Below are 113,673 nucleotides of genomic sequence, written 5' to 3' on the forward strand. Positions count from 1 at the left end.
CATCACCTGTGGAGGCCTCTGCCCAGGCCTGAACAATGTGATCAAGGGGCTCGTCAATGTACTGGAGGAGAGCTATGGCGTGGAGAATATCTTCGGCATTCGCTATGGATACAAAGGCCTGACCTCCCAATCGCAGCATTCACCAATCCAGCTGACATCGTTCAGCGTTGACCAGATTCACAAACAAGGGGGCACGATTCTCGGCTCATCGCGGGGAAACCAGGACCCCGAAGAAATGGTCGACCAACTTCAAGCCAGGGAGATCAACATCCTGTTCTGCATCGGAGGCGACGGAACCCTCAAAGGCGCACAGGCGATTGCCGATGCAGCAAACCGCCGCGGCGCAAAAATAAGCGTCATCGGAGTGCCGAAGACAATTGACAACGACCTGGGATTTATTGAGAAAACCTTTGGCTTCGAAACCTCCGTCCAGATCGCAGCCGACATCATCACTTCAGCCCATACCGAAGCCGAAGGAGCCGAAAATGGAATCGGGATTGTCAAATTAATGGGACGAGACTCGGGCTTCATCACGGCCACTGCATCCCTGGCCAATTCAGTCGTTGATTTCTGCCTGATCCCCGAAACGTCATTCCAATTTGACGGCCCAGATGGAATCAATCAAGCCATCCAAACGAGGCTTGCACAAAATAATCACGCGGTGATTGTCGTCGCCGAAGGGGCTGGTCAAGATCTTTTCACCAACAAACAGACCAGAATAGACGCCTCAGGAAACATACTCAAAGACGATATCGGAGAGCTGCTGAAGACAAAACTATCCACACACTTCAGCGAGAGAAACATCCCCATCAGCATCAAGTACCTGGACCCGAGCTACCACATCCGTAGCGTCGCAGCCAATGCATCGGATGCAGTTTTCTGCTATCTCCTTGCCGAATATGCTGTTCATGCTGGAATGAGCGGCAAAACAAATCTGGTGATCGGCTACTGGAATAATTTCTTCACCCACGTACCAATTCATCTCGCGACCAAAGAGCGACGCATGGTGGAACTTGACAGCGCCCTCTGGCGAGGCGTTGTGAGTGCAACGCAACAAGATCCACTACAGCGCGGACTCAAGGCACCCTGTACCCAAGCCTCTTGAGCTGAGGCTCACACGTTCCATAACATCAGTTCACCATGTCTGCAGCACTGCAATGGTTCCTGGTGCTAGCAGCGCTGCTCGCAGGATTACTGAGCCAGCAGCTCTGCCGACGGCTTCACATCCCATCCGTTCCCTGGCGGCATCTCTGGATTGCACTGATTGCCAAAGCGACTGCTCAAACCACGGAAACCCTGGGCATTCCGCACCTTCCTGGACTGGACATCGATGTCTTAGTCAGCATTTTCGTAGCGGTTGCCATCAGCCGCTCCATCGTCTGGCTGGTGCTTGAGCTGCTGCCAAAACTGCGGCTCCTGCCGTCAAGCCCAAAAATTCTGCGTGACCTGCTGTTCATCATGGGCAGCGGCTTACTGGTTGCGCTAACGCTGCAGGAACAATCCAGCATCGACCTTGTTGGACTGGTAACAACATCAGCCGTGCTCACGGCCGTTTTAGGACTAGCTGCTCAGGACCCGCTCAAGGACCTTGTGGGTGGGCTGAGCCTCCAACTCGAACGCGTGATTCGCGAAGGCGATTGGATTGAAATCGAGGGGCAGATCGGACGCGTGGCCTCCATCAGCTGGAGGGACACAGAACTCAACTGCCTCTACGGCTCAAGGCTGACCTTGCCGCACGCAAGCACCAACTCCAAAAGCATCCGTAATTTCACCAGCAATGGCGCCTACGCCACCCCGATTCAGATAGGCCTGGATTACAGCATGCCGCCGCATATCGCCAAAGCGATGATGCAGCAAATTTCAAGGCATCACCCTCTGGTGCTGAACGATCCCGCTTGTGTTGTGCGCGTCAAATCATTCGCGGAGAGCTCAGTCAACTACGAATGGCTCAACTGGATCGATGATTACGGCAAAATTCGCACTATCCGTAGCGACCTGCAGGAACAACTTTGGTATGCCCTCCAGCGGGAGGGATTCAGCTTCCCCTTCAGCGTTCGCGACGTGCGACTGAGCAAACCCACACCAGAGCAACGAACAAAAGCACAGAAAAGCAAAGCTCAACTGCAAGATTCCACGGTCGAACTGCTGCAGAACAATCACCTCTTTTCCATCCTCTCGAACGATCAGCTCACCAGACTCATCCAAACAAGCTCAATCTGTTCCTACGGCCCTGGTGAAATCATTGCCGTCGAACATGAAACAGGAGACTCCCTGTTCATGCTGATTCAGGGACAGGTGTCGATCATTAAATCCAATTCAAAGCAACAAGTCACCGAAATTGCCACCCTGCAAAGCGGCGACATCTGCGGCGAGATGACTGTGTTCACCGATGCGCCTCGCAGTGCAACGATTCGAAGCCAGAGTCAATCCGACATTCTTGAGATTCATCGACAAGCCATTGCAGAACTGATCGAAGCAGAGCCCGTGCTCTTTGACCGATTCAGCCAACTCATCAGTGAACGTCAATCCAGGCTCGAGGACTTCGAACTTCAGAAACAGACGACCCCAGCATCTCGCCGCGATGCAGTGACATTGATGAAAGAACTGTTCAGACAGTTACTCACTTGATGCCCTGCAAGGCTTCTTCGAGCTGAGCTCGGGCCAGAGCCAGAGCAGCAGGCAGGGCAGCACCATCACGACCACCGGCCTGGGCCAGGTTCGGGCGTCCACCACCGCCACCACCACACAGTTTGGCGATGCCGCCGATGAACTTGCCAGCCTGAAGCTTGGCGGCGATCACCTGCTGGCCGAAGGCCGCCACCAAGATCACCTTGCCCATGTCACCGGGATCCGGCAGACCGCCGATCACCACGGCCGCACCATCCCCCAGCTGATCCGCCAGGCTCTGGGCTGCACCCTGCAAACCAGCGCCATCCACGCCGTCGAGGCGTTCCACCAGCAGTTGGAAGTCGCCCACGGCCTCGGCCTTAGCGGCCAGAGCGCCGGCCTTCGCCACCGCCAGTTCCGCCTGAGCCGCGGCCAGCGCCTTGCCGGTGGCCTTGAGCTCCTCCTGCAGGGACGCCACACGATCCACGATCTCGGCCGGCTGAGCCTTGAAGCGATCCCCGAGCTGCTTCACCACTGCATCGCGCTCATTCAGATAGGCGAGCACAGCCGGACCAGCGACGGCTTCAATCCGGCGGATACCAGCCGCAACGCCACTTTCCGCCACGATCTTGAACAGGCCGATCTCAGCGGTGTTGGCCACGTGGGTGCCGCCGCAGAGCTCCATCGACACACCGGGCACGTCGACCACCCGCACCACATCGGCGTACTTCTCACCGAACATCGCCACGGCACCAGCCGCCTTGGCCTGCTCGATCGCCATCTCCTGCACCTGCAGCGCATGGGCCTCATTGATCCAACCGTTGATCAGGGTTTCAACCTGCTGCAACTGATCCGCCGTCACCGCCGTGGGGCAGTGGAAGTCGAAGCGCAGGCGATCGAAATCCACCAGTGATCCGGCCTGGCCGATGCCTGGATCCACCACCTGCTTGAGCGCTGCTTGCAGGAGGTGGGTGGCCGTGTGATTGGCCTGGGCCCGACGCCGGCAGGCACGGTCCACCTGGGCCTTCACGGTGTCGCCCAAGGCGAGCTCGCCGCGTTCCACCCGCCCGGCATGGACGAAGACATCGCGGCTGCGGCTCACGGACTCAATCCGAACAATCAGATCGCTGCCCGCAAGCACGCCGCGATCGCCCACCTGACCGCCGCCTTCGCCATAGAACGGCGTGGTGTCGAGCACCACCTGAACCGCATCACCCGCCTTGGCGGTGCTGGCTGGTTCACCGTTCACCACCAACGCCTGCACACAGGAGGCGTGATCGAGGGCCTCATAGCCCTCGAAACAGGTGGCCGCCTGATCCGCCACCACCTGGTCGATCGCATCCTGCAGGGTGAGGTCGATGCTCACCGCGGCCGCCTTGGCCCGCTGGCGCTGTTCCTCCATCGCCGCCTCGAAGCCATCGAGGTCAACGGCCAGGCCCTGCTCCTCGGCGATCTCCTGGGTGAGCTCCAGCGGGAAGCCATAGGTGTCGTACAGCTCAAAGGCCTGGGCACCGCTGATCTGGGTGGGCTTGGAGGCCAGCACCTCCGCCAGCAACTTCTCGCCGCGCTCGAGGGTCTCGAGGAAGCGTGCTTCCTCCCGCTGGAGTTCGGAAAGGATCACCTCCTGGCGCTCGATCACGCTGGGGTGTGCACCCTTCAAAAGGGCAATCGCCGCCTCGCCCATCGTGACGAGGAAGGGTTTGTCGATGCCCAACAGGCGGCCATGGCGCACCACCCGGCGCAGCAGGCGCCGCAAGATGTAGCCGCGGCCCAGGTTGCTGGCGGTGACGCCATCGCAGATCAGCTGCGTCACCGCACGGCTGTGATCACCGATCACCTTCAACGACGTCTTGCCCTTGTCGTTGAGCTGGTGGTAATCGACCCCCGCCAGATCCGCGGCCGCTTGGATCAGCGGAAAGATCAGATCGGTTTCGTAGTTGTTGGGAACCTTCTGCAGGATCTGGGCCATCCGCTCAAGGCCCATCCCGGTGTCGATGTTGCGGTTGGCCAGCGGCGTGAGGGTGCCCTCCGCGTCGCGGTTGTACTGCATGAACACCAAGTTGTAGAACTCGATGAAACGGTCGTCGTCCTCGAGATCGATGCCCTCATCCCCGAGCTCGGGTTTGAAGTCGTAATAGATCTCCGAGCAGGGGCCACAGGGGCCGGTGGGGCCGGAGGCCCAGAAGTTGTCGGCCTCATCCATGCGGATGATCCGCTTGGGGTTCACCCCCACCACATCGCGCCAGATCTGCTCAGCTTCGTCGTCTTCCCGGAAGACGCTCACCACCAGGTTCTTGGGGTCGATGCCGTAAACGCCGGTGCTGAGCTCCCAGGCCCACTCAATCGCCTGCTGCTTGAAGTAATCCCCAAACGAGAAGTTGCCGAGCATCTCGAAAAAGGTGTGATGCCGGGCCGTGCGCCCCACGTTCTCGATGTCGTTGGTGCGGATGCACTTCTGCGAACTGGTGGCCCGGGGCGCGGGGCGCTCCTGCTGGCCCAGAAAAACCGGCTTGAACGGCAGCATTCCCGCAATGGTGAGCAGCACCGTTGGGTCGTCGGGAATCAACGAGGCGCTGGCCATCCGCTTGTGGCCGCGCTCGGCGTAGAAGTTGAGAAAGGCCTCACGGATCTCCTCCCCACTGCGCGGTGCAGACGCTGCAGAAGACGACGATGCGGCGGCAACCATGACAGGAAAGGGGGATCCTGCCGTCATGATCGCCTTTGAACCGCCGGCGCCCGTGGCCGTTCCACCCAGTGATCCCGAGATTCGCCAGCGACTTCGGCTGCAGTCGATCGGTTGGGCGCTGGCTGCTGGCATCAGCGCAGGGCTGCTGAGCTTGCCCTGGGGTCTGGAAGCTGCAGTGCGTTCGGGCGGTTGCGGCCTCTTTTACGGCCTGCTGGCGTTCCACCTGCAACGGGTGGACCCTGATGACGGGCATTTGCAGGCGGGTCTGGTGGGGGCGGTCTGCGGATTGCGCAGCCTCGGCATGCCCCTACCCCTTGACAACTGGCAGGTCGATGGCCTGGCATCATTACTACTGGAGCTCTTTCAGGCCTGGCTGCCGTTGATCGGCAGTGCTCTCCTGCTCCACGGCACCCTCCGCTTCCTGCCCGCGTCGCGGCCATGAGCCTGCTGCACGCCACCTGGCTTCCCGCCATCCGCACCTCCAGCAGTTCCGGTCAACCGGCACTGCTCGTTTGGGCTGACACCTGGCGGGTGGCCACACCGGAAGGCCCAGGCCTCACCCCGGCGCTGCACCCCTTCACCCTCAGCCATGACGACCTCAGGGCCTGGCTGAGCGAACGCGACCTTTTGCCGGGCGGCTGCATTGATGCCACGGCCTGTCTCACCCTGCCGAGCCGGACGGTCAAGCCGCGCAAAAGCCGCAGCAAAAAAGACGAGCCAACGCCGGAACCACCGGCTTGGACCGGGCTGCCGATGCAGGCCGGCGAACCGATCCCCAAGCAAACCGAATGGTGGCCCTGGCAGGTGCAAGGGCTCGCGGTGGAACCATCGGCTGCCACGGAGTGGCTGTCCCGATTGCCCCTCTCCGGCACCAATCCAGACCTGGCTGACGAACTGCGCTGGTGGAGCCATCTGCAGCGCTGGGCCCTGAGCCTGGTGGCCCGGGGCCGCTGGATTCCCCAGATGGAGCTCAGCAAAGGCGAGGGCTATCCCCATCGGGCCCGTTGGGTGCCCTTGCTCAACCGGGAAGAAGACCGACGCCGACTGGAGGATCTGGCGGCCAGCCTGCCCCTGGTGGCCACCTGCGCCTTGCCCTGGCGTGAACCCCTGGGGCGCCGCAGCAACCGCACCACCCGGTTGCGACCGGAGGCCATGCGGGCCGCCAACCCTGTGGCCAGCTGCCGGCCCCGCAGCGGACGCCTGCGGGTGGCGACGCTGCTGGAAGACCTGGTGGACGCGCAGCTGCGCAAGGACTTTGAACCATCCACTGATGGACTCGATCCCCTACTGACCCTCTGGCAGGAGGCCCTGGGGTCGGAGACCGGAGTGATCGAGATCGGTGATGAAGAGGCCGAACGCCTGGCCACCGCCAGTCATCACTGGAGGGAAGGCATCGCCGGCGGTTTTGCTGCGGCCCGCACCTGCCTTGAACTGCACACCCCACCGGATGGGGAGGATCTCTGGGAGCTGCGCTTCGGATTGCAGGCGGAAGCCGACCCCAGCCTGAAGCTCCCGGCCGCCGCGGCCTGGGCGGCTGGTGCGGAACCGCTACAGCTTGGAGAAATCCGGGTGGACCAACCGGGTGAAGTGCTGCTGGAAGGTATGGGTCGCGCCCTGAGCGTGTTTCCGGCCATTGAGCGGGGTCTGGAGAGCGCCACACCTGAAACGATGCAGCTCACCCCGGCCGAGGCCTTCGTGCTGGTGCGCACGGCCGCCCGGCAGCTACGGGATGCCGGCGTGGGGGTGGAGCTGCCGCCCAGCCTCTCCGGTGGCCTGGCCAGCCGACTGGGCCTCTCGATCAAAGCGGAACTGCCCGAACGCTCGAGCGGTTTCACGTTGGGTGAGTGTCTGGACTGGGAGTGGGATCTGATGATCGGCGGGGTCACGCTCACCCTGCGGGAACTGGAGCGCCTGAGCGGCAAGCGCAGCCCTCTGGTGCGCCACAAGGGTGCCTGGATCGAACTGCGGCCCAACGACCTCAAAAATGCCGAACGCTTCTGCGGGGCAAAACCTGAACTGAGCCTCGACGACGCGTTGCGGCTGACGGGGACGGAAGGGGAACTGTTGATGCGGATGCCGGTGCACCGCTTCGACGCCGGCCCACGGCTGCAATCGGTGCTGGAGCAATACCACCAGCAGAAGGCCCCCGACCCCTTGCCGGCCCCGGAAGGATTCAGCGGTCAGCTGCGGCCCTATCAGGAGCGGGGCCTCGGCTGGCTCGCCTTCCTGCACCGCTTCGATCAAGGGGCCTGCCTGGCTGACGACATGGGCTTGGGCAAAACCATTCAGTTGCTGGCGTTTCTGCAGCACCTCAAAGCGGAGCAGGAACTGAAACGCCCGGTGCTGCTGGTGGCCCCCACCTCGGTGCTCACCAACTGGCGACGGGAGGCGGAATCGTTCACCCCGGAGTTGACGGTCACCGAGCATTACGGCCCCCGCCGCCCCTCCACACCGGCTGAACTCAAGAAAGCGTTGAAGGAGGTGGATCTGGTGCTCACAAGCTACGGGCTGCTGCAGCGGGACAGCGAACTGCTGGAAACCCAGGACTGGCAGGGGGTGGTGATTGACGAAGCCCAGGCGATCAAGAACCCTGGCGCCAAGCAGAGCCAAGCCGCCCGGGATCTGGCCCGCACCGGCCGCAGCAAGAGCAACCGCTTCCGCATCGCACTCACCGGCACCCCCGTGGAGAACCGGGTGAGCGAGCTGTGGGCCTTGATGGACTTCCTCAACCCCAAGGTGCTGGGGGAAGAGGACTTCTTCCGCCAGCGCTACCGGATGCCGATCGAGCGGTATGGCGACATGTCGTCCCTGCGGGACCTGAAAGGCCGCGTGGGTCCGTTCATCCTGCGCCGGCTGAAAACCGACAAAACGATCATTTCCGATCTGCCGGAGAAGGTGGAGCTGAGCGAATGGGTGGGGTTGAGCAAGGAACAGAAATCCCTGTACAGCAAGACCGTGGAAGACACCCTCGATGCCATTGCCCGGGCGCCGCGCGGGCAGCGCCACGGGCAGGTGCTGGCCCTGCTCACCCGGCTGAAACAGATCTGCAACCATCCCGCCCTGGCCCTGAGCGAAGGAGCCGTGGACGATGGCTTCCTGGGCCGTTCGGCCAAGCTGCAGCGGCTTGAGGAAATCCTCGATGAGGTGATCGAAGCGGGCGATCGGGCCCTGCTGTTCACCCAGTTCGCCGAATGGGGGCATCTGCTGCAGGCCTGGATGCAGCAGCGCTGGAAATCGGAAGTTCCCTTCCTGCACGGCGGCACCCGCAAGAGCGAGCGCCAGGCGATGGTGGATCGCTTCCAGGAGGATCCCCGCGGTCCGCAGCTGTTCCTGCTCTCGTTGAAAGCAGGTGGTGTGGGCCTCAACCTCACACGGGCCAGCCACGTGTTCCACATCGACCGCTGGTGGAACCCGGCCGTGGAAAACCAGGCCACCGACCGGGCCTATCGGATCGGCCAGACCAACCGGGTGATGGTGCACAAATTCATCACCAGCGGCTCGGTAGAGGAAAAGATCGATCGCATGATCCGCGAGAAATCACGCCTGGCCGAAGATGTGATCGGCTCCGGCGAAGATTGGCTGGGAAGCCTCGGTGGCGATCAATTGCGCGATCTCGTTTCTTTGGAGGACACCTGACCATGACCCTCAGCAACGGCAGCAGCAACGGCATCACCGCCATTGGCGACGACGGCCTGGGCCAACAGCCTTGGTGGGTCGAGCAGTGGATGGAGCTGATCAACGGCTACCGCTTCAAGAAACGGTTGGAGCGGGCCTGGGGCTACGCCCGAGAAGGCCATGTGACCTCGATCCGCTTCGAAGGCCGCCGTGTGCATGCACGCGTCCAGGGCACCGATGAAGCGCCGTACAAGGTGAAGCTGTGGCTGGACGTGCTCAACGATGAGGACTGGGGCTATGTGCTGGAAGCCCTAGCCCAGAAAGCACGCTGGTCGGCCCAATTGCTGGCGGGGATCATGCCCTCCGACATCGAACGGGCCTTCGCCGCCAGCGGCAAGCGCCTGTTCCCGTTCAAGCTGCAGGAGGTGCGCAGCGAATGCAGCTGCCCCGACAAAGCCAACCCCTGCAAACACATCAGCGCGGTGTATTTCCTGATGGGGGATCGCTTCAGTGAAGATCCCTTCGTGCTGTTCCAACTGCGGGGCCGCAACCGGGCCCGACTGCTGGAAGACCTGGCGGAATACCGACGCAAAGCCCTCGCGGACTTAGCCCAACAAGCGAAGGAAAAAACAAACAGCAACTCCGCCAGTAAAGCCACTCCTTTACCCCCCCATGCAGCCGTTCAAGACCCGGCTCTGTGGTGGCGCTACAACCGCAGCCTCGATGGCGACCTGGTGGTGATCACCCCAGCCATGGATGGCGACACGGGCCTCGATGCTGCCGGAGAACTGCCGCTGGCCGAAGACCCACGCTTCGCCGATGCGCGCAGCACCTTCTTGAACAACCTCAAGGCCCATGGTCAGGCCAGTGCCCAGAAGGCGATGCTGCAGGCCATGGCAGCCGGGAGCTGACGCGGAGCAAAGCCATGGCCCGTGAAGCCGCCTGGCTCACCGCCAACAAACAAGCACTCGCCGCAGTGCTGCTGCAATCGCATCAACGGGCCTTCAGCAGGCCGCTGATCGCTTCCGCTCAACCAGGCCAGCCGAAGCGGCTGCTGTGCCAGAACCTGTTTGCCTGCGGCTTTCCGGTGCTGGCTCACGGCAGGGAGCAGGATCCCGAGCTCAGTTACGCCAACGCTGCAGCCCTGCAGCTGTGGGACAGCCGCTGGGATGAGCTGATCGGCATGCCCTCACGGCTTACCGCCCCGGACAGCGAACGGGCGGAACGCAGCAGCGCACTGGGCCAGGCCAAACGCCTCGATGCAGTGCAGAACTATCGCGGCATTCGCATCAGCCGCAAAGGACGGCGATTCATGATCAACAAGGCCCGGATCTGGACCCTGTGGGATGCGGAAGAGCGGGTCTGCGGCCAGGCGGCCTGTTTCAGCGACTGGTGGTGGCTTTAAGGAGATTCGGTTTCAACACCATCCCTGTGGTGCCAGCCGAACCTGGTGGTACAGACCGAATCAAAACGGACGGTTCTCACGCTTCTGGTTCTCATCCAAGCGGCGCAGATTGTGATGGCGGGCGATCAACCCAGTCCGCAGATGTTCATTCTTCGGAGCCACCATCATGCTGACCCTGCGCCAATCCCCCTTTGATCTATTCGAGCGTCTCGAACAACAACTGGCCACCGCTGAGCGCGTTCCCAACGCCGAAATCCGCGAAACCGAGACCAGCTACACCGTGCAACTGGAACTGCCCGGGGTGGACCGCGACTCCATCGACGTCAAGGCCACCGATCGCAACCTGGTGATCAGCGCCGAACGCCCAGCCACAGGCAGCGATGACAGCAACGCACCGCTGCTGAGCGAATTCCGCAGCGGCACCTGGAGCCGCAGCTTCCGTTTCCCCCACAGCCTCGATCGCGACCAGCTCAAGGCCAGCTATCGGGACGGCATTCTTGAAATCAACGCCGGCAAAGCGGTGAAACACACCAGCGTTTCGGTGAAGGTGGAGAGCTGATCAGGTCCTGAATCAGAACCTGAGCACTGAAAGCCTTGGGCTGGACAAGCCCAACACACCAAGACAAGAAGAACGGAAGCCCAACCCCTGCCCACGGCAGGGGTTTTTTGTTGAAGCATGGGTGGAATCAGCCGCCGAGGCCGAGGAAGAAGCGGCCGATGAACAGCAAGCTGAAGCCACTGAAAAACAGCAGACCGAACCAGCAGAAGGCCTGGGTCAAGCGGCCATAGCGGTGCTCAGCCGGCACCAGGCTGCTGTTGATCGTGTCCATGGCCATCCAGGCGAACAGAGGAGCGGTGAGGAAGCTGCCGGTCATCGCCCCGAAGACGAAATCCTTCACGCCGATTCCGCCGCTCTTGGCCACCACCAGCGCCAGCACAGCGGCCAAGAAATGCACGATCACCCAGATGTCGAAGCGACGCTGCATGGGCCCCGGCTCTGAATCCCCACTGTCGTGATGACGCAGCAAGCCCTGGATCGCCGCAATGCTGCGGGGGTAGGCATCGAGGCAGGTGAGGGTGGTGCTGAACATGGCGGAAAAGGCCGCGGGGATGATCACCCAGGCCGCCCAACCACCCATGGCGGCGGTGTAGAGCTTGATCAGCTTCTGGGCGAAGGACACGCCACTGCCGGCGAGCATTCCGTCACCGCTGCCGTACATCGTGTAAGCGCCCAAGATCACGAAGAACATCGCCGTCACCACGGTGACGCCATAGCCGAGGTTGAAATCGAACTCGGCCTCCTTTGGCGTTGCGGTGTGCTCGGTGTCGCGCGCACGGGAGAACATCCACAACGACGGCCACACGCACATCTCCACCGGTCCGGGCATCCAGCCCATCAGGGGAATCAGGAAGGCCAGGTTGGCCAGGGTCCAGGGGCTGGGATCGGTGCTGACCCAACTGGCCGCCACATCGCCGACGGGGCCGCGGATCAGCAGTGATGCAGCCGCCACCCCCGAGCAGGGTGAGCAGCACCACCAACAGCTTGGAGAGACGGTCGAGCGCCCGGTAATGCCCCAGCAGCAGCACCAGGCCACTCACCGCCAGCACGGCGATGGACAGTCCGTAGGGGTCCAACCCCGCCAGGAGAGGGATGTTGGTGAGCAGCAGCCCCGCCACAAAACTCACCGCCGCGATGGTGAAGGTGCCGGTGACCAGGCTCACCACCAGGTACAGCGGCAGGTAGAGGGGATTGCGTTTCTGGAACCCCTCCAGCAGCGACAGTCCGGTGGCCGCGGTGAAGCGGGTGCCCACGCGCAGGAACGGGTACTTGATCAGATTGGTGAGCAAGATCAGACCCACCAGCGCAAAGCCGAATCGGGCTCCCGCCGTGGTGGACGACATCAAATGGGATCCACCAATGCAGGCACCGGCCAAGAGGATCCCGGGTCCAATGCTGCGTCGCAGCGTCGATGACGCCATCACAAGGTTGCAGTTGATACCAGTCTCCGCCGCTTTGCCCCGCTGAATCTCCGTAGAGTCGACTTCCGTCACGGTCGGTTTCATGGTCGTTGCTCCCGCTGCTCCGAAACTGTCGCTGCAGTGCGAGGCCATCGCCGCCGACACCACCACGATCCGCTCCCTCGACTGGGACCGCAGCCGCTTCGACATTGAATTCGGCCTGCGCAACGGCACCACCTACAACGCCTTCCTGGTGCGGGGGGAACGCACCGCCCTGATCGACACCAGCCACGCCAAGTTCCGCGACACCTGGATCCCCCTGCTCAAGCAGCAGATCGATCCAACTGCGATCGATGTGTTGATCGTGAGCCACACCGAACCCGACCACTCCGGGTTGATCGGTGACCTGATCGACCTCAATCCCGAGATTGAAATCGTGGGGTCAAAGGTGGCCCTGCAGTTCCTCAAGGACCAGGTGCACAGGCCGTTCAAATCCCGTGCGGTGAAGTCGGGCGAGGAATTGGATCTCGGCACCAATCCCGACAGCGGCATCCAGCACCGCTTCGAATTCCTCAGTGCTCCGAACCTGCACTGGCCGGACACGATCTTTTCCTTCGATCACGGCACAGGCATCCTCTACACCTGCGACGCCTTCGGTCTGCATTACTGCTCTGACGACGTCTTCGACGCCGACCCCGGCGCCATCGCCCCTGATTTCCGCTTCTACTACGACTGCCTGATGGGCCCGAATGCCCGCAGCGTGCTGCAGGCCCTCAAGCGCATGGATGGCCTGCCGGAGATCAACACCATCGCGGTGGGCCACGGACCGCTGTTGCGGCATCACCTCAGCCACTGGATCAGCGACTACCGCGAGTGGAGCGGCCAGCGCAGCAAAGGCGAGAGCTATGCCGCCGTCTGTTACCTGAGCCAATACGGCTTCTCCGATCGGATCAGCCAGGCCATTGCCCACGGCATCGGCAAGGCGGATGCCCAGGTGCAGCTGGTGGACCTGCGGGCCACCGATCCCCAGGAACTCACCGCCCTGGTGGGCGATGCCAAAGCTGTTGTGGTGCCGACCTGGCCCGCGGAACCGGAACCGGATCTCCAGGCCTCGATCGGAACCCTGCTGGCGGCCCTGCATCCCAAACAGCTGGTGGGGGTGTACGACGCCTTCGGCGGCAACGATGAACCGATCGACGCCGTCGCCGATCAACTGCGCAGCCAGGGGCAGAAGCAAGCCTTCAGCCCATTGCGGATCAAACAGCTGCCCCAGGGCAGCGACTACCAACGCTGTGAGGAGTCCGGCACTGACCTCGGCCAGCTGCTGACCAAAGAAAAGACGATCGCGGCGATGAAAAGCCTCGATGGCGACCTCGACAAGGCCCTGGGTCGCATCAGCGGTGGCCTTTATGTGGTGACCGCCAGCCAGGGGGAGGGCGAATCGCAACGCCGCAGCGCCATGGTGGCCAGCTGGGTGAGCCAGGCCAGCTTCACCCCACCGGGCCTCACCATCGCCGTCGCCAAAGACCGGGCGATCGAAGCCCTGATGCAAGTGGGCGACCGCTTCGTGCTGAATGTTCTACGGCAGAACAATCACCAACAACTGATGCGCCATTTCCTCAAGCGCTTCCCCCCCGGTGCCGATCGTTTCGCTGGGGTGAACGTGCTGGAGGGAACCGCCGATGGCGGCCCGGTGCTCGCTGATGCCCTGGCCTTTCTGGGCTGCCGGGTGGAGCAACGGATGGAAGGCCCTGATCACTGGATCATCTATGCCGTAGTGGAGCAGGGCAACGTGGCTGATGCCGAGGCCAGCACCGCGGTGCATCACCGCAAGGTGGGCAACCACTACTGAGCCTGCAGCTGATCCAGAGCATCCAAAAGGTTGCTCAGCAAGGCGCCCACGTGCTGGCTTCTCCGCCATTCACGACGGTTGAGCCAAGGGTCTGAGCAACGCCGCCACCAACCCTGCTCCGCCGGCTGGCAGAGCGTGACACCACGGTGATGAGGCGCCAGAAACACCGCGGCGGTCAGGAGGTTGGTGCCGAAGCCCAGCAGCTGCCAAGGTCCACTCGCTTCAGACGACCATCTGGTCGACAGCCGCACCTCCAGAGGGTCTGTCGAGCCGAGCACCTGGAGCGGAGCATCGGGACGCAACGAAGCCAACAGCCGTTCGATCAAGCCATGGTGTGATTCGTTCTTGGGATGGGCTTGCACCCTCAACGGTGCAGCCGCGGGCAGGTGGCGCCAGGCCGAACGAACGGCACGCCTTACATAGGAACCGTTCTCAATCACCGGCGCCTGGCGCCAACCCAGCGATCGCCCCATCAGGCGCCAGCGAAAGCGCCAGGTCTGCAGTTTGAGGTATGGCAAACAGAGCATCAGCCCTGGCGCAGGGGTGCCATTGGTGGAAGGGGAGTCGGCGAATGCCACGCGACATGTGGCGCAGAGCTCGAGCAAACAACGCAGCCGACCTGGATCGACAGGCTGATTTAACGGAATCAGGGGATCCTGTCGGACCACAGCTTGGCCATCAGCACAGTGCAATCGCCGCAACATCCATTGGCGTTCCCGACGCCCACTCCGTGAATACAGCCGCGTCTCAACCCCAATCGATTCCCCCAACTCCACCACCTCTGACGCCTGATAGGTGCGGAGCATCCGCTGGCCTTCGCGATCGTCCAAGCGCGGCAGCACCAACAGGCTGCAGGCCCTGGGCTCCGGCTCAGTGAACGCGCTGTCTCCGGCGATGAACCGGCAGTCATGCCCATCCTCAGCCGCAAGATCCAGGAGCAGCGGCTGGAAGGCCTTGGCCGAATGGCTGAGGTCGTCGCGATAGAGCGAAACGACCTCCAGCCGGGTGCCCCGGATCCCTCTCCAGCGCAGATAGGCCAGTGCCGACAGGGTGGTGATCAGCTGGGAGGAGAGAACAACAACGCTCTGCGCCACAGCCCTTCTGCTCCCATCAACAACGCGCCTACATTCAACTGGCTTCGAAGATGAGCGTGACCAGCACCGCAACCACGCGTCGCACGATCCAGCTGCCGATCGACGATGGGGTCGTTGGTCTGCGCGGTCTCAGCCCTCAACGGCACCGCTTCGAACTGGAATACGCCCTGGAGCGGGGCAGCACCTCCAACAGTGTGTTGTTTGAGGCCGGTGATGGCGCCCCTGCCGTACTGGTCCACCCACCGGGGGTGGCCTACAGCGCGGCCTTTCTGCCGGTGCTTGCCGAAGCCCTGCCCAGCAGCGACGCACCGCTGCTGGTGGTGGTGGGCCACGTCAACCCCAACCGCGTTGCCCTGCTGCGGGATCTGGCGGAGGCCTACGCCGGCCTGGAACTGGTCGTCTCCAACCCCGGCGCCAAGTTGATCGAGGAGCTGTGGAGCCAACGCAAGCCAGCCCCTCCCGGTGAGGCAAACGAGCAACCACCACTGCCCGAGCTGCCGCCCCTGCGGGTGATCCGCCAGGAGCAAACGCTTCGGCTCAGCCATCAGCGCAGCCTGATGCTGCTGCCGGCCCCAACCCCCCGCTGGCCGGGCGGATTGCTGGCCTTCGAGGAAAGCCTGGGCCTGCTGATGAGCGACAAGTTCTTCAGTGCCCACCTCTGCACGGACAGCTGGGCCGAAAGCAACCGCAGCAGCACCGAAGAAGAACGCCGGCACTTCTACGACTGCCTGATGGCCCCCATGGCCCGTCAGGTGGATGCCCTGGTGGAACGGCTCGAAGAACTCGACATCCGCACCATTGCGCCGGGCCATGGCCCGGCCATCGAAGCCAGTTGGCGCAGCCTGCTGAATGATTACCGCCGCTGGGGCGAAGGCCAGCAGAACGCCAGCCTGACAGTGGCTTTGCTGTTTGCCAGCGCCTACGGCAACACCGCAGCCATTGCCGATGCCCTGGCCCGCGGGGTCAGCCGCACCGGCATCCGGGTGAACAGCTTGAACTGCGAATTCACCCCCGCCGATGAACTGGTGAGCACGATCCAGCAGGCCAATGCCGTGTTGATCGGATCACCCACCCTGGGGGGCCATGCCCCCACACCGATCGTCTCGGCCCTGGGAACCCTGTTAGCGGAGGGGGATCGCAGCAAGCCCGTGGGGGTGTTCGGCAGCTTCGGCTGGAGCGGCGAGGCCGTGGACCTGCTGGAAACGAAGCTGCGGGATGGCGGCTTCAGCTTTGGTTTCGAGCCGATCCGGGTGAAGTTCAGTCCGGATGCCGCCCGGGTAAAGGAGCTGGAGGAAACCGGCACCCGTTTCGCCCGCCAGCTGCTGCAGAGCCAGAAACGGGCGCAACGGCGCAGTGCGGGGGGCTTGAGCGAAAGCCGCAGCGATCCAGCGGTGCTGGCCCTGGGCCGTGTGATCGGCTCCCTCTGCGTGCTCACCACCCGCAAAGCGGATCTGAGCGGCGCCATGGTGGCCAGCTGGGTGAGCCAGGCCAGCTTCAATCCCCCCGGCATCACCGTGGCCGTGGCCAAGGACCGTGCCGTGGAAGCGCTGCTGCACAAGGGCGATCGCTTTGCGTTGAACGTGCTGGCCGAAGGCCGCGAAACCGCCCTGATGAAGCAGTTCCTGCAACCGTTCGAACCCGGTGCCGATCGCTTTGCCGGGCTGGAGCTGGACACCAGCCCCGCCGAACAGCCCTTGCTGCCGGATGCTCTGGCCTGGCTGGACGGCAAGGTGAGCCAGCGGATGGAATGCGGCGACCACTGGCTGATCTATGCCGAAGTTGATCACGGCGGAGTGCTGGATGCGGAGGGCAGCACCGCGGTGCACCAACGCCGCAGCGGCGCCAACTACTGAGCTGACGGCCTGAGCCGGCAAACCGAACTTCCCACTAACTCATACTCACTATGAGTTAGAGCTAGGCTGATGGAACGATCCCCGGCGCCATCGATGGACATCTCCAAGCCTTCCACCCACGCCAACCTCGAGGCCGCTTTCGGTGGCGAGAGCATGGCCAACCGCAAATACCTGTTCTTTTCAGAGGTGGCCAAACAACTGGGCCACAAGAACCTGGCCAAGTTGTTTCGTGACACCGCAGCGCAGGAAACGGAACACGCCTTTGCCCACTTCCGCCTGCTGCACCCTGAGTTGGTGGTGAGCGATCCCGAGCAGCTCAGCGAAAACGAGAAGCAGGCCATCCTGAGCCGCTGCCTGGAGCTGGCGATTGAAGGCGAGACCTACGAGTACACAACGATGTATCCGGAGTTCGCCGCCCAGGCCCGGCAGGACCGGGACAGCGGAGCCGCAGCGGAGTTCGCCGAGCAAAGCAGCGAATCCAAGGAGCATGCCGGCCTGTTCCGCACCGCCGCCAAGAACTTCGGCCTGCTGACCCCGATCGAGCAGCATCACGCCGAAACCTATGGCGTTGCCCTCGAGGCCCTGCAAGGCAAGGGCACGGCAGGCCAGGCCGATCAACCGATGCCGGGCAAGTGGATCTGCAAGGTGTGCTCGATGATCTACGACCCCGCCGAGGGGGATCCGGATTCCGGCATCGCCGCAGGAACGCCGTTTGAGGCGATTCCCGACGATTGGCACTGCCCGATCTGCGGCGCCCGCAAAGCCAGCTTCGTTCCTTACCGCGAAGCTGAGTTGAAAGCGGCCTGACGCCCTTGCACGATTCGATCAAAAGCCTTCGTCTCCATGCCCTCTGATCTCATCGTTCTGACAGCGAGCAATGGCGAGAACTGCAAGCTGGCGGAACGCTTCGTGCAGGCCGCCTCAGCTCAGAACGCCAGCGCCCAACTGATCGATCTCACGCAGCTCAACCTGCCCCTGTTCACGCCGCGGGTCCAGGCCGCAGGGGCGGGTCCTGACCTTGTCGCCCTGCACGACCAGCTGCACCAAACACCGCGCTGGGTGATCTGCGCCCCGGAATACAACGGGTCGATTCCGCCGTCGCTCACCAATGCCATTGCCTGGCTCTCGGTGACCGACGACGACTTCCGGTCCCTGTTCAACGGGCGGCCGATCGCCATGGCCACCTTCTCCGGCGGTGGCGGCATGGAACTACTGGTGTCGCTGCGCATCCAGCTCACCCACCTCGGGGCCCAGGTGCTGGGGCGTCAGCTGCTGAGCAACCACGCCAAACCAGCCGAGGACGACAGCATCAACGACCTGGTGCAGCGGCTTCTGCAGATGCAACCCCTCCAACTCTGAGCGCCTCGATGTCCCGGATGGCACCGCCAACAGGTCAACACGCCACCATGTCAACCGTGATCCTGCGACCCGCAGACCAGCGCTTTCACAGCCAACTGGACTGGCTCGATTCCTGGCACAGCTTCAGCTTCGGCAGCCATCAGGATCCGAACTGGATGGGCTTCGGCCCCCTGCGGGTGATCAACGACGACACCATTGCTGCAGGCCAGGGGTTCGGCATGCATCCCCACCGCGACATGGAAATCATCACAGTGATGGTGGAGGGGGCCCTGACCCATGCCGACTCGATGGGCAACAGCGCGGTGCTGCACGCCGGCGAGGTGCAGCGGATGAGTGCCGGCAGCGGCATCGTGCACAGCGAGATCAATCAAACCGGCGAGCCCTGCAGGCTGCTGCAGATTTGGATTGAGCCAGCACAGCTGGGCATCCAGCCCGCCTACGAGCAGAAACCCTTCGCCATCGGCGAGGGCTGGACGCCCCTGATTGAGCCGGACGCCACCGGCGAAGCGATGGCCATTGAACGTCATGTGCGCCTCTGGCGTGCCCAGCCAGGATGCCAACAACCCTTGCCATTGCCCGCCGCCAAGGAGCGGTGGCTCTGGCTTCAGGTGATTGATGGGGAGCTGACGCTCAACAGTGAGGGCTCCCCGAAGCAGTCGCTACAGCGAGGCGATGGGGTGGGCCTGATCCAAGAGGCAGCAACACAAAGCGAGCTGATCGGTCTCAATGAACACACCGACGTGCTGCTGTTTGCCCTGGCGTGAAGCAATCCGGAAAAGATCTGGTGCAAGTGCGAGACACCAGATCTTGCGCCCTGAAATGACGGAGTCACTTCCAAACAATCCCTAGAGCGATGGGATTCATGAACGGCCAGGAGGCCTCGGTTCGGTACCGCGGCTTTCTTTTAATGCCTCAAACCAACCGCAGCTGGCTGGTGAGGCCGGAACGCAGCCCAATGCGATTGCTGCCCTTCCGCACACCAACCTGCTCACTGGCCGACGTCAAAGCCCTGCTGGACTGGCGTCTGGCCCAGGAAGAAGCGGAGATCGGCGTGGCCTGAACTCAGGCCGCTGCCGGCGGTGGAGTGGGATCGCCCACCGGTTGAAAAGGAATCACCAAGGTGGCCCAGTGATCGGGCCGCTCGGGGCGGCTGCGACGGGAACGGCGCGTGCCAAAGGGAACCCGAATCACATTGGTTCCTTCAATTGACAAGGTATGGCCACGATTGAAGGCCGATTCCAGACCCTCAGGAAGTTGAGGAAGGGCAGGCCCTTCAACGCTGCTGAGCGCAGATTTCTTGTTGTTGTCCCGATCCATGGTGTCCCCCGACAGACGAATCAGTTGTCGAACAGTTTGACCGAACTCGCAAGGGCGATGAACGGAATCAAACCAATTTTTCCACTTTCAGTGAAAATTTACACGCTCTGAACCCCTTGCACCAGGGCTTCAAGCCGCCACAGCCACCGCTTCCACCGACGGACAAGTGCACACCAGGTTGCGATCACCAAAGGCGTTATCAATCCGTGCCACAGCGGGCCAGATCTTGCTCTCCTGCTGCCCCTCCATCGGGAAGGCGGCCTGCTGACGGCTGTAGGGACGATCCCAGTCATCCGCTGTGACGGCCGCCAGGGTGTGGGGAGCACGCTTGAGCGGGTTGTTCTGAGGGTCGCTGGTGCCGGTTTCAATGGCGCGAATCTCCTCGCGGATCGCCACCAGGGCATCGGCGAAACGATCCAACTCCGCCAGGCTTTCGCTTTCGGTGGGCTCCACCATCACCGTGCCAGCCACCGGCCAGCTGACGGTGGGCGCATGGAAGCCGTAATCCATCAAACGCTTGGCGATGTCATCCACATCGATCCCCGCATCCCGCTTGAGCGGGCGCAGATCGAGGATGCATTCATGGGCCACCCGGCCGGTGCTGCCCCGAAACAGCACGGGGTACGAGGCATCGAGCCGATGGGCCAGGTAGTTGGCCGACAACAGCGCCACGGCACTGGCCTGCCTTAGGGCCTCCGCCCCCATCATCCGCAGGTACATCCAGCTGATCGGCAGGATGCTGGCGCTGCCGAGCGCAGCTGCGGACACCGGACCGATGGCCGATGCGGCGCCGGCCTGCAAGGGGTGCCCCGGCAAGAAGGGCGCCAGATGCGCCGCTACACCAATGGGCCCCACGCCTGGGCCACCGCCCCCATGGGGAATGCAGAAGGTCTTGTGCAGGTTGAGGTGGCAGACATCGGCACCGAAAGCACCAGGACGGCACAGCCCCACCTGGGCATTGAAGTTGGCCCCATCGAGGTACACCTGGCCGCCGTGCCGATGCACCACCGAGCAAATCTCACGGATGCCGGTTTCAAACACGCCGTGGGTGGAGGGGTAGGTGACCATCAGCGCCGCCAGCCGATCGGCGTGCTCGGCCGCCTTCGCCGCCAGATCCTGCTGATCAATGTTGCCCTCGTCATCACAGGCGACGGCCACCACCTTGAGGCCGGCCATCACGGCACTGGCGGGGTTGGTGCCGTGGGCGCTGGTGGGGATCAGACAGATGTCGCGATGGGCTTCATCGCGGGAGCGGTGCCAGGCGCGAATCACCAGCAGCCCGGCATATTCCCCCTGGGAACCGGCATTGGGCTGCAACGACACGGCGGCAAAGCCCGTCAGAGCGGCCAACCATTGCTCCAGATCTTCGGCCAGACGGCGATAGCCCTGGGCCTGATCGGCTGGGGCAAAGGGATGCAAGGCCGCAAACGCAGGCCAGCTCACCGGCTGCAGCTCAGCGGCGGCGTTGAGCTTCATGGTGCAGCTGCCCAACGGAATCATCCCGTGCACCAGCGAGAGATCACGGCTCACCAACCGCTGGATGTAGCGCAACAGCTCTGATTCGCTGCGGTACTGATGGAAAACCGACTGGCTCAGCCAGGGCTGGCTGCGCTGCGGCAGGGAGAGGGACGGGGGCTGCTCAGCCTCGAGTGCCGGGGTGGCCTGACCGCAGGCCTCCGCCAGTAGGGCGAGCAGGGCTTGCAGCTCCTGTTGATCCGAGAGCTCATCGAGGCTGATACCAAATCCGGTGGCATCAGCCGGTGCTGCACCATCGGGCAGCACCCGCAGATTGAAACCAGCAGCGGCGGCAGCGCGGTGCACAGCCGGTGCCAACGCACAGTGCACGGTGACGGTGTCGAAGCGGTCGGCCAGCTCCAGCGGATAACCAAGGACCCGCAGGCCCTGCTCCAACTGGCTGCGCAGGCCAGCGATGCGCTGGGCGATGGCCTGCAGACCATCAGGGCCATGGTGCACCGCATAAAATGAGGCCATCACGGCCAGCAGCACCTGGGCCGTGCAGATGTTGCTGGTGGCCTTGTCGCGACGGATGTGCTGCTCACGGGTTTGCAGCGCCAAGCGCAGGGCCGAACGGCCTTCCGCATCCTTGGACTGCCCCACAAGACGGCCCGGGATCTGGCGCTTGTAGGCCTCAACGGTGGAGAAGAAGGCGGCGTGAGGACCACCAAATCCCATCGGCACCCCCAGGCGTTGGGCGCTGCCCACGGCAATGTCGGCCCCGAGGGATCCCACGGGAGCCATAAGGGTCTGCGCCAGGGGGTCGATCGCCACGGTGACAAAGGCACCGGCGGCATGGGCCGCTTCGATCACGGCGGTTGGATCCCAGAGGCATCCATCGGCGCCGGGCAACTGCAGCAGAACACCAAACACCGAGGCATCGATCGGCGCTGTGGCCGGGTCGATCCGCTCAAGGCTGATGCCGAGGGGTTCGGCGCGGGTCTGCAGCACCGCCCAGGTCTGAGGCAGCACATTGGCGTCGACCAGGAACCGTGTCGCCTCAGGGCGACGGCACACCCCGAAGCTGAGGCTCATCGCCTCGGCGGCAGCGGTGGCTTCATCAAGCAGCGACGCATTGGCGATCGGCAAGCCCGTGAGCTCACTGATCAGGGTTTGAAAGTTGAGCAGGGCCTCCAGACGACCCTGGGCGATTTCCGCCTGGTAGGGGGTGTAGGCGGTGTACCAGGCCGGATTCTCAAAAACGTGGCGCTGGATCAGGGCCGGGGTTGCCGTGCCGTAGTAACCCAGCCCGATCAGGGAGCGACGCAGCGTGTTGGTTTCACTCAACTGCTTCAGCTGCTGGAGGGCCTCCGCCTCCCCGCAACCCTCGGGCAATGCCTCAACCGGCGGCTTGGGATCCAAGATGTCGGCGGGCACGACATCAGCAATGAACTCCTGCAGATCGCTGTAGCCCAGGGCATTGAGCATGCGGAGTTGTTCCGCCTCACTCGGGCCGATGTGCCGCTGCGCAAAAGGAGAAGTCAACGTCGAATGCACAGCCCACCAGACGATCGTAAGAGCGAAGCCCCGGCGCTGATGAGAGCCAGCGTTGATGTCAGCCGGCGTTGACCTTGGCGCCGTAGGCCTCGGCGGTCATCAGGCTGTCGAGCTCGGAGGGATCCGACGGACGCAGCACCAGCAGCCAGCCCTCACCGTGGGGATCGTTCTGCAGTTCCTCCGGACTGGCCAGCACCGCTTCATTGCGTTGCACCACCTCACCGGCAATCGGTGCGTACATGTCTTCAACGGCCTTCACCGACTCCACCGAGCCAAAGCTGGTGCCCTTCGCCAGGCTGGCGCCCACATCCGGGAGATCCACGAACACGATGTCGCCCAGCTGATCAACGGCGAAGGCACTAATGCCCACCCGCACCAGCTCGCCATCGGCATTGGCGTACTCGTGGCTGTCGGCGAAGCGAAAAGAGTCGGGGAACGCGAACGCCATCGAGGCAGTTTCAGGTGGTCCCAGTCTGCGGGAGATTGATCAGTCCTGCCGCATTGAGGTCACACAACGCACGGGAGAGGGCCAGGCGGATGTGGGCGCGATGGGTGCCGCCCTGCACATAAAGGTTGAACGGTTCCCGCAGCGGCGCATCGGCCGAAAATTCACTGGTGGAACCGTCGATGAAGGTCCCCCCGGCCATCACCAGATCCGAGGCATAGCCCGGCATCGAGGCCGGCACTGGATCGAGGTAGGCCCCGATCGGCGACATCGCCTGGAAGGCACGGCACACCACCTTGAGGGCATCGGGACTGCCCAGCCGCACCGCCTGAATCAAATCGCTGCGCACGGCCCCGGGCGCTGGATTGACGGGGAAGCCCAGCCGCTCAAACACCCCCGCCACCAGATCGGCACCAATCAAGGCCTCCGACACCATCTGCGGTGCCAGGAACAGCCCCTGGAGCACCAGCCGCTGCAGGTCAAATCCAGTGCCGCCCTCACTGCCGATGCCAGGCGCCGTGAGCCGGCAGCAGGCCTGCTCCACCAGATCGGCCCGTCCAGCGATGTAGCCGCCGGTGGGGGCGATGGTGCCGCCGAGGTTCTTGATCAAGGATCCAGCGATCAGATCCGCCCCAACCGCCGTCGGTTCCTGCTCCTGCACCAACTCGCCGTAACAGTTGTCGACAAAGACAACGCAGTCGGGCTGGCGGGCATGGATGCGCTCACACAGCCCGGCGATCTGCTCAACCGTGACCGACGGACGCCAGCTGTAGCCGCAGCTGCGCTGGATCAGCACCATCCGGCAGGGCTGCTCCAGGGCCTGGTTCAAGGCCGTCTCATCCACCGCCCCATCCGGCTGCAGATCGATTTCGTCGTAGGCAACCCCGAATTCCGCCAGGGAACCCTGGCCCTTGCCGCGCAGACCGATCACCTCCTCAAGGGTGTCGTAGGGACGACCCGTGATCGAAAGCAGACGATCCCCGGGCCGCAACACGCCGAACAACGCGGCGGCGATGGCGTGGGTGCCGCTGACGAATTGCAGGCGCACCGCGGCGGCTTCGGCCCCCAGCACCCGGGCAAAAACCCGATCCACCACCTCACGCCCCTGATCCCCGTGGCCGTAACCGGTGAGCGACGCAAAGTGCTGGGTGCCAACGCGCTCCGCCGCCAGGGCCTCCAACACGCGCTGCAGGCGTTGCTCCACCGCCGCCGTCCTTGCTGCAGCCAGGTCGGCCTGCTCCCGCGCCACCGCGTTGATCAGGTCCTCTGCAAACGCACTGATCACCACTTGCCTGACGGATGTCATGCCTTCCTAAACCCTGGTCAACGCCAGACTTCACACCCTGGGAGGCCGCTGCGGTGCGCCAACTCCTTTAGATTTCTGTGACTAACGGCACCATCCGCTCCCTGGTTTTCCTGTCTGAGCGGCTTTGTCAATCCAAGGAGAATCCGCTTGGTTTCCTCGCAAACAGCTGACACCCGCGAGCTTCGGCAGCGGGCCGCGGTGATGGCACCGCGTGATCCCCTGCCCGCGCGTCAGCGCAAATTCAAGATGGGAACCACCAGCTTCATGCTGGTGATGCATGTGCTCGCCACCGTGGCGCTGCTGCCGCGCTTCTGGAGCTGGCAGGGCGTTGTGGCCTTCGGCGTTCTCTATTGGATGACGGTGCTGGGCGTCACCCTGGGCCTGCACCGTCTGGTGGCGCACCGCAGCCTGGTGGTGCCGGTATGGGTTGAGCGCATCCTGGTGCTGATGGGCACCCTGGCCTGCCAGAGCGGCCCGATCGAATGGGTGGGTCTGCACCGCCATCACCACCGTTTTTCAGATCAACCCACGGATCACCACGACGCTGGCCGTGGCCTGTGGTGGGCCCACAGCGAATGGATGCTGCACGACATCCCGGCCCTGAAGGAACTCGACCGCTACGCCGGCGACCTGCAGTGCGACCCCTTCTACCGCTGGCTCGACCGCTGGTTCCTGCTGTTGCAGATCCCCCTAGGCCTTGGGCTCTACTGGTTCGGTGAAGCCGCCCAGGTTCACGGCGGTGGCCTTGGCCTGGTGCTGTGGGCCATTCCTCTGCGCCTCGTGGTCGTGTACCACGTGACTTGGCTGGTGAACTCCGCCACCCACGCCTTCGGCTACCGCAATTTCGATTGCCCCGACCTCTCCCGCAACTGCTGGTGGGTGGCACTGCTCTCCTTTGGGGAGGGTTGGCACAACAATCACCACGCCCATCCGGCGAGTGCACGCCACGGTTTGCGCTGGTTCGAGTTCGATCTCACCTGGCAGCACGTGCGCCTGCTCAAGCGCCTCGGACTGGCCAGCCGGATCCGCACGGCCCGCTACGTCCCCGGAGCCTCCTGAGGCTCAAAGCAACCTTCAACAACCGGCCACGTCGTAACGTGGTCGATCGCACCCGTCTCCATCCTTCATACCGGTCCCATGCCTAAGCGTGTACAAGTCGTTCTGAATGAGGACGTCCTCAGCCTCGGCAAGGACGGAGACCTGGTGGAAGTGGCTCCGGGTTACGCCCGTAACTTCCTGCTGCCCTTCGGCAAAGCTGTGCCCCTCACCCCTGCGGTGATGAAGCAGGTGGAGCACCGCCGGGCCAAGGAGGCTGAGCGTCAAGCCGCCCTGAAGCAGGAAGCCCTCGACTTCAAGACCGCCCTCTCCACCATTGGTCGCTTCACAGTTAAGAAGCAGACCGGTCAAGACAATGTGCTGTTCGGCACCGTCACCAACGGTGACGTGGCTGAAGCCATCGAAACCGCCACCAAGAAGGAGATCGACCGCCGCGACATCGTGGTGCCTGAGATCCACCGCACCGGCAAGTACACCGTTACGGTGAAGCTGCACAGCGAAGTCACCGCTGAAATCAACCTGGAAGTGGTCGGCTACTGATCGCTGTTAATTGACACTCAACCGGCTCATTCGAGCCAGAGTGTGATCCCTTCGCTTCACGCCCTGCCGCCATGGTGAGCGTCCCCCTGCCAGAGAACAACGATGGGGGACGCCGTGGTTTTGGCAAAGGCCGCGACGATGAGCCCAATTTCGAGGCTCTGCCCGATTCGCTTCCGCCCCAGAACCTGGAGGCGGAGGAAGCGGTGCTGGGCGGCATCCTGCTGGATCCCGATGCGATCGGGCGTGTGGCCGATGTGCTGCAGCCGGAGGCGTTTTATCTGAACGCCCACCGGGAGATCTTCCGCACCGCCCTGATGCTGCACGGCCAGGGCAAGCCGACGGATCTCACCGCCATGAGCGCCTGGCTGGCCGACACCGGCGCCCTGGAGAAGGTGGGCGGTAACAATCGACTGGTGGAGTTGGTGGAGCGGGTGCCGTCCACCGCCTCGATCGAGCAAGTGGCCCGGCTGGTGATGGACAAGTTCCTGCGCCGCCAGCTGATCCGCTCCGGCAACGAAGTGATCCAGCTGGGCTTTGATCAGAGCCTGCCGATGGAGCAGGTGCTGGACCAGGCAGAACAGAAGATCTTTGCCATCAGCCAGGAGAAACCCTCCAAGGGGCTCACCCCCACCGCCGAAATCCTCACCCAGACCTTTGAGGAAATCGAAAGCCGCTCGCTGGGCACCTCGGTGGCTGGCATCCCGGTGAATTTCTACGACCTGGATGCGATGACCCAGGGCCTGCAGCGCAGCGACCTGATCATCGTGGCGGGCCGGCCGGCCATGGGCAAAACCTCGATCGTGCTGAACCTGGCCAAAAACGTGGCCCAGCTGCACGACCTGCCGGTGTGTCTGTTCTCCCTGGAGATGAGCAAGGAGCAGCTCACCTACCGCCTGCTCTCGATGGAGGTGGGCATCGAAGCGGGCCGCCTGCGCACCGGCCGCCTGCAGCAGGAGGAATGGCCGCTGCTGGGCCAGGGCATCAACAGCCTGGGGCAATTACCGATCTTCATCGATGACAAACCCAACTCCGGTGTGCTGGAGATGCGCTCGCTCTGCCGGCGGCTGATGGCCGAACAGGGCAAGGAGCTGGGGCTAGTGATGATCGACTACCTGCAGCTGATGGAAGGATCAGGCTCCGACAACCGGGTGCAGGAGCTGTCGCGCATCACCCGGGGCCTGAAACAAATGGCGCGGGAACTGAACGTGCCGGTGATTGCCCTCTCCCAGCTGAGCCGGGGTGTGGAGGCACGCACCAACAAACGACCGATGCTGAGCGACCTGCGGGAATCGGGCTCGATCGAGCAGGACGCCGACCTGGTGCTGATGATCTACCGCGACGAGTACTACAACCCGGAAACTCCCGACCGCGGCATCACCGAGGTGATCGTGACCAAGCACCGCAACGGTCCGGTGGGCACAGTGAAGCTGCTGTTCGAGCCGCAGTACACCCGCTTCCGCAACCTGGCGGCCTGAAGCGCATTACGTTTCGCTATGCTCTTCTCAGGACGTGAGTCAGCGCCATGGCGAAGCAGAGCGTGACGGTGCGCGTGGAGCCAGAACTGGTGCGCTGGTTTCGGGAAGAGGCTCACATCCCCCTCGGCGAAGCCGTCAACCAAGCCCTACGGGGACTGCAACAGCGGCTGCTCAGCGAGCAACTCCATCAACGCGTCGACCGCGAACTGTCCGAAGGCGAAGCACTGGTGAGCGAAGCAGATCTGAGCTATTGGGATCAGCTCAGCGATGCCTGAGACCTCACACCAGTTTGAGCCTGGCAGCGTGTTGATCCGACGGGCTGACCGCGAGGGTGGCGATGGAAAACTCCGCCCTTGCATGGTGATCTCCAGTTCTGAGAGAGGGCGAGACGCAAAAGCAGAGACCGTACTCGTCGTGCCGCTCACCTCGGACACCGATGGCAAACAGCGATTACCGATGCCGGTGATCACACCGGATCCGAGCAATGGACTGGTACAGCGCTCTGCCGCGATGTGCGGACGCGTCAGCTGCATCCGCAAGGCACGCCTCGATCAACAAATCGGCACCGTTCATGCACAGCAGCTACGCCGCGTGCGCCTGGGAGTGGCAGCGGTGATCGGCCTCACTGATCTGTTGACAACCCAGAAACTTCCGATCGGGACACCACCGAAGTGATCGTGAGCAAGCACTGCTGCCAAACAGCCTGAGGCAACTCCGTCATGTGGATCGGTCGAATTCTGCTGGTTGGTGTTGCCTCGTCATATGTCGCCCGGTGGGTTCTGAGCCCACAAAGGCATCGGAATTACGTTGCAGGTTGGCTGAAGGCACTGCGCAAAACCACCTGTTGGCTGCCACCTTGGCGCCATCGGGTGCGCCGCTTTGGGCGACGCATCTTTGTCGCAACCCTCAGCCGATCCAATCGAAAAGACCGGATCCGGCCCTTTCATTGATCACTTCGGGAATAAAACCTGCCACTGGGTGCGGATCGTCCAATCGCCGAGAAGCTCTTCCCCAGCAACCGTCGGCTTGACGGCGTTGTAGTAGCCCTCCACTGAAATCTGCATCGGCTGCTTCGCCAACTTGAAGGCATAACCAAGCCCGCCACCCACCGGAACAGTCCAGCCCTCACCCTCCGGATGGGTCCAATCGGAGGACATGATCGGCGATGAGGTGAAAAACCAGTTCTTGCTGAATTGGTAGCGGATCAAAGGCTGGGCAATGAAGCGATGGACCTCATCACGCTGAGGATTACCGGCAACAGACCAGATGTTGCGCATCCGGGCACCCACAGTCCAAGGCCCCCGGTGGTAATAGCCGAGAAGTGCCGGTCCCACAGACAACTTGCCGCTGTCTGTGGGACCATCACCAGCGGGAATAACGAGCGAAGGCCCCAGACCAATGGTCCAATCCGGACCCAGGTTGGGAACAAAGAAAGCCGTCGGGCTGACATCCGACAAACCCGGGCGGTAGCGCTGGTTCCAACCAAGAACCAGAGGCTCACCAAGGGGCGTCAAGTCAAGCTCCGGCGACGCTGAAGGCGCCGATACGAAGCGAAAAATCGTCCGGGTCAGAACCGTCCAATCCTCATTCAGACGGAACGGGAAGATGGGCTGGAGCTTGAGAACGTTGAGGGTTCGATCGAGATCTGCATCTGGATCAACCGAGCCCGGCGCCCATTGACTATTGGGGGTGACATTCCATTCCAGCCACAGCCGAGACGTTGATGTGATCGGATTCGGCTGCGCAACAGCCGCCTCAGCGATCAACAACGATGCTGCGAGGCCACTGAGACAAGAACGCACGGCCATGAAACGACAATCGCTGCAATTAAAGCGATGCCAGTGTTTCAAAGCAGACGGGCGCTACCACTGCCAGCACTGACGTTCCGGCCTTGACGGGGCGAAATTGCGTACGAATCGGCTCAGCCCAGGGGAACGTTCATCACCTGGGCAGCAACAGTGATGCCATCTCATGGATGATTCGGTGAAGCAGATCGACAGCAGCTTCTCCAGCTGTCAGAGATTGCAGGACCTGTTCGGGCCGCTCTCTCCCGATCTCGTCGCCCTGCAGATGACCCGTGGACCTTTGCAGGGGCGGCTGCGCAGCTTTCACCTCGGTGCGCTTCGCTTCAATCTGCTGGAAACCAACCAAAGCCTGTTTCTCAGCGGAACCCGGCGGCCGAAACCCTGCACTGTGGCCATCCCTCTGGACGAGTTTCAGGCGACATCGCCTTACAGGGCGCAAGGCATTCCTGTGAAATGGCCAAGCCTGATGGGATACAACCGCCACCTCACCGACTTTGATCTGAAGCTGCCTGCCGGGGCCCGACTGGCAACAATCGTGATTAGCAAGGAAGTGCTGCTGGAGCAGCTGGAGCGCCGAGGGGAAAGCCAGAACACCCTGGAACGCTGGGAAGGCACCAATCAACTGGAACTGCTACCGGAATGGCAACAACGCTTGCGAGATCAACTCCACCAGCTGATTCAAGGCAGTGAACGGGGATGGAATCCCGAAGACCCCGATCAACTGATCGACAGCGTGATTCGCTGCTTTGAAGAGCCCCAGGCACGGACAAAGCCCGTCGCTAAACGGGAAACACGGCATGAGGCTGCCATCGACCTGCTGCACTGGTGCGCCAGAAACCCGATGACGCCCATCACCGTTGAAGAGCTCAGCGCCGAGCTGTTCCAATCGAGGACATCACTGTTCAAAGGATCCAAGGAACATTTCGAGCAGACACCACTTGAACTGCAACGGTCCATCCGTATGGATCGCGTCAGACAACTACTGCTTGATCCTGAGCGTCGCGCCTGCCTCGGCATTGAGGGTGTCGGCGACAGCGCTGCATCAATGGGCTTCGCCAGCCGCAGCCATTTCGCTCGGCGGTATCAGGAGATGTATGGAGAACAGCCTCAAGAGACAATCAGCCAAGGCCTGAGGAACGTGCCATAACAACCAACCAGTCATCGCGTACGAATGGGCTCATACCCATGAACGATTGGGCTCAACGCCCTCTTTAGGGGAGGAGCGGGATTCTCAAAACTTCTAAGAGAGAAGTTATGCACGTCTCCCGATGAGCTGGACTACCAAAGAGAGTGAAATACTGCAGGCAGCCGTCGCAAACTGGTGGGCGCTGCTTGGGCGATGGGCCACGACAGGGCTACTGAGCTGGGCAGCAGAGCAGGTCTGGAGCAACAGTGCGGATCTCGATGCCATCAGGCTGCTGGAAGAACGCACAACACAAGGAGACACAGGTTGGGTGCCACTCGTGGCAGCAAGCCAACTTGCAGCAGCAGAACCGAGCCGAGCGACCTACCAACGTGAATCACAAAAAATTGTCGTTAATGGCGCATGGCTGCAACAGGCCAGCGAGACTGAAGTCAACATAGAACTCACAAAAGAGCTGGGCAGATATCTCTCGGAACTCGACGCTGAACCTGAATCACGCAAAGCAATAGAAAACACTAGAGATTCACTCACAGGCAGCAAAGATCAACAGCAAGACATAGAGAAAGAGATAGAATTCTTCAGCAATTTAGTGGCAAGCGCAAAGAAATATCAGCTAACAGACGCAGAAAATGAAGCAAAAAGCGGAAAGATTATCAAAGGATCAGGGGATCCACTGGAGGCCAATAACAGTAGCGACATCAACACCCACAGGCCACTCACCTCAGCACTAGCAGATTATCTGTATCAGCAAACATCGTCAGACTCCGCCTCAAGTGAGCAAAAAGACGATTTTGCAGCTACAGCGCTGGACAACAGTGCTCAAATCACGACACATATTGCGGAGGTCGGATCTCTAGCCAAAGCCATCGGGCAATCCCCCCTCAAATTAAAGCCCCTCACCTATATCGGCAACAACGAAGCAACCAGAACCGGACGGTATGGCAGCACCAGTGATGCAGCCTATGTTCCCTGGAGGAATGGGGACAGCAAAGACAATGGCTATATCAGCAAGTTAACGCACTCTGGCGAACTGCAATGGCGCAAACAGATTGCAGATGTCACCAACATCATCACAGCGACCGATGAGGACGAGAACGTCTACACCGCATGGAGTCGCAGCAAAGATTACACACCAGAGTCTCGAGGCTCGTTCATCGGCAAACTCAATCCAGACAATGGCGAGCTGCTCTGGACAACGAAATTAGACACCCATAATTACATCATTCAAGACCTTCATGCCGTTGGAGAAACGTTGTATGGAGTTGGTCACTACAAACACACCCAGAGGCCAGTGCTACTGGCTGTCAATCGCACCGATGGCAAACTGCTGTGGCTCAAGGAGGAACCAGCAAGCGATTCAGCACAATTCACTGATATCCAGAGTGATGGAACTCACCTCTATATCAGCAGCACGTCCGCGAATAAAATATCGGGCACGATTCACAAATACACGCTCGATGGAGACGTTGCTGATCAATGGCAGGGGTCAGATCGCCCAGACCTGAAGCGGACTGGCACACAAGATCGATACTCGGTCATTGTTGGCAATCAACTGATCTCAGTCGGCACGACCGGCGCAGAGATGCCTCACTACGACGTGCAATGGAGACTGGTCAGCAGAAATCTTGAAACAGGTGAAATCAACTGGAGGAAGCAGTGGGGTGGTCTACAGGTGGAGAAGGATGTTGATGGGATCATTGCGTTCAAAGGGAAAATTTATATTCTGACCCGTAGGGGCCCTGCGTCGCGCTGGAACAATGGCCTACCAGGCGGGGGGGGGCGGGACACCGGTTCGGGGGTCCGCAACAATGGAGTGATTCAAGAGGTCAGCCTCGATGGGGAACTCGGCCGGCAACTGTTTTACGAAATTCCACAAAGCCGAAAAGCTTCGCACTTGTCAAGCGATGGTGAGAGGCTCTATCTCGTCAGCGGCAAGGTTGTAGACAAGAACTCAGTCGCTCACCTCACCACATCAGAGAACCATCAAAACGATGCCTACGATGAAATTGGAATCAACCAATCGTTTGAAGTCAGGGGTCGTGCGAAAGATAATTATGGATCCGAACTCAGCGGTTATCTCACACCCAAGGAAGACGGGGAATACGTCTTTTATCTTGCGTCAGACGACTATTCGGAACTCTGGCTCAGCAGTGATGACAGTCAAGATAACCTAAAACGCATTACAAAGTTAGACGGGTTCTCTGCTTTTCGCGACTACAGCAAGGCAGCGTCGGCAAGCATTCAGCTGAAAGCTGGCCAGCGCTATGCGATTAAAGCGCTGCACAAAGAAGGCGTTGGCGCCTCCCATCTGTCTGTGGCCTGGAGACCGGCCAGTGAGTCAGCCCCTACCAAGGGCGCGGAACCGATTGGATCGGACTACCTCAGCTACGATCTGGGCGATAACAACAACACCGATATCGAACAAAGCCAGGGGCAAGGCCTTGTGGCGAAATACTATGAGAATGTAATAGGAGGGAACAGTGCAGCGTATCAACAAATTATCACTGGCAATGAAACAATAGATTCAACAGACCAACCGAGCAGCACAGAAAATACAGCACCAACGATTGAGCTGAAAGGTGATCAAACCATCACGATCAATCAACATAGTGAGTGGGTCGAACCACATTGGACAGCAAGTGATGCAGACGGCGACGAGCTCAATGTCAGCGTTACAACGCCAAAACCGATTGACACCAGTGTTCCAGGAACATACGAAATTACCTATACGGTTGAAGATTCAGGCGGTCTGCAAAACAGCGCGACGCGAACTATTGAAGTCCTCGCACCACGTGAAGGCAACGACTATTACGTGGCGCTCGATGGATCAGACGACAACGACGGAAGCATTGATCAACCCTTTGCAACTTTAAATTACGCGACGACCTTTCTAAAAGGCGGCGACACGCTTCACGTCAGAGGAGGAACGTACTACGAACGATTCTATATCGATGGATTGGCAAACAAAAACCTAAACAAATGGAACGATCGACACAATCCAGTCACGATCAAAGCCTATGAGGGTGAAACGGTAGTCCTCTCAGGAGCACCACCCGTCAGCACAACATGGGTGAAAGATGGCAACCGCTGGAAAACCAATGTCTGGGAAGGATCTGATGATCTCGGCACCAATAAGCGCAATATCTCGCGGTTGTTCCTTGACGACAAATTACTGACTGGAGCTCGCTACCCCAATCTGGAAAAAGACTGGGATCAACCTGACCATAACTTCTTCCACACAGGGGTACAAGCGCATCCAAACCCTGAAGCAGGTGAAGGGGTTAAAACCATTCCTGGGCTGGAAAATGTTGATGGCAGCATAAAAGGTGCCGCCTTTTATGACTATTACTCGGGCGCCAAAAAGGTCCTCGAGCATGAGGCAGGATCAGCCAACATCACCGCCCCGGGCGCTGGCAATGGCTGGCTAACGGGGGCATTGCCACTGCTTGATGCCGATCGTGAGTGGTTTTTTGACAAAGAAACAGGCGATCTGTATTTACAACTGCCTGCGGGGATGAATCCCAATGAGCAAAGAATACTAGCTCGAACCGATCGGCATGGCATTGGCCGAATGGACGGCGGCTTAGCTGTGGCGAATGCCGGAGCTTTGGTGTTTGATGGAATCAACTTATTCGCGACACCCTTCACATTTAATGCCTCGAGAAATATAACATTTAAAAACGCAAAGCTTCTGCACAATGACTACACAGATTTATATCTGGGCGGGACAAATTTTGGCCACGGGAACTTGATATGGTCAAGTCATGGCTTGAAATTTATCAACAATGAAGTCGCCTACAACTACAGGCCAGCCTTTAATATGGGCAAAAGAGGATGGGAGTGGGGGGGCTGGTGGCCAACACACATTCTGTTTGAAAATAATTATATGCACGATGGTCAGATATACGCTTCGCACAATGGCGGCCCTTTTAGTTGGCGCACAGATCATATGACCGCCGTTCACAATACGCTTGATAACTACGGGTTTGGCGGCTTAGGGCGAATCGCCAGCGGTAGCCATCTCGAACTGAACTATGTCAATAATGCCAACTATGGCTGGGACACAGCTGGCATTCAAATGAACCAAAGTATTGACAGCGTGAATGTCCAGCGCAATTGGATCTTCAATACCAAAAGAAACGGCATCCGCAGCGATGGTCACCCAGGAGGCATCGGAAAAATTGTCACCCACAACGTTGTCATGGGCAACGGAACGGGCATCAAGCTGAAAGGTGATCAACATAAAGTACACCACAACCTTGGCTTCCTCAATGGGGCTGATATTGGAATGTGGCAATCAAAATTCTATGGATACACTCGAGCGACGGACAGCACAATTCAAGACCTGGTTAAAGCTGAAAAATATCAAAACAATGCTTACGACAACATCAAGGTTACCGAAGGCTTTGAAATCAAGAATTACGGACGATCCCTATGGGGAGGAGAACTGAGTGGATTCCTCACGCCAAAACAGGATGGAGACTATGTTTTCTATCTGGCAGCAGACGATGAAGCAGAACTATGGCTGAGCACGGATGACAACACTGAGAACCTCGCACTGATTGCAGATCGCAGGCAAAAAAGCGGCTACAGAAAGTACACCGCTGGCTGGGACGATTCAGAGTCGCTTGACCAACCAGGACGTTCATTAAGCATCAGCCTCAAGGCAGGACAACGCTATGCCATCAAGGCCTTGATCAGAGACGGAGTTGAGAGTCACAGAAATCAACGATCCAATCATCTTTCGGTCGCGTGGAGGTTTGACAATGAAGCAGCACCCGTTGATGGTGCAGAACCGATTGCAAATGAATATTTAAGCTACGACCTTGGAAATGATCTCAACCACACTTTACCAATCCGAGGTGATGGGCTGACCGCCAAGTATTTTCATGATCTCTTCGATACTTACATCCCTTCACGATCAAATGCTACAGAAAGCCGTCTGGGATCACGGGCCTTCGGAGGACCTGAGCGGCAAGGAAACTATCTGTCTGTTGCTCATAACAATGCAATTAATGGAGGATTTGCTGGACATCCGATCCAAGATCCAGAGGATCGCAGCAATATCTCCACAAGGGGCAGCCGTCAGACAGACATCAGAGATGAACTGCGGGATGTCAATAATCTCGATTTTCGGCCCAAAAGCGGGTCTAGCTTGATTGATTCGGGCATTGAAATCGAAGGGATTCATACACCCATCGCAGGGATTACCGATGGTGTGGTCGGAAGTGCAGCAGATGCAGGTGCCTATGAGTATGGCGATAGCCACTACTGGATAGCGGGCCATCAAACCGACAAAGCTCGATTCCCAATTGGAGCAACAGATCAAACCACCACGGCTCAGCCTGATCTGGATCTGATCTGGATGGAAGGGCTCGATTCCGTCAGCAATCGGGTTTATTTTGGAGAAGATCCGGAGCAACTTGAGTTTAAAGTTGAGCAGGATGGGAATATTTTTGACCCCACCCCAGAAGACGGCGAGCTGCTCGAGGCAGGTAAAACCTATTACTGGAGAATCGACACCAGAACACAAGACGAAACGATTATCGAAGGGGATACGTGGTCATTCACAGTTGACAATCGCGTCAAAGATGTTGAGATCGAAGCGGTACTTGTTGACTATCAACCGGATGTTGACAACCAAGGATACAGGAAAAACATGGGCGGCGTAACCAAACCAGAACTGCCCGCTCCTAAGTACGACTATTACATCAGCAAGTATGAAATCACCAACAGCCAATATGCCGCATTCCTGAATGAGACTGCTGGTCACAACACCAATGATGGTGGTGCATGGCACAGCTCGATGCAAATCAAGCGGGAGGCGTCACCTGGCGGATTGGGGGGGTTTATCTACACCCCGATTGAAGGCAAAGAAAACCACCCTGTCACCCATGTAACTTGGAGCAATGCTGCGATCTTTACCAACTGGCTGAGTGGTGATGCTGGTGCTATTTACGGTTTTCTTGGAAGCAATAAATACTACAACAGCCGTTATAACGGACCAAGCAACGCCTCGGCATGGGGGCATGGAGCGGTGTCTTTGCCAAAGCTAGAGGAATTTTACAAGGCCTCTATCTACAATCGGAAAGACAATAAACATGAACTGTATTCAACAGGCGGAAATTCGATCACACTGGAGCAAGCCAATTTTCAAGGTGAAGATGGTGCAGGCGTTGGTGAAACCACAGCAGTCGGCAGCTATGCGCACCCAAGTAATTTTGGCACCTACGATCAAACAGGCAACGTCGCCGAGTGGACCGATCACAAGCGGCATAAGTTAGGGGGGAGTTATGTTTCAACAACAACTGACGGCACCCTTGGCTATCGAAGCGATTTAAATGGCCATTGGGGAAACAGATTTCCAAACATAGGCTTTCGCGTTGTCAGCCGCACTGCAAACGAGCGAGACAAAGACAATAACGGGCAAAGCGAGTTTTACATCACCAAATTCGAGGACCAGGACAATCGTGCACCAGAGTTTAATAATCCTTTTGGCAAACTTGATGATGTAGAGCTCGAACAGACTGACCAGCTGCTGAACAGTGAAGACGACACATGGAGACTGAAATCTGCAACGCTTTATCAGCCCTACAGCTTCAACATCAGAGACAGTATTTTTGAGCCACAGGGTTATAACTTCTGGTTCCAATTGCTAGAGGGACCCGAATGGTTAAAGCTCAGTGAAGACGGCGAATTCACAGGAACGCCAACAGAAGAGGAGCATCTCGGCAGATTCAATATCAGCTACAGGGTTGAAAGTGCTTCCAATCTGTTTTCAACAACTACCGAACCGATAGAGCTGGTTGTTGAGCCAGCAGTTGATGCCAGCACTGGTGATGACGTGATCCAAACGACTTTTGGGTCGTCCGTTGTCTTTGCTCTTGCAGGCGATGATGTCGTCCAAGGAAGCGAGCAGGATGAAATCTTTGATGGCGGTAGAGGCGATGACACAATGGATGGTGGAGAAGGGCAAGATATTGCCAAATACAGTGGTAAGAAATCAGATTATTCCTTAAAGATCCTGGAGAATGGAGCTGTTGAAATCAAGGATTTACGGGAGATAGTCCTTGATCCTAAAGAGATTCCCACGGTTGAACAGCTGAAGAGCTCCGACAAATACCAGAACAACGCCTTTGACGAGGCCAAGATCGTCAATCAATTTGAGTTCCAGAAGTATGGAGACGACTATGGCGCCGAGCTCAGCGGCTATCTCACACCGAAGGAGGATGGTTACTACATCTTTTATCTATCCGCTGATGATCATGCCGAACTCTGGCTGAGCACTGATGCAGAAAAAGAAAACTTGGCTCTCATCGCCAAGCGCAACATGTTTAGTAATTTCAGGCGATACACCCAACAATCAGGGGATTATTCCGGTCGCTCCCATGTGGTTGAACTCAAGGCAGGTGAACGTTATGCGATCAAAGCCCTGATGACGGAGGCAGGAGGTGGCGATCATCTCTCCGTCACCTGGGGACTAGCGAGTGATCCTGCACCGAGCCATGGCGCTGAACCCATCGCTGCAGAATTCCTGAGTTACGACTTGGGAGACGAGGTGATAGCAGACATTCCACAAAGCCAAGGTGAAGGTCTGGTTATCAAATACTTTAAGAATCTACGCGAAAGATACAATCCGGACGGGGTTGATCAGCTGATGAATATTGAGCATCTTGAATTTGCTGATGGCAAACAACCGATAGCTGATGCAATTGCACTGGCCAATGCAGAGCCACTCAGCCATCAATTCCTCAGCTCGTTTGGAACATCAACCAACGAAAATGAAAATACCAGCTTTGCTTTCAGGCCTAGTGCGACACAAGATCTGATCATTCTCCCATGGAATGACAAGATCAACCCGAACTCCGTCGAAGAACTCACTCAATCAGAGGCATATAAAAATGGCGACTACTACGTCAGAATTGGAGAAAAGTTTGAAACCCATCGTTGGAGAAACAACAATTATGGCGCAGAGGTAACAGGCTTTATCACGCCAACACAAACTGGGAACTATACCTTTTATCTTGCTGCTGATGATCATGGTGAACTCTGGCTCAGCAGTGATGACAGCCAAGAGAACCTGGAGCTGATTGTCAGGCGGGATAAGGCGACGACATTTCGCGACTACAGCAAGGCACACTCAGGGAGCATTCAGCTGCAGGCTGGTCAGCGCTATGCCATTAAAGGGCTGATGAAAGAAGACGGTGGAGATGATCACTTCTCCGTCGCCTGGGCCATGGAAGGTGACGATGCACCTGCCAATGGCGCAGAACCAATCAGTGGCGATGTGTTGAGTTACGACCTCGGTGATTCCTACGTTCAGGCCGACGGTGAACCTCCGCAAACAGGTCAGGGACTGGCGATCAAATATTTTGATGGTCTACCAACTAGTGGCGACAGGGCAAAAATTCGAGCCATCAACTTTGAAGGAGAGTTGGTTTGGGAAAAACAGCTGAGCGATGCAAGCCAGATCACAACGGCAACGGATTCAGCGGGCCATATTTACGCGGCATGGCAGAGACAAGGATCAAAACCATGGATGATTGGCAAATTCGATGCCAACGGTGATCTCCTTTGGGAAAAGGAACTGGAGCAAAATAATCACACCGTCAGATCCATGGTTGTGAATGGTGACACCATCTACACAGCCGGCCAGGAAGGGAGGTATACAGGCCTCATTTATTCGCTTAATGCCAATGATGGGTCGATCAACTGGACAAAGACACAGTCTCTTCCGATCTCAGCCTTTAACGATATCTTGACCGACGGAAATGCAGTCTATGTAGTCGGCACAGGGATAGACCACCCGGAGAGTTCACATAGCCACTCCTATGCGTATAAATACGATTTTGATGGCAACCAGATCTGGGAAAGCAAGTGGCATCCCAAAACAAGTTCCAGCCACGTTTCCAGATCACGGTGGGCAAGGGAATACAGCGCAACCATCTTTGAGAATCAACTCATCTCCGTCGGCACGGCCTACGTCAATACTCCAGACACAAACTGGCTTAACTATCCCGTCAGCCGTGATCTGGAAACAGGAGAAATCCTGTGGCACAAACACTTGCGTGACATCGATAACACTTGGAAGAGCGGACTGAACTACGACATTGTCAGCCACAATGGATTCGCATACATCATTAGCAATAACGGGTCACAAACAACCATTTCTGAAATGGTGAAGGATGGCTCACTGGGCAGGTATTTAACACTCGACAACACGCACGCCAATAATTTTGTTGTCGCCAACAATGAACTCCATCTCTTTGGCCGCACTAGCTTGAACACGGGTGTTGCAGAGAACCAAGGCGGAGACGACCTGTTCCTGGCAAAGATTGACCCTGGCTTTGACGTAGAGGTGCCATTCAGTGGCATCAGCATCATTCCAACCGCACCTCTCGATAGCGAAGGAAACCTGCAAACTTCAGAGGATGGTTCCTTCACATCGTTCAAAGTCAAGCTGAATCAAGCACCTCTGACTGATGAGGATGTTGTTGTCACTCTCACGGGATTAGACCCAACAGAAGGCAAATTATCGAAAACCCTACCTTCCGCTGGGCTAAATACCCTTGGCATCAGTCGACGCAGCTTTACACCGACAGATATCAATCAGCAAGAATCCAGCCTCGACAATGCAACGCTGATATTCAACAGAACCAACTGGGACATTGGTCAGGATGTCTTTATTGCTGGGGTTGCAGACGACGGCTACGACAACGACGCGACCTACTCCATCAGGGCAACAGCCTCAAAGACTGGTGGATACCAAGGCACGGAAGATGACGAGATCTCTATCGTCAATAAAAATATTGACGCAGACACCACATCTCCCACTTTCTCCTCTGCCGCTACATCCACCGACGGCACAAAGATCATCCTCACCTACAACGAAACCCTCTCCTCTACAACAGCAGCCGCTTCCGCCTTCACCGTCACAACAGGCGGCAGCGACAATCCCGTCACCGCTGTTGCCATCTCCGGTTCCACCGTTGAACTAACGCTCACCAATGCGGTCAAAAACGACGACAGCGTCACCGTTGCCTACAGCGATCCATCCGGATCCAACGACAGCAATGCCATACAAGACCCAACAGGCAATGACGCCGCATCACTGAACACCACCGCAGTCACCAACAACTCAACCGTTACCCAAGAATTCAAAGACGCCAACAACGACGGCCTCGTCGATGACCTCTCCAATTACCACATCTTCAGCAACGGTGAGGCCATTGCCCTCAGTCGCAGCGGCGAAACCTATTCCGATGCTTCCACCACGGCCTGGGATGCCGTTGCTGCTACCTCCAATGGCTCCGGCTTCCAGGTCCTCCTCGATGGTGCCTCCTCCTACGAGGGCAAGTTCTACGTCTGGGACACCAACGCCTCTGGCGTCGTCACCAAAGGCTCAGGCTGGAAAACAGCCGCTCAAGCCACACAACTTGGCTGGGAATCCAAGTTCAAAACAGACCTCAACAGCAACGGATTAGTAGACGACCTCTCCAACTACCACATCTTCAGCAACGGTGAGGCCATTGCCCTCAGTCGCAGCGGCGAAACCTATTCCGATGCTTCCACCACGGCCTGGGATGCCGTTGCTGCTACCTCCAATGGCTCCGGCTTCCAGGTCCTCCTCGATGGTGTCTCCTCCTACGAGGGCAAGTTCTACGTCTGGGACACCAACGCCTCTGGCGTCGTCACCAAAGGCTCAGGCTGGAAAACAGCCGCTCAAGCTATTGAAAATGAATGGGATTCACTGTTTTCACTTCCAACAGATTTTTTCTAAATCGGCATTGTGCGCAACTAGCTGATCAAAAACAATGCTTGCAACATCAAGCCTTGTAAATCCTTGGATCTGGACACATTAAAGGCGATTCACCGTTTCAAGCAGAATCCAAAACCAAGCCATAAGAGCCAGTTAAACAATGAATAACACTGCAGGACTTCAGGCAGCTTAATGCCATCGAACCAGATTTTCAAGCCTCTAACTAAAAAGCAAACCTTGACCTAAAAATTACTGGATCTCGATGCAGCAATATTATCCAAGACAGGGCCAACGATGATGTTATATTTGGGAGATCTGGCGACGACATCCTCAAAAAAAGCCCAGGAAATAATCTGCTTAAAAATATCATGGATCCTGGCTTACCTCTTGGCGTGAAAGGTGATTCCACCATCAAAGGTGGACGCGGCGCGGATCGCATTCATTTTTCAAGCGGACAGGATCAAATCCTGGACTTCAGACCCCAGCGGGGTGATCGACTCATTAGCAATGACCAATTCTCATTTGAAGCAACCGAATTCGACGGAAATCTCATCCTCACTGACAGCGATAACAAAACCCAAATCAACCTCTACAACATCAGTCTGGACGCTGTGCTTGCTATTCAACCCGAACTTTTCTCCTGACCATTCCATCCGTCGATGACGACGGATAATGAAGCCATGAGCTTCAGCGCCGCCCCCACCGAATCCTTCGACGTGATCGTGGTCGGCGGCGGCCATGCCGGCTGTGAATCAGCGATCACCGCTGCCCGGCTGGGCCTGAACACCGCCCTGTTCAGCCTCAATCTCGATCGCATCGCCTGGCAGCCCTGCAACCCGGCCGTTGGCGGCCCCGCCAAAAGCCAGCTCGTCCATGAAGTGGATGCCCTTGGTGGGGTGATCGGCCGCCTGGCCGATGCCACCGCCATCCAGAAGCGCATCCTCAACGCCAGCCGCGGCCCGGCAGTGTGGGCCCTGCGCGCCCAGACCGACAAGCGCCTCTATTCCCGCCAGATGCTGCAGCTGCTGCAGCACACCCCCAACCTCGCCCTGCGCGAAGCGATGGTGACCGGCCTGGAAACCAGCGGTGAAGGCGACCAGCAACGCATCAGCGGCATCCGCACCTATTTCGGCAGCGTCTACGGCGCTGAAGCGGTGATCCTCACCGCCGGCACCTTCCTGGGCGGCCGCATCTGGGTGGGACATCAATCGATGGCCGCCGGCCGCGCCGGAGAGCAGGCCGCCGAAGGGCTCACCGAAGCGTTGCAGCAACTGGGCTTCCAGACCGACCGGCTCAAAACCGGCACCCCCGCCCGGGTGGACCGGCGCAGCATCGCCCTCGATCAGCTGGAGGAGCAGCCCAGCGATGCGGCCGATCGCTTCTTCTCCTTCGACCCCTCCGCCTGGGTGAGTGGTGAGCAGATGAGCTGCCACATCACCCGCACCACCGCTGCAACCCATCAGCTGATCCGCGACAACCTTCACCTCACCGCCATCTACGGCGGTGTGATCGACAGCAAGGGCCCGCGCTACTGCCCCTCGATCGAAGACAAGATCGTTCGCTTTGCAGACAAGGACAGCCACCAGATCTTCCTCGAGCCGGAGGGGCGCGACACGCCGGAGATCTATGTGCAGGGCTTCTCCACCGGCCTGCCCGAACCGATCCAGCTGCAACTGCTGCGCAGCCTGCCGGGCCTGGAGCACGCCGTGATGCTGCGACCGGCCTACTCCGTGGATTACGACTATCTGCCCGCCACCCAGCTCAAGCCCTCCCTGGAAACCAAGCGGGTGCGCGGCCTGTTCAGCGCCGGCCAGCTCAATGGCACCACGGGCTATGAGGAAGCCGCCGCCCAGGGCCTGGTGGCCGGCGTCAACGCCGCCCGGCTGATCGGCGGCCAGGAGCCGGTGCACTTCCCCCGCGAAGGCAGCTACATCGGCACGATGATCGACGATCTGGTGAGCAAAGACCTGCGCGAGCCCTACCGGGTGCTCACCAGCCGCAGCGAATACCGCCTGATCCTGCGGGGTGACAACGCCGACCGCCGACTGACGCCATTGGGCCGTGAACTGGGCCTGATCGACGACCGCCGCTGGCAGCTGTTCGAAGACAAGCTCCAGGCGATGGAGGGCGAAAAGCAGCGGCTGGAAACCGTGCGGCTCAAGGTGAGCGATCCGGTGGCGCCGGCGGTGGAAGAAGAAACCGGTGCAGCGATCAAAGGCTCGATCACCCTGGCCGACCTGCTGCGCCGGCCCGGCATGCACGCCGCCGATCTGGTGCGCCATGGCCTGGCCGATGCCGATCTGCCCTTGCCTGTACGCGAAGGCGCCGAGATCGACATCAAATACAGCGGCTACCTGCAACGGCAGCAGCAGCAGATCGATCAGGTGAAACGCCAGAGCCAGCGCAAGCTGCCGGCCGACCTCAACTACGCCGGCATCAGCACTCTTTCCAACGAAGCCCGCGAAAAGCTCACGGCGATTCAACCCAGCACCCTGGGGCAGGCCAGCCGCATCCCCGGCGTCAGCAAAGCCGACATCACCGCCCTGCTGATGTGGCTGGAACTGCAGCAAAGGGAACGCCAACCCCTCGCCCCCACCGCAGAAGCTCGATAGCGTTGGACTCCTGAAACCTCTGCAGTGTCAGCCCGGGTTCCCACCTCACGTGCCTATTGGAACCTGAGTGCTGAGCAGGTGATGGACCACGTGTTCGACCGCGAGACGGTCACCACTCCAAGCCAGCCGCACCTGGTGCCGGTGGATGTGGCTGTGCACGAACCAACAACCCAACCAAGCGAACCCAGCGAGCGCCGCTCCCCCTCCACCTGGCTGCTGCCGCTGATCAGTGGCATCGCCGTTACCGGGGTGATCTGCAGTGCCTGGTTGGTGAGCAGCCTGCAACGCTCCCGCCTGGAGCTGGAACGACAGCAAAACGCCGCCCTGATCGAGCAGCTGCGCGAGCAAGTGGCTGCCCAAGAAAGCCGGGCAGAAGAGACAGCAACACCCGAGGACGCGTCGTTAGCCATCCAAAGCCTCGAACCGCTGCCCTTGCCGATCCAACAGCCACCGATCCAACAACCCCTGACGGTTGAGCCCCTGGGCAGCGATCAGGCATTGGAGCCGATGGGACCGATCCCGCAAATCACCGGTGTGGTGAAGGGCCCCCGTGGCAGCAGTTCCGCCATTTTTCAACTGGGGCAGGGATCGGTGTCCGCCGGCATCGGTGAAGCGATCGGCAGCAGTGGCTGGGTGCTCAGCGAGGTCACCGACAGCGGTGCCGTGATCAGCCGCAACGGCCAACGCCAAACCCTCTCGGTAGGAGGACTGTTCTGAACCCCGCCCCCCGTCTTCACCCATCCCCGCACCAGCTCTGGCAAGCCCACACCGATGCGGTGCTCTCAGCGGAGGGGCCGCGTCAACTGCCCGGCCCCTGGCGGCTGATGCTGCTGGGCGATGGCAGCCCAACCCGCCACCTGCGCCTGCTCACCGGTTCGCCCGTTGCCGTGGATCTGATCGCCATGGAGGCCGACCAGACCGACCACCCCGGGGCACCGGAGGAGGTGAAGGAATTGATGGCGCCACTGCTGCGCCGCCAAGTGTGGCTCACCTGCGGCGGCACCCCGCTGGCCTGGGCCGAGAGCTGGTGGAACCAGGCCGAAGCGGATTGGCACCTTCGAGACCGCAACCAGCCGATCTGGAAAAGCCTCACCGAAGGGCGTTCCGAGCTGTTCCGTGAGGTGGATGGCTTGGCACTGGTGGAGGGGGACTGGCTCGACCAGACCTTTGGCCATCGCGGCCCCTACTGGAGCCGCCATTACCGCTTCTTCCGCCAGGGCAAAGCCCTCACCGTGATTCGCGAAGTGTTCAGCCCGCAACTCGAAACCTGGCTCGGACCCACGCTGCGCCAGGAGTTTCAACAAAATTCATGAACAAACCTGCGGGTTTGTTGGGATTTGCTCTTGACAACTTGCCATTGGGTGTGCTCACAGGAAGATGTGGCCAATTCGGCTCACCGTGTCATGGCTGCCACCACCTCCTGGCTCAGCCTCACCGACCTCGGTCGGATCTACGGCATTTCGGCGATTCATTGCGGCAAGACCCTCGAACATCAAGGCTGGCGTGACAGGCGGGGCCGCCCCACCCAAAGCGCCCTCGACGCCAAAGCCGCCATGCAGACCGGCCCCCATGGCCAGGGACGCACCGTGCTCTGGAACCGCACGGTCTGCAGCCAGCTGCTGGAACAGAAGGGCTATGAACCGATGAGCCGAAGCCTGCAAGTGGAGCAGTGGACCCAACTGCTGGAAGCGCTGCAGGTGGGATCCCCATCGATCACCGCCACAGCGGACCAGATGGCCGAAGAGATGCCCGGAGAGCTGCTCGAGGATGTGAACCACCAACTCGCTGCACGGGGCTGCCGCTACCGGGTCAGCCCACGCTCATTGCACGCGAGGCATTAGTCGATCCGGCGGCGGCTGGAGCGGGGCAAGGCCCGGCGGGAGCCTGCTGGGTTGGGCGCGGCTTCGGGCTCTGGACGGGCTGCCGGCTGGGCAGAGCGCGACCAGCGCTGCACCCGGAAGCTGTCGTCCTCTGGCCACTCGCCAGGATCAACGTTGAACTCCTGAGCCACAGGTGGCGTTGATGGGGGCGCTGGAGCCTGCGCTGCTGCTCCGCGGCGACTGCGGCGTGAGATCGCCTCAAGGGGGCGACGGGCAGAACGCATCGAACGTGCAGGCTCTGGCCGGCCACGGCCAGCCTCTTGCCAGGGCTCCTGCCAGTCGTCGTCCTCTTCCAGCAGCCACTCAACTTTTTCGCCGACCCAGCGGCCCACCGAATCGAGATCCAAACCGGAGCGCCGCACTCCGGGCCGTTGTCCGGGTCGCCGACCGGACACCCCATCAACAAGCTGACGGCCGGTTTCCAAGAACTGGTCGAGACGGCGATCCCGCTGATCACGGAACCGGTCCAACCGATCGAAGCGCTCCTCCATGTCCTGACGTTACCGACGGCGTCGACGCAACCACTGTTCCCGCCGCAATCCCAGCAACACAATCACCACACCGCCGCACTCCAGAGACAGCCAGAACACCTCCATCTAGCCCTCCGCCTCCACATAACTGAGCACGCAGCTGGCATCCCAGCGGCCGTGGAAATGCTCGACGCAACAGGCCCGGCAGGCGGCATTGCGTGTGCGCCTTCTGCAGGGGGTGCGGCGGCCGCAACGGGGACAGACCGCCAGCCAGCGGGGCGGCCGGGGCGGCACCGGATAGCTGTGGCGGATGCTCACCTGAAACCGGCTCTGGGCCGCATTGATGGCGGCCATCCGGGCCCGGAACAGCGGACCATGGCTTTCGCGGCGACGCTGCACCAGATCCACCCAGGCGTGGATCATCTCGTGGCAAAGCGTGCTTTCCGTGGCGATCTGGGGCAACGGCTCGAGCACCGGCCGCGACAACACAATTTCGCTGCCGCGGCCCTCACCCACCCCAGGGCCACGGCGGTAGAACCCCGCCGTGCGGCTCATCCGCCCATCGCTCCAGCGCACCGCCGTCAGCGGCTGGCCCCCATCCACCAAAGCACCGCCGAAATGCTCCCGGTTGAGGCGGTGAAACAACGGCAGCAGCGGCTGCAAAGGCACAGAACGGGGGGAGGAGATCCGAATCAGCGCCATCTTGCCGTGGTCAGTCAGACTCGGCCCTGCTTTGAGAGCTGGTGATGGAACTGGGACTGGTGCGTGAGATCGGCAGCAAAGCTCTGCTGGCCGGGGGTCTCACCCTGCTGGGCTACTGGATCTACAACGCCGTGAAGCTGGTGCTCGACGCCCGCGGCATCAACCCCCTGATCAAGCAGTTCTTCACCCAGGTGGCTGCCGGCCGCATTGATGGTGCCTACCTGCTCACCACCAAGGCCTACCGCCAGCACGTGAGCCGCCAGCAGTTCATCCGCTTCCTCGCGGGCCTCAAGCTGAACAAGTTCCGCAACCTCAAGTCCGGCCGCCCCCGCGTGCAGGAAGGCAACTTGATCCTCACCGTGAAGTTGAAGTCTGAAGGCGACGAAGAACTGCCCCTCGACTTCACCTTCACCAAGGTGGACGACAACTGGCGCATTGCCCGCATCAACCAGGTCAATGGCTGATCCGCACGAGCGGGCCGCGGAACTGCGGCACCTGCTCAACCGTGCCGGCCACGCTTATTACGTTCTCGATGCACCCGAAATGGAGGACACGGTCTACGACCGCCTCTATCGCGAGCTGCTGGAGCTGGAACAGAACGATCCGGGCCTACAACGGCCCGACAGCCCCACCCAGCGGGTGGGCGGAGCTCCGGCAGAAGGATTCACCAGCGTTCAGCACCGCGTTGGCATGCTCAGCCTCGACAACGCCTTCAACCGCGACGACCTGCAGGCCTGGCACGAGCGGCTGCTCAAGGTGCTGGACCGTCCCAATGACACCCGCCTGCCCCTGGTGGGGGAATTGAAAATTGACGGCAACGCCTTGGCTCTGAGCTACCGCAACGGGGTGTTGGAGCGGGCCGCCACCCGGGGCGATGGCAGCCGTGGTGAAGAAATCACCGCCAACGTGCGCACGATCAGCTCGATTCCGCTGCGGCTGCAGATCGAGAACCCACCGGAATGGGTGGAAGTGCGAGGCGAGGCCTTCATCCCCGATGCCACCTTCGCGGCGATCAATGCCGAACGGGAGCAACGGGGCGAAGCGCTGTTCGCCAACCCCCGCAACGCCTGCGCCGGCACCCTGCGCCAACTGGATCCGAAGGTGGTGGCCGCCCGCCGGCTCGACTTCTTCGCCTACACCCTGCACCTGCCGGGTGACGCCCAACCCCCCGGCCAATGGGCAGCTCTTGAGTGGCTGAACAGGGCCGGTTTCCGCGTGAACCCGAACCGGGAGCTCTGCGGAGACCTGGCTGCCATCCAGCGCTTCTGCGACCACTGGGAGCAAGGTCGCCATGACCTCGACTATGCCACCGACGGCGTAGTGGTGAAGCTGGACGACCTTCAGCTGCAGGACGAAGCCGGCTTCACCCAGAAGGCCCCGCGCTGGGCCATCGCCCTCAAATACCCAGCCGAAGAAGCCCCCACCCGTCTGCTCCGCGTTGGTGCTCAGGTGGGCCGCACCGGTGCCATCACCCCCGTGGCTGAATTCGAAGCAGTCGCCCTGGCCGGCACCAGCGTCAGCCGCGCCACCCTCCACAACGCCGATCGGATCGCTGAACTCGATCTGCACCTGGGCGACACCATCGTGGTGCGCAAAGCCGGGGAGATCATTCCCGAAGTGGTGCGGGTGCTAGCGGAGCTCAGGCCCAGCGACGCCACCCCGGTGCAGCTGCCGCAGCACTGTCCCGAATGTGGCTCCAACCTGGTGCGGGAGGGCGATGAAGCCGCCACCCGTTGCGTGAACAGCAGCTGCCCGGCGATTCTGCGGGGTGGCCTGCGGCACTGGGTGAGCAAAGGCGCCCTGGATGTGGATGGGCTCGGCAGCAAGTTGATCGAACAGCTGGTGGACCGCGGCCTGGTGGGCTCGCTGGCGGATCTCTACCGCCTGGATGCGGCCCTGCTCGCCAGCCTGGATCGGATGGGCGACAAGTCGGCCACCAACCTGGTGGAGGCCCTGGAGGCCTCCAAACAGCAGCCGTGGCACCGCCAGCTCTACGGCCTTGGCATCCGCCACATCGGCGAGGTCAACGCCAAAGCGCTCGCGGCCGCTTTCTTCAGCATCCACAGCCTGGCGGCAGCAGCGCTGGAGGCCCCGGAGCAGATCGCCGAACTGCATGGCATCGGCCCGGAAATCAGCGCCAGCCTGGGCCAATGGCTGCGCACCCCCGCCAACCAACAGCTGCTGCAGGACTTGCGCAGCGTTGGGCTCTCCCTGGAGGCGAGTGCCTCCGAACAGCAGGCCGCCAGCCAAGCCGGAGCTGACGCCGACGGCGTGCTGCAGGGCAAAACCCTGGTGCTCACGGGCACACTCCCCAACCTCAGCCGCAGCGAGGCCAAAGCGCTGATCGAAGCGGCCGGCGGCAAAGTGAGCGGCAGCGTCAGCAAGAAGACTGACTATCTGGTGGCGGGCGAAGCCGCCGGCAGCAAACTGACCAAAGCCGCAAGCCTCGGGGTGACGGTGCTCAGCGAAGCCGACCTCACCGCCCTGCTGCAGCCATGAACCCATCCACCCCTGCCCTGCACCGCTGGATCAAGACCGACTGTGGCCGGGCCAAGTTGGCTGAGCTTCAGCAGCGCACTGGCCCGATTGCTCGCGCTCGCCTGGCCTGGTTCATCCTGATCGCTGCCCTGCGGGACTGGCGTCTGCCCAATCCCGATCAGAGCGACGTCTCCACATCCTGAAGCGCACGGCGAGCCGCTCGGCTCACCAACCAGACCACGGCCAGCGTGGCAAGCACCCCCACCAGCCGCAGCGCCCAGGTGCCGGCATCGGCCTCACCCCCCAGCACCTCACCGAAACGGGCCACATCGCCGGCCAAGGCCCCCAAACCGCAGAACAGCACCGTGCCGGGGAGGATGCCGATCAAGCCAATGCTGTAGTCCCGCAGGCTCACCTCACTGAGGCCGTAGGCCAGGTTGAGCAGCGAGAAGGGAAAGGCGGGCGAGAGGCGGGTCAGCAACACCAACTTCAGGCCCTCCTTGCTCACGGCCCGCTCCACCGCCTGCAGCTTGGGGAACTGCTCCAAACGGCGCCGAGCCCAGTCGCGCAGCACCGAACGCCCCAGCAGAAACACCACCACCGCCCCGAGGCAGGCCCCAACAAACACCAGGCCACTGCCAAGCCAGGTGCCATAGAGCACCCCGGCCAGCATCGACGCCCAAACCCCCGGCAGCAGCAGCGTCACCCAGAGGGCATACAGCGGCATGAACAGCAGCGCCCCAGCGGGGGAGCGCAGCAGCTCCAACACATGCGGCAGCCATTGCTGAACCAAGGAGATCAAGCGGAATCACCCACGCATGGCCTGGAGCATTGCACTAACTCGATGCTGAGGTGTAGAAGCGCAGGGCAAAGAGCCAGAAGGCCCGCGCCGCCGCAAAGAACAGCACCGCCAGAGCCAAGCCCGCCATCAGCATTGGTGCGGCGGCCTCACCCAAAAGCACCTGGGCCGGAACCGTGGTGAGGAAGGCCACCGGCAGCACCAGGGTGAACAACAGGCGCAGGGCAGGCGGGTAGGCGTTGAGGGGATAACGGCCGGAGGCCAGCAGGGCCCGCAACACCTCAGTGGCATTCCAGGTTTTGACGAACCAGATGCTGGTGGCAGCGATCAGAAACCACAGCGAATAGAGAATCAAGCCACCGGCCAGCAGCATCACCAGAACGGTGAAGAGAGAAGACAGGCTGAACACCACATCGGCCTGATGGCTGCCCCATGCCAGAAGCCCAAGCCCCAGGCCGATCTCCGGCAGCCCCGCTGGCGAAAGCGTGCGCAGCGACAACCAGAACTGGCTGTCGATCGGTTTGAGCAGCACGAAATCCAGGGTGCCCTCACGCACATGGGTGACGATCGCCCCGAGGTTCGGGCGCAACCAGGTGGTGGCCATGCCATCGAACACCGTGTAAAGCCCCTGCACCATCAGGGCCTGGGCCCAGCTCCAGCCCCCCAACGTCTGATCCGGGCCATAGAACAGCGAGAGCAGGAACAGGCTGCCGCTCAGGCTCATCGCCACCGCCAACAGCTCGATTAGCACGTTGGCCTGATACTCCAGCTGCACGGCCACGGCCGTGCCCCAGAAACGACGCAGGGTTCGCCAGTAGCGCCCCATCAGGCCCCCATGGCGCTGTAGCGCCGCACGCCGGCCCGCCAGAGCAGCAGCACCAGTGGCAACAGCAGAGCAATCCAGGCCAGTTGCGCCCCAAAGCCCGCCAACAAATCCACCGGTTGGCCCGCCAGCACCCGGGCCGGGAAATCGATCAGATACGGAAATGGCGTCCACTGGGCCAGAGCCCGCACCGCCGGCGGGAAGGCCGTGAGCGGTGCCAGCAGACCGGACAGGAACAGGAAGGGAATGAACTGGAGCCGCTCCAGGGCACTGGCCTTCTCACTCCAGAAGCAGAGGGCCGCAATCAGGCTCTGAAACAGAAAGGCGATGGCGAAGGCCATCCAGGTGGCCAGCCAGGCCAGCAGGAAGCCCCCCAACGACGGCAACCAGAAAGCCTGGGGCCGCACCACAAAAAACACCGCCGCAATCAGGGCCGCGAAGGGCAGACGGGTGAGCTGCTCGCCGAGGTGGGCTGCCACATAACGCCAAAGCGGATGCAGCGGCTGCAGCAGGTAGGGCGAGAGCCGGCCCAGCAGGGCGTCTTCCTCGAAGGCATAGACCACCCACACCACCGAGAACTGGCGCACCAGAAAGGCGCTGAGGAAATAGCGATCCAAGGCCACACCATCCAGCCCCAGCCCCGAGCGCGCGTCGCTGCCGCTCCAGACGCTGAGCATGATGAACGGCAGCACCCCGGACAAAGCCCAGAGCGCGATCTCGGCGCGGTACTCGAGCATGTGGGCGTACTGGGAGCCCAGCAGCACCCGGATGATCCGCCGGTTCAGCCCGAAGATCCGCATCAAACGCGCCCCTGCCGGAACAACCCACCGATCAGCTCTTCGATCGGTGGATCGGTCACATCCAGATCACGCACGGGGAAGCGATCCAGCAGTTGCGCCACCACGGCGGTGAGCTGATCGCGAGGCACCAGCAACCGCACATCACAGCCCTCCAACTGCTCCAGGCGCCCCAACCCCGCCAAGGCATCGGCTGAAACGGGCGCCTCCAACTCGAGCCGCACCTCCCGCTCCGGTGCCAATTGATCTGCCAGCACTTCAAGGGGGCCGTCGTGGAACAACCGCCCCTGGTGGATCAGAAGCACCCGGGGACACAACGCCGTGATGTCAGCCATGTAGTGACTGGTGAGCAGCACCGTTGCCCCCGTGCGGCGGTTGTACTCGGCCAGGAACTGCCGCACCCGGGCCTGGGCATTCACATCCAACCCCAGGGTCGGTTCATCGAGGAACAACACCTCCGGCTCGTGCAGCAGCGCCGCCAACAGTTCGGCCTTCATCCGCTGGCCCAAGGAAAGCTTGCGCACCGGCCGGGTGAGTTCCTCCCCCAGCTCCAGCAGATCGGCCAGCTCCTTGATCCTCCGCCGGGCCACAACATCGGGAATGCCGTAGACCGCCGCATTCACCCGCAGTGAATCCATCGGCGGCAGGTCCCAGAGCAGTTGCTGCTTCTGCCCCATGACCAGGGTGATCCGGCGCAGAAACTCCGCCTGACGGCGCTGGGGCCGGTGCCCCGCCACCTGCACCTCGCCGGCGCTGGAGTGGATCAAGCCGCAGAGCATCTTCAAGGTGGTGGTCTTGCCAGCCCCGTTGGCACCGAGAAAACCCACCATCTCCCCGGGCTCAATCCGGAAGGAAACGTCCTGCACCGCGGTGACGTCCCGAGTGCGGCGGCGGATGAAATGACGCAGGGTGCCTGCCAAGCCGGGCTGCTTCTCAGCAACCCGGTAGATCTTGCTCAGTCCCTCAACCTGAATCACCGAATCAGCTCAGATCCGCCAGACGCTTGCGGGCCAGATCGGCCTGAGCCTGCTTCTCGTCCAGGTTGGCCTGGCATTCCGCCACCACCTCCGGCGGGGCCTTGTCAGCGAAGTTGGGATTTCCAAGCCGGCCCGCCAGGCCCTTGATCTCCTTCTCCGCCTTGGCGATGTCTTTCTCGAGGCGCCCTTTCAACGCATCGAGATCCACAAGGCCTTCGATCGGCAGCAGCACCTGCAACTCACCGCTCACCCCCGCCAGGGCCTTGGCCACCGGATCCGCATCGGCCTCCGCCGGCGCCATCACCGCCACCGACTCCGCCCGCGTCAACGCTTTGATGTCGGCCGTGCCCTTGGTGAGCACAGCCGCCAGCTCGCCACGGCCGGTGACGAAGCGCACCGGGACTGACTGAGAAGGCTTGAGTCCCGCCACCGCCCGCAGGTTGCGCACCACACGAATGGCACCGATGAGTTCAGCGAAGGAGGCTTCAAGGCCATCGTTGAGGGCCGCTTCATCCACAGCCGGCCAAGGCTGCAGGGCCAGGAAGGTGGTCTCCGGCTCGCTGGTGACGCTGTGCCAAAGCTCCTCGGTGAGGTGGGGCATCAGCGGATGCAGCATCAGATGCATCTGGCTGATCACCTTGGCCAGCACCTGCTTGGCCACCCGCTGATCAGCCAGGGCCTCAGCTGAAGGGTTCTCACCGGGATTGAGCCGGCGCTTGCTCAGCTCCAGATACCAGTCGCAGACGTCGTTCCAGGCGAACTCGTAAAGCCCCTTGGCCGCTTCACCGAGGCCGTAGCTGCTGTATCGCTCAGCCGTCTCACGGTTCACCCGGGCCAAGCGGGAGAGGATCCAGCGATCGGCCAGCTGCAGGGCTGCGGGGTCGGGATCCCCGAGTTGGGCCGGCGTTTCGCCGCCCAGGTTCATCAGGGCGAAACGGGTGGCGTTCCAGAGCTTGTTGGCGAAGTTGCGCGAGGCCTCCACCGTGGCGGAGGTGTCCTTTTTGCGGTCGTAATCCAGGCGAATGTCCTGACCCGCACCAGCCACTTCCCGGACCAAGGCGAAACGCAGGGCATCGGTGCCATAGCGGTCGATCAGCAGCAGCGGATCGATGCCATTGCCGGCGCTCTTGCTCATCTTGCGGTTCTGCTCATCCCGCACCAGGCCGTGGATGTAGACGTCCTGGAAGGGCATCTCGCCGGTGAAGGCGCCGGCCATCATCGTCATCCGGGCCACCCAGAAAAAGATGATGTCGAAGCCCGTCACCAGGGTGCTGGTGGGGTACCAGCGCTGCAGGTCGGCGCTGTCGGCATCGGGCCAACCCAGGGTGGAGAAGGGCCAGAGGCCACTGGAAAACCAGGTGTCGAGCACGTCTTCGTCCTGCTCGATCTCCGCCGCCGCGCCGTACTCCGCCTTGGCCTTCTCCAGAGCTTCAGCTTCGTTGCAAGCCACCACATAGGGCGTGGTGTCGGTGTACTTGCCGCCGGTCTCGCTGATCACGAACCAGGCGGGAATGCGATGGCCCCACCAGAGCTGGCGGCTTATGCACCAGTCGCGGATGTCGGTGAGCCAGTCGCGATAAACCTTCTCCCAGCGCTCGGGGATGAAGCGGGGGTCCTGCTTCTCGAGGGCCTCACGGCAGCGGGCCGCCAGGGGCTCGGTTTTGACAAACCACTGGGTGGAGAGCAGCGGCTCCACCGGCACCTTGCCGCGATCGGAATAAGGAACGCTGTGGCGGTAGTCCTCCACCTTCACCAGCAGACCCAGTTCCTCCAGGCCAGCCACCACAGCCTTGCGGGCCTCAAAGCGATCCAGCCCCTCGAACTGGCCGGCCTCCTTGTTCATGGTGCCGTTCTTGCGCATCACCGTGATCTGGGGCAGACCATGGCGCTGGCCGATAGCGAAATCGTTGGGGTCGTGGGCCGGCGTCACCTTGACGCAACCGGTGCCGAACTCCTTCTCCACGTGGTCGTCGGCCACGATCGGAATCTCCCTCCCCACGAACGGCAGGGTGAGGGTCTGGCCCACCAGGTGGGCGTAGCGCTCGTCGGTGGGGTTCACCGCCACCGCCGTGTCGCCCAGCATCGTTTCGGGACGGGTGGTGGCCACCTCCATGTGGCCGTCGCCGCTGCTGAGCGGATAGCGGAAATGCCAGAGGTGGCCGTCCACCTCCTTCATCTCCACCTCCAGATCGCTCACCGCCGAACCGGAGGCGGGGCACCAATTCACCAGATATTCGCCGCGATAGATCAGCCCCTGCTCGTGAAGCCGCACGAAGGCCTCTTTCACCGCCTCACTCAGGCCCTCATCAAGGGTGAAGCGCTGGCGTTTCCAATCCACGGAATACCCCAACCGCCGCAGCTGGCCCACGATGCGGCCACCGCTTTCGGCTTTCCATTGCCATGCCCGCTCCAGGAACGCCTCACGGCCGAGGTCGTGGCGGGTCTTGCCCTCCTCTTTGAGCTGCTTCTCGAGGATCGTCTGCACCGCGATCGAAGCGTGATCGGTGCCGGGCAGGCAGAGCACGTTTTTCCCCGCCAGGCGCTGGTAGCGCACGATCGTGTCGATCAGGGCCGTGTTGAAGGCATGGCCCATGTGCAGGCTGCCGGTGACGTTCGGCGGCGGGATCACCACCGAGAACGGTTCACCGGGGGCCTTCGGGTCGGGATGGAAGGCTCCCTGGTCGTCCCAGGCCTGCTGCCAACGGGCCTCCGTGCCAACCGGATCGTAGGTCTTGGCCAGTTCGGGCACGGAAAGCTCAGCGGTTCAGCAGGACATGCTCGCAAAGCCCTGTCCGCAATGGCCAACGTCCCTAGCATCGGCCTATTGATGCGATGGCATGGTCGCGATCCGGATCCAGCATCTGGCCCTGGGCATCGCACTCGCCGTGACCAGCGCAGGCTGCAGCTCCTGGAGGCCACCGGTGGTGTTGAAGGTGGCGCGCACGATCAACAACGCAGAAACCATTTCCAGCAAGGACTACGAACGGCTGCGGGAGGTGACCGAAGAAGCCGTCGATCACATCAGAAGCGTGGATCCCCACATCCGCCCGCAACTGACCCTGTCGGCCCGGAAAAACTTCGTTGATGAAATCGCCGATCAAACCCGCAGCGGTTTTGGCCCGGATCTGCTGATCACCGATAGCGACACAGCCCTTGAGCTGTACAGGCGCAAGTTGGTGGATCCGATTGAACTTTCACCCGAAGATCGCGCCGACACACCGAGCTATCTGTTCGACCTCGTCACCGCCAGGGATGGACAACTGGTGGGCCGCCCGGTGAACCAGTTCGTGCAGCTGGCCTGCTTCAACAAGGAGCGCTTGAGCTCCCCTCCTCAGACCCTGAAGGAGATGGAACAAGTAAGCGAAGGCAGCACCTTCGGCATGGCGCTGCAGCTGAAAGATCTGTTCTGGAGCGCTGAATCCTTTGATGCTGGCGAAGCAATGGAAGCCGCCCTCGCCCAGCTCCCGCCGGATGCTGAGCGACAAGCCAACGTGACCAGCTGGTTGCACTGGTTGAAAAACGCCAGCTATCAGCAGAACATTCGCTTCCTCAATGATCAGCGCAGCCTGCGCGATGCCTTGGTGGCTGGAGATCTGGATTGGATCACCTGCTGGAGCAGCAGCCTGCGGGAGTTGAGAGAAAAAATGAACGGGAAGCTTGCTCTCGCCCCGCTCCCCAAAGGTCCATCCACCAAGCTCAAAGCCGCCACCAAACTTCAAGTGTGGTCCCTGGGGCGCAACTCCAGCCCCAAGCAGCGGGGAAAGGCTCTGGTGATGATCGATTTCATCACCAAACCCTGGGCGCAAAAGACCTATGCCCTGGCCGGACGCAATTCACTGCCGGTGAATCGCAAAGCCGCAAAAATCGTGGCCGCAAAAATCCCAGGAGGCACTGAAGCCCTGGTGACGTACGCAGAGCAGTCGCTGAAGGAAAACGCCGCCAAGGGGCAATCAAAAGCTCGGGTGTTCCGTGATCCGGAGCGTTACGACACCATCTCGAACGCCCTGCTCGACACCATCTACGACGTCAGTTCCCCTGAGAAGGCAAGCCAAACCATCCTTAAAAGTTTGCGGGAGAGCGGCTCATGATCACGGAGATCACGTCTGAAGCCACCACCTGGCTGGGCTATCTGCAACGCGGTTCCGTGCTCATCCAGGTGGGGTTGTTCGTTGCCGCCCTTAGCAGCGAATCCCGGGTCAAGCGCAAACTCAGCAGCCCCCTGATCGTCAGCCTGACCCATCTGATCGTGCCGGCGGCGCTCCTGATCAGCGCCAGCGTGTTGACCCTGGCTGGCATCACAGCGGGCTTTCTGCAGTACCTGGCGCTGCTCTGGGTGCTGTGGCGCTGCGTGGAACCCACCAAGCAGCTGATCCACCAACGCTTCCCCAAAGTGCCCGTGGAAGAAATCGATAAATCGTTCTTCCGGCCTGTGCTGCTGGTGATGTCGATCCTCACCTTTGCCCAGATGCTGGGCAGCCGGGAATCGTTGTCGCTGATATCCCTTGGTGACGTGTTCGGAGTGACACTCACCATCGGCAAATTGTTCACCGCCCTGGTGATCGTTTACCTGGTGATCGCCCTGGCCAGCCGGCCTGCGGCCTTCGCCGCCTGGCTGGGGGGAAGCTTCTTCGGCATCAAACCCCAGGGCCGCAAGGCGCTGGAAGTGATTCTTCGCTACTCGGTGATCGGCGTCGGCGTGATGGGAGTCGCGTACTACATCGGCATCAACGGCACCGCCCTGGTGGCCGTGGCCGGGGGCCTCTCGGTGGGCATCGGCTTCGGCATCAAGGAGATCATCTCCAACTTCATCAGCAGCCTCTGGCTGTTGTTCGAAGGATCGGTGCGCCCCGGCGAAATCCTGATGATCAACGGCGACCCCTGCACCGTGCGCAAGCTGGGACTGCGGGCCACCCAGTTGCGCCGCGGCCGCGATGGAGCGGAACTGCTGATTCCCAACCAGAACTTCTTCACCCAGGAGGCGGAGTCGTACACCGCGGAGGAAACCTCACGCCGCGACGCGGTGGTGGTGGGAGCGGCTTATCACCATGAACCCAGTCAGGTGATCGCAGTCCTTGAGGAGGTGGCCCGTCAGCACGAAAAGGTGCTGCAATACCCACCACCACAGGCGTTCACGGTGGATTTCGCCGATTCATCGATCAACTACAAGCTGCTCTTCTGGGTGCGCAATCCCCTGGAAGCCTTCGCTGTGGGCAGCGATCTGCGGCAAGGCATCTGGACGGCGTTCGACAAGAACGGCATCGGCATTCCCTTCCCGCAGCGGCAGGTGTATCCGATGGAATGGCCCCCCTCCAAGGAACAAACCCACCGGATCGGCAGCCCCACCAATCAGCTCCAGGCCGAAGCAGACAGCGATCCTGCCAACGACTCAGCTGGCGAGACGCCGTAGGTAGTCCTCCTGGCGTCCGGCGTTGATCCAACCGGTGGCGATCAACTTGCTGGCGCTCTCGTTCACCCGACCACGGTGAATGTGGGACGGACCAGCCGGAAAGATCACCAACTTGCCCCGCTCCGCCGGTTCGTGGTGGTCCTGCCAGTGGAACTCGGTGCCAGCCTCATCCACGTCGTTGCAATAGAGAATCCAGGCCAGCACCCGGTGCACCGGTTCGGTGGCCTCATCGCTGATGGTCCAATCGCAGTGCCATCGCTTGAACCCTTCCCCCGGGGCGTAGTGCTGGAGGTTGAAGATCGGATTCACAAACAGGCTCTGCTGCGGGCAGCACTGCCGGAACAACGCCCGCTCCTGCAGATAGCGCTCCAAGCCGGCCGTCACCCCCCGCAGGATCAGTTGCGAGAGGGCAAAGGATTCGGGTTCCGAGCGATCAATCGCCACCAGGCTGATGTCGGTGCTCTGTTTCGCCGGTTCCCCCTCACCCTCGGGCCCGAAGGCCACGCCAGGCCGCTGTAAGTCGACCCGGCGCTCAAAGAACTCACGCACCGCATCGGCCACCGAGGCGTAACCGGGATTGCTGTAGCGCCCGATCAGGTTCATGCCGCGGCCTCCAGGCGAGGAATCGCCACCACAGCATCGAGCTGCTGCCAACGCGCCCGGTCAGCCACCACATGGCCCTGCAACTGCACCTGTTCGATCACCGTGCCAGCGCGCTCAAGATCAAGGGGAACACCCGGGCCCATCGGCAGTACCAGCACCTGCTGCTCCGCCGGATCGGCCATCACCTGAAGATCGAGGGCCTCCAGCTCCCGCTCAAAGAACACCCGCCGCATCCGGGTGGTGAGGCTTGGCCCAAGCGCCTCGACGAACCGGGCCATGCCGGCTTCATCCCCGGAGCTGCCGCAATTCAGCGACAACCAGATCAGCAGCTTCACCCAACTTTCCGCCGTCCACAGGGGTTGGAAGCTCTCCCGGTGCTGCCGCACTAGCTCAGCGATTGCAAAATCAAACAGCGTGGCCTGCAGGCCAGTGGCATCAGCGGAATCCATGCTGTTCATCCTCTCCTGCAAAAGGTCAGACTGGGGTGACTGGCTATTCGCACCATGGCCCTGGACCTGAACGATCCCGAACTCGAGTTCTCCGATCTGGTCTACGCCTACCAGAGCTGGGTGATGGCGGTGATCAATGACGAAAAGCTGGACAGCGACGACAAGCTGCTCACCGACGACATCGCCGAGGACGCCCTCAACTCAATGCGCTTCCTGCCGGGCGAGGTAACCAACGCCATCGAAACCAGCCTGGCCCGCGTCTACGACGTGGACGCCGACGAACTGGCCGAGCTGCTCTTCCCTGAGGACTGAGCCCAGGCTCAGATGACGCGATGGGTTGGTCCGCGGCTGACATCCCGAACCAGCAGGGCCGTATCGCCCTGATCACTGGAGCCAACAGCGGCCTGGGCCTGGAAACAGCGCGCGCCTTGAAACGCTGCGGGGCCACCGTGGTGTTGGCGTGCCGCAGCCCCCGCAAAGCCGAGAGGGCCAAGCAGGAGTTGCTGCAGGAGCGCGATGGGGGAGCGGTGGATCTGGTGGACCTGGATCTGGCGGACCTGACCAGCGTGGAAGAGGCGGCAGCCACCTTTGGCGAACGCTACGGCTGCCTTGATCTGCTGATCAACAACGCTGGCGTGATGGCACCGCCGCGCCGCACCACCGCCCAGGGGCATGAACTGCAGTTCGGTGTGAATCACCTGGGGCACATGGCCCTGACCCAGGCCCTGCTGCCACTGATGCAGAACCGGCTCGACCCCCGCGTGGTGACGGTGACCTCCGGAGCGCAGTACTTCGGCAAGATCCGCTGGGACGACCCCAGTTGGAGCAAGGGCTACGACCGCTATGCGGCCTATGGCCAAAGCAAACTCGCCAACGTGATGTTTGCCCTTGAGCTGGATGCACGCCTGCGCGAGCAGGGCAGCCCCATCCGCTCCCTGGCCGCCCATCCCGGCATCGCGCGCACGGAATTGCAGCCCACCGCAATCGCCAGCGTCGGCAACCGCTTCGAGGCTCTGGCCTACCGGCTGATGGATCCCCTGTTCCAAAGCGCCGGCATGGGTGCCCTCCCCCAACTGCATGCCGCCACCGCCGCGACGGCACAGGGTGGCGAGCACTACGGCCCTGAACAGTTCGGTGGCTTACGGGGTGCACCGGCGCTCTGCCGTGTGGCGCCGGCAGCGAATCAACCCACCGAACGGCAGCGGCTCTGGAGCTTGAGCGAGCAGCTGATCGGTGGCTGAATCCCACGCTGTGATGTTGAGTGGCTGCTGGTTGGTCGCCCTTTGAAACCATGGCCACTCGCCGCCCTACCACCCAGATCAATGCCCGCCAGAAGGTCTTGCTGGCGAACCTGCAGGCCTGTGGTGATGAGATGAGCGGTCAGCAGCTGCACCGCAGCCTGGAGCCCGACCAAGCCATGGGCCTGGCCACGGTGTATCGCAATCTGCGTCAGCTGCAGCAACGGGGCCTGGTGCGCTGCCGCCACCTGCCCAATGGGGAAGCGCTCTACGCGCCGCTGGAGCGGGATCGCCACCACCTCACCTGCGTCGATTGCGGCAAGACCCAGGCGCTCGACCACTGCCCGATTCACGACCTGGAGGTGCCCGAAGACGGTCGCAAGGGCTTCGATCTCCTGTTCCACACGCTTGAATTCTTTGGTCTCTGCAGCGACTGCCGCGAGCGGCAGCAAAGCCCCTCATGACCCTGGCCGCCACCTACTACGGAGCCAATGGCTGGATGCTCGAATTCGACGATCTCCGCGTTCTGGTGGATCCCTGGCTGCGCGGCAGCCTGAGTTTCCCCCCAGGGGATTGGCTGCTGAAGGGGGAGCTGCCCTGTGAACGCAAGGCCCCCGAAAAGCTGAACCTGCTGTTGCTCACCCAGGGGCTCGCGGACCATGCCCATCCGGAAACTCTGGCGCTCCTCCCCAAGGACCTGCCCGTCATTGGATCGGTGGCTGCAGCACGGGTGGTGGATCGCCTGGGCTTCACCAGCGTGAAAGCCCTCTCCCCCGGAGAGAGCACCAACCATCAGGGCCTGCAGGTGCGGGCCAGCGCCGGTGCACCGGTGCCGATGGTGGAAAACGGTTATCTGCTCGAGCATCCGGCCGGATCGCTCTATCTGGAACCCCACGGTTTTCTCGATCCAGCGCTGGAGCCGCAACCGCTGGATGCCGTGATCACGCCGATGGTGGATCTAGGCCTTCCAGCGCTTGGGGCGTTTGTCAAAGGCTGCTCCGTGGTGCCGCAACTGGTGGAACGCTTCCAACCGAGCACGGTGCTCGCCAGCACCTCCGGCGGCGACGTGCGCTTTGGCGGTGCCTTGAGTCGGGCCCTACAAACGAAAGGATCCGTGGCCAGCACTGGAGCCCAGCTACCCGCCAACAGCCGCTGGACCGACCCAACACCCGGAGAACGCCTGCTGCTGAAAAACTGATTTTTCGGATTAAGCTTTGTAACAACAGCTTGAGTTCGATGAAATCTCCGCAAGCCAACGATTCCTGGTTCCAAGGCGTCGCTGCCCGCGACATCCACATGGAGCAGCTCAAAAAGGCCGAACGCTTCAACGGCCGTGCCGCCATGGTCGGCATCGTGATCGGAATCATTACCGAGGGGCTCACCGGTGCCGGCATCGTTCACCAGATCGGGCTGGGTCCCCTGGTGGATGGCTATGCCGCCTGCCGCACCCAATTCCTGCCCTTCTGCTTCTGATTCGGAAGGGGGACCACCCCCCCGATGACGAGAATGGTGCGATTCACGTTCGAATCGAATGGCTGCTGACAAGGAACTGCTGAAGGAAGTGGCCCTGGAGCTGTGGAACACCACCAAAAAGCTTCGTCCCGGCCTGCCCAAAGCGCCTCGCGCCCAGCTGGTCTTAAAAGCCCTGCTCACCATCGGTGACATGAGCGATCAGCTGGAAGCCGCCATGGTGCTTGGAGTGATTGAGGCGCAGGAACCCGACGATGAGCCCGGGCAGGGAGAAGCGGCGGGCGAAGACAAGACGGTGTCTGAAACCGATGCCAAGACCGAGCGGGAGACCCCCAGGGTTGTGCGCAAGCGCTCCAGCAGCCGCTGATCAAGACTTCCAAATGACAAACCACCCATCCCGCTCCCTCCCTGGGGATGGGTCAAGCTCTTGAAAGCGCTTCGGCGAGACGGCTTAACGCTGCAGAGCAACCACAGCCGCAGCAGCAGCAAGGGCCACGATTCCAGCCATCCAGATGCTGCCTTGGCGTTCCAACAACCACGCAGCGTTGCGAGAGATCGACAACCTGCCAGTTGCCAACAGCGCAGTGAACCCCACGAGCAGAAACACGGGAACCACAAGCGCCAAGACCAACTGCATCACAAAGTGCCTTTGAGGCCTACCTTCCAATGATGATGTGGTGGCCAATCGAGCTACTTCTCTACGTCCGCACCACAGCCTGAATCTTGACTCTGTTGATCGTCACGGCCGGTTTCATTGGTCTGCTTTGGCTCACGCAAAGCTTGATCAGACGTGGCATGGATGACGGCAGCAACAGCTGAGGCGCCTTCGTTCCGCTGAAGGGACGAACCTCGTCAGCGATGCCTGGGCTCCCCTGGGGCCTGCTCGGCTTCCGCCTTCAGGAAACGGCGATGCTGAGATGAGGCATAGCCGCTGAGGTCAATTCCGCTGGCATTGCTGCCAGCCTTTCGCCACTCCCTCGGGGGAGTGCTGGATCTTCTGTTCATGGAAGCGAGTTATCGGTTCTCGCGCAGTGGGCCTTCAATCAGGCTCTTTGGCGTCGCTCCAGCTTTGCACACCCAACCGTCCGACGCACCGAGCGGATGAGTAATTGCAGCTACGGCAAGCCATTCGAATCGGACCGATACTCCGCCCAACGGCAAACGGCTTGTGACTCCTGAAGAGCAGTACGTGCAATGCATGGATGCTGCCTACGCCGCTGCTGACAGGGAGACCTGCGTGAAAATCATGCGAAGGGCAGAAGGCGTCCTGCGCGGTGAATTCAGCGCCCAGCCAACAAGCGATGGTCCTGGAGAGCAAGCGCTGGCGAACTGAAGCAAAACCTCAGGAAACGCAGTGCTGCACTGCATTTTGAAATGGGTGATACTGGGATCGAACCAGTGACAATCTCCTTGTAAGGGAGAACGTCAAACGGTACGGCCAAAACGATCAGAGATCGAAATCACTGGCCAGAAGCCTGATCCAAAGCGGTATCACAAGGATTGAGCCACAAGCGTGCTCCGCCCTGTCGTTGCGTGTCACGACCAGTTGGAGCACACTTTGGAGCACGCACACGGATTTGGAGCACGCCACCGAAATGGGCCGCAGCTCACAGGCTTGGGAAGCAGCAATGCGGGCGACCAATAAGGCCGCGAACGGGCGGAACTGGACGATCCGGCAGCTGAAGGGGCGGATGCAGCTCACGATGAAGCTGGAGGACGGCTCAAAGCCCTCTGTCCTCACGGAGATCCCCTGGCAGCCCGACAAGGCCACCGAGATCCTCAACGCGGTTCAGGAGATCAGATCCTTCGTCGAGACGGGCGAAAGCATCCAGGAGGCCAACCAGAAGCGCCTCAAGGCCCTGGGCAAGGAGAGCGGCAAGGCTCCGGCGCTCAGAAAGTTCGACTGGTCGGCTGCCGCCGATGCCTTCCTCGAAAGCATGGAAGGACGACGGGGCGGGACCCTCGCTGACCTCAAGATCCGAGTGCGGCGGTTCAAGCTCACCCTCAAGAACAAGCCAGCGCCAACGGACGGCCCCTCCCTGATGCGGGCCTTCGCGAAACTATTTTTCGACGAGCTTTACCCTCCCGACCACAAAAGAGCTGGCCAGCTGAAGATGCCCCCGGGCGGGGACGGGCGGCGCAGAAACTTGCAAGACGTGGCCCGTATCCTGGATTACGGCGTCGAGGAGATGGGCGCCCCGGAAAGATGGAGGCCGCTCTCAACAAAGAAAAGAAAGGCCCTCGTCGGGGCGCCAGTCACTACAACTGAAAACTCCAAGGAGACCATCCCGTTACTACCGGAAGATTTCGAGGCATTGCTAGACAACCTCGAAGCAGATAGCCAACACGAAATGTGGCTTGCTGTTGGATTGATTGGATTTTATGGATTGCGTGAAAGTGAACTTGCCATAATGAGGCTTGATGACAACGGGAACCTTTATATAGGCGGACAAGTTAAGCGCGGCCTCAAAGAGATTGAGACGGGCGATCAGAAGGGCGAGCGGCTTGTCAAACCCTTAGAAATCAAGGGCAGAGCGGGTTTAGGCAAGAAGATGGCAACGCTCTGGAACAACGGCCATGGCCTCTACAAACTACCCGAGGCCGTCCTGACTCAGATCGATCAGGTTGAAGATTTGAACGGATTTAAGGCCGTTGGAGCCGCCTTTGCCCAAAAACTTAGGCGCTATAGATACTGGAAGATTCTGACCAAAAAGATCCCGGGCTTGAAGGTAAATGCGCTGCGACACGGTTGGGCATGGCGTGCTCATAAATATTCTGAAAGACCGCTACATTATTCTCAAGCGGCGAAGTTAATGGGACACACAACTCGCGTGCATTTGAAGTATTACTCGGCCTGGGTAAACGATCAGGAGCTGGAACAAGCAACCGAAAGGTTCAATCAAGCGGTCGAATCTGTTGCGATCTGACGCGACGTGTCTTATAAAAGTTTCAACCAGTTCCCGCCACCGGCCTTCGGGTTCAGCGTCACGGACTGGAACGATCAGGCTCCGGCCTGACCGATGCTCACGATCATTCCCTTCGGGGCCGCTTGCTTACCGATGCAAGCGCGGGTCGTCATTCACCGGCGACGGTGACATGCAGTGCGCAGCATGAGGGTGTGCGCTCCCAGAAAGGGCCCAGAGGTGGGCAGCAGGTTCAGCCCCGACGGTGTGGTCACAGGGGGGCTCTGCACCAAGACCTTTCTGTGCCCATGCAATGCCTTGGCTGAAGACCCGCCCAATGGCGGACGCTGCTGGATGCAGCGAAAGAACCCTCAAGCGGAACATGGATGTCCGCGGCGGCTGCCTGAATCTCGGCGAGCACTATCGCCACGGTCCCTCCGCCAACTCCTCTTATCTCTGGCGAGCTGATCTTGTGATCGAAGCCCTGAGCCACCGCGGAATGGTGGCCGCCGAGGGCCGCAAGCTTCTCCTTGAACTCACTGCGTCGGAGCAAAAAAATTGACCGACGCCACAATCTGCAGCGCCGGTCGAGGTCCGTGCAATGACCCGACTTTAGGCGAGTTCCTCCAATTCCGGGAGATGGTTCAGCCCCCGCAAAGCAAGTCAAGGACTGAGTTCCTCGGAACACCTGTTCCGGCGCGTGCTCCAAGCCGTGCTCCAAACCCCGAAACGCCAAGCATCACCAATCCCGCGGCTCCGTCTCGGCAAGCGTTTCAAGCCCCCTGCAACGCCAAGCGTCACCTTCCGACTCGGACCGTCACTTTTACCGTTTCACCCCCATGGCTACCAACTACGACAAATTCATCATTCACCCCGCCTACGCCGACGGGCACGACTGGGATGAGTTCATCAAGGCCCTAGAGAGGGCTGGCCTCGAGAAAAGCGGACATCCAAAAATATGTTGAAGTCAGATCCTTCATGCCCGAACAACACTCTGCCAGTCAAAAGATGAAGGCCCATTCGACATCGTCACAATGGAGCTGACTTGGATCGGGGACGGAACAGACGGACCGTTCAAAAAGGACCGCCATTACATCAAATCGATTTGTTCAACTTGCGGTCGCGGCATGGTGGCGGCGACGAAAGTAATTACTGCGTGCGGGGCCAAAGACGACGGGAGTCCGCATCACGCTCATATCTCTACCGCGTCGTCACAGCATCGTTAAGGACCGATTCCTGGTGACCTGTCCCGTGTGCGGGAAAGATTTCCGCCCGAAGCGCAGCACGGCTCGGTTCTGCTCCACCACCTGCCGGGTGAAGAGTCACAGGATCAGTTTGTTCGAGCCAGAAAGTCGATATTCAGACAATAGTGAAATCCTCAGCACCTAATTCAGGAGCACCTTGAAGTTTGGCAAATAGACCACCATCTCCCCATCCCTTTTGCTTGCCATTCTCATTGAAGTAAAGAAGACCCTTCTTCTCGTCATATACAAAATCAACACCTGACTTTGATGCTTGCTTGGCTTTCTTTTTCTTGGAAACGTTCTTCATCGTGATTACCTCACCAAGATTGAAGACATTTTTATCCAAAAGAATGGAATCACCTTCCTCAGGATCGAAGTCGGCAATTTTATCGAAATTCTTGCTTCCAAATCCACCAACTTTATTAAAGACGAAACGATCGGCACCTCCCCCCCCTACCAGAATATCTTTGCCAGTACCGCCATCCAATTCATCATTACCTGCCAGACCATTGAGGCGGTCGTTACCTCCTTTTCCTTTGATCAGATCTGAAAATTCACTGCCATCCAACTCATCTTTTTTCTTTGTACCTTCGATTGGTGCTGTCACAACAACCTCAATGGCCTGCACCGTCGTGCCGCCTAGGTCATCCGTGATGGTCACCAGAAATCCGTCCGATCCAGAGTAATCTTCGTTTGATGTGTATGTCCAGCGCCCGTTTGTGGGATCGATGTTGGCAGTGCCATTGAGGGCGGCGAACTTGTCTTTGATTGAGTAGATGGATTCACCAGTTAATCCATCCTTGTCTTTCGCCTTGAGGCGCCCAGAAATCTGAAAACCTGTGGGTGAAGAGGCACGTTTTTCGCCTTTGACTTTGGCTCTTACTGAATATTGATCAGATTGAATCGTGTAAGACTGTTCAGCTGACGTATCATCTAAAGATGATATGGCGGTCAGAAACAATGTTGTTGGAGCTTCGAGGGATTGTAGCAACGTTAGTTCAATATTTCCATCGTCATTAATCTGTGCATTAATAGATCCTAGATCGTCACTGTCCAGATCAAAAAACATCAGTTGACTGTCACGCTCGATCTCTCTGGCGTTTGAAATTAGATAAAAATAAGGCTGGTAAAGCTCATCTCTCCAGAGGGGTAAATTAGTGAAAGCAGGATTGATGTCGGTGGCAGGAATGGTTTCACCCTGCCCAATGACATCACCCACCTCTAGGCCAGATCCCAGAACTTCGCCGAAAACTGTAAATCCACCGTTCTGCTGGTCGAGATTAGAGCTGTTGTCATTGAGGTTGATGAACCATTGGCTCGTGGCGCTGTCCGGATCGCCACCGATCTTGGCCATGGCCACAGTACCGCGAACATTGCTGTTTCCAGGTTCATTTTCAAGAGGACCGAGAGATTCAATGGGCGAGACAACTCCGTCATTGACGGCAAATCCTCCGCCTTGAATTATGAAATCAGGAACAGCACGATGAATAATTGAGCCGTTGTAAAGTCCTCGCTCAACATAGTCTAGGAAATTTCTGGCAGTCTTTTTTGTTTGTCGCTCTGCTAGCCCAGCTTGATCGTAAAGCTCGAAATAGAGAGAGGGGATTCCGGAGGGGCCCGCGAATTGAAGTTCAACAACGCTACCTTCGATGTCGGGGAGATCGAAAATAGTGTCAGGATCTAAAGTTATGGATTTCTCTCGGGATAAAGTTAGCTTCTGCTGGCTCGGAAGCAATGTAACAATAGACCTTAAATCGGAAGCAGAGGTATCATCTAGCATTGAAGACAAAGAACTTGTAAATAAATCAATTCCCCCCTGCATCGGCCGATGAGAACTGCAGTAATAAAGCAGACCCTCAATATCTCCGGCAGAGTCAGTAAATTCAATCTTAAAAGACTGATCCCCAGTAATGCCAGCTGACGGGCCTCCGTCGCCCGTAATCAGGATTGCATCAGAGGATGTTTGCTTATAGCCGGTGTCTGAAATGAAGAAGGGGTGTGAAGTTTCCTCGTTCAGGCGATAGAAGGTATAACTCTTGCTCGTATCGAAGGTAGGCTCAGAGAGTTCCTGGCTGCCGCTTGAGTCGGTATAGAAATGATAATAAGGAGTCTCAAGGCCAGCAGCAGAGATCCACAGATCAATGTTTTCTACTGTCATTGAGATCGAAGTAGACAATCATTCAGCCGGAGTTTAGTCCTTCTCGTTGCAATAAAGAATTTGAAAGCGTAAGAACTCTGAATCCACCTACGGGTGGAAACACTGGCCAAAAGCCAAGTCACAACGATTGATCAGCCTGCGTATTGCTCGGTGATCAGCAGTGATGGGGATTGGATGGATGCCACGCCTAAGCGGCAGCGCGTTTCAACGGCGTACGCCATGGCCACGATGGCTGTTGTAGCCAACGCCGGTCATGTGATCGAGCTGGCGGATGGCACTCACCACTGCACCAGGGTTGTTCTGCTTCATCGCCTGTCCAGCGGCAGCCATCAGCGTTTGGATTGACCAGCTCAGCAGCTCTTTGCGATCGATGCCGGATTCATCCACATCGTCCTTGATCTGCGCCCACGCCTTCTTCAGCAGCCGGTAGCCCTGCGCTCTGGAGACCCCCCACGTCTGTCTCGCATGAGCAAGACAAGCGGTGTTGGGCTCGCCGTTCAGGATCATTCCCTGGAGCTGGTCGACTCGCTCGGCGGACTCTGCTGAGGTGGCTCTTGCCATTGCCCATCAAACAGTGAAAGGCGCTGGGAAATCCAGCTTTTGAAGCAACGATAGGTCGGTTTGGAGCACGATTTGGAGCACACCTAGCCAACAATCAAGAAAATGGCCTCACCGTCGAAAGCGATGAGACCAATGCTGGTGGGCTATTTGGAGGAATGGGCGATACTGGGATCGAACCAGTGACAATCTCCTTGTAAGGGAGGTGCTCTACCGCTGAGCTAATCGCCCCACCGGGCAGATTCTGCCCTAACGCGTCAGCTTGGGGGCGCACGACAGCCCCGAAGAGTTGGCAACGGGTCGCCGCCACGATCAGAGCATCTGGGTCATGAGTCTCCCGCTCGGCATCGCTGTGGGCTTGGCGCTGGGATGGGCTGCAGCCTTGATCGCAGCCGCCAGCTGCCTGGCTGGCGGTTTATGGCTGTCCCCAGACCTCGATACCCGCTCCAATGCGCTGCGGCGCTGGGGAGCCCTCGGCTTTCTCTGGTGGCCCTACCGCCTGCTGATTCCCCATCGCTCGCTCTGGTCCCATGGTCCGCTGCTGGGAACAACCGCGCGCCTGGCGGTGCTGCTCACCTGGTGCCTGATCGTGAGCATGGCGGTTCCAGCACTCTCACCAGCGGTGCTGCTGACGACGCTCCAGCAACTGATGCATCAGCACCCACGGGAGTTCATCGCTCTGCTTGTGGGTTTGGAGGGCAGTGCCTGGATCCACCTGATCCTCGATGGCGACCCCTGGCCCCAGGAATGGTCGAAGAAACGACAGCGATGAGAAGGTGGGCGTTGCCCCAGTTGTTGCCCCGGCATGGCCAATGCTCCTTCTGACGCCATCCAGCGACTGATCGATGTTGTGGCCCAACTCAGGGATCCAACAACGGGCTGTCCCTGGGATCTGGAGCAGACCCATGCCTCGCTGGTGCCCTACGTGCTGGAAGAAGCCCATGAAGTGGCCGATGCGATCCGCCAGGGCAGCGATGCCGAGATGAAGGAAGAGCTGGGGGATCTGCTGCTGCAGGTGGTGCTGCATGCCCAGATCGCTCGGGAGCAGCAGCGCTTTGATTTGGATGCGATTGCCGACAGCATCAGCGACAAACTGATCCGCCGTCACCCCCATGTGTTCGGCGATGCCGTCGCCAGCACCAGTGACGAGGTGCGACACAGCTGGGAGGCCATCAAGCTCCAGGAGCAGGCCGAGGCCCTGGCGGGCTCCTCCAGCCCCCTCAGCGACCGGCTCAGAACCAAGGTGCGGGGCCTGCCGGCCCTGGCCGGGGCCATGACCATCTCCAAGAAAGCGGCCAAAGCCGGCTTCGAGTGGGATGACATGGCCGGCGTCTGGGAAAAGGTCCATGAGGAGCTGGACGAACTCAAGGAGGCGGTGGCCAACGGCGACAAAGGTCATGCCCAGGAGGAACTGGGCGATCTGCTGTTCACCCTGGTGAATGTGGCCCGTTGGTGCAGCATCGAACCCGAGGAGGGTCTCGCCGGCACGAATCAACGCTTCCTCGACCGCTTCTCCCGCGTTGAAGCTGCCCTGGAAGGGGATCTGCAGGGCCGCAGCATCAACGAATTGGAAGCCCTCTGGAAACAGGCCAAAGCGGCGATCCGAGCAGAACACTCGCCCACCTCTGGATCCGATTAGTCGTCCAGGGAGGGACGACTGCGCCGTTGACGCTTGAGGTCACCACGCTTTTTCTTCGTGTCCAAGCGCCGCTTCACGGCACCACGACCCGGCCGGGTGGCCTTTCGGGCACGCGGTGCTGGCTGCAAGCCCTCCCGCAGCAGCTCCCCCATGCGATGCAGAGCCTTCTGTCGGTTCTGCCATTGGGAGCGTTCTTCTGCGACCACAACCCGTAGGCAGCCCTCCACCAAACGGGTCTGGAAGTGCTCCAACAATCGGGCGCGGCGAAATGGACCCAGACAGGAACAGTTCGCTAGATCCAGAAGCAATTCCACACGGGAATCGGTGGTGTTAACCCCCTGCCCGCCGGGGCCGGATGAGCGGCTGAACCGCCAGCGCAGCTCCCTGGACGGAATGGTCAACCGCTCGTTCACCACCAGGTCTTGCACCAGCCATCTCCTGGCTCAAGAACAACAGGATGTTCCCACCAGGTTGATGCTTCGAAGAGGGAGCACCTGCACCAACACTGACCCCTACCGATAAAACAAAAGCCTTGATCTGAAGAAAAAGGCTTTGGAGCTGCCCTCTTCCACAGCAGCTCCCCAACTAAGCACATTCAACCTCCACATCTTGCGTTCGTCAATCCCAAGAGCACCACATCTGGTGTTTGGGAACAGCCCCACCGGGTCCTTAGCTGGAGAGATGCCCACCGCAGCCCATGAGCAGCTGGATTGACGAAGAACACCGCGGCGTCCGCTATGGATTGAAGGGAGAGGTGCTGGTCGAGGAGACCAGTCCGTTCCAGCGGATCAGCGTGATTCGCAGTGAGCGCTACGGGCGGGGGCTACTCCTGGATGGCTGTTGGATGACAGCGGAACAGCAGGAACGCCACTACCACGAGGCCTTGGTGCACCCAGCCCTATGCAGCGCCAGCTCGATCGAGCGGATTCTTGTGATCGGAGGCGGGGACGGCGGCACCGCGCGGGAATGCCTGCGCCACTCAGGCGTCCAGCGGCTGGACATGGTGGAGATTGACGGGCGTGTGGTGGAACTCAGCCGGGAACACCTTCCCGACATCGGCGGATCCGCCTGGTCTGATCCGCGGTTCCAGCTCACGGTGGGCGATGGCATCGCCTGGGCCGCTGAGGCTGAGGACCAGAGCTATGACGTTGTCTTGGTGGATGGCTCTGATCCCGCCGGACCCGCCGAAGGCCTGTTCAACCGCGCCTTCTTTGAAAACTGCCGACGGCTGCTGAAGCCCGGGGGCGTGTTCGGCACGCAGAGCGAATCTCCAGAAGCCTTCCGCGATGTCCACATCGCCATGGTGCGCCTGTTACGCGAGGTGTTTGACCATGCCGACCCGCTCTATGGCTGGGTGCCGATGTACCCCAGCGGCTGGTGGAGCTGGACCTTCGCTGCGATGGCAACACCCCGTTACCGCACTCCAGACCCAGAGCGCAGCGAGGCCATCGCCGCAGGCTGCGAGATCTGGTCCCCGCGTTGGCAGAGAGGTGCCATGGACGCCATTCCGGCCTTCGTCGAACGGGAGCTGCAGCCATGACCGCACAACCGCCGAGTGGGCTTTTCGACAGTTTGTTTGACAGCGACGGGACCATTTTCATGGGATCCCGTCGCAACCCTGCCGACTGCCGCGTTGGTCTGTTTGGTGTGCCGTATGACGGCACCACCTCCTTTCGCCCTGGCACCCGCTTCGGCCCCGCCGCCATCCGAGAGGTGAGCGCTGGCCTGGAGACCTATTGCCCGCAACTCAACCTGGATCTGGAGGATCTCGACTTTGCCGATCTTGGTGCCGTTGAGATTCCCTTCGGCAACCCTGAGCCCGTTCTCACCAAGGTGAAGCAAGCAACCGAAGCCGTGCTCAGCCTGGGGCTCAGGCCCCTGATGCTGGGCGGGGAGCATTCGATCAGCTCAGGTGCCGTGGAGGCTGTGGCACAACGCCACCCCGACCTGGTGCTGGTGCAGCTGGATGCCCATGCCGACCTCAGGGACAGCTGGCTGGGGGCCCGCCACAGCCATGCCTGCGCCATGCGCCGCTGCTTGGAGGTTCTTCCCAGCCAGACGCTGTTTCAACTCGCGATCCGCAGTGGCACGCGGGAGGAATTCAGCGAACTGCACGAGAGCGGCCGGCTGATGCCCAGCGTCGACGCCCTTCAACAGGCCCTCGCTCCCTTGCAGGGGAAACCCATCTATCTCACCGTCGATCTGGACTGGTTTGACCCCGCCGTTCTGCCTGGGACCGGCACACCGGAACCCGGTGGTTACCACTGGTCTGACTTCGCCAGCCTGATCGGGGTGCTTCGAGAGCATCACCTGGTGGCGGCCGATGTGGTGGAACTGGCCCCACAACTCGACACCAGTGGCATCAGCTCCGTGCTGGCCGCCAAGGTGACCCGCAGCCTGCTGCTGCTCCTGGGTGGCGATCAATAGAAGTGACGGGCATCAGCCCGCTGCTGCCGCAAACGGCTGTGCTGCTTGCTGAGCAATTGCAGCACCAGCGTTGGATGCCGATGGATGAGCGCCAGAAAATTGGAGCGGCTCAGGCGGAACAACGAAACAGGCGTCACCGCTGTGGCATCACGGCTGTGGCACTCGGCGCCATCCACCAGATCCTCATAGAAAAACAATTCACCGGAACCAAAGCGAATGCGGTTCAACGGACCACTGCTCAGTTCCATCCATCCCCGTTCAATCACATGGATGAACTGCACCGACTCCCCTACACGGAACACGGTTGTGCCGGTGGGAAGCGTCAAGCGTTCCACCTCAGGCTGTTCCTGGATCAGCTCCAAGGGAGTCAGCGGAGCTGATGCAGACAACGGCAACAACGTTGGATGAATGGAAGTATCCCGTGATCGACCGTTAGAGGCCATCACCAATGGCGGAGACATGGATGGATCCAGGCTCACGTCAAGCTGCGATCCAGCTCCAGCTGACGCTCTCCAACACCGCTGCTCTGCAGAGCCGGAAGCTTGGGGGAACGGGGGGTCCAGTGGTGACAGACCATCAGATCTGCAATCTCGGCATGGACCTCCAACCGGCGCAGACGGCACCACCCCTTAGCACCTGCCGGCAGGGTGCAGTACTGACAACTGCGACAGCAGGAGCTGGCGGCCAAACAAGCGCTCCGGAAACGCGCTCAAGCTAGTGACGGTCTACGAAACGGACCATGGACAGGGGCAAATTTCCGGGTTCCCTTCCGGATCGTGAAGCCCTCCATAAGAATGCGCTTCTCATCGGCCGCCCCCATGTCCCTGCAGCGCACTCCCCTGTTCGAGTCCTGCCGCAGCGCCGGGGGCCGCATGGTGCCGTTTGCAGGCTGGGAGATGCCGGTTCAGTTCAGCGGCCTGATCCAGGAGCACAAGGCCGTTCGCGAACGGGTCGGCATGTTCGATATTTCCCACATGGGAGTGCTGCGCCTCGAAGGTGCCAATCCCAAGGATGCGCTGCAAAAGCTGATCCCCAGCGACCTGCACCGCATCGGTCCCGGCGAAGCCTGCTACTCGGTTCTGCTGAACGAGCGCGGCGGCATTCGCGACGACCTCATCGTTTACGACTGCGGTGCCATTGATGCCGAACGGGGTGCGCTGGTGCTGGTGATCAATGCCGCCTGCGCCGACAGCGACACCGCCTGGATCCGTGAACAGATGGAGCCCGCTGGCCTGACGGTGACCGACATCAAAAAGGACGGAGTGCTGCTCGCTCTGCAGGGCCCTGAGGCCATGGGTTTGCTGCAGGAGCTGAGCGGCGAAGACCTCAGCGGCTTGCCCCGCTTCGGCCACCGGATGCTCAACCTCGAGGGCCTGAGCCAACCAGTGTTCAGTGCTCGCACGGGCTACACCGGCGAAGACGGTGCCGAGCTGCTGCTCAACGCCGACGACGGACAGAAGCTCTGGCAGCGTTTGCTGGATCGCGGTGTCACCCCCTGCGGCCTGGGGGCACGGGACACCTTGCGGCTGGAGGCCGCCATGCACCTCTACGGCCAGGACATAAACGACACAACCAACCCCTTCGAGGCGGGGTTGGGTTGGCTCGTGCACCTGGAAATGCCCATGGATTTTGTGGGCCGACAGGCACTGGAGCAGGCGGTGGAATCCGGCCCCACCAAGCGCCTGGTCGGCCTCAAGCTTCAGGGTCGTGCCATCGCCCGCCACGACTACCCCGTTATCCACAACGGAGAAATGGTGGGCATCGTCACCAGCGGCACCTGGTCCCCCACCCTGGAAGAAGCGATCGCCCTGGCCTACGTGCCCCCGTCCCTCGCCAAGCTCGGCACCGAACTGAGCGTTGAGATCCGCGGCAAGGCCCAGCCGGCAATGGTCGTTCGCAAGCCCTTCTACAAACGTGCCTGAAGCTCACCGCTGCTGTGGGAAACTCGCTCTTCTCCAGTTGAGACATCCCATGCGCAGCAACGGTTGCGGCGACCTGCGCGAACAGAACATCGATCAGCAGGTGCAACTGTGCGGCTGGGTGGATCGACGCCGTGATCACGGCGGGGTGATTTTCATCGACCTGCGGGACCGCAGCGGCACGGTGCAGATCACGGTGGACCCGGATCTGGGCGCCGACGCCTTCGCCGTCGCCGAGCATCTGCGCAGCGAAACCGTGCTGCAGGTTGAGGGGAAAGTGCGGGCCCGGCCTGGCGAATCGCTGAACGACAAGCTGGCCACGGGGGCTGTGGAAGTGCTCGCCAGCGGCATCACCGTGCTGAACAGCGTGAAAGGCAACCTGCCCTTCCCCGTGTCAGTGCACGACGAGGAGAACACCCGCGAAGAACTGCGGCTGCGCCACCGCTATCTGGATCTGCGCCGCAAGCGCATGAACGACAACCTGCGGCTGCGGGCCCAGACCATCCAGGCCGCCCGTCGCTTCCTGGAGGACGCAGGCTTCATCGAGGTGGAGACCCCGGTTCTGACCCGCTCCACCCCGGAAGGCGCCCGCGATTACGTGCTGCCCAGCCGGGTCTGCGGCGGCGAATGGTTCGCCCTGCCCCAGTCCCCCCAGTTGTTCAAGCAGCTGCTGATGGTGGGCGGCATCGAGCGGTACTACCAGGTGGCCCGCTGTTTCCGCGACGAAGACCTGCGGGCCGACCGCCAGCCGGAATTCACCCAGCTGGACATCGAGATGAGCTTCATGGATCAGGAGCAGATCCTGGAGCTGAACGAATCACTGATCTGCGCCATCTGGAAGGCCGTGAAGGGCATCGAACTACCGCGCCCCTTCCCGCGCATGACCTGGCATGACGCCATGGACCGATACGGCACCGACCGGCCTGACACCCGTTACGGCATGGAGCTCACCAACGTGAGCGACATCGTGAAGGACATGGGCTTCAAGGTGTTCAGCGGTGCCGTGAAGTCCGGCGGCGCGGTGAAGTGCATCGCGGTCCCCGGCGGCAACGATGCGGTGAGCAACGTTCGGATCAAGCCGGGCGGCGATGTGTTCAGCGAGGCCCAGAAAGCCGGTGCCGGTGGCCTGGCCTTCATCCGGGTGCGCGACGGCGGTGAGATCGACACGATCGGCGCCATCAAGGACAACCTCAGCGATGAGCAGAAGCAGGAACTGCTCAGCCGCACCGGCGCTGAACCTGGCACCCTGCTGCTGTTCGGTGCCGGCGACACCGCCACGGTGAACAAAGCCTTGGATCGCGTGCGCCAGTACCTGGCCAAGGAGCTGGGCATGGTCAAGGCCGACCGTGACAACGACCAGTGGAACTTCCTCTGGGTGGTGGACTTCCCGATGTTCGAGTTCAACAGCGAAGAGAACCGTTACGAGGCTCTGCACCACCCCTTCTGCGCCCCCAATGCGGAGGATCTCGGCAGCGATGCGTCGAAGTGGGCCGAAACCCTGCCCGGAGCCCGGGCCCAGGCCTACGACCTTGTGCTCAATGGCCTTGAGCTCGGCGGTGGCTCCCTGCGCATCCATGACTCCGCCCTGCAGCGCCAGGTGTTGCAAACGGTTGGGTTGCCCCTCGAGGAGGCCCAGGAGCAGTTCGGCTTCCTGATTGACGCTCTCGATGTGGGCGCACCGCCCCACGGCGGTCTGGCCTTCGGCGTGGACCGGATGGTGATGCTGCTGGCCGGCGAGGAGTCCATCCGCGACACCATCGCCTTCCCCAAGACCCAACAGGCCCGCTGTCTGATGACCAGTGCCCCAGGGGGCGTGGCCGACAAGCAGCTGGAAGAGCTGCATGTGGCCAGCACATGGGTGGAGCCCAGCGACGAGGACGTCTGAGTAGCGCCGACTCAGCTCCGGCAGTGCACCTTCAGCAGCAAAGCGCCGATCTCTGGATCGTCTTGATTGGCGTAGGCCTCTTCCTCAAGCCGACGATCGCTGCTGCTAAGGCCCGCATAGACCTGTCCTTCAAGGTGCCGCAACGCTTGCCGATCGATGCGTGGGGACAACCCCAACGGTTTGGGAAAACTGCGAATCGACCCTCCAGCGCAGCTTTGTGCTGTGTGGATGGCTTCATGGTTAAGAACGCGTCGAAACGCTTGGGTTCCCCTGCCTACGACGGAGTGACTAATCCGCATTTCGCCACGTCGTGGATTCCACTCACCTGACGCACCAAGGCGATTCGGTTCTGCGATCACCACAGTGACGCCATATCGATTCAACGCGGCCAAGAGGTTCTTGATTGACGCAACGTCGCTTGCGTAATCCGGTGGAGAACGCAACAAGGCTTGAATGTCTTGCAAAGACAACTCCGGAGCACCGGGCCTTTTCCGGTAGGTGTATTCCTAACGGCCTTGGTCATTCACAACCAATCGCGGCTGCCACTGGCGGTCGTTCTGGGCAAGCACGTCCAGCACCAAACGTTGATTCGCGACACCGATTTCCAAAAAATCCGGCAAGCCAGCCAGCTGGATCGGAGCGGATGCAACTCCAGCCGCAAGGGGCTCGACGGTTGGAGGTTTCTGAACCTGCTGACGCAGAACAAGCCAAGTTCCCGTCAGGAGAGCCAGAACGATCAGTCGCTGACCCAGTCCGGACGACGGACTTGGCATGCCCACGATGACTCCAAGCGTTGTGATGCCCAGCTTCCCAGAAACGAATGGCATGACCGAGCGGTTTGCCTAGATCCCGAAGGGAATCAGCGCATTTGTCGCACCGCGGTCAACGGCGAGGAACCCTGAAGTTGGACTTCACCAAGGCCAGCTTTTGCCCAGCAAGCCCCGACGGACCGGGGGGACCCGTGAGCGCCGCAGCAGCGGCACCACGGATCTACTGCGGCTTTATCTCCAGGACATCGGCCGGGTCGACCTGCTCACCAATGAGGAGGAGGTCACCCTGGCCCGCTTGGTTCAGCGCCGCGAAACACTGCTGCTCCAGCAACGGGAGCTGGCTGAGAGCGATGCCGCCATCGGTGAACTGCACCGTCTCGAAGAACTGCAACGCCGCGAAGCCAACCAGCACAGCCACTGGCCAACCAAGCAGGAATGGGCCCGGGCGGCAGGCCTGCACTTGCCCGAGTTGCAGCAGCGGATTGACCTGGGCTATCAGGCCTGGGCGGAACAGGCCCAGCTTGAGGCCAAAGATCTGAAGCTGGCCCTCCGCAACGGGCGGCGAGCCAAAGACCACATGATTCAGGCCAACCTGCGCCTGGTGGTGGCGGTGGCCAAAAAGTACCAGCAGCGGGGCATGGAAATCCTGGACCTGGTCCAGGAAGGAACGCTCGGGCTGGAGCGGGCCGTGGAAAAGTTCGACCCCACCCGTGGTTTCCGCTTCAGCACCTACGCCTACTGGTGGATCCGCCAAGGCATCACCCGGGCCATCGCCACCCAGAGCCGCACGATCCGTTTGCCCGTTCACGTCACCGAAAAACTGAACCGGATCAAACGGGTCCAGCAGGAGATTGCGAGCAACGAAGGGCGCATTGCCTCGATCGCGGATCTCGCGCGCGAGCTGGGCATCAGCGAAGACACCGTGCGCCAGACCCTGGCCCGGGTGCCCCGCTCAGTGTCTCTAGACACCCGCGTCGGCCGCGAACAGGACACCCAGCTCGGAGATCTGATCGAAGACGGCCATGCCACCCCCGAGCAGACCCTCACCCACGACGAACTCCACAACGACCTGGAGCATCTCTTGGATGAACTCACCAGTCGCGAGGCTGCTGTCCTGCGCCGGCGCTTCGGCTTGGAGGACGACACTCCCCAGACCCTGGCCCAGATCGGGGAAGAGCTGAAACTGTCACGGGAACGCGTTCGTCAGATTGAAACCCGCGCCCTACTCAAGCTGAGGCAACCCCAACGACGCAGCAAGATCAGGGATTACATCCAGGGCCTGGATTCTTGACACCGATCCCCCCCTGGAGCCCATGACCGACGCCAGGTAATTTGAAGAGTCGCCCGGCAGGTCATGGCCAAATTCGTCTTCATCACCGGTGGTGTGGTGTCCAGCATTGGCAAGGGGATCGTGGCGGCAAGCCTCGGCCGGCTGCTGAAGTCGCGGGGATACAACGTTTCGATTCTCAAGCTGGATCCCTACCTGAATGTGGATCCCGGGACGATGAGCCCGTTCCAACATGGGGAAGTCTTCGTCACCGAAGACGGCGCCGAAACCGATCTCGACCTGGGCCATTACGAGCGCTTCACCGACACGGCGATGTCACGCCTGAACAGCGTGACCACCGGCTCGATCTACCAATCGGTGATCAACAAGGAACGCCGCGGCGACTACAACGGTGGCACCGTCCAGGTGATTCCCCACATCACCGGCGAAATCCGCGAGCGCATCCACAGGGTTGCCTCCAACAGCAACGCCGATGTGGTGATCACCGAAATCGGTGGCACCGTCGGTGACATCGAATCACTGCCTTTCCTCGAAGCCATTCGCGAATTCCGCGAGGACGTGGGCCGCAACGATTTGGCCTACATCCACGTCACCCTGCTGCCCTTCATCGGCACCTCCGGCGAACTCAAAACCAAGCCAACCCAGCACTCGGTCAAGGAACTTCGTTCTATCGGCATCCAGCCTGATGTGCTCGTCTGCCGCAGTGATCGCGACATCAGCGACGATCTCAAACGCAAAATCGGCGGCTTCTGCGGTGTGCCCACCCGCGCCGTGATTCCTTCCTTGGATGCCGACAGCATCTATGCCGTGCCGCTGATCCTCGAGCAGGAGGGTCTGTGCCGTGAAGTTCTGGACGTGCTGAACCTGACCGACCATGACAGCGACATGGCGGCATGGGAACAACTGGTCAACAAGCTGCGCAATCCCGGCCCGTCGGTGAAGGTTGCCCTGGTGGGCAAGTACGTGCAGCTGAACGACGCCTATCTCTCCGTCGTCGAAGCGTTGCAGCATGCCTGCATCGCCCAGGATGCCTCCCTCGACCTGCACTGGGTCTGCGCCGAACAGATTGAAGCCGACGGCGCCGATGCACTCCTGCGCGGAATGGACGCCGTGGTCGTGCCCGGTGGCTTCGGCAACCGTGGGGTCGATGGAAAGATTGCAGCGATTCGCTGGGCCCGGGAACAACGGGTGCCCTTCCTTGGGCTCTGCCTTGGAATGCAAACCGCTGTGATCGAGTGGGCTCGCAACCAGGCCGGCCTCACCGAGGCCACCAGTGCTGAATTGAACGAGAACACGCCCCATCCTGTGATTCACCTGCTGCCGGAACAGCAGGACGTGGTCGACCTCGGCGGCACGATGCGCCTGGGGGTCTACCCCTGCAGGATTGCGCCGGGGACCCTCGCCCAAAGACTTTACGGAGATGAGGTGGTCTACGAACGCCACCGCCACCGCTACGAATTCAACAACTCCTATCGCAATCTGTTCCTAGAATCCGGTTACGTGGTGAGCGGCACGTCCCCGGACGGACGCCTGGTGGAGTTGATCGAACTGAAAGGGCATCCGTTCTTCACGGCCTGCCAGTACCACCCCGAATTCCTCTCCCGGCCTGGACAACCCCATCCGTTGTTCCGGGGATTGATCGAAGCAGCCCAACAACGCCTTCCCGATTCACCGGCTCAGGCATTGCGTCAAAAAGGGGACATTGCGATCCCATGAACCGCGTCGATGGCTGACTCCCAGCGTCTCCCGGTGGTGGAAACATTCCATTCCCTGCAGGGAGAGGGCCACCATGCCGGACGCAGTGCATTTTTCATTCGACTCGCGGGCTGCACCGTGGGCTGTCCCTGGTGCGACACCAAGCACTCATGGCCGGCCCAAGGGCACCCTGAGCAGCCCGTCGATGCCTTGGCTGATGCCGCCCGGATGGCTGCTGAAGCCGGGGCCAGCTTCGTTGTAATCACCGGTGGAGAACCGTTGCATCACGATCTACAGCCCCTCACCCAGACCCTCGATGCGCGATGCGGTCTCCCCCTGCATCTGGAAACCAGCGGTGTGGATCCGCTGAGCGGACGCTTCGACTGGATCACCCTCTCGCCGAAACGCCACCGCCCCCCACGGCAAGAGCTTCTGCAGGCCTGCCATGAGCTGAAAGTTGTGGTTCATGGCCCGGAAGACATCAGCTTCGCTGCAGCAATGGCGTCCCAGTGCGAGGACAACACAGAGCGGCTGCTGCAGCCGGGCTGGGAGAGCAGTATCGGAGAAGCCCTGGCAGTGGAGCATGTGCGTCAACACTCCCGTTGGCGCCTCAGCCTGCAGAGCCACAAATGGCTCGGAATCCGCTGAACAATGCCGTTAAGGGCAGGGTCCGCTCCACTACGTTGAGGTTGAACAGAATTTGATCGCCTGAGCCATGACCTCAGTGGCCGTTCTGGGCACAGGCCTCCTCGGAACGGCGATCGCAACGCGATTGCTGGAGCAGGGTCTCAACGTCCACGTCTGGAACCGCGACCCCTCCCGCATCGTCTCGCTCGTGGAGAAAGGTGCAACAGCGATCGACGATCTGAGGCAAGCCGCGCAAAACGACCGAGTCTTGATCACCGTCTTGCGTGATGGGGCTGCCACTGCATCCGTGATCGGCATGGTTGGGGCGTTGTCAGGCTCAACGGTGATCCCTATGGGGACCATGGGAGTGGAGGAGAGTCGCAAGCTCGCCACGCAGGTTGCAAACCAGGGAGGGCAGTACCTGGAAGCTCCAGTGCTCGGCAGCAAACCCCAGGCCCTCAATGGCACCCTGCTGGTGATGACTGGCGGCGAAGCGCAGGTCTTCGAAGCACAACAGCCAGTTCTCGCCCACCTCTGCCAGGACCCCCTGCTCGTGGGACCGGTTGGTAGCGGCGCTGCCACCAAGCTGGCTCTCAATCAGATGATCGCCAGCCTCACCCACAGCTTCTCGCTCTCCCTGCAACTGATTCAGCGGGCCGGCGTTCCAGTGGAAACGTTCATGGCCATCCTGCGGCCGTCAGCGCTCTACGCCCCCACCTTCGACAAGAAGCTGCAGCGGATGCTGTATCACAGCTACGCCGATCCCAACTTCAGCACCGCCCTGCTGCGCAAAGACCTGCACCTGTTCCTGGAGGAAGCGACAACGGCTGGGCTCCAGGATCAGGGGTTGAGCGGTTTGCTGACACTGCTTGAACAAGCCAAGGGCACCGAGCTGGATGAGCGGGACTACTGCGCCCTGCACGAACTCACGGTTCTGAGATGAGTCAACGCACTGCCATCGCGCTTCTCTCCGGAGGTTTGGATTCCGCCACCGCTGCGGCCCTTGCCCTTGAGCAGGGCGACCGCGTCATCGGCCTGTCCTTTGACTACGGCCAGCGCCATCGCCGCGAATTGGACGCCGCCGCTGCCGTTGCTGAGCAGCTTGGCTTGGCAGAGCATCACTGCATCAGCGTGAATCTGGCCATCTGGGGGGGCTCAGCCCTCACCGACGCCAGCATCTCGATCCCCACCGATGGCGTGGAGGAAGGCCGCATTCCGCCCACCTACGTGCCCGGGCGTAACACCGTGTTCATCTCCATTGGCCTCAGCCTGGCGGAGGCTCGCGGAGCCGAGAGGTTGGTGCTGGGCGTGAATGCTGTCGATTACTCGGGGTATCCCGACTGCCGGCCCGACTACCTCAACGCTTTTCAGACCCTGGCCGACCTGGCCAGCAAAGCCGGTCGGGAGGGCCATGGCGCCCAACTCTGGGCACCGCTTGTGCAGTGGAGCAAGGTACGCATCGTTGAAGAAGCCCTTCGCCTGGGTGTTCCGATCGCAACAACCTGGAGCTGTTACAGCGGCGGCACGCACCCCTGTGGCGTCTGCGATAGCTGCCGGATCCGTGATGCAGCGCTCCGCGAAGCAGGCCGGCCTGACCTCTGCAGTTCAACAGCGGCATGATCCGCCCACAACGGCTTGAACTGCCCTGGCAAGAGCCCCAAGCGCTCGCGCACCAACTGGCCCATGCCTATGGCGAGGAAGGCCTGGTCTGGCTGGATGGCGACGGCAGCAACCTTGGCCGATGGGCCACCCTGGCGGTGGCGCCCCAGGAGATCGTCTGCTGCCGTGGTCTCCCTGACGAGCCAGGAGCCAGCAATCCCTTCGAGGCACTGCGGGGGCTTGCCCCAGGGCATTGGTGCGGCTGGCTGAGCTACGAAGCCGCCGCCTGGGTGGAACCGGGAAACCCCTGGGCCAGCGATGGCATGGCCACGCTTTGGATCGCCCGCCACGATCCAGTGCTTCGCTTTGATCTCCAAAAGCGCAGGCTGTGGATCGAAGCCAGCAGCACGGCTGCTCTGGACCGCCTCACCCAACAGCTGGCCTCCAGCCCTGAGCAGCCCAAAGACGAGCCCCCATCAATCCCCCTAACGGCCTGGCATCACCACACCACACCCGAGCAGTACGCCGCAGGAGTGCGGCGCATCCGTGAGCTGATCGCTGCAGGTGATCTCTTCCAAGCCAATCTCACGGCCTGTTGCAGCACAGCCTGGCCCCAGGGAGGCAGTGCCCTCGAGCTGTTTCTCACCCTGAGGCAGGCCTGTCCTGCCCCCTTTGCAGGGCTGATCATCAGCGACCAGAACGAGGCGTTGCTGTCATCGTCCCCGGAGCGTTTTCTGCAGGTGAGTGCTGATGGAGCCGTACAAACCCGGCCGATCAAAGGCACCAGGCCGCGCCATGGCGACCCCGAACAGGATGCAAATCTCGCCGCGGAACTCGTGTGCAGCGACAAGGACCGCGCCGAGAACGTGATGATCGTCGACCTGCTGCGTAACGACCTCGGTCGTGCCTGCCAGCCGGGTTCGATTCAGGTTCCCCAACTGGTAGGTCTCGAAAGTTATGCATCTGTGCATCACCTCACCTCAGTCGTGGAGGGACAACTTCAGGCCGGATTGAGCTGGGTCGATCTTCTGGAAGCCAGTTGGCCTGGGGGGTCAATCAGCGGGGCGCCGAAACTGCGGGCCTGCCAACGTCTGCATAAGCTCGAACCCACCAGCCGAGGGCCTTACTGCGGATCACTGCTGCGGGTCGACTGGGACGGCAGCTTCGACAGCAACATCTTGATCCGATCCTTACTACGCCAAGGCGACACCCTGCGAGCCCATGCCGGCTGCGGAATCGTCGCCGACTCGGATCCCCTTGGCGAAGCAGAGGAGTTGATGTGGAAACTTCAGCCCTTGCTGGAGGCGCTGACATGACCACCGCTGACATGACCACCTCAGTCGCCTGGATCGACGGCCAGTGGGGAACAGCAGCAAGCCTTCAGCTTCCCCTCGACGACCGCGCCCTGCTCCTGGCCGATGGCCTTTTTGAAACCGTGCTAATCCGCAACGGTGCGCCGCAGCTCCTGCAGGAGCACCTGCAGCGCTGGAGCGACAGTGCAGCTCTGCTGGGCATGGACCCGCCACCGCAGCGGGACGCGCTGGAGCCCCTGATTGAAGGCGCGATTCAACGCAGCAAGCTGAGCGAAGCTGATGGAGCCCTGCGCCTCAACTGGAGCCGGGGCAGCACACCTCAGCGCGGAATCGGGCTGCCGGCCCCAGGGCACCACCGCTTTTGGCTCACCCTCCAGGCCTGCACACCAACATTTTCAACCATCACCACCATCACCAGTCGCCATGAGCGCCGCAATGCCTCCAGCCGCTTGAGCCGTTGCAAGACCTTTGCCTACGGGCAATCGATCCAGGCCCGCAGGGAGGCCCAGGAGCAAGGGGCCGACGACGCTCTGCTCTTGAACACGGCTGGAGCCCTGTGCTGCGGAACGGCGGGCAATGTGCTGGTGCTGCGTCGCGGACAGTGGCTGACACCACCTCTCAGCAGCGGCTGCCTCCCGGGGGTGATGCGGGGCCGTGCACTCGCCCGAGGCATCGCGGTGGAAACCGAGCTGGCGGCCGCGTTCGATGCCGACGATCAGGCCGTTCTGATCAACAGCCTCAGCTGTCGACCGATCGCGTCCCACAACGGTCAACCCATGGCGGCAACCACTGCCGCAGTGGAGCTCTGGCAAGCCTTGCTGGATTGAACCAGAGGCCAGCGATGGCCTAGATCCGGAGAATCCGGCGCACAGCCTCGTTCCAACCGTTGGCATGGGGGGCTGCCGCCAGCTGGAAACGCCCGGCAGCGATCCCGGAACGCAACTCGGGATGGGGGCCATCGGGCCCGGGAACAACGACAGCGATGTCAGCTACCTCGAGCAACGGCAGATCGTTGGGGGAATCCCCCAAGGCCAAGACCTGCACCTGCTCAGCACCCAGATGTCGCTTCAGGGTGGCCAAAGCCTTGCCTTTACTGATGTCCGGGCCCAGCAGGTGACCCATGCGGTTGCCCTGCACCACCGTCAGGCCCATCCGCTGCACCAGGGCCTCAAGCCGAAGGCGTCCCTCCGCCGAGGGCGGAACAAAAGGCACGCTGCAACAGCGCCGCTGGGCCTGGCTTAAGGCTTCGCCGCCAAGCCCCAACAAGCGCTGCCCTTCCGCCTCACTGAGTTCATCCAATGGACGCAGGGGCTCACCCAACTCGGCCTGAAGACGCTGCAACTGAGGTTTCAGCGCCGTCCAATCCGGACCCAACGCCAGCTCCCAGGGCATCCCGTCAGGGGTTTCACCGTGCACGGCACCACCGTTTTCAACGATGTACGGGTCATGAAGCCCCGCCTCAGCGCGAAAGCCGCGCACTTCCTCGGCCGTTTTGCTGGTGCAGGGAATTACCGGAATCCGGTGCTGTTGCAGCTCACGGATCAGATCCTTGGCCGGCGACCAGTCGTAGCTGTGGTCCAGCAACGTGCCGTCGAGATCGGTCACCACCCACCACGCCGGCTCAACACTCGCGGTCATGGCTGAACCAACCAATGCACCGCATAAGGCTCCAGCGAATGCAACTGATGTGGTGCGAACACATGACCGCTCAGGCAATCGGCCCAGGGCTGGTTCAGATCACCACCCAAGCGACCAAGGCGCAAGCTCAGCCGTGCTGCCGTCATGTTGTGAACGGCCACCAGCGTTTCCCCACCGCGGGAGCGCTGCAGGATAACGCGATCACTGCGATCCGCACTCAGCACCGTCATCGGGGCATCCGGGTGCAAGGCCGGATGAACAGCCCGTTCTGCCAGAGCCCGCCGCAACACCGGCAGCAGCCCGGAGACATCTGAATCGGGATCCGCCAGGCGGCGCTCCAGGGCCTGGGCCGTGAACTGGGGCCGATTCAGATCCCGGCGATGGCCCGTGCGACGAAAGCGGGTCAGATCATTGGGAGCCGCCAGCAACGCCGGCAGATAGAAAGCGGGGACCCCTGGCAAGACCATGATCAACAGTTGGGTGAGCAAGAAGCGCTCCCGTTGGAGATAGGTGGGATCAATCCCCCCATCCGCCATGGCACTCCACCAGCTGATGTTGATTTCGTAGGGAACTTCGTCGCCGGAACTCAGCATCCTGTGGCTGACCAGTCCACCCCGTTGCTCACAGCCGATCAACAGCTGCAGTAAGCGCTTCTGGGGCATCAGGCCCTCCAACGGCCGTAAACCGATGCCGTCATGACAGGCGGTGAAATTGAGCAACCCCGTTTGCAGCGGCAAGTCGGGCCAACGACTCAGCCAGGCATTGAGCAGATCAGCCCGACCACTGACGCTGGCCTCAAGCAGCAGAGGCGGCAGGGGGAAATTGTAAGCGAGATGCGCTTCATCACCGCTTCTCAGATAGGAGAGGTTTTCTTGCTCCGGAACATTGGTCTCAGTGACCACAACGCCATCGGGTCCCACCTGATCGAGGAGCAGCCGCAGCACCCGAACCAGTTGATGGGCCTGCGGCAGGTGAATGCATGAGGTGTGGGGTTCCTTCCAGACAAAACCCACGGCATCCAGACGGATCCAACGCACCCCATGCCGGGCCATGCGTTGCATCAGCCGGGCAAAGCCCAGCAGCACCTCCGCACTGCGCCAATTGAGATCCACCTGATCCGGTCCAAAGGTGGTCCAGACCTGACGGGCACCAACGGGGCCCCTCAATTGCGTGAACAGATTGGAACTGCGCGGACGAACAACATCCGCCCAGCAGGGATCAGGGGCTGCCTCGAGCACACAGGAGCGGCCGGGCTGCTCATCCCGCATGAACTGCTGCACCCAGGGGTGAGAAGCCGACACATGATTCAGAACCAGATCGGCCATCAGCCGTCGGCCCTGGGCCAGGGCGGCGAGATCACGCCAATCCCCGAAACGCGGCTCGAGCGTGGTGTGGCTGGCCACCGCAAAACCGCCGTCACTGGTGGATTGCAGGAACGGCAGCACATGAATCACCGCTGCGAAGGGCTGCAGATGGCGATTCACAAACGTCTTCAACGCCTGAAGCCCAGGAAAACCCTGCTCACCAATGGTGTCGGCGTAGGTGATCAAGACCACATCGCCACCGTCCCAGCGATCGATGTGTTTTGCCGTATCGCCATCTCCTGACGATTGGCTCAAGATCTGCAGCAATTGCGACGACAACTCCTTGCCATCCCCGGAAGAATCGTTGGGGTACAGATCGCCAAGCAGGGTCCGCAGCGTCTCGTCGCGCGGGGGCTGCATCACCTTCCTCCTCCAGATCTTTCAGGTATGGGGCAGGACTCTGACCTCTGTTGTTGCATCGAACACCACATGGATTTTCAGCAGGGCCTGATCAGCACCGTCCATGACTACAGCTTGGGCAATCTCGATGCGGTTGCCTTCAACCGGGAGCTGAGTCAGCGACCCACAACCCTGCTGATCCCCTGCCTGATGGAGGAATTCAGCCGCCCGGCCCTCGGCCTGATTCGCGACACACTTTCGAGCCTGAAGGGACTCAACGAACTGGTGGTGGCATTGGCGGCCACGAGCGCCGAAGACGTCAAAGCGGCGGAAAAATTTTTTGAAGGGATGCCCTTCCCCGTGCGGGTGCACTGGACCAACGGCCCCGCCGTGCGGGAGTTGCTCGAATCCGTCGGTGAACTGGGGCTCGACGTGACCGGACCACCAGGCAAGGGCTGGGCCGTATGGCAGGGATTAGGGGTGGCATGCCAGAACGCTGAGGTGGTTGGGCTGTTCGATGCCGACATCAGAACCTTTGGATCGGCCTATCCAGAGCGCATGCTCCGCCCCCTGCTGGATCGTTCCCACGGCATTGCCTACGTGAAGGCGTTCTACAGCCGCCTTTCCCTCGAGACCCAAGCGCTTCAGGGCCGAGCCACTCGTTTGTTTGTTGGCCCATTGCTGGCCAGCCTGGAGCAGATTTTCGGGCCTCTGCCCTACCTGTCGTACCTGCAATCCTTCCGCTATCCCCTGGCTGGTGAATTCGCCTTCACCACCGATCTGGCGATGAATCTGCGCATCCCGTCGGACTGGGGACTGGAGGTAGGCCTGCTATCTGAGGTGTATCGCCATGTGGCCCCCAGCCGCATCGCTCAGGTGGATCTGGGGTTGTTCGACCACAAACACAAGGAGCTGGGCCAACAACCCAGCGAAGGCCTGCAGCGCATGGCAGGCGAAATTTTCGGCACGGTGCTGCGCGGCCTGATGGAACACGAAGGCTGCATGATGTCGATGGATCAACTGCCAACACTTGAAGTGCTGTACCGGCGGGTTGGCGAGGATCGCGTGAGGCAGTTCGGCCTTGATTCAGCCATCAACCGATTGCCTTACGACCGCCATGGCGAAGAACTGGCGGTTCAAAACTTCGCCGGCCTGCTGCGACCCGGCCTGGCCAAACTGATGCAGGCGCCGATCGCCCATCAGCTGCCGAGCTGGTCGCGACTGCGCAGTTGCAATTCAGCTCTTCAAGCTGATCTGGCCGCAGCAGGACAGGCAGATCGCACATCCTTGAAACGCCCGAATCACAATCCGCAACGCATCACCTCTGAGCTCGCTGCTTGAAGCCAACGCATTGAGCCTCAGCCCAGCTGCTCCCGCTGTCGCGTGATCCAAACTGTTTCAGCGCGCTGGGAATGCCACGCCTGAAGCAATTGCTTGGCCAACACCTGCAGCTGCTGTGGATCGATTGTTGATTCGATCGCGCGATTCATCCGCTCAACATCGAATTGCTGAGAAACACTCAAACCGATCGCTTTCTCCATTCTGCAATCCCCATGATCAACAAAGCAATCATGCAAAGAAGCGACGAAAAAGAATTGTTTCAGCTGAAACGAAAGAGCCACTCTGTGCGATCTTCAAAACGCTAAGGGCGCTTACTTGTCAAAGCCCAGAGCAACATCGTGACGGTTGATACACAATCGACCGACTCTGTATCAACTCATCTGTATCAAATCTAAAGGCGTGCTGATTCGGTGACCAATCAAACACTCCTCTTGTCTTAAGACCACGAGATTGGCATCATTCGAGATGCTCAAGATGATTGAGTGTGTTTACCAGAACGACACCAGCCGAATGGTGATCGTGAAATGCATTGGTGCCGAGCACTTCTACCGAGAGAAGGTGGTGATGCCCACAGAGGTCTTTTGGTTCGAAGCCCCCGAGGATGCACGCCTGGAAATCTGGAAAATGTCGATGACAGGGCAGATGCTGCACGTGCGTGCCGACGTGAGCGATTACGCCATGAATGAAGAGCCTGCAAAAGAATCCATCTGGGCCAGTTGAACTGACCCAGAAAGAGCCATCACGAGCGAAGCTCTACACGCTCAGGAACTGATCAACAACAGTCTGGCTGAGTTCACTGGTTGAGCCACTGGAAACAATGCCGCCCCGTTGCATGGCGTAGTAGCGATCAGCCTGGCGAACGAAGTGGAGATGTTGCTCCACCAGCAACACCCCGATCCCGGTGTCGGCGATGATCCGCCGAACAGCCGCTTCAATATCCTGAACAATGTTGGGCTGAATACCCTCCGTGGGCTCATCCAACAGCAGCAACTTCGGCTTGCCAAGCAACGCACGGGCGATGGCCAATTGTTGTTGCTGACCCCCACTCAAATCGCCGCCCTTACGCGGTAGAAACTCCTGAAGGATCGGAAACAGCTCATATACAAATGGATCAATGTGGCGATGCCGGGCCAATCCACCCGGCAACGCCTCCATTCCCAAAAGCAAGTTTTCTTCCACCGTGAGCTGGGGGATGATCTCGCGACCTTGCGGCACATAACCAATCCCGGCCCGAGCCCGCTGATGCGGTGCCTGACGATCCAATTGAGCACCGTCGAACGCCATGGTTCCGGAGCGGGGGCGCAACAGACCGATCAGCGATTTCAACAGGGTGGTTTTACCCACACCATTGCGGCCGATCAGACAAACCATCTCCCCCGATTTCACGCTGAGATCAACATCCCGAAGAATGTGACTTTCGCCGTAAAAGGTGTTGAGGCCTTGAATCTCCAGCAGGTTCGTCATTGGTTCTCCTCCTCAGTGGTGCCGAGATAAACCTCAATCACCCGGGGATCAGCCTGCACTTGATCCATCGTTCCCTCACAGAGGACATGGCCCTGGTGCAGCACCGTCACCGGACTTTCAAGCCGTCGTATGAATTCCATGTCGTGCTCAATCACCAGCACGGTGTGATCCCCGGCCAACGACTTGAGCAGATCCGCCGTCAGATCGGTCTCCTCATCCGTGAGCCCAGCCACCGGCTCATCCACCAGCAACAGGTCGGGATCCTGACCCACAAGCATGGCGATCTCAAGCCACTGCTTCTGGCCGTGGGACAACGCCCCAGCAGCCCAATCGGCACGGTTCTGCAGATTGACGATGCTCATCAGGTGATGAACACGATCGCGCTGCTCCCCATTCAGGCCCCCCACGAGCAATGACCAAGGCTGCTTCGGCTGGCTCACCGCCAGAGCCAAGTTCTCCTGAACGCTGAGCTTCTCAAAAACACGAGGGCTCTGAAACTTGCGGCCAATGCCAAAGCGCGCAATGCGGTGCTCGCGCGTTCCCACCAAAGAGCGTCCTTTGAACACCACATCCCCTTCAGTGGGAGCGGTCTTGCCAGTGATCACATCCAGGAACGTGGTCTTACCGGCGCCATTCGGGCCGATCACGGCACGCAGCTCCCCAGGCTGAAGGCTGAGGTTGAGATCACGCAGAGCCAAAAAGCCATCAAAACTGACGGTGATTTGGCGCAACTCCAACAAAGCCGTACTCATGACTGAACCTCTTCCTGACCTTCAAGATCGAGACGCGGATAGGTCTCACTCCGACGGGCAATGCCGAATCGGTTGAGCCAATTGCGAGGGCCATCGCCTCGGAACCAACCAATGACGCCCTCAGGCAAGGCCGTCACCACGAGGATGAACAGGCCCCCTTGGATGAACAGCCAACTTTGGGGGAGAGCTTCGCTCACCAAACTCTTGGCGTAGTTGATGGCCACAGCGCCGAGGATGGCTCCCACGAGCGTGCCTCGACCCCCCACCGCAACCCAGATCACCATCTCAATCGAGAAGGGAACGGTCATGTACTGCGGCGAAACGATGCCCGACTGAACGGTGTAAAGCGCACCACCGATGCCTGCCAAACCACCAGCGATGGCGAAGACGATCGTCTTGAACAGGGTTGGGTTGTAACCGGCAAAGCGCAGCCGGGGTTCGTCATCGCGAATGGCGATCAACACGTCTCCAAACCGGCCCCGCACCACCCACCGCAGAAACAGCCAGGCCAGGATCACCACCACAGAGGTCAACCAGAAGAATCCCCGCTGCATCTCCGGGGAACCCACCATCTGGCCGAACAGCTGGGTAACATCGGTTTTAAGGCCGTTGGTGCCGTTGATCAGCTTCTGCTGGCCGTTGAAGAAATTGAAGAAAACAAGCAAAGCCGCCTGGGTGAGGATCGAGAAATAAACCCCCTTGATCCGGTTACGGAACACCAGGTTGCCGAGCACGGCAGCCAGCACAGCTGGAACCAGCCAGATCGCCACCAAGGTGAACAGTGGGGAATGGAACGGCTCCCAGAAGGCGGGCAACCGATCCACGCCATACAGGCTGAAGAACTCGGGAATGCCGTTGGGCAGATCACCCGAGCTGTTTAGCTGCAGGTACATCGCCACGGCGTAACCGCCGAGGGCAAAAAAGATGCCCTGGCCCAGGCTGAGCAAACCGGTGAAGCCCCAGATCAAGTCGATACCGAGGGCAACGATCGCCAAAGAGAGGAACCGACCCAACAGATTCAGCCGAAACACCGGCAGAACAGCAGGCGCGGCAACGATGGCCGCAACGATCACCACCCAAAGGATGATCAAGGGCCAACGGCGTTGTTGAAAGGCTTGAAACATCAGATCAGGCCTCCACCATGCGTCCTTTTTGCGGGAACAGACCCGCGGGACGGAATTGAAGGAACACCACGATCAGAGCGAACACCATCACCTGGGCCATGCTCGTGGTGGCGAAGAAATCAACAGCACCAGCCAGGGGGGCCGGCATGTCAGGCCAGATCGTCAGCAGACGTCCAGCACCGATCAGGTCGGTGAGCAGGCCAATGGCAAAGGACGCGAGCACGGTGCCCAACAGGTTTCCGACGCCACCGAGCACCACCACCATGAAGCAGCCCACGATGTAGGACCCGCCCACGTTGGGGCCCACCGAACCCAACAGGGAAACAGCAACCCCCGCCACACCGGCCAAACCGGAGCCGATGCCAAAGGTGAGCACATCAACGGTGTCGGTGGGGATGCCAAGGCAATCACTCATCGAACGGTTCTGGGTCACAGCACGAATGCGCATGCCCCAAACGCTTTTGTTGAGGAACCACGTCACCCCAACCACCGCAACGATCGTGATAACGATGATCACCAGGCGCGGCACAGGAAAGGTGATATCCATGAATTCGATGCCGCCACGCATCCATTTGGGTGCCGTCACATCCACATTGCGGGAGGTGGCCCTGGCAATGCGGCTGATTTGTGAGGCCAGGCCACCGGCCAGCAGCACACCGCCCAGGGCTGAAACAGCCCAACTCCCCGCACGCACCAAACGAGCTCGAGGCCCCGAAAGAAGCGAGGAGGGAAGCAGCAGCGGCAGGCCAAAGCCCAGCACCAACGCCAGGATCAGGCCGGCGGCGTGGGCCAGAGCAACACTCCGCACGAACTGCTGAAGAATCAAGCTGACGCCCCAGGTCGCGAGCAGGGTCTCCAGCGGGTTGCCGTAGAGCCGGCGAATCACGGTGCGTTCCAGCAGGATGCCGACCACACCGCTGACGATGAAAGCCAGGGGAAGCGCCACCAGCACGTAGGCGTTGTAAACCGGCTGCAGCGCAGGCAGCTTGAAGATCAGCTGCACCACGTAGGTGGTGTAGGCCCCAAGCATGATCAGCTCACCATGGGCGAGGTTGATCACGCCCATGAGGCCGAAGACAATGGCCAGTCCGAGGGCGGCCATCAGCAGCACCGAGCCGATGGCAACACCGTTGAACAGGCTTTCGAGAAGCAGTTGCACGGACGTGTGAAACGAAGCGTTCAATGAAACGACGAAAGGAGGAGCCCGTCACCGGGCTCCTCCCTGAAGAGCAATCATGCTGTGATCAGAAGATCAGAGCTTGTACTTCTCACCCTTGGAGTCGTCGGTCCAGTCGCAAGCGAAGCCCTTGGAGCTGGGCTCGAACTGGTTCCAGGCCTGAGGAGCCACGGGGCCATCGGTGGATTCGAGGATCTCGAACTGACCGTCAGCAGTGATCTGGCCGATGCGCACGGTCTGGGAGAGGTGGTGGTTGGGCATCACCTTCACAGGTCCCTGAGGCGCGTCGAACTCGATGCCGACCAGGGCCTCACGCACCTTGTCGTCGTCGAAGCTGTTGGCCTTCTCGACAGCCTTCTTCCACAGGTAGACCATGTTGTAGGCCGACTCCTGAGGGTCAGCGACCTGGCGGTCGGCGCCGTACTTGGCCTTGAAGTCAGCAGCGAACTTCTTGGATGCCGGTGTGTCGATCGACATCATGTAGTTCCAAGCGCCGTAGTGGCCCTCAAGGAACTCAGAACCGATGGTGCTGATCTCCTCTTCCGCGATGGAGTAGCTCATCACGTAGTAGCCGTTATCGGGGGTGATGCCGGCGTCCTGGATCTGCTTGAAGAAGGCGACGTTCTGGTCACCATTCAGGGTGTTGATGATCACACCACCGTCAGGCAGGGCCTTCTTGATCTTGGCGATGATCGGAGCAACTTCGGTGTTGCCCAGAGGCAGGTAGTCCTCACCGACCACTTCGCCACCCAGGGACTTGAGCTGTTCCTTGGTGATGGTGTTGGAGGTGCGGGGGAAGACGTAGTCCGAACCCACGAGGAAGAAGGGCTTGCCAGCGGCAGGCGACTTTTCATACATGAACTTGGTGGCAGGCTCCGACTGCTGGTTCGGAGTGGCACCGGTGTAGAAGATGTTGTTGGAACACTCCTGACCCTCGTACTGAATCGGGTAGTAGAGGAAAGCGTTCTTCGACTCGTACACAGGCAGCATCGCCTTGCGGCTGGCGGAGGTCCAGCCACCGAAGACCACGGGCACCTGGTCCTGGTCGATCAGCTTCTTGGACTTCTCAGCAAAGGTGGGCCAATCGGAGGCACCGTCCTCGACGATGTACTCGATCTTGTACTTCTTGCCATCAACTTCAACGCCACCGGCGGCGTTGATCTCATCGATCGCCATTTTCTCGGTGTCCACCAGGGTGGACTCGGAGATGGCCATGGTGCCGGTCAGCGAGTGCAGGATGCCGACGGTGACGCTGTCGTCGTAGTCAACGTTGGCAGCCTTGTCACCGCCACCGCATGCGGTCACGGCAAGGCCTAGCGATGCCGCGGCCATGCCGGCGAACAGGCGCTTGGAGAGAGGGGTGCTCATGGAATGAGAGGGCACTTAAAAGCTTGGACGCGCGAAACGCCCTGAAATTCGACCATCGCTACAGGTGGGGATTTGAAACGTAACAACGGGAACACTTTTGGCCCCAAAAGCTTGTGTTTTCATGATTTTGGTAGCTGTTGCAACAGGAACTCCACCACCTGCTCCAGGCCTTCACCACTGTGGAGATTGGTGAAACACCAGGGCCGGTCTCCCCGCATCCGCCGGGTGTCCTCTTCCATCACCCCAAGGTCGGCACCGACCTGGGGAGCCAGGTCAATTTTGTTGATCACCAGCAGATCGGAGCGGGTGATGCCAGGCCCTCCCTTGCGGGGGATCTTGTCGCCGGCCGCCACATCGATCACGTAGATGCAGAGATCCACCAGTTCCGGACTGAAGCTCGCCGCCAGGTTGTCGCCACCGCTCTCGACCAGAACAAGATCGAGATTGGGAAACTGCGTCTCCAGCTCCGCCACGGCAGCTCTGTTGATCGAGCAGTCTTCGCGGATCGCCGTGTGAGGGCAACCACCGGTCTCCACGCCACGAATCCGCTCTGGATCCAAGGCACCAGCACGGGTGAGGAACTGGGCATCCTCCTGGGTGTAGATGTCGTTGGTGACCACCGCGAGCTGCAGGTTGTCGCGCAAGCGGCGACAAAGCGCCTCCACCAGTGCGGTCTTGCCGGATCCCACAGGACCCGCCACCCCCAGGCGCAGTTTGCTGCTCATCAGCTTCGAAACAGGCGTGAATACAGCTCAGCATGGGCAAGCTGAGCCATGCCCGCACCCACACCGCTGCTCCAGAGCTGCTGCGGATCGGCCGCCTGGAGCAGCTGCGCTTGGGAGGCAATCAGCGGCAGCAGCCGCTGTTGCAGCACCTGCGCTCGGGAGGGTCCCAACGGCAGCAGCCGCACCGAGGCACTGAGCTGATTGGCAACCCAGCCGTAGAGGTATCCCTCCACCATGTCTCCCGCTGGAACCGACAAGCCCACAGCAGCCCAGGCCCAGGCCGCTGGCCAGCTCAGGGCCACCGGCTCAGGAAGCTCGTATCCCATATCGGACATCAACTGCAGCAGCGACATCCCCATCTGACGCTGCTGGGCTCGCAGCTCCGCGGCTTCGCGAGTAGCCAACAGCCAACCATCCAGATCGATCAGGCGCGCCTTGGCCGCCACATCGGCCTGGGTGGACCACCCCACCAAAGCCTCCGCCAGAGGCATTAATGCCGCGGCTTCCAGCCGCACCGCGCCCCGTTGCAGTTCGGCCTCCAACCAAGCCTGGATCGCCTGCTCATCGGCGATGGATCCCGCCTGAATCAACACCTCCAGCCCCTCGGAATAGCTGAAGGCGCCAACGGGCAGGGCCGGGCTGACCAGTTGCAGCAATGCCAGAGAAGTCATCCGTGCTGATGGCCTCCGTAGGCACCGCCTTCGGGGGCAAACGGCTGCAGACAGCGGCTGACCGTTAGTCCACGCCCTTCCAGCATCGTGGCGAGAACGGAATCCTCCGGCAGCAACAGCTCCTTCTCATGCAGCTCCAGGGCGACATGGCGATTGCCCAGGTGATAAGCCGCCTGCAACAGCTCCAAAGGATGCGCCCCCTGCACCCGCAGCAACGCTTCAGGCGCTGCTGTCACCTCCACAACAGTCGAACCAGACTGATCCCCCAGCAGATCACCAGGCTGGAGAGAACCCTCCCGGGGCAACTGCAGCAGCACCGGACGACCGCAGGAGGTGGTACGACGGCCCCGCAGCACCGTGCGCTCTTCGGCCGTTAACGGCAACTGCAGGGTGGCCGTGGCACTGCTGTTCTGCAGGCGCTGCTCCAGCACGACCACCGCATCCGTCACCAGCAGCTCCTCTCCAGTTCCACAAGGAAAGCGTGCCGATCAATCAGCAGCGCTTTGGTGTGCATTGCTACAGAGTTGAAGCCGGTGGCGGCGGAGCGTGAGGCCATGCAACGTCTTGATCCCTGGCACGGCCGCTGCGACCTGCAGTTTCATGCCACCAATGGCAGCACCAAACACCAGGGGGGCTGCACGGCTCCGTTCAAGCTGCTTCGCAGTGAACGCGGCGATGACGGACGCTGCGAGCTGCCGGTGCTGCACACCGCCGGAGGCCTGGTGGGCGGCGATCAACTCAGCCTGGACTTCAAGCTTGAGGCCAACAGCCGCGGCCTGATCACCAGCGTGGCGGCGCAGAAGGTTTACGGATCGATCGGCCGCAGCCGCCTGCAACCCGAGGGCTGCTTTGCCCATCAACAGGTGCGCTGCTCACTGGCCAGCGGCAGTGACTTCGAATGGCTGCCGCAGGAACTGGTGCTGTACGCCGATGCCCTGTTCGAGCAGCAGCTGACGGTGACCCTGCCCCAGGACGCCTCCTTTCTCAGCGCAGAGATCGTGCGCTTGGGCCGAACCGCCGCCGGCGAAACCCTGCAGCAGGGACGATGGCGCTCGAGCCTCACCATTCAGCGCCTCGCAGGCAACCGCTCAACCTGGGAGCTGGCGGATCGGGTGGAGCTCGGCGGCGCCAGCCTGGATAGCCCGCATGGGCTGGGAGGCGCCCCAGTATTCGGAACACTGGTGTGGGCCGCACCGATGGCCATGGGTGCCGAAACAACAGCAACACTGCTGGAGGGAGCGCGGGCCGACCGCGAAGGCCTGACGGGCACAATGCGCTGCAGCGCCCTGAATCAGGGACTGATCGCCCGCTATTCCGGCGAGTCGAGCCGTGATGCCCGCTTCTGGTTCAGCCGGATCTGGGAGCGAACGCGAACGATCCGGGGGCTGACAGGGCCTCGCATCCCCAGGGCCTGGCCCCTGCAGGAACAGCCTCTGCGCCGACAAACGTCCACTGTGAACGCTTTCAAGGCTGCAGCGGAGACACACTGAAGAGGACCGAGCTTCGCTATGCATCTCAGTCCCCAGGAAAAGGACAAGCTCCTGATCGTGACCGCGGCACTACTTGCTGAGCGGCGCTTGAACCGTGGCCTGAAGCTCAACCACCCCGAAGCGGTGGCCTGGCTCAGTTTTCTGGTGCTGGAAGGTGCCCGTGACGGCAAGAGCGTGGCGGAGCTGATGCAGGAAGGCACCACCTGGCTGCGTCAGGACCAGGTGATGGAAGGCGTGCCCGAACTCGTCCATGAGGTGCAGATCGAGGCCGTCTTTCCCGATGGCACCAAGCTCGTCACCCTGCACGACCCGATTCGCTGAGGCAGAACCCATGGCACCTCTCATCCCAGGCGAACTGCTCCCCGAACCGGGTGAACTGGAGCTGAATGCAGGCCGACCCGTCACCACGCTGAGCGTCTCCAACAGCGGCGACCGGCCGGTGCAGGTGGGCTCCCATTTCCATTTCGCCGAAGCCAATGCCGCCCTGCAGTTCGACCGGGCCGCAGCCCGCGGTCAACGGCTCGACATCCCCGCCGGCACCGCCATCCGCTTCGAACCCGGCGACAGCCGCGACGTGAACCTGATTCCCTTCGCCGGTGCGCGACGCGTCATCGGCTTCAACGGCCAGATCAACGGACCCCTCGACGCCTGACCCATGCCCTACCGCATCTCCCGCCAGGCCTACGCCGAGACCTACGGACCCACCACCGGCGACCGGATTCGCCTGGCCGACACCGATCTGATTCTGGAAGTCGAGAAGGACTACACCGTCTACGGCGATGAGGTGAAGTTCGGCGGCGGCAAGGTGATCCGCGACGGCATGGGCCAATCCCAGACCCCTCGAGCCGAGGGCGCCGTCGACACGGTGATCACCAATGCCCTGATCCTCGACTGGTGGGGCATCGTCAAAGCGGATGTCGGCCTCAAGGACGGCCGCATCGTTGGCATCGGCAAAGCCGGCAACCCCGACACCCAGGAAGGTGTGACGATCGTGGTGGGCCCAGGCACGGAAGCCATCGCCGGGGAGGGCCACATCCTCACCGCGGGAGGGATCGACACCCACATCCACTTCATCTGCCCCCAGCAGATCGAAACGGCCCTGGCCAGCGGCGTGACCACCCTGATGGGCGGCGGGACTGGACCGGCCACCGGCACCAATGCCACCACCTGCACCCCCGGCGCCTTCCACATCGGACGGATGCTCCAGGCCGCTGAAGGCCTGCCGGTGAACCTGGGCTTCTTCGGCAAAGGCAACGCCAGCACCCCGGAAGCGCTGGAAGAACAGGTGCGCGCCGGCGCCTGCGGCCTGAAGCTGCACGAAGACTGGGGCACCACGCCCGCCACCATCGATGCCTGCCTTTCGGTGGCCGATCGGATGGATGTGCAGGTGTGCATCCACACCGACACCTTGAACGAAGCCGGCTTCGTGGAAGACACGATCGCCGCCATCAAGGGACGCACCATCCACACCTTCCACACCGAAGGCGCCGGCGGCGGCCATGCCCCGGACATTATCAAGATCTGCGGCGAGGCCAACGTGCTGCCGAGCAGCACCAATCCCACCCGGCCCTACACCCGCAACACGCTCGAGGAGCACCTCGACATGCTGATGGTGTGCCACCACCTCGATCCGAAGATCCCCGAGGACGTGGCCTTCGCCGAATCGCGGATCCGGCGCGAAACGATCGCCGCCGAAGACATCCTTCACGACCTGGGCGCGTTCTCGATCATCGCCAGCGACTCCCAGGCCATGGGCCGCGTGGGCGAGGTGATCACCCGCACCTTCCAGACCGCCCACAAGATGAAGGTGCAGCGCGGTGCATTGCCGGAAGACTCGGCTCGCAACGACAACCACCGGCTCAAGCGCTACATCGCCAAAGTGACGATCAACCCGGCGTTGGCCCACGGCATCAGCAGCGAAGTGGGGTCGATCGAAACCGGCAAGCTCGCCGATTTGGTGCTGTGGAAGCCAGGCTTCTTTGGCATTCGCCCGGAACTGGTGGTGAAGGGCGGTTCGATCGTCTGGGCCCAGATGGGCGATGCCAACGCCTCGATTCCCACCCCCGGCCCGGTGCACGGCCGGCCGATGTTCGGCGCCTTCGGCAAGGCCCTCGCGCCCAGTTGTCTCACCTTCGTGAGCGAAGCGGCAATGGATGCCGACATCCAACGCCAGCTCGGGCTGGAGCGCACCTGCATGGCGGTGAAGGAGACCCGCAGCGTGGGCAAGAGCGCCCTCAAGCTGAATTCAGCGTTGCCCAAGGTGAGCGTGGACCCACAGACCTATGAGGTGTTCGCCGACGGTGAACTGCTCACCTGCGAGCCCGCCGAGGTGCTGCCCCTGGCCCAGCGCTACCTACTGCTTTGAGCCCCTCGCTGCTGGTGGTCCAACACGTGGACCACGAAGACGCCGCACTGGTGGGAGAACTAGCGCGGCAGCGGGGCCTGACACTCGAGATCCTGAGGCCCGACCGGGGGGACCCACTGCCGGACCCCAGGGCGTGTGCCAACAGCATCGCCCTTGTGCTCGGTGGCCCGATGAGCGTGAACGACCGCGAGCAACCAGGCATGGACTGGTTGCAGCAGGAACTGGACTGGTTGAGGGCCTGGCACCAGCAACGCCGACCGGTGCTGGGCATCTGCCTGGGGGCGCAGCTCTTGGCTGTGGCTGCAGGGGGGACCGTGCAACCGCTGCAGGTGGGAGCACCACCGCAGCAGCTAAAGGAACTGGGGCTCGGCGCGATTCACTGGGTCGCGGATCCCAGTGATGAGGCCCTGCTCAAGGGGCAACCAAGCAGCAGCCTGGTGCTGCATTGGCATGGTGATCGCATCCACCTCCCGGCTGATGCAACCCTGCTGGGTTCTTCACTGCATTGCGCCGAACAGGTGTTTCGGATCGGAGCCCACGCCATTGGCCTGCAATGCCACCTCGAGATCGACGGTGAAGCGCTTGAACGCTGGATCGCCAACGACCACGACTACGTGGTGAACGCCCTTGGAGCTGAAGGGCACGATCGCCTGAGCCAGGACTGGCGCAGGCTGGGCACCACGCTTCAGGAACAAGGCCGAAACTTCTTCAGTGCTGCGCTCAATCAACTGATTGAGATCAGCCAGACCCACTAATTCCTACGGACAAAAATAAACAAAACCAAAAACTTTTCTGAAGAGGTATCAACCTGAACACCACTTCGGCATTTGCAAGGGCTTCAATATTTCTGTAGCAACAGCTACCGATCGTTCACTTCGCATCGCGCGAAGCGCAGTTCGCCTCAGGCCATGGAACGGGGACCTGAGCTTGCTTCGAGGACCATCCAATGACCACCCTTCTCTATCGCGGGCATCAATACCAGCAAAACAACGCCACTCAGGGCAAGCCTGGGGTACAGCTGGTTTACCGCCGCAACGTGTATCAAGCCCGCCAGATCAACAACCACAGCACTCCGGTGCAGCTCGTGTACCGCGGCGTGCGCTACACCCGCTAGGCCAACTTCTCAATCCGTAGCAACTCGAACATTCCAGTTCCGAGGATTGAGGCGTAATAGATCCAGCTTCAGCCAAGACGTTGGATCTCATCACCTCTCGCCTCGACCAGGGCCTCGTGCAAGTGAGTCCCTCCAGCGTGCATGGCGTGTTCTGGCTGCAAACCCACTTTCCGTCTCAGGAATGGGATGCCCTGCTGTCTGGGCAAGCCGCCTTTGGCATGGATTGCATCGATGACCTGATCACCGACGCACGTCAGGCCGGCCTGAATGTGGAGTGGGAAGCATCCGTCCCCAGCTGAGCACTTCTGAATTCCCCAGAAGCCCTGCACACGGCTGCGTTGCAGGGCTTTTTTAATGGCTTATCGACTCTGAATACTCAAGCCACCAAGCGGTTGAGCATCGGCAATTCCGACAGCTCATCCCTCCACTCCTGGGCCCAGAGGGCCTGACTGCGCTCATACACCTCCATCAACTGCTCCACGGCGCAGTCGTGGAAATCAACACGCAGATCCAACAGCGGAAAAGCAGCTTCACCACTCACCTGCACCGCTGCTGAGGTGCAGAACGGAGAGCGATGGTCACCGCCCGCCGCTTCCCCGGCCTGCAGAGCCATCATCAGACGGCGGCCCAGTTTCAAGCTGGGGTCGCTGGTGAGAAAGGCCTGTTCCATCGCCGCCAACACACCCTCATCCACCAAGCAATTGCCGGCAACAGACAGATCACGCTGATGGCGATGCCCTGCCCAAGGGCCGCAATCCTGCCCCGTCCAACAGGCCGTGCGACCGTCCAGGTCGATCAGGTGAAACTGACGCCGGTCTCGGTGCTGGTCATCCGCCAGCAAGCTGGCCAGAACGCTCTCGGCATCGGAACTCTGCTCAAGGCGCTCAAGACCACAAATCCCCAGATACGGATTGGTGTGGGCCTGGGTGGCGACGGCACCTACACCGGCGCGGATGTGGGGCACGGTGGATCCAACGGCCAGGTGACAGGTGGCCACAGCCACGCCAAAGCGACCGTTGCTGGGGTCCCGGGCCAGGATCGAAAAGGTCACGGCAGCTGACGGTCGAGCCGCAGCAACGTTTCCAGCAGCACTGCGGTGCCCGCCCAGCACTGCTCGTCACTGGTGAACTCTGCAGCGGAATGACTCAGGCCGCCCCGACTGGGCACAAAAATCATGCCCATCGGCCAACGGCGGCCAACCTCCTGGGCATCGTGGCTGGCGCGGCTGGGGAGATGGCTGTGGGACAAGCCGAGATCGGCTGCGGCCTCAGCGATCGTGGCCATCACCACAGGGTCAGCAGGGGTGGGATCAACGCTGAACTGGGGGTCCACCGCAATCGGGCAGCCGGTTTCAACACCGATGCGTTCCACATGCTGCATTAACTCCTCAACCAACTGTTCGAGAACGGTGGGATCCACATCCCTGAGGTCAACGGTCAGGGCGACAGCGCCGGGGACAACATTGGCGGCATTGGGCCAAACCTCTAGTCGACCCACCGTCGCCACCGGATCTCCGGGATGACGGGAGGCCATGGCCTCGACGGCAAGAACAAGACGCGAGGCCGCCACGAGGGCGTCCTGCCGCAACCCCATTGGTGTGGTGCCGGCGTGATTGGCCTGGCCCCTCACATTGATGCTGAACCGACGCTGACCAACAACACCCTCCACAACACCGATGGCATCGCCGCGTTGCTCGAGCACGCCACCCTGCTCAACATGCAACTCCAGGAAAGCGGCATAGGCCTCATCGGAGCGGCGAGCCGAGGCCAGGGAGGGCCAATGGCCGCCGATGCGCGCCATGTTGTCCTGAATCGGCTGACCATTACTGGTGGCATAACTCTCCGGGTCATCGGAGGCCGTGCCCGCCAAGCCCTTGCAGCCCACCATGGTCGACTCCTCGTCGGCAAAGGCGATCAACTCGATGCCATGCCGCAGGCGCAGGCCCTGGTCTTGAAGAGCGCGGCAGGCTTCCAGACCGGCCAATACCCCCAGGGCCCCATCAAAACGTCCGCCAGTGGGAACCGTATCGAGGTGCGATCCGGTCACCAGGGCAGGACAGTGGGGATCGAGGCCCTCGAGGCGTCCGATCAAGTTGCCAGCGGCGTCAACACGCACCTGCATGCCGAGCTGCTTCATCCAGTGGGCCAGCAACTCACGGCCCTGCACATCCTCCGGCGAGAACCCGCGTCGACAAACGCTGCCATCGGGCTTGGCACCAATGCTGGCCAGCTGCTCAATCGTTGCCACCAAACGATCACGGTTTGGTCGCGCTGCAATCTTGGCTGGCTCAACCCGCGATGCAGGGGTGGTCGGAGAAGCCGAGATGAGCGTTGGCAATGCCGTGACCTTTAGTTCAAACGAACCGACACCTTCGCCTGAACGGACCGATCGGCCTGTAGCTAGCGCAACGATTTAATCCTGACCAAAGAATTCAAACGGGCATCAGCACACGCCAGCCCAGGCGGTCCGCCTCCCGGCGGGCCAGGGCTGGCACGTCTTCCGCCACAAACATGCGGTGCAACATCTGCACGCCCAGCAGGTGATTGATCACCGCATCCATCTGCACACGCTCCGCGTCGGTGGTGGCCGGATCCTCGTGACGGGCAAACAAGGCACGCACGCCGGCTTTGCTCAACAAACCAGCGGCATCGATCGCCTCATCACTGAGGTAGTCGTCGGCGAGCTGCTTCATCTGCTCCCACTTCTCGGGCTCCGTGTGGGCTGGCGGTGCCATGAAGGCGAACTTCTCACGCCGGTACAACACCTCCGGCAACAGGCCGGCCATGGCTTCCCGCAGCACGTATTTCTCGGTTTTCCCCTTGATCCGCAGCTCAGGCGGCACCTGAACCGCAACAGCGGCCAAATGGTGATCGAGGAAGGCGGGTCGCGCCTCCATGGAATTGGCCATGTCGACCCGGTCGCCACCCCAGGTGAGGATCTGGCCCTCCAGCATGGTCTTGATCCAGACGTACTGGGCCTTATCCAGGGCATGGCGCCCGTCCAGTTGATCCGCATCCAGCTGCGCGGCAATCGCCTTGCCCGGGGAGTAATCCTTCAGGGCGGCGGCATGGGTCTCCGCCAGAAGTTCCGGCACCAAGGGCGCACAGGCCAGCCAGGGCTGCAGGCAACTGGGGGTGAAGCCAACCACCGCATCAAGATCGGGGTCATCCACCTGGTTTTCAGCCAGCATCGCCCCTTTCACCAGGGCATTGGACTGCTGCAACAGGCTTTCCCAGCTGGCGCGCTCCTCCTGCGGCAGGTCATCAAGACCGTGGAGGAACATGTCGCGGCGAAAGGCCGGATAGCCGCCGAACAGCTCATCTGAGCCTTCGCCAGTCATCACAACCTTGTAATCCACGTCGTTGACGTGGCGGCTCATCAAGAACTTGGCCACCGCCAGGGTGTTGTAGATCGTTCGCTCGGCATGCCAGATGGTGCGCTCCATGTGGCCATAGAGCTCCTGACCCGAGAGACGCATCAGATCCTGCTCAGCACCGGTGGCCTCGGCCATCTCCCGAGCAATCGGCGACTCGTCGTAACGGGCGTCGTCAAAGCCGATCGTGAACGCCTTCACCGGTGCCTGGCTCACGGCTGAGGCCAAGCCAAGGATCGAACAGCTGTCAATGCCGCCGGAGAGGTAACAACCCACCGGCACATCAGCCACCATGCGCAGCTCAACGGCCTCCAGCAAGGCCGCACGAACGGCAGCGATATGGTCGGCTTCGGTTCGCTTGGGGTCTCGCTCGTCCTTCCGCGGAAAGTCGACGTCCCAGTAGGTGGACTCCGACACTTCCAGATGGCCATTCACCCGTTGCACCTTGAGCACATGGCCGGGCTTCACCTGATGCACCCCGGCGAAGGCTGTGGTGCCGGGAACCATGGTCTGCATCAACTGGTGGAACAGACCCTCCGAGGTGAAGCGTCGCTCCACCGCCGGATGGGCGAACAGCACCTTCAATTCGGAACCGAACACCAGACCCTCAGGCGTCATCGCCCAGTACTGCGGTTTGATGCCGAAGCGATCCCGCACCAAGTAAAGGCAGTCTTCGGACCGATCAAACAAGGCGAAGGCGAACTCACCGCGCAACAGGGGCAGGGTCGCCTCAAGGCCCTGGCGTTGATACAGCCGCAGCAGGATCTCGGAATCGCTCTTGCTGCTGAAGCGCACGCCCTGGGCGGTGAGGTCAGCCCTGATCCGCTGGAAGTCGTAGAACTCACCGTTGTGGGCCATCAGCACCTCACCGTCATCGGTGAGGAAGGGCTGCCGGGCCCGTGACTCATTCAGGTCAATGATCGAAAGGCGGGCATGGCAGAAGCCGACGCCGGCCTGATCGAGCACCTCAACCCCGAAGCCATCGGGCCCGCGATGGGCCTGAATCGCCGCCATGTTGACCAGCAGCTGGCGATCCACCGTCTGCTGACGGTCGGCATTGAAAACACCTCCGATTCCGCACATCAGCTCACCTCAGATCACATCCATCACGCGTTCGGCCCGATCCACCATGCAGGTGAGCAGGGCCATCCGCAGGAACACAGCTCCCCTGGCCTGGCTGAAATACCAGTTGTGAGGCGTGTCATCCATGCAAGTGCTCAGTTCCGCCCCCCGCGCCAAGGGATGGAGCACGATCGCTTCCGGTTTGAACGGCATGTCGCGGGTGAGGCGGAATCCCCCGCCGTGTACTTCATAGGAGTCGCCGACCCAGGCAATGGCATTGATGTAAACGACATCCAAGTCGGGCACTTCATCCTGAAGATCCGTGCTGGAGCGCACCTTCATGCCACAAGCTTCAAGCTCCTCCAACTGTCCTGGGTCGAACAGCGGCTGATCCGGCTCCAACTCGGGGGCGTGAATGACCACCACCTCGTCCACGGTCTGCGGGAATTTGGCCAGGATCCTCAACAGGGAGCGAACCGTTCGCATCCGCGAAGGGATTCCGACAATCCCAATGCGAATCCGATCAGCGGGTGCCACTTCAGCTTCAGCAAGCTTGGGGCGCCACTTGAAGATCGTGTACAGATCGGCCATCGCCTGGGTGGGATGCTCATCGATCCCATTTCCAGCGTTGATGATCGGGATCCGAAGGGTGGACGTCATCGCGTAAACGGCACCGGGATCGCTGTCCCGAAGCACCACACAATCGCCATAGTTGTTGAACATATGGGCGACATCTTCGAGAGACTCGCCCTTGGCGATCCCTGTGGTGGCCCTGTCGGTGATGTTGATGGAAGTACCGCCGAGTCGGTGCCAAGCACTGTCAAAAGACAGCCGCGTGCGCGTGCTCGGTTCGTAAAACGCGTTGATCAGAATCTTTCCGGTAAGCGGCGTGTTGTGCCGGCAATAGCGATCTGGATTGCTCTCAAATTTCGCCGCCAAGCGAAACACCTGCAACAAGACCTCGGGGCGGAACGGTTGGATCGACACCACGTGCTGATCCACCAGATCCTTCAAAGGCTCAGAGTCTTCAGCAATCGCAGCCAGCAGCTCCTGGGGTTGGTTCTGCCCGTAGACATCGGGCCCCATCGGCTCAAACCGAATCTGAACCGAAGACGCGTCCACAACTGCTGTTTTGGCCTGTGCCATAGCGGAATCGGATCAACACTCTGTTTGCCAAACCGAGTGCTAAAGCCAGGAACTACATCTTTCACCGGTAACAACAACCACACTGCTGCGTCCACGAAGAAGCAGCTTCTTAAGCAAAGATCCGGAAAGGATTGTGCTGGGGTGGACGGCTAAAGGAGACATCACCAAACCCGGCCATTGCGCCACTCCACCCACCAGATCAGCAGCAGCACGAGCACCGACAGGACCAGGGCGAACTGACTGGCCACCAGCAGAGTCTGAAAGCCCGACAGACCAACGAGGCCGGCGATTAAAGGAAGCGTTTGGATCATCCCTCCTCCTGCAGCAAGGTGAAGTCGAAGCGTTCTGGCCAGAACCGACTGCCCATCAGCATCACAACCGCCGACACGGCCGCCGAAAACACAGCAGCGCAATAAGGCGCGATCAGCACATAGGCGAGCAGGCCCACAACGCTGCCGGCAAGCATGGCCGCAATGGCAGCCGTGCGGTTGGCCGTGCGCCAGTACAAACCGCAGGCCACCGGCCAAACCGTGGAGGCCACCAGGGCACCAGTGAAGAACAGCACCGACGCCAGCGAATCCAGCCGCGGCCAGGACAGCGCCAGAGTGACGACGGCCAGCCCCACCACCATCAGCCGCGCCGCCTGCTTGAGCTGAAGGTCGCTGGCCTGGGGCCGCAACAGGCGGAAGTACACATCCTCCGCCAACAGATCGGCGGTGGATGCCAGCAACGAATCCAGGGTGGAGGTGAGCGAAGCAAACACCACCACAAACACCAAAGCCGCGCCACCGGCCCCGAGCAGATCGGCTGCCATCACAGGGAACACCATGTTCACCTGCTCGAGGGGCAGCTCACGGGCCAGGGCCACGAGGCCAATGGAGCCCGTCACCATCGGCACGCTCATCCAGGCGATGCCCCCCAAAACAAAAGAGGTCATCACCACCGAGCGCCGGCTGGCGAACACCCGGGACCACCAGATGTTGTTGTGAAACACTTCGCCCATCGAAAAGAGGGCGGAATTCCAGGCGATCAACAAGCCCGCCGGCAGCAGCAGATCAAGCCGATCGGGATGCCGGGCCACCAAAGAGGCATGCACCTCAGGCATCGGGAATTGACGGAAGGCAAGCACCGCCACCACCGCCAGCAACACCATGATCAACAGCGACTGGATGAAATCGGTGCCAATCACGGCCCGCATCCCACCGAACAGGGTGTAGGCGGTGGCAACACCAATCACCACCACCATTCCCACGTGGTAATCGAAGCCTGAAAGCGCCTGCAGCAGCAGGCCAGCACCCATCGCCTGGGTCATCAGAAAGCCCAGGGTGTAAATCGCGGTGATCACCATGAACACCCACCAGGCCAGACGCCCGTAGCGCAGGCGAATGAAGTCGCCGCTGGTGCGCCCGTTGGGCATCAACTGCTTGATTCGCGAAGCCAGGGGGGCGAACAGAATCAGGCCAAGCCCGGCCAGGGCATAGCTGAACATTCCCCAGAGGCCGGTTTTGTAGCCGAATTCAGGGGCGAGCAGGGTGGTGTTGCCGGTGACCCAGGAGGCCATCAACGTGGCCGTACTCAGGGCCAGCCCGATGTTGCGCCCCGCCAGCATGTAGTCGTCGGCATTGCCTTGACCGCGCCGGCCCCAGGCAATCCCCAGCGCCACCCAGAGCACAGAGAACAGCACCACCAACGCCCAGGCGATCCCGGGCTGAAGGAAGGGAACCGAGTCAGCGGACATCCGTCGACCCCCTGCGATTCCAATACAGGTGTCCGCGCAGAATCATCACCACCGTCGCCGCAGTCACAACGGCACCAAGGGCAAAGATCAGTCGCGCCCAGAGCAATTCATCCAAGGCGAAGAGCGTTTGAACTCCAGAAACAGGTAAGCAAAAGAGGCGTCCCAGCTCCAGCTGTCGCCTTCGATTTCGGTGCCTTCGGATACCCAAACATCAGGCGGTCAGCGTCCGATCGCCCGAAATTGCGGAATGTGTAGCAACCACCACCCGAAGGGGGTTGGGGCGACGCCTTGGATGACATTCACCCACGCGATTGGAATGTTCACCGACTACAAACCCACGGTCGGCTTCGACGAATATTTCTGCAATGAAACAGCAAGGCCGCGTGACGATCTGGCCACGCTGCTCACATCACTGGGGCAGCTGGGATTGCCCGAGCTCAACCGCAGCCATGCCTCGGCTAGCCAGCTGCTGCGTCGCCTCGGCGCCACCTTTCGCCTCAACGATTCCGGCCTCAAAGGCAGCGAACGGATTCTCCCCTTCGATCCCTTGCCCCGGCTTATCAGCCGCAGCGACTGGATCACCCTGGATCGGGGACTGCTGCAACGCCTGGAAGCCATCGACTGGTTTCTCGCCGACATCTATGGCCCCCAGCAGATCCTCAATGATGGAGTGATCCCGCGGGAAGACGTTGAAAGTTCCTCCGGCTGGCGACCTCAGATGCAGGGCATCAGCCTGCCGCTCAACCGCTGGTGCCACATCTCCGGGCTCGACCTGATCCGCGATGGCAGTGGCACCTGGCGTGTCCTGGAAGACAACCTGCGTTGTCCATCGGGGGTGGCCTATTTCCTCGAGAACCGTCGGGTGATGAAACGGTTGTTCCCTGGCCTGTTCGAAGGCCGTGCCGTTCAACCGATCGACGCCTATCCATCCCATCTGCTGCGCACCCTTCAAGACCTGGCGCCCTGGAGTGACACCCCCCGCGTGGCAATCCTGACGCCAGGGGTGTTCAACAGCGCCTATTTCGAGCACAGCTATCTGGCCCAGCAGATGGGCATTGCACTGGTAGAAGGGCGCGACCTGGTGTGCGAAGACGGCCGGGTGTGGATGCGCAGCACCAACGGCCTCAAGCCTGTGGATGTGATTTACCGCCGGATCGACGACGATTTTCTCGATCCCACTGTGTTCCGCCACGACTCGATGCTGGGGGTGCCGGGCCTGATCGACGTGCTGCGGCAAGGACGGGTCGCCATCGCCAACGCCCCGGGCACCGGCGTCGCCGACGACAAGCTGATCTACGCCCACGTGCCGGCGATGATCCGCTACTACCTCGATGAGGAGCCGATCATCGAGAACGTTCCCACCTATCTCTGCGCCCGACCGGACGACCGGCGCTACGTGCTCGAACACCTCGAGCAATTGGTAGTGAAGTCGGTGGCGGAAGCCGGGGGCTATGGAATGCTGATCGGACCCCAGGCCAGCCGATCGGAGCTGGCGGACTTCGACACGAAGATCCGTGCGAATCCCCGCAACTTCATTGCGCAGCCCACGCTGCAACTCTCCACCGTGCCATCCCTCAGTGACGGTGAGCTCTACCCCTGCCACGTTGATCTGCGCCCCTACGTGCTGCGCGGCGCAAGCAGCTGGGTGAGTCCAGGGGGGCTGACGCGCGTGGCACTCAAGCGGGGCTCCCTGGTGGTGAATTCGTCCCAGGGCGGCGGCTGTAAGGACACCTGGATCGTCGACGACCAACGGATGGCGGCACGGCACCCCCAGGAGGCGGTGCCGTGCTGAGCCGCGTTGCCGATTCGCTCTACTGGATCAACCGCTATCTGGAACGGGCCGAAAACATCTCGCGCTTTCTGGAAGTGAGTGAGGCGATGGCGCTGGACTGTCCTCCGGGCAGCGCCGAACCTTGGCTGCCGCTGGTGGAGGTGACGGGGGATCGCCACCGCTTCGATACGACCTATCCCGATGCCACGCCCAAACAGGTGGTGCGCTTCCTGCTGCAGGACCGCAGCAATCCCAACAGCATCGTGAGCTGCATTGCGGTGGCACGGGAGAACGCACGGCAGATCAGGGATGTGATCACCACGGAGATGTGGGAGCAGATCAACGATCTGCACTGGAGCCTTCAAGACGACGAAGACATCTGGCGCGAACCGGTGCAGGAACAACTGCGGATCATCCGCCGCGGCTGCCAGCTCGTGTACGGGATCACCGACACCACCCTGAGCCGCGATCTGAGCTGGCTGTTCAGTCAGCTGGGTCGTCTGATCGAACGGGCCGACAAAACCTCCCGCATCCTCGACGTCAAATACTTCCTGCTGCTGCCTTCCCCTGAAGAGGTGGGCGGCGTGCTGGATGAACTGCAGTGGATCACCCTGCTGCGCACAGCGGGCGCTTATCAGATGTATCGCCACAGCGTGCAACAAGCGATCAGCCCTGCAGCGGTGGCACGCTTTTTGCTGCTGGACCCCATCTTTCCTCGCTCGGTGCGGTACTGCCTCCAGGGCATCAGCGACACCTTGCAACAGATCCAGCAGCTCCCTAACCAAGACACGCCGGATGACCTCGACTGTTTGCGCGGTCAGCTCCTTGCCCGGTGGAGCTATGTGCGGATCGACAACCTGATCGAAGCCGGTCTGCATGAAGCCATTGATCAGCTGCAGCAAGACCTCAACCAACTCCACCACCTGATCCAGACCCGCTACTTCACCAGCGCGGACCTCCATTCCATCCCCACCGATCCCGCATGCGCGCTCTCATCATTCACCGCCTGACGTATCGGTATGAAGCCCCGGTGTTCCTCGGGGAACATCGCCTTTGTCTGAGGCCTCGGGGGCAGGGATTCCAGACCCTGCTGGAGCATCAACTCAGCGTGTTGCCGGAACCGGAGCAACGTCGGGATCTGGTGGCCGCCAGCGGCGATGAAATCCAACGGCTCCGCTTTCTCGGCAGCACCGATGAACTCGTCTTTGAGGCCCGCAGCCTGGTGGAGACCCGGCCAGCACCCCCTCTGGAGAGCTGCTTCAACGGACTCGAACCACCCCTGCCCTACCCGCAAGGCCAACTCAACAGCGATCTGCAGGGGGCACTGGAAGGCTGGTTGCCCAACGGCCAACACGAACCCTCGGCCATCGAGCTCACCCAGGAAGCCCTGATGGGCAGCAACCAGCAGACCCTGGCCTTTCTGAAGCAACTGATTGAACTGATTCAAGAGCGGGTGAAATACACCCAACGCCATGTGGGACCCGCCTGGCCGGCGGGCCGAACCCTGCGGGAGCGGATCGGCTCCTGCCGTGATCTGGCCATGCTGATGGTGGCCTGTTGCCGCGTGGTGGGTCTTCCGGCCCGCTTTGTGAGCGGCTATCAACTGCAGCAACCTCCCCCGAAGGAGTACGACCTGCATGCCTGGGCGGAGGTTTACCTGCCGGGAGCGGGCTGGCGGGGCTTTGACCCCAGTGCCGGGATGGAAGTCAACGAGCGCTATGTGGTGCTGGCCACCTCCTCCAAACCGGAACTCACCGCGGCCGTGAGCGGCAGCTTCAGCGGCCCCCCTGGAACCAACAGTGAACTGAACTGGCAGATTCAGATCAGAGAGGACGCCTCCGCAACGGAAACCCCCTCACGCAACCTGGTTCAGGCCGCCTGAAGCAACGGCTCCACCCCATGCAACTGGGGCTTCGGCGCCGAGCTGTGGGTGGCTGCCATCAAGGCCGGGATCTCGGCGCTGTTGTAGACGCGGAATTCCCTCACCAGAGAAGCGCCCTCCTCACGAACCGCCTGGTTCAGAACGACGGAACCATCGGGATCGGAGATCGAGCGGTGGAAAGTGCCAGGCGGGATGCGAAGGATGTCACCACCGCTCTCGAGCCGAACGATGTGGAACGGCTGCTCCCAGGCCAGGTTCACCAGGAAGAAGGTTCTGCCGCCGCTTGCCGCAAGCAGATTGTCTTCCTGATGGGGATGCAGATAGAACTGCCAGGCTCCGCTCTCCGGATCGTTGGGGGGCGACACGGCCGGGCCGCTGTGAATCACCAGGTCGCGCGCGTTCGAGGTGTTCACGGTGACGTCGAAAAAACGAACCGACGGGGTGTCGCGGAAGCGCTCGTAAGCCAGCAGTTCAAACATGTCGATGGATCCTGAGGGATCCTTCAGCTGCCCCGTTGTACCGGGGGCATCACGCAAAAACGGTGACGATCACGACGGTTCAGCCCCCCAAATACGCCATTTCCGCATGGGTTGACGCAACGGCGGCTGGATCACGCTCCTCGCTGTAGCGGTCTTGGCGTCGCTGCCAGAGCTGGCGCATGGCCTGCTCAAGCTGAGGCTCTGAGGCGAGCGCGGGCTTGAGATCGGTGCCTTCAGCAGAAAACAGGCAGGTGAACGCCTGCCCATCAGCGGTGACACGCAAGCGGTTGCAATCCCCGCAGAACGGCTCACTGATGGAGGCAATCACACCGATGGTTCCAGCACCATCGCGGTAGTGCCAACGCCGGGCCGTCCCACCCCGCGGGCGACCCAAAGGCTCCAGGGGCCAACGGGCATGAATGTGCTCCACCATCTGCGCCGCCGGCAGCACCTGATCCAGCGTCCACTGGTTGCGGTTGCCCACATCCATGTATTCGATCAAACGCAGCTCCATCCCCTGCTGCCGGGCCAAACCGGCCAAGGGCAACAGCTGATCGTCATTGATCCCCCGTTGGATCACGGCATTGAGCTTGAGCTCGCCGCATGAGGGATCAAAGCCAGCGGCGCAGGCCGCCGCGATGCCGTCCTGCACCTGGCGCACCAGGCGGTCTCCAGCCACGGCACCACCCTGGAGACCAGCCATGCGCGCCGCTGCCTCCCCTTCCGCCGCATCCAGGCTGATGGTGATTCGATCCAGCCCTGCGGCACGCAACGCCCCCGCCATCGGTTCCGACAACAGCACCCCGTTGCTGGTGAGCGCCACGGTCTTCAAACCAGCGATCGGATCCGAACGATCCCGCCTGGCCTGGGCCACCGCCTCCAACAACGGCAACAAGCGCCGGCTCAACAACGGCTCTCCACCGGTGAGCCGCAGCGTCTGTGCCCCCAGGCGCGCGGCCACACGAATCACGCGCATCTGCTGCTCCAGCGTGAGCAGGCCAGGGGGCTCCTCCAGATCCGGACAGCAGTACGGACAGGCGAGATTGCAACGGGCCGTGAGCGACAACCGCAACACCCCGATGGGCCGGTTGAGGCGGTCTGCAAGCGGCAGCGACGTGCTCATCCCTCCAACGCTGCCAGATCTGCAGGGCAGTTGGCATTCACCAACGCCTCTGCAGGCAAGCGCACCGCCTGATGGGGAACGCAGGTCAACCAATCCATCCAGCGCAACTCTCCGCGTTGCAGTTGCTGATCAAGGCAGGAGCGGAAAG

110 protein-coding genes, 1 tRNA gene and 2 pseudogenes (2 of these 113 running past the window's edge) are annotated in these 113,673 nt (G+C 61.0%); 66 read left to right on the top strand and 47 right to left on the bottom strand.

All coding sequences use genetic code 11. The annotated features are described in order from the left end of the window. Positions 1-1,105, top strand: the 3' portion of a protein-coding gene (locus SynRS9902_RS12650) for an ATP-dependent 6-phosphofructokinase (RefSeq protein ID WP_222929468.1). The gene continues 263 nt to the left of window position 1, outside the view; the window shows 1,105 of its 1,368 coding nt (coding positions 264-1,368); its start codon lies beyond the left edge, outside the window; it ends in the stop codon at positions 1,103-1,105. A gap of 62 nt (positions 1,106-1,167) precedes the next feature. After that, complete coding sequence (locus tag SynRS9902_RS12655) at positions 1,168-2,628, top strand: mechanosensitive ion channel family protein (RefSeq protein WP_222929469.1); 1,461 nt, start codon at positions 1,168-1,170, stop codon at positions 2,626-2,628. Here the strand turns inward: SynRS9902_RS12655 and alaS are convergent. Next, positions 2,621-5,293: an alanine--tRNA ligase gene (alaS, locus tag SynRS9902_RS12660; RefSeq protein ID WP_186509385.1), complete on the bottom strand. Its 2,673-nt coding sequence runs from the start codon at positions 5,291-5,293 to the stop codon at positions 2,621-2,623. The two genes, SynRS9902_RS12655 and alaS, sit on opposite strands and share 8 nt — an antisense overlap. Positions 5,294-5,318: 25 nt before the next feature. On the opposite strand from alaS, the gene SynRS9902_RS12665 reads away from it, so the two are divergent. From SynRS9902_RS12665 to SynRS9902_RS12685, 5 genes are all read left to right on the top strand, one after another. Continuing rightward, the gene (locus SynRS9902_RS12665; RefSeq protein ID WP_038552390.1) at positions 5,319-5,735 is read left to right on the top strand and encodes a hypothetical protein; all 417 of its coding nucleotides are present in this window, start codon (positions 5,319-5,321) and stop codon (positions 5,733-5,735) included. Continuing rightward, positions 5,732-8,929: a DEAD/DEAH box helicase gene (locus tag SynRS9902_RS12670; RefSeq protein ID WP_186509386.1), complete on the top strand. Its 3,198-nt coding sequence runs from the start codon at positions 5,732-5,734 to the stop codon at positions 8,927-8,929. Before SynRS9902_RS12665 ends, SynRS9902_RS12670 begins: the two co-directional genes overlap by 4 nt. Before the next feature lie 2 nt (positions 8,930-8,931). Continuing rightward, positions 8,932-9,819, top strand: a complete 888-nt coding sequence (locus tag SynRS9902_RS12675) for an SWIM zinc finger family protein (protein ID WP_186509387.1) — start codon at positions 8,932-8,934, stop codon at positions 9,817-9,819. A gap of 14 nt (positions 9,820-9,833) precedes the next feature. Further along, entirely contained in the window at positions 9,834-10,313 is a 480-nt protein-coding gene (locus SynRS9902_RS12680; RefSeq protein WP_186509388.1) for an MEKHLA domain-containing protein, read from the top strand. 166 nt (positions 10,314-10,479) lie between these two features. Next, positions 10,480-10,872, top strand: a complete 393-nt coding sequence (locus tag SynRS9902_RS12685) for an Hsp20/alpha crystallin family protein (RefSeq protein ID WP_186509389.1) — start codon at positions 10,480-10,482, stop codon at positions 10,870-10,872. Between the two features lie 127 nt (positions 10,873-10,999). Here the strand turns inward: SynRS9902_RS12685 and SynRS9902_RS12690 are convergent. Further along, positions 11,000-12,293, bottom strand: a pseudogene (locus SynRS9902_RS12690) (NRAMP family divalent metal transporter). An 82-nt stretch (positions 12,294-12,375) separates the two neighbouring features. On the opposite strand from SynRS9902_RS12690, the gene SynRS9902_RS12695 reads away from it, so the two are divergent. Then, positions 12,376-14,124 carry a diflavin flavoprotein gene (locus tag SynRS9902_RS12695; protein WP_186509390.1) on the top strand — a complete coding sequence of 583 codons (1,749 nt, stop codon included), beginning with the start codon at positions 12,376-12,378 and terminating at the stop codon, positions 14,122-14,124. Here the strand turns inward: SynRS9902_RS12695 and SynRS9902_RS12700 are convergent. After that, complete coding sequence (locus SynRS9902_RS12700; protein ID WP_186509391.1) at positions 14,118-15,218, bottom strand: hypothetical protein; 1,101 nt, start codon at positions 15,216-15,218, stop codon at positions 14,118-14,120. The genes SynRS9902_RS12695 and SynRS9902_RS12700 overlap by 7 nt on opposite strands. Before the next feature lie 50 nt (positions 15,219-15,268). Between SynRS9902_RS12700 and SynRS9902_RS12705 the strand changes: the two genes are divergently transcribed. The 5 genes from SynRS9902_RS12705 (at position 15,269) to SynRS9902_RS12725 (ending at position 19,490) form a co-directional block, all read left to right on the top strand. Next, positions 15,269-17,071, top strand: coding sequence for a diflavin flavoprotein (locus tag SynRS9902_RS12705; protein ID WP_186509392.1), 1,803 nt, complete (start codon positions 15,269-15,271; stop codon positions 17,069-17,071). Positions 17,072-17,164: 93 nt separating this feature from the next. Then, a complete protein-coding gene (locus tag SynRS9902_RS13785) occupies positions 17,165-17,878 on the top strand; it encodes a rubrerythrin family protein (RefSeq protein WP_186510661.1) in 714 nt (237 codons plus the stop codon). A gap of 36 nt (positions 17,879-17,914) precedes the next feature. After that, on the top strand, positions 17,915-18,430 hold the full coding sequence (locus SynRS9902_RS12715) for an NADPH-dependent FMN reductase (RefSeq protein WP_186509393.1): 516 nt from the start codon (positions 17,915-17,917) through the stop codon (positions 18,428-18,430). 8 nt (positions 18,431-18,438) lie between these two features. Next, positions 18,439-19,194 (top strand): pirin-like bicupin family protein, encoded by a 756-nt coding sequence (locus SynRS9902_RS12720; RefSeq protein WP_186509394.1) that lies wholly within the window; start codon positions 18,439-18,441, stop codon positions 19,192-19,194. 89 nt (positions 19,195-19,283) lie between these two features. Continuing rightward, positions 19,284-19,490 carry a hypothetical protein gene (locus tag SynRS9902_RS12725; protein ID WP_186509395.1) on the top strand — a complete coding sequence of 69 codons (207 nt, stop codon included), beginning with the start codon at positions 19,284-19,286 and terminating at the stop codon, positions 19,488-19,490. A 2-nt stretch (positions 19,491-19,492) separates the two neighbouring features. On the opposite strand, the gene SynRS9902_RS12730 is transcribed toward SynRS9902_RS12725, so the two are convergent. The 4 genes from SynRS9902_RS12730 to SynRS9902_RS12745 all read right to left on the bottom strand — a co-directional run bounded on the left by SynRS9902_RS12730 (position 19,493) and on the right by SynRS9902_RS12745 (position 24,510). Further along, on the bottom strand, positions 19,493-19,747 hold the full coding sequence (locus SynRS9902_RS12730; protein ID WP_011365460.1) for a hypothetical protein: 255 nt from the start codon (positions 19,745-19,747) through the stop codon (positions 19,493-19,495). Positions 19,748-19,876: 129 nt separating this feature from the next. After that, a complete protein-coding gene (gene gcvP / locus SynRS9902_RS12735; protein WP_186509396.1) occupies positions 19,877-22,747 on the bottom strand; it encodes an aminomethyl-transferring glycine dehydrogenase in 2,871 nt (956 codons plus the stop codon). Positions 22,748-22,817: 70 nt separating this feature from the next. Continuing rightward, positions 22,818-23,207, bottom strand: coding sequence for a glycine cleavage system protein GcvH (gene gcvH, locus SynRS9902_RS12740; RefSeq protein ID WP_115081278.1), 390 nt, complete (start codon positions 23,205-23,207; stop codon positions 22,818-22,820). A 10-nt stretch (positions 23,208-23,217) separates the two neighbouring features. Then, positions 23,218-24,510, bottom strand: coding sequence for a methionine gamma-lyase family protein (locus SynRS9902_RS12745; RefSeq protein WP_186509397.1), 1,293 nt, complete (start codon positions 24,508-24,510; stop codon positions 23,218-23,220). Positions 24,511-24,711: 201 nt separating this feature from the next. On the opposite strand from SynRS9902_RS12745, the gene SynRS9902_RS12750 reads away from it, so the two are divergent. The 5 genes from SynRS9902_RS12750 to SynRS9902_RS12770 all read left to right on the top strand — a co-directional run bounded on the left by SynRS9902_RS12750 (position 24,712) and on the right by SynRS9902_RS12770 (position 28,256). Beyond that, positions 24,712-25,569: a fatty acid desaturase gene (locus tag SynRS9902_RS12750; RefSeq protein WP_244275790.1), complete on the top strand. Its 858-nt coding sequence runs from the start codon at positions 24,712-24,714 to the stop codon at positions 25,567-25,569. A 78-nt stretch (positions 25,570-25,647) separates the two neighbouring features. Then, positions 25,648-26,106, top strand: coding sequence for a 50S ribosomal protein L9 (gene rplI, locus SynRS9902_RS12755; RefSeq protein ID WP_186509398.1), 459 nt, complete (start codon positions 25,648-25,650; stop codon positions 26,104-26,106). A 71-nt stretch (positions 26,107-26,177) separates the two neighbouring features. Further along, complete coding sequence (gene dnaB / locus SynRS9902_RS12760; protein ID WP_186509399.1) at positions 26,178-27,581, top strand: replicative DNA helicase; 1,404 nt, start codon at positions 26,178-26,180, stop codon at positions 27,579-27,581. Positions 27,582-27,628: 47 nt separating this feature from the next. After that, positions 27,629-27,856: a hypothetical protein gene (locus SynRS9902_RS12765; protein ID WP_186509400.1), complete on the top strand. Its 228-nt coding sequence runs from the start codon at positions 27,629-27,631 to the stop codon at positions 27,854-27,856. Continuing rightward, positions 27,849-28,256 (top strand): type II toxin-antitoxin system PemK/MazF family toxin, encoded by a 408-nt coding sequence (locus tag SynRS9902_RS12770; protein ID WP_186509401.1) that lies wholly within the window; start codon positions 27,849-27,851, stop codon positions 28,254-28,256. The genes SynRS9902_RS12765 and SynRS9902_RS12770 overlap by 8 nt, the downstream gene beginning before the upstream one ends. 275 nt (positions 28,257-28,531) lie before the next feature. On the opposite strand, the gene SynRS9902_RS12775 is transcribed toward SynRS9902_RS12770, so the two are convergent. Beyond that, entirely contained in the window at positions 28,532-29,389 is an 858-nt protein-coding gene (locus SynRS9902_RS12775) for a neuromedin U (protein ID WP_186509402.1), read from the bottom strand. A gap of 163 nt (positions 29,390-29,552) precedes the next feature. Here SynRS9902_RS12775 and SynRS9902_RS12780 point away from each other — a divergent pair, with 163 nt between their 5' ends. The 8 genes and pseudogenes from SynRS9902_RS12780 to SynRS9902_RS12815 all read left to right on the top strand — a co-directional run bounded on the left by SynRS9902_RS12780 (position 29,553) and on the right by SynRS9902_RS12815 (position 45,742). Beyond that, positions 29,553-30,533 (top strand): AraC family transcriptional regulator, encoded by a 981-nt coding sequence (locus SynRS9902_RS12780; protein ID WP_255446142.1) that lies wholly within the window; start codon positions 29,553-29,555, stop codon positions 30,531-30,533. A 121-nt stretch (positions 30,534-30,654) separates the two neighbouring features. Continuing rightward, positions 30,655-41,310: a PA14 domain-containing protein gene (locus SynRS9902_RS12785; RefSeq protein ID WP_186509403.1), complete on the top strand. Its 10,656-nt coding sequence runs from the start codon at positions 30,655-30,657 to the stop codon at positions 41,308-41,310. Positions 41,311-41,561: 251 nt separating this feature from the next. Then, positions 41,562-41,618: pseudogene (locus tag SynRS9902_RS13870) on the top strand (hypothetical protein); the annotation flags it as partial. Between the two features lie 39 nt (positions 41,619-41,657). Beyond that, complete coding sequence (locus SynRS9902_RS12795) at positions 41,658-41,933, top strand: hypothetical protein (RefSeq protein WP_186509404.1); 276 nt, start codon at positions 41,658-41,660, stop codon at positions 41,931-41,933. A gap of 36 nt (positions 41,934-41,969) precedes the next feature. Next, positions 41,970-43,901, top strand: coding sequence for a tRNA uridine-5-carboxymethylaminomethyl(34) synthesis enzyme MnmG (gene mnmG, locus SynRS9902_RS12800; RefSeq protein ID WP_186510663.1), 1,932 nt, complete (start codon positions 41,970-41,972; stop codon positions 43,899-43,901). Between the two features lie 24 nt (positions 43,902-43,925). Beyond that, on the top strand, positions 43,926-44,618 hold the full coding sequence (locus SynRS9902_RS12805) for a pilus assembly protein PilZ (RefSeq protein ID WP_255446143.1): 693 nt from the start codon (positions 43,926-43,928) through the stop codon (positions 44,616-44,618). Beyond that, positions 44,615-45,214 (top strand): chorismate lyase, encoded by a 600-nt coding sequence (locus SynRS9902_RS12810; protein WP_186510665.1) that lies wholly within the window; start codon positions 44,615-44,617, stop codon positions 45,212-45,214. Before SynRS9902_RS12805 ends, SynRS9902_RS12810 begins: the two co-directional genes overlap by 4 nt. 90 nt (positions 45,215-45,304) lie before the next feature. Beyond that, positions 45,305-45,742: a hypothetical protein gene (locus tag SynRS9902_RS12815; protein WP_186509405.1), complete on the top strand. Its 438-nt coding sequence runs from the start codon at positions 45,305-45,307 to the stop codon at positions 45,740-45,742. Here the strand turns inward: SynRS9902_RS12815 and SynRS9902_RS12820 are convergent. Together SynRS9902_RS12820 and SynRS9902_RS12825 are read right to left on the bottom strand one after the other, a co-directional pair. Then, positions 45,739-46,272, bottom strand: coding sequence for a hypothetical protein (locus SynRS9902_RS12820; protein WP_186509406.1), 534 nt, complete (start codon positions 46,270-46,272; stop codon positions 45,739-45,741). The genes SynRS9902_RS12815 and SynRS9902_RS12820 overlap by 4 nt on opposite strands. Positions 46,273-46,377: 105 nt before the next feature. Next, positions 46,378-46,953 (bottom strand): SprT family zinc-dependent metalloprotease, encoded by a 576-nt coding sequence (locus SynRS9902_RS12825; protein ID WP_186509407.1) that lies wholly within the window; start codon positions 46,951-46,953, stop codon positions 46,378-46,380. A gap of 44 nt (positions 46,954-46,997) precedes the next feature. On the opposite strand from SynRS9902_RS12825, the gene SynRS9902_RS12830 reads away from it, so the two are divergent. The 3 genes from SynRS9902_RS12830 to SynRS9902_RS12840 are packed head-to-tail and all read left to right on the top strand — an operon-like array spanning position 46,998 to position 49,634. Beyond that, on the top strand, positions 46,998-47,417 hold the full coding sequence (locus SynRS9902_RS12830; protein ID WP_011365474.1) for a hypothetical protein: 420 nt from the start codon (positions 46,998-47,000) through the stop codon (positions 47,415-47,417). Further along, positions 47,410-49,452, top strand: a complete 2,043-nt coding sequence (ligA, locus tag SynRS9902_RS12835) for an NAD-dependent DNA ligase LigA (protein WP_186509408.1) — start codon at positions 47,410-47,412, stop codon at positions 49,450-49,452. Before SynRS9902_RS12830 ends, ligA begins: the two co-directional genes overlap by 8 nt. Next, the gene (locus SynRS9902_RS12840; RefSeq protein WP_186509409.1) at positions 49,449-49,634 is read left to right on the top strand and encodes a hypothetical protein; all 186 of its coding nucleotides are present in this window, start codon (positions 49,449-49,451) and stop codon (positions 49,632-49,634) included. Before ligA ends, SynRS9902_RS12840 begins: the two co-directional genes overlap by 4 nt. Here the strand turns inward: SynRS9902_RS12840 and SynRS9902_RS12845 are convergent. The 5 genes from SynRS9902_RS12845 to SynRS9902_RS12865 are packed head-to-tail and all read right to left on the bottom strand — an operon-like array spanning position 49,610 to position 55,576. Continuing rightward, the gene (locus SynRS9902_RS12845; protein ID WP_186509410.1) at positions 49,610-50,233 is read right to left on the bottom strand and encodes a TVP38/TMEM64 family protein; all 624 of its coding nucleotides are present in this window, start codon (positions 50,231-50,233) and stop codon (positions 49,610-49,612) included. The genes SynRS9902_RS12840 and SynRS9902_RS12845 overlap by 25 nt on opposite strands. 34 nt (positions 50,234-50,267) lie before the next feature. Next, positions 50,268-51,056: an ABC transporter permease gene (locus SynRS9902_RS12850; RefSeq protein WP_186509411.1), complete on the bottom strand. Its 789-nt coding sequence runs from the start codon at positions 51,054-51,056 to the stop codon at positions 50,268-50,270. Then, the gene (locus tag SynRS9902_RS12855; RefSeq protein ID WP_186509412.1) at positions 51,056-51,853 is read right to left on the bottom strand and encodes an ABC-2 family transporter protein; all 798 of its coding nucleotides are present in this window, start codon (positions 51,851-51,853) and stop codon (positions 51,056-51,058) included. Before SynRS9902_RS12855 ends, SynRS9902_RS12850 begins: the two co-directional genes overlap by 1 nt. Next, positions 51,853-52,827: an ATP-binding cassette domain-containing protein gene (locus tag SynRS9902_RS12860; protein ID WP_186509413.1), complete on the bottom strand. Its 975-nt coding sequence runs from the start codon at positions 52,825-52,827 to the stop codon at positions 51,853-51,855. The genes SynRS9902_RS12855 and SynRS9902_RS12860 overlap by 1 nt, the downstream gene beginning before the upstream one ends. Positions 52,828-52,831: 4 nt before the next feature. After that, positions 52,832-55,576 (bottom strand): valine--tRNA ligase, encoded by a 2,745-nt coding sequence (locus SynRS9902_RS12865; RefSeq protein WP_186509414.1) that lies wholly within the window; start codon positions 55,574-55,576, stop codon positions 52,832-52,834. 88 nt (positions 55,577-55,664) lie between these two features. Between SynRS9902_RS12865 and SynRS9902_RS12870 the strand changes: the two genes are divergently transcribed. Continuing rightward, a complete protein-coding gene (locus tag SynRS9902_RS12870) occupies positions 55,665-56,915 on the top strand; it encodes an extracellular solute-binding protein (protein WP_186509415.1) in 1,251 nt (416 codons plus the stop codon). Beyond that, positions 56,912-58,234: a mechanosensitive ion channel family protein gene (locus tag SynRS9902_RS12875; protein ID WP_186509416.1), complete on the top strand. Its 1,323-nt coding sequence runs from the start codon at positions 56,912-56,914 to the stop codon at positions 58,232-58,234. Before SynRS9902_RS12870 ends, SynRS9902_RS12875 begins: the two co-directional genes overlap by 4 nt. Here SynRS9902_RS12875 and SynRS9902_RS12880 read toward each other — a convergent pair. After that, complete coding sequence (locus SynRS9902_RS12880; protein ID WP_186509417.1) at positions 58,214-58,837, bottom strand: 2OG-Fe(II) oxygenase; 624 nt, start codon at positions 58,835-58,837, stop codon at positions 58,214-58,216. The two genes, SynRS9902_RS12875 and SynRS9902_RS12880, sit on opposite strands and share 21 nt — an antisense overlap. After that, positions 58,834-59,286 (bottom strand): protein phosphatase, encoded by a 453-nt coding sequence (locus SynRS9902_RS12885; RefSeq protein ID WP_186509418.1) that lies wholly within the window; start codon positions 59,284-59,286, stop codon positions 58,834-58,836. The genes SynRS9902_RS12880 and SynRS9902_RS12885 overlap by 4 nt, the downstream gene beginning before the upstream one ends. Before the next feature lie 54 nt (positions 59,287-59,340). Here SynRS9902_RS12885 and SynRS9902_RS12890 point away from each other — a divergent pair, with 54 nt between their 5' ends. Genes SynRS9902_RS12890 through SynRS9902_RS12915 form a run of 6 tightly spaced genes read left to right on the top strand, consistent with a single transcriptional unit; the run spans position 59,341 to position 62,361 of the window. Then, a complete protein-coding gene (locus SynRS9902_RS12890; protein WP_006852028.1) occupies positions 59,341-59,598 on the top strand; it encodes a hypothetical protein in 258 nt (85 codons plus the stop codon). A gap of 20 nt (positions 59,599-59,618) precedes the next feature. Then, positions 59,619-60,527 (top strand): oxidoreductase, encoded by a 909-nt coding sequence (locus tag SynRS9902_RS12895; protein ID WP_186509419.1) that lies wholly within the window; start codon positions 59,619-59,621, stop codon positions 60,525-60,527. Between the two features lie 50 nt (positions 60,528-60,577). Beyond that, the gene (locus SynRS9902_RS12900) at positions 60,578-60,988 is read left to right on the top strand and encodes a transcriptional repressor (protein WP_186509420.1); all 411 of its coding nucleotides are present in this window, start codon (positions 60,578-60,580) and stop codon (positions 60,986-60,988) included. Beyond that, complete coding sequence (locus SynRS9902_RS12905) at positions 60,985-61,722, top strand: MBL fold metallo-hydrolase (protein ID WP_186509421.1); 738 nt, start codon at positions 60,985-60,987, stop codon at positions 61,720-61,722. The genes SynRS9902_RS12900 and SynRS9902_RS12905 overlap by 4 nt, the downstream gene beginning before the upstream one ends. A 38-nt stretch (positions 61,723-61,760) precedes the next feature. Further along, positions 61,761-61,997 (top strand): high light inducible protein, encoded by a 237-nt coding sequence (locus SynRS9902_RS12910; protein WP_186509422.1) that lies wholly within the window; start codon positions 61,761-61,763, stop codon positions 61,995-61,997. A 58-nt stretch (positions 61,998-62,055) separates the two neighbouring features. Continuing rightward, positions 62,056-62,361, top strand: coding sequence for a TIGR03894 family protein (locus SynRS9902_RS12915; protein ID WP_115009834.1), 306 nt, complete (start codon positions 62,056-62,058; stop codon positions 62,359-62,361). Between the two features lie 84 nt (positions 62,362-62,445). On the opposite strand, the gene SynRS9902_RS12920 is transcribed toward SynRS9902_RS12915, so the two are convergent. Together SynRS9902_RS12920 and SynRS9902_RS12925 are read right to left on the bottom strand one after the other, a co-directional pair. Further along, complete coding sequence (locus SynRS9902_RS12920) at positions 62,446-62,631, bottom strand: hypothetical protein (protein ID WP_186509423.1); 186 nt, start codon at positions 62,629-62,631, stop codon at positions 62,446-62,448. 215 nt (positions 62,632-62,846) lie between these two features. Beyond that, complete coding sequence (locus SynRS9902_RS12925; RefSeq protein WP_186509424.1) at positions 62,847-62,999, bottom strand: hypothetical protein; 153 nt, start codon at positions 62,997-62,999, stop codon at positions 62,847-62,849. 163 nt (positions 63,000-63,162) lie between these two features. Here SynRS9902_RS12925 and SynRS9902_RS12930 point away from each other — a divergent pair, with 163 nt between their 5' ends. The 4 genes from SynRS9902_RS12930 (at position 63,163) to SynRS9902_RS13770 (ending at position 65,862) form a co-directional block, all read left to right on the top strand. Beyond that, positions 63,163-63,327 carry a hypothetical protein gene (locus tag SynRS9902_RS12930; RefSeq protein ID WP_186509425.1) on the top strand — a complete coding sequence of 55 codons (165 nt, stop codon included), beginning with the start codon at positions 63,163-63,165 and terminating at the stop codon, positions 63,325-63,327. Between the two features lie 244 nt (positions 63,328-63,571). Further along, on the top strand, positions 63,572-64,921 hold the full coding sequence (locus SynRS9902_RS12935; RefSeq protein WP_186509426.1) for a site-specific integrase: 1,350 nt from the start codon (positions 63,572-63,574) through the stop codon (positions 64,919-64,921). A gap of 313 nt (positions 64,922-65,234) precedes the next feature. Then, positions 65,235-65,459 (top strand): hypothetical protein, encoded by a 225-nt coding sequence (locus SynRS9902_RS12940; RefSeq protein ID WP_186509427.1) that lies wholly within the window; start codon positions 65,235-65,237, stop codon positions 65,457-65,459. Between the two features lie 277 nt (positions 65,460-65,736). Then, complete coding sequence (locus SynRS9902_RS13770; RefSeq protein ID WP_255446144.1) at positions 65,737-65,862, top strand: hypothetical protein; 126 nt, start codon at positions 65,737-65,739, stop codon at positions 65,860-65,862. A gap of 394 nt (positions 65,863-66,256) precedes the next feature. Here SynRS9902_RS13770 and SynRS9902_RS12945 read toward each other — a convergent pair whose 3' ends face one another. The 3 genes from SynRS9902_RS12945 to SynRS9902_RS12955 form a co-directional block, all read right to left on the bottom strand. Next, positions 66,257-68,317: a peptidylprolyl isomerase gene (locus tag SynRS9902_RS12945; protein WP_186509428.1), complete on the bottom strand. Its 2,061-nt coding sequence runs from the start codon at positions 68,315-68,317 to the stop codon at positions 66,257-66,259. Between the two features lie 186 nt (positions 68,318-68,503). Then, positions 68,504-68,860 (bottom strand): hypothetical protein, encoded by a 357-nt coding sequence (locus SynRS9902_RS12950; RefSeq protein WP_186509429.1) that lies wholly within the window; start codon positions 68,858-68,860, stop codon positions 68,504-68,506. Positions 68,861-69,016: 156 nt separating this feature from the next. Next, a tRNA-Val gene (locus SynRS9902_RS12955) sits at positions 69,017-69,088 on the bottom strand. 58 nt (positions 69,089-69,146) lie between these two features. On the opposite strand from SynRS9902_RS12955, the gene SynRS9902_RS12960 reads away from it, so the two are divergent. Beyond that, positions 69,147-69,629, top strand: coding sequence for a metal-binding protein (locus SynRS9902_RS12960; protein ID WP_186510666.1), 483 nt, complete (start codon positions 69,147-69,149; stop codon positions 69,627-69,629). Between the two features lie 33 nt (positions 69,630-69,662). Continuing rightward, complete coding sequence (mazG, locus tag SynRS9902_RS12965) at positions 69,663-70,496, top strand: nucleoside triphosphate pyrophosphohydrolase (protein ID WP_186509430.1); 834 nt, start codon at positions 69,663-69,665, stop codon at positions 70,494-70,496. Here the strand turns inward: mazG and arfB are convergent. Beyond that, the gene (arfB, locus tag SynRS9902_RS12970; protein WP_115009815.1) at positions 70,493-70,924 is read right to left on the bottom strand and encodes an alternative ribosome rescue aminoacyl-tRNA hydrolase ArfB; all 432 of its coding nucleotides are present in this window, start codon (positions 70,922-70,924) and stop codon (positions 70,493-70,495) included. The genes mazG and arfB overlap by 4 nt on opposite strands. 269 nt (positions 70,925-71,193) lie before the next feature. Here arfB and speE point away from each other — a divergent pair, with 269 nt between their 5' ends. Together speE and speB are read left to right on the top strand one after the other, a co-directional pair. Then, entirely contained in the window at positions 71,194-72,036 is an 843-nt protein-coding gene (gene speE / locus SynRS9902_RS12975; protein ID WP_186509431.1) for a polyamine aminopropyltransferase, read from the top strand. Further along, positions 72,033-72,923 (top strand): agmatinase, encoded by an 891-nt coding sequence (speB, locus tag SynRS9902_RS12980; RefSeq protein WP_186509432.1) that lies wholly within the window; start codon positions 72,033-72,035, stop codon positions 72,921-72,923. Before speE ends, speB begins: the two co-directional genes overlap by 4 nt. On the opposite strand, the gene SynRS9902_RS12985 is transcribed toward speB, so the two are convergent. Both SynRS9902_RS12985 and SynRS9902_RS12990 read right to left on the bottom strand, forming a co-directional pair. Continuing rightward, positions 72,917-73,384, bottom strand: a complete 468-nt coding sequence (locus SynRS9902_RS12985; RefSeq protein ID WP_255446145.1) for a cyclic nucleotide-binding domain-containing protein — start codon at positions 73,382-73,384, stop codon at positions 72,917-72,919. The genes speB and SynRS9902_RS12985 overlap by 7 nt on opposite strands. 14 nt (positions 73,385-73,398) lie before the next feature. Next, a complete protein-coding gene (locus SynRS9902_RS12990) occupies positions 73,399-73,611 on the bottom strand; it encodes a hypothetical protein (RefSeq protein ID WP_115009811.1) in 213 nt (70 codons plus the stop codon). Between the two features lie 130 nt (positions 73,612-73,741). On the opposite strand from SynRS9902_RS12990, the gene gcvT reads away from it, so the two are divergent. Both gcvT and aspS read left to right on the top strand, forming a co-directional pair. Then, entirely contained in the window at positions 73,742-74,845 is a 1,104-nt protein-coding gene (gene gcvT / locus SynRS9902_RS12995; protein WP_186509433.1) for a glycine cleavage system aminomethyltransferase GcvT, read from the top strand. Between the two features lie 49 nt (positions 74,846-74,894). Beyond that, positions 74,895-76,727 (top strand): aspartate--tRNA ligase, encoded by a 1,833-nt coding sequence (gene aspS / locus SynRS9902_RS13000; protein ID WP_186509434.1) that lies wholly within the window; start codon positions 74,895-74,897, stop codon positions 76,725-76,727. Positions 76,728-76,738: 11 nt separating this feature from the next. Here the strand turns inward: aspS and SynRS9902_RS13005 are convergent, their stop codons facing one another. After that, a complete protein-coding gene (locus SynRS9902_RS13005) occupies positions 76,739-76,903 on the bottom strand; it encodes a hypothetical protein (RefSeq protein ID WP_186509435.1) in 165 nt (54 codons plus the stop codon). A gap of 330 nt (positions 76,904-77,233) precedes the next feature. After that, entirely contained in the window at positions 77,234-77,554 is a 321-nt protein-coding gene (locus SynRS9902_RS13010) for a hypothetical protein (protein ID WP_186509436.1), read from the bottom strand. A gap of 100 nt (positions 77,555-77,654) precedes the next feature. Between SynRS9902_RS13010 and SynRS9902_RS13015 the strand changes: the two genes are divergently transcribed. The 7 genes from SynRS9902_RS13015 (at position 77,655) to SynRS9902_RS13045 (ending at position 84,846) form a co-directional block, all read left to right on the top strand. Beyond that, positions 77,655-78,788 (top strand): RpoD/SigA family RNA polymerase sigma factor, encoded by a 1,134-nt coding sequence (locus SynRS9902_RS13015; protein WP_186509437.1) that lies wholly within the window; start codon positions 77,655-77,657, stop codon positions 78,786-78,788. Positions 78,789-78,851: 63 nt separating this feature from the next. Continuing rightward, positions 78,852-80,501, top strand: coding sequence for a CTP synthase (locus tag SynRS9902_RS13020; RefSeq protein WP_186509438.1), 1,650 nt, complete (start codon positions 78,852-78,854; stop codon positions 80,499-80,501). A 9-nt stretch (positions 80,502-80,510) separates the two neighbouring features. Continuing rightward, positions 80,511-81,128: a 7-carboxy-7-deazaguanine synthase QueE gene (locus SynRS9902_RS13025; protein ID WP_186509439.1), complete on the top strand. Its 618-nt coding sequence runs from the start codon at positions 80,511-80,513 to the stop codon at positions 81,126-81,128. 67 nt (positions 81,129-81,195) lie between these two features. Further along, a complete protein-coding gene (locus tag SynRS9902_RS13030) occupies positions 81,196-82,050 on the top strand; it encodes an NAD(P)-dependent oxidoreductase (RefSeq protein ID WP_186509440.1) in 855 nt (284 codons plus the stop codon). After that, complete coding sequence (gene queC, locus SynRS9902_RS13035; RefSeq protein WP_186509441.1) at positions 82,047-82,727, top strand: 7-cyano-7-deazaguanine synthase QueC; 681 nt, start codon at positions 82,047-82,049, stop codon at positions 82,725-82,727. Before SynRS9902_RS13030 ends, queC begins: the two co-directional genes overlap by 4 nt. Continuing rightward, positions 82,724-84,022, top strand: coding sequence for an anthranilate synthase component I family protein (locus SynRS9902_RS13040; protein ID WP_186509442.1), 1,299 nt, complete (start codon positions 82,724-82,726; stop codon positions 84,020-84,022). Before queC ends, SynRS9902_RS13040 begins: the two co-directional genes overlap by 4 nt. A gap of 11 nt (positions 84,023-84,033) precedes the next feature. Then, positions 84,034-84,846, top strand: a complete 813-nt coding sequence (locus SynRS9902_RS13045; protein ID WP_186510668.1) for an aminotransferase class IV — start codon at positions 84,034-84,036, stop codon at positions 84,844-84,846. A 19-nt stretch (positions 84,847-84,865) separates the two neighbouring features. On the opposite strand, the gene SynRS9902_RS13050 is transcribed toward SynRS9902_RS13045, so the two are convergent. After that, a complete protein-coding gene (locus SynRS9902_RS13050; RefSeq protein ID WP_186509443.1) occupies positions 84,866-85,657 on the bottom strand; it encodes an HAD-IIB family hydrolase in 792 nt (263 codons plus the stop codon). Then, positions 85,654-87,381 (bottom strand): alpha-amylase family glycosyl hydrolase, encoded by a 1,728-nt coding sequence (locus SynRS9902_RS13055; RefSeq protein ID WP_186509444.1) that lies wholly within the window; start codon positions 87,379-87,381, stop codon positions 85,654-85,656. Before SynRS9902_RS13055 ends, SynRS9902_RS13050 begins: the two co-directional genes overlap by 4 nt. A 69-nt stretch (positions 87,382-87,450) precedes the next feature. Here SynRS9902_RS13055 and SynRS9902_RS13060 point away from each other — a divergent pair, with 69 nt between their 5' ends. Further along, on the top strand, positions 87,451-88,701 hold the full coding sequence (locus SynRS9902_RS13060; protein WP_186509445.1) for a glycosyl transferase: 1,251 nt from the start codon (positions 87,451-87,453) through the stop codon (positions 88,699-88,701). A 17-nt stretch (positions 88,702-88,718) separates the two neighbouring features. Here SynRS9902_RS13060 and SynRS9902_RS13065 read toward each other — a convergent pair whose 3' ends face one another. Continuing rightward, positions 88,719-88,850 (bottom strand): hypothetical protein, encoded by a 132-nt coding sequence (locus SynRS9902_RS13065; RefSeq protein WP_370586308.1) that lies wholly within the window; start codon positions 88,848-88,850, stop codon positions 88,719-88,721. Between the two features lie 325 nt (positions 88,851-89,175). Here SynRS9902_RS13065 and SynRS9902_RS13070 point away from each other — a divergent pair, with 325 nt between their 5' ends. Next, a complete protein-coding gene (locus tag SynRS9902_RS13070) occupies positions 89,176-89,421 on the top strand; it encodes a DUF1830 domain-containing protein (protein ID WP_186510669.1) in 246 nt (81 codons plus the stop codon). Between the two features lie 33 nt (positions 89,422-89,454). Here the strand turns inward: SynRS9902_RS13070 and urtE are convergent, their stop codons facing one another. From urtE to ureE, 8 genes are all read right to left on the bottom strand, one after another. Continuing rightward, positions 89,455-90,165: an urea ABC transporter ATP-binding subunit UrtE gene (gene urtE, locus SynRS9902_RS13075; protein ID WP_186509447.1), complete on the bottom strand. Its 711-nt coding sequence runs from the start codon at positions 90,163-90,165 to the stop codon at positions 89,455-89,457. Next, on the bottom strand, positions 90,162-90,917 hold the full coding sequence (gene urtD / locus SynRS9902_RS13080; protein WP_186509448.1) for an urea ABC transporter ATP-binding protein UrtD: 756 nt from the start codon (positions 90,915-90,917) through the stop codon (positions 90,162-90,164). The genes urtE and urtD overlap by 4 nt, the downstream gene beginning before the upstream one ends. Beyond that, positions 90,914-92,041 carry an urea ABC transporter permease subunit UrtC gene (gene urtC / locus SynRS9902_RS13085; protein WP_115160971.1) on the bottom strand — a complete coding sequence of 376 codons (1,128 nt, stop codon included), beginning with the start codon at positions 92,039-92,041 and terminating at the stop codon, positions 90,914-90,916. The genes urtD and urtC overlap by 4 nt, the downstream gene beginning before the upstream one ends. Positions 92,042-92,045: 4 nt before the next feature. Further along, positions 92,046-93,200, bottom strand: coding sequence for a branched-chain amino acid ABC transporter permease (locus SynRS9902_RS13090; RefSeq protein WP_186509449.1), 1,155 nt, complete (start codon positions 93,198-93,200; stop codon positions 92,046-92,048). Between the two features lie 93 nt (positions 93,201-93,293). Further along, on the bottom strand, positions 93,294-94,586 hold the full coding sequence (gene urtA, locus SynRS9902_RS13095) for an urea ABC transporter substrate-binding protein (protein WP_186509450.1): 1,293 nt from the start codon (positions 94,584-94,586) through the stop codon (positions 93,294-93,296). Between the two features lie 119 nt (positions 94,587-94,705). Beyond that, positions 94,706-95,311, bottom strand: coding sequence for an urease accessory protein UreG (ureG, locus tag SynRS9902_RS13100; protein WP_186509451.1), 606 nt, complete (start codon positions 95,309-95,311; stop codon positions 94,706-94,708). Then, positions 95,311-95,982 carry an urease accessory protein UreF gene (locus SynRS9902_RS13105; protein WP_186509452.1) on the bottom strand — a complete coding sequence of 224 codons (672 nt, stop codon included), beginning with the start codon at positions 95,980-95,982 and terminating at the stop codon, positions 95,311-95,313. The genes ureG and SynRS9902_RS13105 overlap by 1 nt, the downstream gene beginning before the upstream one ends. Continuing rightward, on the bottom strand, positions 95,979-96,431 hold the full coding sequence (ureE, locus tag SynRS9902_RS13110; protein ID WP_186509453.1) for an urease accessory protein UreE: 453 nt from the start codon (positions 96,429-96,431) through the stop codon (positions 95,979-95,981). The genes SynRS9902_RS13105 and ureE overlap by 4 nt, the downstream gene beginning before the upstream one ends. Before the next feature lie 105 nt (positions 96,432-96,536). Between ureE and SynRS9902_RS13115 the strand changes: the two genes are divergently transcribed. The 7 genes from SynRS9902_RS13115 (at position 96,537) to SynRS9902_RS13145 (ending at position 101,250) form a co-directional block, all read left to right on the top strand. Continuing rightward, positions 96,537-97,472 carry an urease accessory protein UreD gene (locus SynRS9902_RS13115; protein WP_186510670.1) on the top strand — a complete coding sequence of 312 codons (936 nt, stop codon included), beginning with the start codon at positions 96,537-96,539 and terminating at the stop codon, positions 97,470-97,472. Positions 97,473-97,490: 18 nt separating this feature from the next. Beyond that, positions 97,491-97,793: an urease subunit gamma gene (locus SynRS9902_RS13120; protein ID WP_006851427.1), complete on the top strand. Its 303-nt coding sequence runs from the start codon at positions 97,491-97,493 to the stop codon at positions 97,791-97,793. A gap of 10 nt (positions 97,794-97,803) precedes the next feature. Continuing rightward, positions 97,804-98,124, top strand: a complete 321-nt coding sequence (locus SynRS9902_RS13125; RefSeq protein WP_115009789.1) for an urease subunit beta — start codon at positions 97,804-97,806, stop codon at positions 98,122-98,124. A 3-nt stretch (positions 98,125-98,127) separates the two neighbouring features. Continuing rightward, positions 98,128-99,837, top strand: coding sequence for an urease subunit alpha (gene ureC / locus SynRS9902_RS13130; RefSeq protein ID WP_186509454.1), 1,710 nt, complete (start codon positions 98,128-98,130; stop codon positions 99,835-99,837). Then, the gene (locus SynRS9902_RS13135) at positions 99,834-100,592 is read left to right on the top strand and encodes a type 1 glutamine amidotransferase (protein ID WP_186509455.1); all 759 of its coding nucleotides are present in this window, start codon (positions 99,834-99,836) and stop codon (positions 100,590-100,592) included. Before ureC ends, SynRS9902_RS13135 begins: the two co-directional genes overlap by 4 nt. A 191-nt stretch (positions 100,593-100,783) precedes the next feature. Beyond that, on the top strand, positions 100,784-100,951 hold the full coding sequence (locus tag SynRS9902_RS13140; RefSeq protein WP_186509456.1) for a DUF4278 domain-containing protein: 168 nt from the start codon (positions 100,784-100,786) through the stop codon (positions 100,949-100,951). An 80-nt stretch (positions 100,952-101,031) separates the two neighbouring features. Next, positions 101,032-101,250 (top strand): hypothetical protein, encoded by a 219-nt coding sequence (locus tag SynRS9902_RS13145; protein ID WP_115009785.1) that lies wholly within the window; start codon positions 101,032-101,034, stop codon positions 101,248-101,250. A gap of 77 nt (positions 101,251-101,327) precedes the next feature. On the opposite strand, the gene SynRS9902_RS13150 is transcribed toward SynRS9902_RS13145, so the two are convergent. From SynRS9902_RS13150 to SynRS9902_RS13175, 6 genes are all read right to left on the bottom strand, one after another. Beyond that, positions 101,328-102,002 (bottom strand): DUF1028 domain-containing protein, encoded by a 675-nt coding sequence (locus tag SynRS9902_RS13150; protein ID WP_186509457.1) that lies wholly within the window; start codon positions 102,000-102,002, stop codon positions 101,328-101,330. After that, positions 101,999-103,288, bottom strand: coding sequence for a Zn-dependent hydrolase (locus SynRS9902_RS13155; protein WP_186509458.1), 1,290 nt, complete (start codon positions 103,286-103,288; stop codon positions 101,999-102,001). The genes SynRS9902_RS13150 and SynRS9902_RS13155 overlap by 4 nt, the downstream gene beginning before the upstream one ends. A gap of 94 nt (positions 103,289-103,382) precedes the next feature. Further along, entirely contained in the window at positions 103,383-105,407 is a 2,025-nt protein-coding gene (gene asnB, locus SynRS9902_RS13160; protein WP_186509459.1) for an asparagine synthase (glutamine-hydrolyzing), read from the bottom strand. A 9-nt stretch (positions 105,408-105,416) separates the two neighbouring features. Then, the gene (locus SynRS9902_RS13165; protein WP_186509460.1) at positions 105,417-106,532 is read right to left on the bottom strand and encodes an aspartate carbamoyltransferase; all 1,116 of its coding nucleotides are present in this window, start codon (positions 106,530-106,532) and stop codon (positions 105,417-105,419) included. 161 nt (positions 106,533-106,693) lie between these two features. Further along, on the bottom strand, positions 106,694-106,843 hold the full coding sequence (locus SynRS9902_RS13170; RefSeq protein WP_186509461.1) for a hypothetical protein: 150 nt from the start codon (positions 106,841-106,843) through the stop codon (positions 106,694-106,696). Next, the gene (locus SynRS9902_RS13175; protein WP_186509462.1) at positions 106,840-108,270 is read right to left on the bottom strand and encodes a sodium:solute symporter family protein; all 1,431 of its coding nucleotides are present in this window, start codon (positions 108,268-108,270) and stop codon (positions 106,840-106,842) included. Before SynRS9902_RS13175 ends, SynRS9902_RS13170 begins: the two co-directional genes overlap by 4 nt. A 316-nt stretch (positions 108,271-108,586) precedes the next feature. Here SynRS9902_RS13175 and SynRS9902_RS13180 point away from each other — a divergent pair, with 316 nt between their 5' ends. The 3 genes from SynRS9902_RS13180 to SynRS9902_RS13190 are packed head-to-tail and all read left to right on the top strand — an operon-like array spanning position 108,587 to position 111,923. Then, positions 108,587-110,062 (top strand): circularly permuted type 2 ATP-grasp protein, encoded by a 1,476-nt coding sequence (locus SynRS9902_RS13180; protein ID WP_186510671.1) that lies wholly within the window; start codon positions 108,587-108,589, stop codon positions 110,060-110,062. Continuing rightward, a complete protein-coding gene (locus SynRS9902_RS13185) occupies positions 110,056-111,051 on the top strand; it encodes an alpha-E domain-containing protein (protein WP_186509463.1) in 996 nt (331 codons plus the stop codon). The genes SynRS9902_RS13180 and SynRS9902_RS13185 overlap by 7 nt, the downstream gene beginning before the upstream one ends. Beyond that, on the top strand, positions 111,024-111,923 hold the full coding sequence (locus SynRS9902_RS13190; RefSeq protein ID WP_186509464.1) for a transglutaminase family protein: 900 nt from the start codon (positions 111,024-111,026) through the stop codon (positions 111,921-111,923). Before SynRS9902_RS13185 ends, SynRS9902_RS13190 begins: the two co-directional genes overlap by 28 nt. Here SynRS9902_RS13190 and SynRS9902_RS13195 read toward each other — a convergent pair. The 3 genes from SynRS9902_RS13195 to SynRS9902_RS13205 all read right to left on the bottom strand — a co-directional run. Beyond that, on the bottom strand, positions 111,911-112,402 hold the full coding sequence (locus tag SynRS9902_RS13195; protein ID WP_114988886.1) for a redox protein: 492 nt from the start codon (positions 112,400-112,402) through the stop codon (positions 111,911-111,913). The two genes, SynRS9902_RS13190 and SynRS9902_RS13195, sit on opposite strands and share 13 nt — an antisense overlap. Before the next feature lie 79 nt (positions 112,403-112,481). Further along, on the bottom strand, positions 112,482-113,525 hold the full coding sequence (locus SynRS9902_RS13200; protein ID WP_186509465.1) for a GTP 3',8-cyclase MoaA: 1,044 nt from the start codon (positions 113,523-113,525) through the stop codon (positions 112,482-112,484). Further along, positions 113,522-113,673: the 3' end of a molybdenum cofactor guanylyltransferase gene (locus tag SynRS9902_RS13205; protein WP_255446146.1), read on the bottom strand. Its footprint extends 445 nt past the window's final position; the window shows 152 of its 597 coding nt (coding positions 446-597); its start codon lies beyond the right edge, outside the window; its stop codon occupies positions 113,522-113,524. The genes SynRS9902_RS13200 and SynRS9902_RS13205 overlap by 4 nt, the downstream gene beginning before the upstream one ends.

It is taken from the genome of Synechococcus sp. RS9902, from assembly GCF_014279635.1.
Taxonomy (GTDB): domain Bacteria; phylum Cyanobacteriota; class Cyanobacteriia; order PCC-6307; family Cyanobiaceae; genus Parasynechococcus.

Bases quoted from the DNA above. Each gene is read 5' to 3' on its own strand.
- SynRS9902_RS12780 (WP_255446142.1), top strand. From the start codon at position 29,553: ATGGATGATTCGGTGAAGCAGATCGACAGCAGCTTCTCCAGCTGTCAG.
- SynRS9902_RS13170 (WP_186509461.1), bottom strand. From the start codon at position 106,843: ATGATCCAAACGCTTCCTTTAATCGCCGGCCTCGTTGGTCTGTCGGGC.
- SynRS9902_RS12750 (WP_244275790.1), top strand. From the start codon at position 24,712: ATGGCACCGCGTGATCCCCTGCCCGCGCGTCAGCGCAAATTCAAGATG.
- urtA (WP_186509450.1), bottom strand. From the start codon at position 94,586: ATGAGCACCCCTCTCTCCAAGCGCCTGTTCGCCGGCATGGCCGCGGCA.
- SynRS9902_RS12680 (WP_186509388.1), top strand. From the start codon at position 9,834: ATGGCCCGTGAAGCCGCCTGGCTCACCGCCAACAAACAAGCACTCGCC.
- SynRS9902_RS12765 (WP_186509400.1), top strand. From the start codon at position 27,629: ATGGCGAAGCAGAGCGTGACGGTGCGCGTGGAGCCAGAACTGGTGCGC.
- SynRS9902_RS13200 (WP_186509465.1), bottom strand. From the start codon at position 113,525: ATGAGCACGTCGCTGCCGCTTGCAGACCGCCTCAACCGGCCCATCGGG.
- SynRS9902_RS12830 (WP_011365474.1), top strand. From the start codon at position 46,998: ATGGAACTGGGACTGGTGCGTGAGATCGGCAGCAAAGCTCTGCTGGCC.
- SynRS9902_RS13195 (WP_114988886.1), bottom strand. From the start codon at position 112,402: ATGTTTGAACTGCTGGCTTACGAGCGCTTCCGCGACACCCCGTCGGTT.
- SynRS9902_RS13070 (WP_186510669.1), top strand. From the start codon at position 89,176: ATGATTGAGTGTGTTTACCAGAACGACACCAGCCGAATGGTGATCGTG.
- SynRS9902_RS12785 (WP_186509403.1), top strand. From the start codon at position 30,655: ATGAGCTGGACTACCAAAGAGAGTGAAATACTGCAGGCAGCCGTCGCA.
- SynRS9902_RS12855 (WP_186509412.1), bottom strand. From the start codon at position 51,853: ATGCGGATCTTCGGGCTGAACCGGCGGATCATCCGGGTGCTGCTGGGC.
- SynRS9902_RS12685 (WP_186509389.1), top strand. From the start codon at position 10,480: ATGCTGACCCTGCGCCAATCCCCCTTTGATCTATTCGAGCGTCTCGAA.
- speE (WP_186509431.1), top strand. From the start codon at position 71,194: ATGAGCAGCTGGATTGACGAAGAACACCGCGGCGTCCGCTATGGATTG.
- SynRS9902_RS12820 (WP_186509406.1), bottom strand. From the start codon at position 46,272: ATGGAGGAGCGCTTCGATCGGTTGGACCGGTTCCGTGATCAGCGGGAT.
- SynRS9902_RS12675 (WP_186509387.1), top strand. From the start codon at position 8,932: ATGACCCTCAGCAACGGCAGCAGCAACGGCATCACCGCCATTGGCGAC.
- SynRS9902_RS12725 (WP_186509395.1), top strand. From the start codon at position 19,284: ATGGGATTCATGAACGGCCAGGAGGCCTCGGTTCGGTACCGCGGCTTT.
- SynRS9902_RS12890 (WP_006852028.1), top strand. From the start codon at position 59,341: ATGGCCCTGGACCTGAACGATCCCGAACTCGAGTTCTCCGATCTGGTC.
- SynRS9902_RS13165 (WP_186509460.1), bottom strand. From the start codon at position 106,532: ATGGCACAGGCCAAAACAGCAGTTGTGGACGCGTCTTCGGTTCAGATT.
- SynRS9902_RS12670 (WP_186509386.1), top strand. From the start codon at position 5,732: ATGAGCCTGCTGCACGCCACCTGGCTTCCCGCCATCCGCACCTCCAGC.
- SynRS9902_RS13115 (WP_186510670.1), top strand. From the start codon at position 96,537: ATGCAACGTCTTGATCCCTGGCACGGCCGCTGCGACCTGCAGTTTCAT.
- urtE (WP_186509447.1), bottom strand. From the start codon at position 90,165: ATGACGAACCTGCTGGAGATTCAAGGCCTCAACACCTTTTACGGCGAA.
- SynRS9902_RS13045 (WP_186510668.1), top strand. From the start codon at position 84,034: ATGACCACCTCAGTCGCCTGGATCGACGGCCAGTGGGGAACAGCAGCA.
- SynRS9902_RS13055 (WP_186509444.1), bottom strand. From the start codon at position 87,381: ATGCAGCCCCCGCGCGACGAGACGCTGCGGACCCTGCTTGGCGATCTG.
- SynRS9902_RS13125 (WP_115009789.1), top strand. From the start codon at position 97,804: ATGGCACCTCTCATCCCAGGCGAACTGCTCCCCGAACCGGGTGAACTG.
- SynRS9902_RS12745 (WP_186509397.1), bottom strand. From the start codon at position 24,510: ATGACATCCGTCAGGCAAGTGGTGATCAGTGCGTTTGCAGAGGACCTG.
- SynRS9902_RS13010 (WP_186509436.1), bottom strand. From the start codon at position 77,554: ATGCCATTCGTTTCTGGGAAGCTGGGCATCACAACGCTTGGAGTCATC.
- SynRS9902_RS12815 (WP_186509405.1), top strand. From the start codon at position 45,305: ATGGCTGCCACCACCTCCTGGCTCAGCCTCACCGACCTCGGTCGGATC.
- SynRS9902_RS13120 (WP_006851427.1), top strand. From the start codon at position 97,491: ATGCATCTCAGTCCCCAGGAAAAGGACAAGCTCCTGATCGTGACCGCG.
- speB (WP_186509432.1), top strand. From the start codon at position 72,033: ATGACCGCACAACCGCCGAGTGGGCTTTTCGACAGTTTGTTTGACAGC.
- SynRS9902_RS12895 (WP_186509419.1), top strand. From the start codon at position 59,619: ATGGGTTGGTCCGCGGCTGACATCCCGAACCAGCAGGGCCGTATCGCC.
- gcvH (WP_115081278.1), bottom strand. From the start codon at position 23,207: ATGGCGTTCGCGTTCCCCGACTCTTTTCGCTTCGCCGACAGCCACGAG.
- SynRS9902_RS12705 (WP_186509392.1), top strand. From the start codon at position 15,269: ATGAGCGTGACCAGCACCGCAACCACGCGTCGCACGATCCAGCTGCCG.
- urtD (WP_186509448.1), bottom strand. From the start codon at position 90,917: ATGAGTACGGCTTTGTTGGAGTTGCGCCAAATCACCGTCAGTTTTGAT.
- SynRS9902_RS12940 (WP_186509427.1), top strand. From the start codon at position 65,235: ATGGCGGACGCTGCTGGATGCAGCGAAAGAACCCTCAAGCGGAACATG.
- rplI (WP_186509398.1), top strand. From the start codon at position 25,648: ATGCCTAAGCGTGTACAAGTCGTTCTGAATGAGGACGTCCTCAGCCTC.
- SynRS9902_RS13180 (WP_186510671.1), top strand. From the start codon at position 108,587: ATGTTCACCGACTACAAACCCACGGTCGGCTTCGACGAATATTTCTGC.
- SynRS9902_RS12900 (WP_186509420.1), top strand. From the start codon at position 60,578: ATGGCCACTCGCCGCCCTACCACCCAGATCAATGCCCGCCAGAAGGTC.
- SynRS9902_RS13050 (WP_186509443.1), bottom strand. From the start codon at position 85,657: ATGACCGCGAGTGTTGAGCCGGCGTGGTGGGTGGTGACCGATCTCGAC.
- SynRS9902_RS12985 (WP_255446145.1), bottom strand. From the start codon at position 73,384: ATGTCTCCGCCATTGGTGATGGCCTCTAACGGTCGATCACGGGATACT.
- SynRS9902_RS12770 (WP_186509401.1), top strand. From the start codon at position 27,849: ATGCCTGAGACCTCACACCAGTTTGAGCCTGGCAGCGTGTTGATCCGA.
- mazG (WP_186509430.1), top strand. From the start codon at position 69,663: ATGGCCAATGCTCCTTCTGACGCCATCCAGCGACTGATCGATGTTGTG.
- SynRS9902_RS12775 (WP_186509402.1), bottom strand. From the start codon at position 29,389: ATGGCCGTGCGTTCTTGTCTCAGTGGCCTCGCAGCATCGTTGTTGATC.
- SynRS9902_RS12730 (WP_011365460.1), bottom strand. From the start codon at position 19,747: ATGGATCGGGACAACAACAAGAAATCTGCGCTCAGCAGCGTTGAAGGG.
- SynRS9902_RS12910 (WP_186509422.1), top strand. From the start codon at position 61,761: ATGAAATCTCCGCAAGCCAACGATTCCTGGTTCCAAGGCGTCGCTGCC.
- SynRS9902_RS12905 (WP_186509421.1), top strand. From the start codon at position 60,985: ATGACCCTGGCCGCCACCTACTACGGAGCCAATGGCTGGATGCTCGAA.
- SynRS9902_RS12850 (WP_186509411.1), bottom strand. From the start codon at position 51,056: ATGGGGCGCTACTGGCGAACCCTGCGTCGTTTCTGGGGCACGGCCGTG.
- queC (WP_186509441.1), top strand. From the start codon at position 82,047: ATGAGTCAACGCACTGCCATCGCGCTTCTCTCCGGAGGTTTGGATTCC.
- SynRS9902_RS12925 (WP_186509424.1), bottom strand. From the start codon at position 62,999: ATGAACAGAAGATCCAGCACTCCCCCGAGGGAGTGGCGAAAGGCTGGC.
- SynRS9902_RS12920 (WP_186509423.1), bottom strand. From the start codon at position 62,631: ATGCAGTTGGTCTTGGCGCTTGTGGTTCCCGTGTTTCTGCTCGTGGGG.
- gcvT (WP_186509433.1), top strand. From the start codon at position 73,742: ATGTCCCTGCAGCGCACTCCCCTGTTCGAGTCCTGCCGCAGCGCCGGG.
- SynRS9902_RS12915 (WP_115009834.1), top strand. From the start codon at position 62,056: ATGGCTGCTGACAAGGAACTGCTGAAGGAAGTGGCCCTGGAGCTGTGG.
- SynRS9902_RS13065 (WP_370586308.1), bottom strand. From the start codon at position 88,850: ATGAATCGCGCGATCGAATCAACAATCGATCCACAGCAGCTGCAGGTG.
- SynRS9902_RS12950 (WP_186509429.1), bottom strand. From the start codon at position 68,860: ATGGCAAGAGCCACCTCAGCAGAGTCCGCCGAGCGAGTCGACCAGCTC.
- SynRS9902_RS12795 (WP_186509404.1), top strand. From the start codon at position 41,658: ATGGATCCTGGCTTACCTCTTGGCGTGAAAGGTGATTCCACCATCAAA.
- SynRS9902_RS12885 (WP_186509418.1), bottom strand. From the start codon at position 59,286: ATGGATTCCGCTGATGCCACTGGCCTGCAGGCCACGCTGTTTGATTTT.
- SynRS9902_RS13040 (WP_186509442.1), top strand. From the start codon at position 82,724: ATGATCCGCCCACAACGGCTTGAACTGCCCTGGCAAGAGCCCCAAGCG.
- SynRS9902_RS12870 (WP_186509415.1), top strand. From the start codon at position 55,665: ATGGTCGCGATCCGGATCCAGCATCTGGCCCTGGGCATCGCACTCGCC.
- SynRS9902_RS13060 (WP_186509445.1), top strand. From the start codon at position 87,451: ATGGATTTTCAGCAGGGCCTGATCAGCACCGTCCATGACTACAGCTTG.
- SynRS9902_RS12665 (WP_038552390.1), top strand. From the start codon at position 5,319: ATGATCGCCTTTGAACCGCCGGCGCCCGTGGCCGTTCCACCCAGTGAT.
- ureG (WP_186509451.1), bottom strand. From the start codon at position 95,311: ATGAGCAGCAAACTGCGCCTGGGGGTGGCGGGTCCTGTGGGATCCGGC.
- SynRS9902_RS13785 (WP_186510661.1), top strand. From the start codon at position 17,165: ATGGACATCTCCAAGCCTTCCACCCACGCCAACCTCGAGGCCGCTTTC.
- aspS (WP_186509434.1), top strand. From the start codon at position 74,895: ATGCGCAGCAACGGTTGCGGCGACCTGCGCGAACAGAACATCGATCAG.
- SynRS9902_RS13020 (WP_186509438.1), top strand. From the start codon at position 78,852: ATGGCCAAATTCGTCTTCATCACCGGTGGTGTGGTGTCCAGCATTGGC.
- SynRS9902_RS13105 (WP_186509452.1), bottom strand. From the start codon at position 95,982: ATGACTTCTCTGGCATTGCTGCAACTGGTCAGCCCGGCCCTGCCCGTT.
- SynRS9902_RS13030 (WP_186509440.1), top strand. From the start codon at position 81,196: ATGACCTCAGTGGCCGTTCTGGGCACAGGCCTCCTCGGAACGGCGATC.
- SynRS9902_RS13770 (WP_255446144.1), top strand. From the start codon at position 65,737: ATGGCTACCAACTACGACAAATTCATCATTCACCCCGCCTACGCCGAC.
- asnB (WP_186509459.1), bottom strand. From the start codon at position 105,407: ATGTGCGGAATCGGAGGTGTTTTCAATGCCGACCGTCAGCAGACGGTG.
- mnmG (WP_186510663.1), top strand. From the start codon at position 41,970: ATGAGCTTCAGCGCCGCCCCCACCGAATCCTTCGACGTGATCGTGGTC.
- SynRS9902_RS12880 (WP_186509417.1), bottom strand. From the start codon at position 58,837: ATGAACCTGATCGGGCGCTACAGCAATCCCGGTTACGCCTCGGTGGCC.
- SynRS9902_RS12840 (WP_186509409.1), top strand. From the start codon at position 49,449: ATGAACCCATCCACCCCTGCCCTGCACCGCTGGATCAAGACCGACTGT.
- SynRS9902_RS12875 (WP_186509416.1), top strand. From the start codon at position 56,912: ATGATCACGGAGATCACGTCTGAAGCCACCACCTGGCTGGGCTATCTG.
- urtC (WP_115160971.1), bottom strand. From the start codon at position 92,041: ATGTTTCAAGCCTTTCAACAACGCCGTTGGCCCTTGATCATCCTTTGG.
- alaS (WP_186509385.1), bottom strand. From the start codon at position 5,293: ATGGTTGCCGCCGCATCGTCGTCTTCTGCAGCGTCTGCACCGCGCAGT.
- dnaB (WP_186509399.1), top strand. From the start codon at position 26,178: ATGGTGAGCGTCCCCCTGCCAGAGAACAACGATGGGGGACGCCGTGGT.
- SynRS9902_RS13190 (WP_186509464.1), top strand. From the start codon at position 111,024: ATGCGCGCTCTCATCATTCACCGCCTGACGTATCGGTATGAAGCCCCG.
- SynRS9902_RS12720 (WP_186509394.1), top strand. From the start codon at position 18,439: ATGTCCCGGATGGCACCGCCAACAGGTCAACACGCCACCATGTCAACC.
- SynRS9902_RS13025 (WP_186509439.1), top strand. From the start codon at position 80,511: ATGGCTGACTCCCAGCGTCTCCCGGTGGTGGAAACATTCCATTCCCTG.
- ureC (WP_186509454.1), top strand. From the start codon at position 98,128: ATGCCCTACCGCATCTCCCGCCAGGCCTACGCCGAGACCTACGGACCC.
- SynRS9902_RS12825 (WP_186509407.1), bottom strand. From the start codon at position 46,953: ATGGCGCTGATTCGGATCTCCTCCCCCCGTTCTGTGCCTTTGCAGCCG.
- ligA (WP_186509408.1), top strand. From the start codon at position 47,410: ATGGCTGATCCGCACGAGCGGGCCGCGGAACTGCGGCACCTGCTCAAC.
- SynRS9902_RS12695 (WP_186509390.1), top strand. From the start codon at position 12,376: ATGGTCGTTGCTCCCGCTGCTCCGAAACTGTCGCTGCAGTGCGAGGCC.
- SynRS9902_RS13175 (WP_186509462.1), bottom strand. From the start codon at position 108,270: ATGTCCGCTGACTCGGTTCCCTTCCTTCAGCCCGGGATCGCCTGGGCG.
- SynRS9902_RS13140 (WP_186509456.1), top strand. From the start codon at position 100,784: ATGACCACCCTTCTCTATCGCGGGCATCAATACCAGCAAAACAACGCC.
- SynRS9902_RS12715 (WP_186509393.1), top strand. From the start codon at position 17,915: ATGCCCTCTGATCTCATCGTTCTGACAGCGAGCAATGGCGAGAACTGC.